The organism is Microbacterium sp. cx-59, assembly GCF_020805625.1.
Classification (GTDB): domain Bacteria; phylum Actinomycetota; class Actinomycetes; order Actinomycetales; family Microbacteriaceae; genus Microbacterium.
Genome location: NZ_JAJHGO010000007.1, coordinates 109,641 through 221,076, shown reverse-complemented (window position 1 = coordinate 221,076; position 111,436 = coordinate 109,641). Strand labels below are relative to the sequence as shown.

Here is a 111,436-nt window from a genome sequence, read left to right as displayed (position 1 = left end):
GACGATCGACACGGCATCCGCGCGCACGTCGACCAGCACGTGCGCGCGCCCCTCGACCCCGTGCTTGTGGGCGTTCGTCAGGCTCTCCTGGATCACCCGGTACGCGACCCGTCCGACGGCTCCGCCCACGCGCGTGATGTCGCCCTCGATCCGGGTGTGCACGACCAGGCCGACGCGGGCGAACTCGTTCGCGAGGTCGGCGAGCTGGTCGAGGTCGGGCTGCGGCACGCGCACGCCGTCCTGCCGTTCGTCGCCGCGGAGTACCTCGAGCAGGTTGCCGATCTCGCTGAGCACGGTGCGGGACGCGTGCCGGATGGTGCCGAGCGCCTCGCGAGCCCGCTCCGGCCGGCTCTCGAGGGTCGCCGAGGCGACGCCGGCGTTCAGGCTGATGACCGAGATCTGGTGGGCGACCGCATCGTGCAGGTCGCGGGCGATGCGCAGGCGCTCCTCCGCGACGCGGCGGCTGGCTTCCGCATCCCGGGTCTGTTCCGCGCGCTCCGCGCGGTCGGTCATGGCCCGGATGTAGGCGCGCCGCGATCGGGTCGCGTCTCCCGCCGCGGCGGCGAAGGCCATCGTGATCGCGAACTGGATGAGCCGCGCGTCGAACACGCTCCCGATCGCCGCCGGCAGGCTGAGCAGCAGCATCGCGAGGATCGCGCACACCAGCACGACACCGGTGCGCTGGCGGGACGGCGACCGGTTGGCCACGCCGAACATCGCGATGGCACCCGCGATCGCGATCCCGGGTGACAGGGTGCCGGCGAAAGACGATGCGCCGAACAACGCGATCACGACCCCGAGCGCGGGCACGGGGCGGCGGCGCCGGAACGGGAGCACGAGGGCCGGGGCGATGGCGAGAGCGATCGTCAACGGCGTCGTCGCGCGGAACCCCGCCTCCGGGAACGGAGCGAAGGCCGCGCCGATCACGATCACCGCGGCGAACACGTCGCCGACCCAGGCCGGGGGATGGGGGAACGGCGAGTGGCCGGGGCTCCGCCACTGGTCCGCCGCATCCGTCATGTGCACAGTCTGCCGGGGGTGGGCCGGCGGCGCCTCACCCGGGCGTGGCATCTGCGCGTACCGCGGGAGGAGTACGCGAGGTGTCCGCCGGGGGGTGACGCGCGAATGCCTCGGCCGGCGGAGTCTGGAGATGTCCCGGAGAACCGGGGGCACCGGAGGAGGAAACCCATGACGCCGATCATCTCGGTCAAGGACGTACGCAGGTCGTACGGACGCGGCCAGAACCGCTTCGAGGCGCTCAAGGGGGTGAGTTTCGACATCTTCGAGGGCGAGAGCGTGGCGATCGTCGGAAAGAGCGGATCGGGGAAGTCCACGCTCATGCACGTGCTCGCCCTGCTCGATGCGCCCACATCCGGCTCGGTCGAGCTCGAGGGCGTCGACACCCGCACCCTGAAGGGGCGCCGCCTGAACCGCACCCGCAACAAGACATTCGGATTCGTCTTCCAGCAGTTCTTCCTCACCGCGAACTCCTCAGTGCTCGAGAATGTCGTGCTGCCCATGAAGATCGCCGGCATCCGCCGCGGAGAACGCCGACGCCGGGCGATGGACGCTCTCGAACAGTTGGAACTCGCCGACAAGGCGAAGAACAAAGCCCTGAACCTCTCGGGCGGACAGAAGCAGCGCACGGTCATCGCCCGCGCCCTCGTCAACAACCCGCGCATCATCTTCGCCGACGAACCCACCGGCAACCTCGACTCGAACACGGGCGCCGTGGTCGAGGACATCCTCTTCTCGCTGAACCGCGAGAGCGGCATCACCCTCATCGTCGTGACCCACGACGAAGAGCTCGCGGCTCGCTGCGACCGCCGCATCCTGATCCGAGACGGCCTCCTGGTCGACGAGACGACGGCGGTGGCCGCATGAGAACCATCGACCTGATCGGTACCGCCGTCGCCAACACCTTCCGTTCGAAGACGCGGACGATCCTCACGATCCTCGCCATCTTCGTGGGCGCGTTCACCCTGACCCTCACGAACGGGCTCGGAACGGGCATCAACAACTACATCGACGACACCGTCTCGGGGGTCGGAGCCTCCGACACGATGACGGTGGCCAAGACCGCGGATGCGGCATCCGGAATCGGGTCCGCGAGCGCGGGGCCGACCGAGTACGACCCCGAGTCCATCTCGAGCGGGCAGAACGGCCCCCCGGGAGCCACGGTCGTCGCGCTCCAGCCCGCCGACCTCGACGCCCTCGCCCAGATCGACGGCGTGCTCGACGTACAGGCGGTGAAGTCGGTCTCGGCCGACTACATCCAGGCCGGCGACGGCACCAAGTACGTGATCGGTGTCGGCGGTCTCGTCGGCGGGCAGACCGTGACGCTGCTCGCCGGCAGCGAGCCGTCCGGCGACACGAGCGATCTGCAGCTCGCGCTGCCGACGTCGTACGTCGAACCCCTCGGGTTCGCGAGCGATGCGGATGCGGTCGGCCAGACGGTGTCGATCGCCGTGACCGACGCCCAGCGCACGCAGCACGTCATCGAGGCCACGATCACGGGGGTGGCGGAGGAGAGCATCGCTTCGCCGACCGGAGCGTCGCTGACCGCGAACACCGCCCTGACGGACGAGCTCTACGAGACCCAGAACATCGGGGTGCCGGCTGACCAGGTCGAACGGTACGCGCAGGCCACCGTCTGGTTCGCCCCCGATGCCACCGAGGCGCAGATCAGCGACCTGAAGACGGCGCTCTCGGATGCGGGGTACACGGGCACGACCGTCGCCGATCAGCTCGGCACGATCAAGACCGTGATCGACGGGATCGTTCTCGTGCTGAACGCCTTCGCCGTCATCGCCCTGCTCGCCGCGAGCTTCGGCATCGTGAACACGCTGCTGATGTCGGTGCAGGAACGCACCCGCGAGATCGGCCTCATGAAGGCGATGGGGATGGGCAGCGGCAAGGTGTTCGGGCTGTTCAGCCTGGAGGCCGCCTTCATCGGCTTCCTCGGGAGCGCGATCGGGGCAGTCGGCGCCATCATCGTCGGAAGCGGGGTGAGCGCAGCCCTCTCGGGATCCCTCCTCGCGGACCTGCCCGGCCTCGAACTCATCGCGTTCGACCCGGTGTCGATCCTCGCGGTGATCCTCGTCGTGATGGTGATCGCGTTCCTCGCCGGCACCCTCCCCGCGGCACGTGCCGCCCAGGCGGACCCGGTGGAGTCGCTGCGCTACGAGTGAGGCATTGATCTGCGCGGGGCCGTCCGTTCGGGCGGCCCCGCGCAGAATTGACGCTGGTCGGGTTCGGGGTGAAGATGGCCCGGGAAGAGGGGAAGTCGGAGATGGACAGACGCACCCGTCCGAACGAGCGAGCGGTGCCGGATGCAGCCCCCGACTTCACCGGCTTCTGGCATCGCGCCAGCGCGCGGGTCGGGCTGATGTTCACGATCTTCGCCGCGGTGACGATCGCGACGGGTCTGCTGGGCTCGTGGGCCTTCGCCCCCGCGATCGGCTGGATCGCCGGTGCCGGCACCCTGACGACCTGGATCTGGGTGACCGTCGTGCGCCTCGGCCCCGACGACACGGCCTCGCACGCGACCCGCGAGGACCCGAGCCAGCCGATGGCGCAGGGGCTGTTGATCGCGGCGAGCCTGGCGAGCGTCGGCGCGATCGCGCTCCTGCTGATCGAATCGGGACGCGTGCAGGGCGGCGGTGCGCGCCTCGCGCTCGCGGGGGCGGCGCTGGCGACCGTGGCCGCATCCTGGATCCTCGTGCACGTGCTGTTCACGCTGCGCTACGCCGGCATCTACTACCGCTCGGGTGGCACGGGGATCGACTTCAACCAGGCGGGTCGCCCGGAGTACCACGACTTCGCCTATCTCGCCTTCACCCTCGGTATGACGTACCAGGTGTCCGACACCGACATCACGAGCACGCCGATGCGTCGCGAGGTGTTGCGCCACGCGTTGCTGTCGTTCCTCTTCGGGGTGATCGTGCTGGCTGCGGCCATCAACCTCGTCGTCGCGCTCGCCGCTCGTTGAGCCCGTCGGAGCGGGGCCCGGCGCGAGGTAATCTCGTCGATGGGCCGCACGGAACGCGTGACCCACGCAGCCGAACAGGAGACGAATGAGCAGGGTGAGCCCGCCGTATTCCATCGACGTGGTCATCCCCTGGCGGCCCGCCCCGTCGCGGCTCGAACCGTTCCAGCGCGTGTGGGACTGGTACGCCGCGAACCTGCCCGACGCGCGCCTGCGCACGATCGACACGGCAGACGACGTGTTCGTGCTCGCCGCCTGCCGCAACGAGGCCGTTCGCACGGCCGCGGACGACGCTGTCGTGGTGCTCTCGGATGCCGACACCCTGCCCGAGATCGAGCCGCTCCGCCGCGCGATCGAGTCGGCGCGGACGAGCGGACTCGTGCACCTGCCCTACACGGAGTACCGCTGGCTGGGCGGCGTGGGCACCGCTCAGTACGCGAGCGGCACTCCGCTCGAGGCGTGCGAGTACGAGCAGCTCGTGCGGGGCGCCTGCTCGGGGGTCTACGTGACGACGCCGTCGGCCTGGTGGGCGCACGGCGGGCAGGACGAGGGGTTCCGCGGATGGGGCTTCGAAGACGCCGCCTGGTACCTGGCGCACGAGACGCTCCTGGGCGAGCCGCCGCGGCGCCACGAAGGCCGCGTATACGCCATGCATCACGCCCCGGAGACGCGGGCGGGCGCCGGTTACGACGCGAACGCCGCGCGGATGGAGCGCTACCGCGCCGTGCAGGGCGACCCGGTCGCGATGCGGGAACTGCTGGCGGTCAGCGCGCGCTGAGCGCCGCGTAGGCGCGCGCCGGACCCGGCTCGTGACGCTCGGCCGCCCGGATCTCCGCGAGGATCTCGCGCGTCGCCGCCGGAGCGTCTAGCTGGGTGGCGAGGGCGGTGACGAGGTCGTCTACGGTTGCGGTGTTCGGGGCCAGGGCGACGCCGACCCCAGTGCGCTCGAGCGCGGCGGCGCCGGCGAACTGGTCGGTCGAGAACGGCAGCACCACGAGCGGTACCCCCTGCGCGGTGGCCTCGGTCACGGAGTTGTTGCCGCCGTGGGTGACGGCGACGGCTGCCGACTGCAGCAGTCGCACCTGGGGGAGGAAGTCGCGCACGAGCCACGTGTCCGGGATATCTCCAAGAGCGGCGGGGTCGGTGGCGCCGGTCGCGATCGCCGCGCGGACGCCGAGTCGACGGAGCGCGTCGGCGACGCGGGCGAGCACGTCGCCTCGCACGGAGAGGAAGCTGCCGAAGCTCACGTAGACGAAGGGTGCGTCGTCGTCGAGCCATGCCGCGACGTCGGTCGGAACGGCCTCGCCGCGCAGGGTCGACCCGAGGAACACGCGGGGCGGCAGCATCCGTCCGTCTCCGGCGGCGAGCGACTCGGGGTAGTTGTAGAGCACCGTCTCCCCGTGCACCGCGAACGCGTCGGCAACGGGCGTCGCCGTCGGGTCGAGCTGCGCCGCCGCGCTGTTCCACTGCGCGGTGAATCCCGTCGACACCCGCTCGCACAGTTCCCGGAGGGCGGCCATGCGTTCGGGCTCGGGGGTGAACGCGGCGGGCCAGAACGGCGGGCAGCCGTAGCGCTCGTCGCCGACGGGCAGCGCGGTCGGGTGCCCCAGCACGACGTCGCCGTACGGGATCCCGGCGGTGTGCAGCGCCATCCGCGCGCTGAAGGCCAGATGGTCGACGAGGATCGCGTCGGGGGCGACCTCCTCGATGATGCGCAGGGTCTGGCGGGCGCGGTCGACGGGCTCCCACATGAGGTCGGTGAGGCGCTCGGTGGCCTGGTACGTCAGCGTCTCGACCATGCCCTCACGGGTGGCGGCGAAGAAGCCGGCGAGGGATGCGGCCTCCTCGGCCTGCTGCTGTTCTGTGCGCATGACGCCGGCGTTTGACCCGCGGCCGAGCGACAGGTCGATGCGGCGGAACCCCGCCTCCGCGACGATCGGCGCCGTCGCCGGCCCCGTCGCGACGACGACCTCGTGCCCCGCATCGCGCCAGGCTCCCGCGAGGGTGACGAGCGGAAGCAGGTGCGAGGCGTAGTCCGGGCTGATGACGAGCAGCGTCACGAGGGCAGCACCGCCAGCTGCTGCAGGTGCGCATCGCGCGCCGCGACGCCGGCGTAGACGGGGGCGAGCGTTGCCGCCATGCCCTGGATCGTGAAACGGTCCGAGACCATCGCGTGCGCGCGCTCGGCGACCTCGGGGCCGCCGGTCGCGGCGCGTTCGAGTGCCGCATCGATCGCGCCGACCATACGGGCGCGGTCCCAGGTCGCGACGAGGAAGCCGGTGTCGCCGTGCTCGACGTAGGTGGCCGGGCCGCCGGCATCCGGGGCGACGACCACGAGACCGGTCGCCATGGCCTCGAGGAGGGCGATGCCGAACTCCTCCTTGAGGCTCGAGCACACGTACACGCCACCGGGCGCCGCGAGCCCCGGTACCCCGAACCGCGCCGCGGCGAGCCAGGTCGCGGCGGTCGCGTTCGCCTGGTGCCCGGGCAGCAGAAGCCCGCGCGCGAGGCGGTCGGTGGGAGGAACTTCGGCGTCGATGAGGCCGATCTGCTCCTGCTCGTCGGCGGACGGATGCTGCAGGTCGCCGCCGATGATCAGCAGGTTCGCGCGATCGGCGAGCGGGGAACCCGCCCACGCGGAGACGAGCGAGGCCATGCCCTTGACCCGGTGGAGGCGTCCGACCGAGACGAGGAGCGGCAGGCCGCGACGCTGCTCGGGGAGCGACGCGAGCAGGCTCACGAGGCCGTCGAGTTCCGCCGGAGCGTCGGCGCCGCGGTGCAGGTGCGCCGCCATCGCGTCGACGGCCGTGTCGACGACGCCGATGTCGACACCCTCCGCGACGACGGTGTGGCGCTCGGCGTGCGTCTCGATGTCGACGCCGACGAGGCGCTTCATGTCGTCGACGAGGGTCGGGCGGGGGAAGAGGACGGTGTGCTCCGAGCTCGCGGCGAGGGACTGCACGAGGCGCGCGCGGAACCAGTAGTGCTCGCGCAGGTCGGCGTCGCCGAAGTTCTGCCGGCTGAGCTGCCCCGCGTTCTCGAGCGAGGTGATGACGGAGTGCGGGTCGGGGGCCAGCGTGAACACGGTCGGGATGCCGAGTTCGCGGGCGACGTCGGCCGCGGCGAGGCTGCCGACATCCGCCATCCGGAGGTGCAGCACGTCGATGCGTCCGGCGGCGCGCAGGGCCCGGCGGATGCCCCGTCGCGCGGTGACGCGCAGCGGCCACGCCGCCGACGACGGCACGGGCTCGGCGGCGAGCGGAACGCGGCCGAACACGTGGCCGGCGGCCCGGGTGCTCACATCGAGCAGGTCGGCGGCCGCATCCTCGACGCTTCCCCGCGCGAGGGTGACGGTGCGGGTGACCGCGTGCGAGGACTCGGTGACGAGCGCGTCGCCCAAGCGCACGAGGAGGGTGGCGATGCCGCCGTTGTCGCCGGCGCCCGCGGCGCTCAACTGCGGGTCGAGGTCGGCGTGCAGGAACAGCTGTGCGATCGTGAGCGGCGCGCCCGACGCGTCCCGGTCGGGGACGCGCGTCGCGTCGAGGTCGATGAGCGAGAGCCGGGCGAGGGCGCCGATCCGGTCGCCCTCCGCCACGATGCTCTCGAGCGCCGTCTCGACGCCGTCCGCGGGGCCGCGCTGGCCGAGCGCGGCGATCGCCGCCTCTCGCACGATCGCGGGCTCGGCGGTGTCGGTGGCGACGGCGAGGAGGGGGCGGGTGGCGATCGACTGGCGCACCAGACCGAGCGTCTCGACGAGGCGGGAGCGCGGTCCGGGTTCGGATGCTGACAGGAGCGCGGCTTCGAGCGCGACGGCGAGCAGCTCACCCGCCGAGACCGACCAGGTCTCGAGCGTGCGCTGCGCCAGCATCCCGGAGAATCCGCCCGCGATAACCATCGCGATGAGCCGGCCCATCGCGTCGGTGCGTGGCAGGGTCTGCACGAGCGCCCACGCGGCGTGCTCGCGCACGAACGCGCGACGGTCCGACAGCAGGGAGACGAGCACGCGGGAGGCCTGCTCGTCGGGCATCTCCGCGAGGGCGTGCACGGCGGCGATCGTGACGACGTCGTCGCCGCTCGACAGAGCCGCGATCAGATGGCGCAGCGAGCGCAGGCCCGGCTCGCGCCCGGCCTCGAATGCCAGCTCGTCCGCACGCCGCAATGCGTCGACGATGGTCGGCGCCTGCGCGACCGCATCCGATGATGTTTGGATCCCCACGGTGACTCCCTCTTCCGGCGATGATCGTACGCCAGCGAACTATCCGTACGGCTAGCGTTGATGCGGCGTATCGCTCCCCACTACCCTCTGGAGGCTTCCCCGTGACCGTGCTTGCCATCGGAGATATCGGCGTGCTGAACGGCATGTTCCACGTCGGCGACGAAGCCATGTTCGACGCGGCCGAGCGCGAGCTTCGTCGGCGCGGTCTCGCGGTCGTCGGAGTGTCGTCCGCGACGGCCGAATCGACCGCGCGGTACGGCATCCCGACGGTCGCACGCCTCGGCTTCGTGGGCCTCGACCGGCCCGCCGCGCGGGAGCGCGCGCGGCTGCTCGTGGATGCGGCATCCGGCACCCGCGCGCTGCCCGCGGGCGACGACGCGCACGCGGTGCTCGCGGCGCTCGACGATGCCACCGGCGTGCTGCACACCGGCGGCGGCAACCTCGCGACGCGCTGGCCCGTGCATATCTACGAGCGCACGACGCTCACCGCGATGGCCGCCGCGCGCGGCATCCCGGTCGTCTTCAGTGGGCAGACGTTCGGCCCCGATCTCGACGAGGAGGACGAGGGCCTGCTGCGGGAGGCGCTCGCGACGGCCGCGCTGGTCGGTGTGCGCGAACCGACCACGGAGGCGCTCGTGCGCTCCTGGGGCACGGACGTGCGCGCCGAGGTCGACGACGCGTCGTTCCTCGACGACCTCCTCGGCACGGATGCGGCGGCCCCCGCCGACGCGCCCGGCGTGCTCGTGAGCCTGTCGGGCTGGTACGCGGGTCGCGACCGTGACGAGGTCGAGCGCGGCATCGCCCAAATCGTCGACGACGCGGCGGCGATCGTCGGCGGACCGGTCGTCTTCCACGCGCACTTCGGGCCCGACGACCCCGCGGCGCCGCCCGCCGGAGACGGGCTCGTGCACGAGCGGGTGCGCGCCGCGATGGCAACGCCGAGTGTCGTGGTGCCCACGGGCGACACGGCCTCGTCGGTGGCGCTCGCCCGTTCGGCGCGCCTGCTGATCTCGTCGCGGTACCACCCGGTGGTGTTCGCGGCGCCGGCCGGTGTGCCGGTGCTTGCCCTCGCTGCCGACGCGTACACGAGCGTCAAGCTCGGCGGGGCGCTCGGGCACTGGGGGCAGGGCGCCCCGGCGGATCTCGGCGACCCCGCGTCGGCCCGTGTTCGCCTGCGCGAGATCGTGGCGGAACCGGATGCGGTCCGCGCCGAGGCGGCGGCGCGGCATTCGGCGCACCGGGCCCGCACGAACCTGTGGTGGGACGACGTCGCCGACGTCCTCGGCGGCTGAGTTCGTGGGCTGAGCTCACGGGCCCCGCCGGACGCAGAATCGCCCGACGACCGCACGCTCGATCGTGCGCCCGTCGGGCGATTCCTTGTGACCGAGGCCTCCTCGGGACGCACCTTCCCCCGTGCGCAATCGGATGATCCTCGACGCGGAGCGCGCCCGATGACCGCAGGGCCCCCACCGTGCGCTCTTCGGGCGGTCCGCCGTGTGGCGGTCCGGACTTACTTGAAGGCGTCCTTGACGTCTTCGCCGGCCTTCTTGACGTCGGCCTTGGCCTGGTCGGTCTGGCCTTCCGCCTCGAGCTTCTCGTTGCCGGTGACCTTGCCGATGGTCTCCTTCGCCTTGCCGACGGCTTCTTCGGCGGCGTTCTTGATCTTGTCGTCCAGGCCCATGATGGGCTCCTCTCTCATTGGGGATGGATCACGCCGGTGGCGTGATCACGTCAGGTGGCGGCTGTCTGCCGCGAGTTTGGCGCGGATACCGGAGTGCAGCGACACGTAGGTGCGCGTCGTCTGCCCGATCAGCGCGTGCAGGTTGGCGGTGAGGATGCTGACCTCGTCGACGAGCTCGCGGGGCGACGCGGTCTGGCGAGGGGTGATCGAGATGCGCAGCACCGGGTCATCTCCGAACACGTCGGCCGTCACGCGGGCCGAAAGCACGTCGGCACGGTTGTCGAGTGCGGCGGTGACCGCATCCGACGCGAATGCTTCGCGCACGACGATCCGGCCGAGGCCGGTGTCGTCTGCGGGGATCCGCAGCACGGTGCGGCCGCGGCCGCGGATGAGGCGCGCGATCGCCCAGATCAGCAGGGCGATCAGCACGGCGGCGACCGCGATGGCACCGATCGCGACCCAGGATGCGGGTCCGTCGCCGATGCGCGATGCGTCCGCGAGCGACACGAGGCCGTCGCGTCCGGCGCCGAGCGTGTTCGTCCAGATCGTTGCGGCCGCGGGCCACACGAGGGCGGTGATCGTTGCGGCTCCGGCCGCGAAGAAGACGAGACCGATGACCAGAGTCAGGATGCGGTTCAGCGCACGGTTCGTGTGATTCATCGTTCGTCTCCTTGGATGCGGCCGCGCCGCACGACGAGCTTCGGTGCCGGGTGTAGTGAGTAGGCGGCGAGTTCGCGCTCACCGATCTCGCGGACGGCGTCTAGCGGGAGCGGCACCCCGGCGTCGGGGCGCACGGTCACGTCGACACTGCGGTGGCCGACGCCGACGGTCAGCCGGTCGCGGTCGATGCCCGCTTCGCTGCTGATGCGGTGTGCGAGTCCCGAGGCGAGCACGCCGTTGTCGACGAGGACGCCCGCCTCTCCCTCGGCTGTCATGGCGTGCTTCGCCAGACGTCCGGGAGCCAGCGCGAGGAAGACGAGTACCGCGCCGATGATCGCGACGACGGCGGCGACCGCGATCACGATGGTGTTCGCCCCCTGCTCCGGCAGGGTCGCGGCCTGCTGGAGGAGAGCACCCGGTCCGATCAGGAGCGGGGCGGCGCCGACGAGGAAGAGCACGGCCTCGACGGCGAGGTATCCGGCCACGATCACGACGATCAGGGCCGAGACGACCATGGCCGTCGTGCGCGGAGAGTGCGACTCGCGCCGCAGAACCCGACGCAGCGTCCGGTCCGTCGTCAGAGTGTCGTTCGCGCTCATCGGACTCTCTTCTCCTTCTGGACGGTGGCGCCGGTGACGACCACGTCGACACGCGACACGGTGCGTCCGGCGATTTCTGCGACGCGCTCATGGATGGAGCGCTGGATGACCCGGACGCGTTCGAGCAGGTCGGAACCTGCGGCGATAGCGGCCGAGTCGGTGAGACTCGGCACGGGCAGGGGCGCTTCGATGCGAAGCGCCAGCCCGCCGCCGGTCGTGCCCACGGTGACTTTGACCTCTCGCCGAGCGACGCCGATCGCCACCGCCGCCGTGTGCGCGCACACCGCGTGGATCGCCCGATCGGCGACGACCGTGCGCCCGGGCAGAACGGTGGAGTCCGGGGTGACGCCGGGGTCGGTGTGACCCCGGACTCCGACGGTCGCAGGCGCACTCATGATGTGCGGCGTCCCGAGAAGACACTCGCCAGGGCACGGAGGTCCAGCTGGCCCGAGACGACGCGTCCGATGAGGGCGCCCACGGCGATGAACACGGCGGTGAGGAAGAAGCCCCAGAAGCCGAAGAGCAGTGCCGCAGCAGCGAGGATGGCGCCGAAAGCGGCGCCTACGACCGTGGCGTTCATGCGACGCGCGCGTCCGACTCGTCGTCGGAGTCGTCGCCGGGCAGGTGCACGTCGTTGACGCTCACGTTGACCTCGACGACCTCGAGACCGACGAGGCGGGAGATGGCGTTCGCCACGGCGGAGCGCACGTTGTTCGCGACCTCCTGGATGGGGGTCGGGTACTCGACGACGATCGTGAGGTCCGCGGCGGCCTGCGTCTCGCCGACCTCGACCTTGACGCCCTGACCGAGGTCGGTGGCGTTGATCGCGTCGCGGATGGCGCCGAGCGCACGGGTTCCGCCGCCGCCGAGCGCGTACACGCCGGCGACCTCGCGAGCAGCGATGCCGGCGACCTTCGCGACGACGCCGTCGGCGATCGTGGTGCGGCCGGCTGCGGTCACCTCGGAGGTGCCGAACGACGCGGCCGGGTTGCGGTCGACGCGAGCGCCGGTCGTGGGGGTGGTGGTCTTGTCGTCAGTGGCCATGATCTTGTTCTCCCTTTATCTCGTGAAATGAGATCCGGCAAGCGTTCGGGTCCGAATCAGCACCGGGCGTTACTTTCGCCCTACAGATACGAGGCGGGGACGCGTCGGATCGTCACAAAAAAGTTCCGACGAATTTTCAGGGGTATCCATGGAGGATCCCGATCGGCCCGAGATGCCGCTCGCGGAGGTGCCCGACCAGATCCTGGTCGAGCGCGCGATCGACGGCGACACGGTCGCGTTCCGCGAGATCGTGCGGCGCCACAGCGGCCTGATGCGCGCCTACGTGACGCGCATGCTGTCGTCGGCGACGGACGCGGACGACGTCGTGCAGGACGCGTTCGTCGTGGCCTGGCGTCAACTGCCGTCGCTGCGGGACGGTGCGGCCGTGCGCGCCTGGCTCATGCGGATCGCGAGCCGCGAGGCGTACGCCGTGATCCGCCGCCGCGGGCGCGAGGAGCCGATCGAGGACCGGGACTTCTCCACACCCGTCGACACCCGTCCCGAGCACGTCGCCATCCGGAACGCTAGACTCGCCGCACTCTCCGACGCTCTGGACACACTTCCGGAGGCTCAGCGCCGCGCATGGCTGCTGCGTGAGTCGGTCGGTCTCGGGTATGCCGAGATCGCCGCGGAGATGGACCTTCCCGTGAGCACCGTGCGGGGAAACCTTGCTCGGGCACGCGCCAGCATCATGATCCGGATGGAGGAGTGGCGATGAACGCATCCTCCGACCGCGCCAACATCCTCGACTGCGGCAAGAGCATCGAAGAGCTGAGCCTCTACCTCGAGTCCGGACGCACGCCGCCCGACCCCGCGATCGACGAGTGCCCGGAGTGCTTGAACGCGCTGGATTCGCTCGAACGGGTGAGCGGGCTGTCCCGCGAATTGCTGGAGTCGGATGCGGCGCAACTGCCGGAGCCATCGAGTACCTGGGTCGCCGGGATCATGGACATCGTGTCTGCGGAGCTGCGCGCGGGACGCGAGTTGCCGATCCGTCATCCGGATCCGAAGGTGCGGATCACGGTGACCGAAGGTGCCGTCCGCGGACTGCTTCGTTCGGTGGCCGATGACGTCGCCGGGGTATACGTCGGGCGCACGGAGATCGTCGGCGATGCGGAGACGCTGGGGGCCCCGGTCGCGATCGCGCTGACCGCATCCGTCGCCTGGGGCGTCGACGTCGGGATGGTGCTGGATCGTCTGCGGCGCGAGACGTTCGATGCGCTGCAGCGCCACACGGATCTGAACGTGACGGGCGTCGACGTGACCGTCGAGGACGTGCACGGGTGGGAACTGCGGAAGGACGACCGATGACGCTCATGGACCCCCTCGACCCGGATGCCGGAGCGCTGGTCGGCATCGCGCCCGTCGTTCCCGTGCACGAGGCCCCGGAGAACGCCCTGGCCCTCACGGTCGACGGCGTCACCGAGGTCTTCCGCCCGCGGATCCTGTCGACGATCTCGGCGATGGCGACCGAGGCGAAGGTGCTGGTCGGCGCCGCACCCGCCGAGGAGCGGATCGACGTGCGGATCGGCGTGCACGCGGCCACGCGCGGGGCGGCCGCCGCGCGCGAGGTGGCCGACGTGCTGCTCGACGGGTTCCCGGCGGCGACCCGCATCGAGGTTCAGATCGCCCGCATCCGCTGAGAGGGCTCTGCAGCTCGCGAGGCGGTGCGCCTACCCAGCCAGCGTGCCGATTAGCCGTTCGGCGGCGTCGCGCGCCGCGTCGGTTCCGGCCGTCGACGTCTCGATGTCGCTGAGGAAGACGTTGTGCAGGGCGATCGCGACGACGCCGTAGGCGGTGCTCGTGCACGCTGACCTACTCGCTGCGGGGTACTCCGCGGCCAGCAGATCGGCGATGAGGGTCTCCGTTCCCGCGTACGCGGCGGTCAGCAGCTCCGCGATCGCGGGGTTCGTGCGTGCCGCCTCGACGAACCCGAACACGACGGCGTTGTCGCTGCCCGGCTCGGTGAACTCGGGGCCGAACAAGTAGGCCATCGCGGCACCGATCGTGTCGGTCCCCGACGGCAGGATCGAGGTGCCGTCGGTGCCCTCGAAGTAGAACCGCCGTGCGCTCTCGCGCAGCAGGTCGTCACGATTCCCGACGAAGTGGCGCACGTGGCCGCGCGACATGCCCGCCTGTTCGGCGATGCGATCGAGGCTCGCGCCGGTGATCCCGTGCGCGCCGATCGTGGCGATCGTGGCGTCGATGATCTGACGTGTGCGTTCGTCGGCGACCGAGGGGCGAGGCATGTGAGTTCCTTCCTGCATCGCACGATACGACATCCATTCCAGTTTATTGTCTAGTCGGACTTGACTATTTACCTCCGGCACTTTTATCGTGATCGCACCCGGTCACCTCGGCCGGCCCCCGACGAAGGAGTGCCGTGCCTGAGATCGTCCACGTCGGACCCGCCCCGGTCAGCCCGCTCGCTCGTGAAGAACGGGTGCGGATGCGCGACGGGGTGCGGCTGGGAACCGACGTCTACCTCCCGGCCGGCGACGACAGCCCGGGTGATGCGATCCTCATCCGCCTGCCTTACGACAAGAGCGGCCCGTACACGTTCATCCCGCTGATCGCGGAGTACCTGATGGCCCGCGGGTATCGCGTGGTCGCCCAGGACGTGCGCGGCAAGTTCCGGTCCGAGGGCGACGCGCTCCTGTTCGTCAACGAGTCGGATGACGGCTACGACACCATCGAGTGGATCGTGAACCAGCCCTGGTCGAACGGCCGGGTCGCGATGTGGGGCGACTCGTACTACGGCTACACGCAGTGGGCGGCCGTCGCGTCGCAGCATCCGGCGCTGAAGGCGATCGCTCCCCGGGTCACCGGCACGCAGTTGGGCGAGCCCGTGCGCCGTGTCGCCGGTCGCCGCACGAGCGGCGTCGAGTGGGGCATCACCTACCTGTATCCGCTCACCTACTTCCACTCCCGTGACGCGTACTTCTGGGAGTTGGACCCCGACCGTCGCCCGTTCAGCGCCCAGGCGGAGGACGTCCTTCGCGAGATCGGAAGCAGGTCGCTCTCGTACGACCAGTGGTATCCGCGGCCGGTGCACCTCCCGCGATTTCCGTCCGCCTCCGTCTTCGACGCCCGGCCCGTGCCCGCCCTCCACACGATCGGCTGGTGGGACAACTGCGCGCCGCTGTCGTGGGCGGACGTGGCCGCGATCGAAGAGCGGCCGGAGTGGGCGCTGAACCACTTCCTGCGCGTCGAGTCGATGGATCACGAGTCGTACTACGTCGATGATCCGCTCGAGGAGCGCGTCGAAGAACGAACCGAGGAGCAGATCCGGGCGCAGCTGCCGCGCATGCTCGATCCGGCTCTGGAGTTCTTCGAGGTGTTCGTGCGTGCGAACGGCCGCGCCACCGACATCCCACGTGTGGCGTGGAACCTTGCCGGTACGACCGGCATGCGGCAGAGCGATGCCTGGCCGCCGCCCGGAGCGCAGACCCGCACGGTGTTCGCCCGCACCGACGGCACTCTGTCGCTCGATGCCGCCGCGTCGGGCGCCGCCCTCACCTGGACCCACGATCCGGGTGCGCTCGTGCCGTCCAGCGCCCCGAACGCCTTCGCGTACCTGCTCGAACTCCCCGACGAGGCCCCGATCGGATCCCGCGACGACGTGTTGGCGTTCACGAGCGACCCGTTCGTTCGTCCGGTCGACCTCACCGGCCCGGTCATCGCCGACGCGGAGATCTCATCGACCGGCCCCGTCATGGACTTCTTCGTGCGGCTGCTCGACGTCGCGCCCGACGGCACGGCGCGGCGGATCGCCCGCGGGCAGGTGCAGCTCGCGGATGCGGATTCCGGCGCCACGGTCCACGTGGATCTCGGTCAGGTCGGCTACCGGCTGGCCGCCGGGCACCGGCTTCGCATCCATCTGCACAGCAGCGACTTTCCCGAGTTCCTGCCGCAACCGGGAACCGGCGAAGAGCCGTGGGGCGCGGTGGCGACCGCCGTCAACCATCAGCGCGTCACGATCGGCGGCGACGCCGGTCTGCGCCTCACCCTCACCGTGTCCGATCCCCTCGAAGGAGAATCCGTATGAACGAACCCGCCCTTGAGTACGCCTTCGAGATCCGGGTCGACATCGGCCCGTTCGAGCGGATCGGTCGAAGCGCCGACGAGGAGCTCACGTTCACCCCGATCACGGGAGGCACCGTCGCCGGACCCCTGTTGACCGGCGTCGTGCTCCCCGGAGGCGGCGACTGGGCCGTGGAGCGCAGCGGCACCGCCCAGTTGGAGGCGCGTTATCTATTGCGCGCCGACGACGGCACGGTCATCGACATACTCAACCGCGGGTACTACCGCGCGTCCGAGGAGGTCACCGAACGCGTCGCCGCCGGGGAGAACGTGGCGGAGGAGGAGTACTACTTCCGTACCGCGCCGGTTTTCCAGACCGACGTTCCGGCGCATCGTTGGCTGGCCGAGCACCAGTTCGTGGGTCTCGCCCGCGACGAGGATGGCCAGGTCTGCGTGCGCGTCTACGTGGTGAGGTGACCGTGCCCGCGTTCGACGTGGTCTTCGTGGGAGGGTCGGCGTTCACCGCCGGGTGGGAGGACTCCCGCCCGTGGGGCGTGGGCGTGCGGGACGGCCGGATCGCGGCCGTGGGCTCCGAGGATCGGCTGCGGGCGGATGCGGACGGCGCGACGCGCGTCGTCGACCTGGCCGGGGGACTGCTCGTTCCTGCGTTCCACGACGCGCACGCGCATCCCGTCACCGGGGGTGTGGAGCTTCTGCAGTGCGACCTGAGTGGGGCGGCGACGGCCGAGGAGTGCCTGTCACTCATCGCGGCGTATGCGGCGGCGCATCCGGATGAGGAGTGGATCGTCGGTGGGGGATGGACGATGTCGCACTTCCCCGGCGGGCTCCCCGCCGCGGCGGCGATCGACCGCATCCTCCCCGATCGCCCCGTCGCCCTGCAGAACCGCGATCACCACGGGATGTGGGTCAACGGCGAGGCGCTCCGCCGGGCCGGGGTGACGCCGGCCACGCCGGATCCGGCGGACGGGCGCATCGAGCGCCACGTCGACGGGTCTCCGAGCGGCGTGCTGCACGAGGGGGCGATGCGACTGATCGAAGCGGTCATCCCGGAAACGCGCCCGGAACTGGTCCTCGCCGGACTGCGGCGCGCGCAGGCGGAGTTCTTCGCTCAGGGAATCGTCGGGTGGGCGGACGCGTGGGTGGGGCGGATGCCGGGAGTCGGCGACATCCTCGACACCTACGTCGCGGCCCTCGAACAGGGGGTGCTGCGTGCGCGGGTGACGGCGGCGCTGTGGTGGGAGCGTTCGCGGGGGATTGAGCAGCTCGCCGACCTCGCCGCACAGCGGGAGCGGATCGCTGCGCTCGGCAGGTCGGAGGTGCTGCGTGCCGACGCGATCAAGATCATGGTGGACGGGGTCGCCGAGAACTTCACGGCCGCGATGTCGCGGCCATACCTCGACGGATGCGGTCACCCCACGACGAACGCGGGTATGACGTTCCTCGCGCCCGCCGCGCTCGCCGAGGCCGCGATCGCCGCGGATGCGGCCGGGTTCCACCTGCATTTCCACGCACTGGGGGACCGGGCGGTGACCCTGGCGCTGGATGCGCTCGAGGCGGCCCGCGCGCGGAACGGGCATGGCCCCCGTCGTCATCAGCTGGCACACCTCCAGGTCGTGCAGCCCGACGACGTGCCGAGGTTCGCCGCGCTCGGCGTTGCCGCCAACCTGCAGATGCTCTGGGGAGCGGTCGATGAGCAGCTCGCCGAGCTGACCTTCCCGTTTCTCGAGCCCGAACTGGTCGCCCGTCACTACCCGTTCCGCGACCTTCGCGATGCCGGTGCCGCGCTCGCCGCAGGCAGCGACTGGCCGGTCTCGACGGCGGACCCGCTCGAGGCGATCCGCGTCGGGGCGACGCGCGCCTCCGCCGGTGCCGTGGCCGACCCGCGCCTCGATCCCCGCCAGGCCATCGACCTCGCGTCCGCCTTCGCGGCGTACACCGCGGGGTCGGCCGCGATCAACGGGCACGGCGCCCAGTCGGGACGCCTCCGGGTGGGCATGCGGGCGGATCTTGCGGTTCTGGACGGCGACCCGTTCGTTCTCGGTGCCGAGAGCCTCGACGGCATCTGCGTCGCACAGACCTGGGCCGACGGTGCGATCGTCCACGGCGAGGTGGACTGAGATGCGGGCGAGTGGGTCAGGCGCGGGGGAAGGCGTCGACGGCGGCCAGGATGACGCGGCGCAGCCGCGGCTCGGTCCAGCGGTCGGGGTCCTCGGCGCTCGCGATGTAGGCGCCGCGGTACAGCAGATAGATCTGCTGAGCCACCAACGCCGGGTCTTCGCACTCGGCTTCTTGCGCCGTCGTCTCGAGGAGCTCGAGGAACTGGGTCGACTCGCGGCGGAGGGCCGCCGCCATCTCGGGTTCGAAGCCCGCGTGCGCGACGATCTCGAGGATCAGCGTGCGCAGCACCGAATCGTCGCCGGTGGAGCTCAACGACCGGTCCACGAGCTGTCGCAGGCGCTCTGTGGGCTCCGTGTGGGGCAGCTCCGCGGTGCGTTCGGCATCCCAGCGGTCGCGGCCCTGGTCGAGCGCGTTCAGTACCAGGGCGGCGCGCGACGGCAGGTAGTTGGTCACGAGCGTCGTCGACCCGCCGAGCTCGCGGGCGACCGAACGGATCGTCACGGCGTGCGCCCCCGAGCGGCGGGCGACAGCGATGGTCGCTGCCGCGATATCGGCCAGGCGTTGTGCAGTATCGACCTCTCTGGGCATGGCGGCCAGCCTACATACGACCGAAACACAAATGCAACATTGATGTACAACACTGTTGTACTACACTGACGACCGTGCAGTGACGCACGTCGCGTCGCGCACGTCCCGAGTTTTCCGGAATGAACCCGAAAGGACCGAGATGCGATACAGAGCCCTCACCGCAGCGATCACCGTCAGCGGCGTCTGCGCCCTCCTGCTCTCCGGATGCGCTCCGCGCGACAGTGATGTCGCCGCCAGCACGCCCGTCGACACGGCCGCGCTGACCGCGTCGCTCCCGCCCGCGCAGACGGCAGTGGACGCGGTCACCTGGGGGCTGGCCGAGGGAGAACCCTCCAGTCTCGACCCGATCGCGGGCGGCAACTTCGTCACCTCGAACCTCTGCGACAACCTGCTCCGCCTCGAGCCCGATTTCACCGTGTCGGCGGGCCTCGCCGTGAGCGCCGATTGGACCGACGACACCACGTTCGTGATCGAGCTGCGCGACGATGCGACGTTCTGGGACGGAACTCCGGTCACGCCGGAGGACGTCATCTACAGCTTCCAGCGCAACCAGACGCCGTCATCGCCCTGGTTTCCGGCGTTCGTGCTCGTCACCGGTATGGACAAGACCGGTGACCACGAGATCACCGTTCGCTTCTCAGCGCCCGACTCGACCTTCCGCAACTCGCTGTCCGGCATGGCGGGCGCGGTGCTGAGCAAGGCCTACGGCGACCAGGCGGGCGCGGAACTCGGCACGGCCACGGGCGGCATCCTCTGCTCGGGACCCTACGAGTTCGGCAGCTGGACCCCCGGCAAAGAGATCATCACCACGGCCAACCCGGACTACTGGGACGGCGCCCCGAAGGTGCAGACCCTGACCTATGTGTTCGTGCCGGATGGCACGACCCTCACGAACGCGCTGCTCTCGGGCGAGATCGACGGGGCATTCAACGTATCGCCGGCCAGTCGGTCCGCCTTCGAATCCTCGGATGCGGGACGCCTCGTGGTGGGGCCTTCCACTGCCTCCTACTCGCTCGGGCCGCTGAATCCCGACAGCGTGGTGGCGAACGTCGCCATCCGGCAGGCGCTGAGCCTCGCGATCGATCGCGCGCAGTACGTCTCGACCGTGCTGAACGGGCTCGGCGCCGAGCAGAACACGTTCACGCCGCCGTTCGCGTTCGGGGGGCTCGAGGCGCGCGACGCCTACCAGGCGGCTTACGACGACCTCGGTACGCCGGCCGTCGATCTCGACCGGGCCCGCGCGCTCGTCGAGGATTCCGGTGTCGACACGTCCACCCCCATCGTCGTGGCGGTGCCAGCCGGCAGCACGGAACTCAGCCAGACTGCCGCGATCGTGCAGAGCGCCGCCGAATCGATCGGGCTGACCGTGCAGATCGATGAACGCCAGCCCGCCGACTACACCGCGATCTTCTACGATCCGACCGCACGCGAGGGCGTGGATCTGATCGCGACGACCGGCTGGCTCGACACCCCCGGCGTCCTGCAGTACGCGCAGCAGTTCCTGCTGCCCGCCGAACTGGGCGGGTTCTACAACTGGAGCGGGTACTCGAACGACGAGGTGACGGCCGAGATCCAGACGGCGCGCACGACGCTCGATCCCGCGGCATCCGCCGACGCATTCATCGCCGCGCAGAGCATCTTCGGTCCTGAGCAGTTGCAGATCACGCTCGCCTCGGCATACCAGACGACGTTCCTCGCCAACGGGCTCACCGGCGTGGTCACCTCGATCGGCAACGTCAGCAGCCCCTGGGCACTGCACCTCGGCGGCGAGTGAGCTGGGCGACGCCATGACGATGACACCCTCGAACGGTGGATGCGGATGACCGGACGCATCGCCCTCACCCTGCTGGGCAAACTCGGCGGGCTCGCGCTCACCCTCTTCCTGTCGAGCGTCGTTATCTTCTCGGCGCTGCTGCTCACCCCCGGCGACCCGGTGAGCGCGCTCGCCGGAGGCTCGCGACCCACGCCGGAGATGATCGCGGCGATCCGCGAGCAGTACCGGCTCGACGACCCCGTGTGGCTGCAGTACCTGCACTGGCTCGGCAGCGTGCTGACGGGCGACCTCGGACAGTCGTTCGTCTACAAGACCGACGTCACCTCGCTCATCGCGCCCCGGATCGGGGTGACCGTCATGCTCGTCGCGTACACCGTCGTGCTGATCGCGGTCTTCGGGATCGGGTCCGGCATCCTCGCCGCAACCCGGGGGCCCCGCGCCGACCGCGCCGTCCTCATCGGTACGTCGCTCGGGATGGCGATGCCGACGTTCGTCGTCGCGATCCTGCTGATCTGGATCTTCGCCCGGATGCTGGGATGGTTCCCAGTGTACGGCGCCGGGAGCGGGTTCCTCGACGGCGTCTACCATCTGACGCTTCCCGCGATCTCGCTCGCCGTGCTGTACATCGCGTATCTCAGCCGCATCACCCGCGGCGCGCTCGTGGCGCAGGCGACGAGCGAGCACGTCGAAACGGCCCGCGTGCGGGGCATCCCCGCGTCGCGGATCTTCCGGGCGCACGTCTTCCGTAACGCCTCGCCTCAGATCCTCGCGGTGTCCGGCGCGACGATCGCGGGGTTGTTCGCCGCATCCGCGATCGCCGAGCAGGCGTTCGGGCTCGGCGGTGTCGGCTCCCTGCTCACCGAGGCCGCCGCGCGGAAGGACCTGCCGGTCGTGCAGATCGTGTCGCTCATGCTCGTCGCCGTGTTCGTGGTGTTGAACGCCGTCGCCGACATCGCGATCGCCGCGATCGATCCCGACAGCCTGCGATCGAGGAGGAACTCGTGAGTGTCGCCCAGCTCAGCGGAGGTCGGGTCTCGGCCGCCGCCATCCGAGCGGCCCGGCGTGAGCCCCTCGTGATCGCCGCGTACGTGGTGCTCGCCGTGGTCGTGCTCCTCGCGGTCGCCGGACCCTGGCTCGCCCCCTACGATCCCGACGAGCTCTACACCGGGCCGGTGATGGGGGCGGCGTCGCTCGCACATCCGCTCGGCACCGACGACCTCGGCCGAGACATCCTGTCGCGTCTGCTCGTCGCCGCCCGGGCCAGCCTCGTGGCGCCGATCTTCGTCGTGTTGATCTCGACCGTGCTCGGTGCCGCTATCGCCATCCTCTGCGCGTGGTTCGGCGGGATCATCGATGCGGTGTTCTCTCGCATCATCGAGGTGATCTTCGCCATTCCCGGTCTCGTGCTCGCCGTTCTCGCGGTCGCGATGTTCGGCAAGGGGCTGCTCGCTCCGGTTCTCGCTCTGTCGATCGCCTACATTCCGATCATCGCGCGACTCGTCCGGACCAATGCCCGCACGGAGCTCGCCAAGCCGTACATCGCGGCGCTGCGCGTGCAAGGGGTCGGGCCGTTCGCGACGTGCTTCCGGCACCTGGTGCCGGCGCTGCTGCCCGCCCTGCTCGCCCAGGCGACAGTCGGGTTCGGCTACGCGATGCTCGACCTCGCGGCCATCTCGTACCTGGGGCTCGGCGTGCAGCCGCCCGCGGCCGACTGGGGCGTCATGATCGCCGCGGGTCAGCCGTCGATCCTCGCGGGCGCGCCCGAGCAGTCCTTGTTCCCGGCCCTCATGATCGTGATCACCGTGGTCGCCGTGAACATCGCCGGAGCCCGCGTCACCGCGTGGGCCGAAGGGAGAGACCGATGACTCGCGTCCTCGAACTCGATGCGCTGCGCGTCGAGGGAATCGTCCGTGGCGAACGCCGTTCGCTCGTGCACGAGTGCACCCTGCACGTGGATGCGGGCGAGGCGCTCGGCCTCGTCGGCGAATCGGGCTCCGGGAAGACGCTCTCCACGCGGGCGATCGCCGGGCTCCTGCCGACGGGGTTCTCGACCGACGGAGTGATCCGCATCGACGACGAAGACATCCGCGGGTTGAGCGCCCGTCGGCTCCGGGACGTCCGTGCCCGCCGGATCGGCATGATCTTCCAGTCGCCGCGTGCGCACCTGAACTCGCTGCGAACGATCGGCGACTTCATGACCGAAGCTCTCACGACGGTCGGGGGTCAGCCGCGGAAAGACGCCGACCGGGTCGCTGTGTCGCTGCTCGACGAGGTCGGCATCCCCGACCCGACGCGCCGGATGCGGCAGCGCCCGGGGGATCTGTCGGGCGGCCTGCTTCAGCGGGTCATGATCGCCGCGACGCTCGCGATGGACCCGCGCATCCTGCTCGCCGACGAGATCACGACGGCGCTCGATGTGACGACGCAGGAGGAGGTGATGGCGGTCATCGGCGACCTCCGTCGTCATCGGAACCTCGCGATGCTCTTCATCACGCACGACCTCGCGCTGGCTCGTGCGGTCTGCGACCGCATCACCGTCATGAAGGACGGTCGCACCGTGGAGACGCATCCGGCGGCGACCATCCGCCAGGATGCGCGGGACCCGTACACGCGGCAGCTCCTGACGGCCGCGCTCGGCGAAGAGAGTCCCGATCGCGGTGCGCCGCCCGCCGGGTCGGAACCGCTCCTGGTCGTGCAGGGTCTTCGCAAGACGTTCTCGGTTCGACGGGCACGGGGCGTGGGTCGGGAGGCCTTCGTCGCGGTCGACGATGTGTCGTTCACGCTGGCCGCCGGTGCGTCGCTCGGGATCGTCGGCGAGAGCGGCTCGGGCAAGTCCACGACCGCCCGGATCATCTGCGGTCTCGAGACGGCGGATGCCGGAGTCGTCACCGTGCAGGGCGATTCGTGGCGGCGCCCCGCACGCACGACGGCGGAGCGCCGCCGGCGCGCACGGGTGGCGCAGATGGTCTTCCAAGACCCCTATCAATCGCTCGACCGTCGCCAGACGGTGCGCGCCTGCCTCACCGAGGCCGTCGCGGTGCACCGCCCGAAAGACAGCGGGTCCGCGCTCCGCGCGCGTGTCGACGAATTGCTGGCGTCGGTGCGCCTTGCCCCGGAGCTCGCCGAGATGAAGCCACGCTCACTCTCCGGCGGTCAGCGCCAGCGCGTCGCCATCGCACGTGCGCTGGCGGCGGAACCCCGCATCCTCGTCCTCGATGAAGCCGTCTCGGCGCTGGATGTCACCACGCAGGTGGAGATCCTCCGGTTGCTCGAGCGCATCCGCCGGGACACGGGGGTCGCGCTGTTGATGATCTCGCACGACCTCACGGTCGTCCGCCGGCTGTGCGACCACGTCGTCGTCCTGCGCGCCGGGCGTACCGAGGAGCAGGGTGCCATCGCGGACGTGCTCGATCGGCCGACCGCCGAGTACACGCGGACGCTGCTCGATTCCATCCCGCGAGAGGGGTGGCAGCCGCAACGGCGGCGCGCACCGCGCACCGCACCGCTTCCCACTGTCGCCACGTCCACGCAACGCACCATCACGAACGGAGAGCACCGATGACCGTACGTCTCCTCTGGCATCTCGGCATGATCGAGATCGCGGACGCCGTCCGCACCCGTGCCGTCACGGCGGTGGACGTCATCGACGCCCACCTCGCTCGGATTCACCAGGTGAATCCCGCGCTCGGCGCGGTGACCGTGGCCTTCGACGACCGCGCGCGAGCGTTGGCGATCGAGATCGATCGGCGTCTGGACGCCGGGGAGGACGTCGGCGTGCTCGCCGGGGTTCCATTCTGCGTGAAGGAGAACATCGACCTCACCTGGTCGGCGTCGACGAGCGGATGGCCGTTCCTCGCGGAGGCCGTACCGTCGTCGGATGCGACGATGGTGCGACGACTGATGGAGGCCGGCGCCGTGCCGATCGCGCGGGGCAACATGCCCGACTTCGGGCTGCGGTGGGACACCGACAACGACCTCTTCGGACGCACCTACAATCCGTGGGATCGAGATCGAGTGCCCGGCGGGTCCAGCGGCGGCGACGCCGTCGCCGTAGCGACCGGCATGGTTCCGCTCGGCCTCGGTAACGACTACGGCGGGTCTCTGCGCCTGCCCGCCTACGCGGCGGGCGTCTGTGCACTGCGACCGTCGGCCGGCCGCATCCCTGCGCCCACGGGTTCTGCGGAGCCGGTCTCGTTGACGCTGCAGTTCTTCGCCGTGAACGGCCCGATCGCGCGGAGCGTCGATGATCTGGACGCCGCGTTCGCGATCATGCACGGTGCGGACGGGCGCGATCCTTCGGCGATCAGCGTGGCGCATCCGTCGGACTACGACGGCCCGCGCCGGGCGGCCGTCGTTCGCGATCCGCTCGGCTGGGGGGTCGACCCGCAGGTGGCGGATGCCGTTTCGCGCGCCGCGGACGCGCTCGCCGCGGCCGGCTGGGAGATCGTGGATGCGGAACCGCCGATGATCGAGGATGCGGCGGTGCTCTGGCGTCAGCTGTCGACGACCGAGATGGTGGGCGCGTTCCGTCCGGGAGGGTTGCCGGCGCCGCTCAGCGAAGGTTCGACGCGGTACTTCCTCGACAATGCGTCCGAGACGCAGGTGCTGGAGTCCGGTGATGCGTACGCCGGCGCATGGGCGCGTCGCAGCGTCATCGCCGCGGCGTGGGAGGCGTTCCAGCAAGAATTTCCGATCGTCCTCGGTCCGGTGTCGGCGCGACGGATGCCGCCCATCGGCTTCGACCTCTCGGGGCCGCCGGCGACGACCGAGCTGTGGCGCGACCATCGACTTCTCGTGGCCGTGAACTTCCTCGGGCTGCCTTCGGTCGCGGTGCCGACCGGACTCGACGAAGACGGACTCCCGACGGGCGTGCAGCTGATCGGGCCGCGGTTCGGCGACCACGTGTCGATCGCGGCGGCGAGGGTCGTGGAGGCGGCGCTCGGCACGCTCACGCCGCTCGTCGTTCCGGTGGGGGAGAAGGTCGTATGAGCGAGCTGCTGACGCCCGCGTTCGAGTTCGTCTTCGAGCTGCGTGTCGAGGTGGGTGCCCTCGTTCCGGTGGGTCGCACGACCTCGGAAGATCTGAACGTCACGCCGATCACCGGGGGATCGGTCACCGGGCCGCGTTTCACCGGGCGGGTGCTGCCGGGTGGTGCGGATTGGTGGGTCAGTCGCGGCAAGACGACCCAGCTGGATGCCCGGTACCTCATCGAGTCCGAGGATGGTGCCGCGGTCGACGTCGTCAACCGCGGGTACTGGCGTGCGGAAGCGTATGCCGAGCGCCGTCTGCGGGCGGGGGAGACCGTCGGGGAGGCCGACCTCTACTACCGCACCGCGTTCGTCTTCCAGACGGCGTCGCCGGCTCTCCTGTGGCTCACCGAGTCGCAGTTCGTCGGGTACGCGAGGCCCGAGCCGGGCCTCGTCTGCATCCGCGTGTTCCGTCTGGTCTGACGCGGCGACGCCCCCCGGTTGACCTGGCGCACAAGTACGGCGCGTCATAACGGCGCACAAAAATGTGGCGTCAGAACGGTGCGGATGACGCGAGATCCGCGGGGTCGACGCGGAAGAACGGCATCGGGCGTTCGGGAGGCACGACGTAGCGCCGTCCTGCGGGAGATGTCCATTCGAGGGCACCACCGCTTCCGCGGATCTGCGTGATGGTCCACCCGCCGTGATGCTTCACGGTGTGATGGCCCTCGCAGAGGGGAGCGAGATTCGCGAGCGAGGTGGGGCCGCCCTCGATCCAGGCGATCGAATGATCGATCTGACATCGTGCGGAGGGCATTCCGCATCCGGGTGCCATGCAGCGACCCGCGCGCCAGGTCACCACGTCACGCAGGGATTTCGGCGGGCGGTACCGGTCTCGTCCGACGGAGAGGACGACGCCGGTCTCGGGGTGGGTGAGAACTCGCATCCAGTCGGCGGACCCTCCGCACAGCTCCCGGGCCGTCTCGATCGGGATGGGGCCGACGCCCTCGACGACGGCGGGACCTTCGGGAGAGACGCCGTTCTCGGCGAGCAGCGTGAGCGCGGGCACGGTGACCGTGACGGTCGCGCGGATTCCGCGCACATCGGAGGAGTGCGCATCGGCCGTGCCGTCGATCAACAGGTCGCCGAGGGCGTCGGCGCGAAGCTGATCGAGCGTGCGGGTTTCGTCTTCCGACGCGCGGAGCGCCGTGGCCATCGCGGTCAGACGGCCGTGGGCTGCGCGGGCTTCGACCGCGGGGATGAGCGCCATCAGCCACGCCATCCCGTCTTCGGCCGGTTCGACGACGACCCGCCGGCCGGTCACGGCGCGCGCTCGGCGCTCGGACAGGGTGTCGGCCCGCATCCGTTCGACGAGCGCGCGCAGCTGCCGCCGGAAGGTTCCGACGGGCTGCGTTTCGGCGAGTTCGAGCGCTCGGGGAAGGATGCGGTCGCGCAGCGCGGGCTCGAGGGGATCGAGCGCGTCGACCAGGACATCGGCGTGACGTTCGGTGATCGCGGCGGACGCCAGTGCGCGGAGGGCGGCCGGATACCGCACGACCAGGGCCTCGGCCTGATCGATCACGCGGCTCGCCGCCGCCTCGGTGATCCGCATCGCGCACGCGAGCTCGAGCCGGAGCGACCGCTCGGCCATCTCGCGACTCATGCGGTCGGTCCGCTCCGCGGCACGGAGCACCTCGTGCCGCCACCCGTACACGCGCTCGCAGCGCTGCGCGGCCATGATCGCCATCATGCCGGTGACTTCGAGCACGCCCTCGAGCGGATCGGGTGCCGGCGGCGCCCAGTCATCACGACCGCTCAGATAGTCGTCTTCGCGCACGAACTCGTCGGGATCCGCGCCCCACGCGGCATCCGTCTCGTTCGAGCTGTCGAAGAACATACTCGAACTCTACGAGGGGGTTCCGACATCGCCCCGGGGCGTCGAACGCCGCTATCGCGAGCCCCTGCCGCCGTGCGCGCGCCCTCGCCGCGTGCCTACGCGGCGCACTCCTGCGACAGCTCGGTGAGAATCCACCCCGTGCCCGAACGCGTCATGACCACCGTGCCGCAGTCCCCCGAGTCGAGGTAGGTCACGAAGAGGGTGGCGTCCGTGTCGGTCTCCTGCTGCACCTCGATGTCGACGTCGGCGCTCTGCCCCGCCGCACGGTAGAGCTCTGCGGTCGCGGTGATCATCTCCTCGCAGCTCTGCACGGTGAAGGGGCCGCTGGCGTTGAGCTCCGCCACCATGCGCGCCGCGAGTTCGGGCGTCAGCTGGGCGCACGCGGCGGCAGCATCCGGAACCCGGGAGGTCGCCACCCACGCGCGAAAAGCGTCGGACGCCGAGACGGGCTCGGCGTCGGGCGATTCGGCGGGCGCAGACCCGGGCTCCGATGCCGGTGCAGACGCGGTCGTCGGCGGCGCGACCGGGGAGGCGGATGCGGAATCCACCGGAGCAGACGTGCACGCACTCAGCGCCACGGCCGCCATCGCCGCGACCATCCAGATACCGATCGACCGTCTCCGCCCCTGTTTCACCCGGCCTTTTCTACCAGAACCGGCGGGGCACCGCACGGGGTGCGGGCGACTGTCGCCACGGCCCCTCGACCGCGTCCGGGCACCCGGAGGCACCCGGATGCGGGCGGGCCTCAGGACTCCGCGTCGACCGCGGGCGGGGTCACCTGGATCGCGGCGACGCGACGCCGGTCCATCTCGGTGACCCGCAGAACGAGTCCGTCCACGTCCACGACATCGCCCACCACGGCCAGGCGGCCGAGGCGTTCGACGATGAAGCCGGCGACGGTGTCGGACGCCCCACGGGGGAGTGTGAACCCGGTCGCCTCCTGGAAGTCCTGCAGGTTCAGGCGACCGTCGACGACGCCACCGGCTTCCGCCAGGTCGCTCGGGACGCCCTCGGTGTCGTACTCGTCGTAGATCTCGCCGACGACTTCCTCGACGAGGTCCTCGAGGGTGACGATGCCATCGGTTCCGCCGTACTCATCGACGACGACCGCGATCTGGTGGCCGTTCGCGCGCATCCGGGTGAGAGTGGGCAGCACGCGCGCGGTGGACGGGAAGTACGAGATCGGCCGGGCGATCGCGTCGAGGCGCGTCGTCGCATCCGTGCCGACGGCGTCGTACACGTCGCGCACGTGCACGAACCCGGTGATGTCGTCGATCGACTTGTCGACGACCGGATAGCGCGAGAAGGGCTGATCGGAGATGCGACCGACGGCGTCCCCGACCGACTCGGAGCCGTCGAGCGCGTTCACCTCCGGGCGAGGGCGCATCACCTCGCTCAGCTGGCGCGTGCGAAGCGAGAGGACGTCGTCGAGGATGCGGCGTTCGTCCTCCGGCAGGCCCTCGTGGCTCGACACGATGTCGCGGAGCTCTTCGTCGGTCATCTCGTCGGCCGTCTTATTCGGATCCCCACCGAGCACGCGGACGATCGCGTTCGTCGAGACCGACAGCAGCCAGATAACCGGGCGCATCAGCCAGGCGAAGCCGGCCAGCACCGGTGCGACGGCGTACGCGAACTCGGCGTTCCGCTGAATCGCGAGCCGCTTCGGGGCGAGCTCGCCGAGCACGAGCGACAGGTACGCGATCACAAGCGTGAGCAGAACCGTCGCGACCGTGGCGGCGACGGGAGCGGCGAGTCCCGCCGACTCCAGGAGCGGCGTGACCGACGGGGCGATCGAGGACGCCCCGTACGCGGCGGACGCGAAACCGGCGACCGTCACGCCGATCTGCACCGCGGAGAGGAAGGTGTTGGGGTTTCGGGCGAGGCTCGCGACCTTCTGCCCGCGCTTGCCGCGCTGAGCGATCGCGTTGACCTGGCTGTCGCGAAGAGTGACCAGCGCCATCTCCGTCGCGGCGAAGACACCACCGATCAGAACGAAGACAAAGACCAGGACGATATTGAAAAGGAGGTCGCCGTTCATCGGCCAACCTCCCTCGTGCGGCGGGGCGCGCCCGGGGTCACCCGGGCGCCGGGACTATGAGAGTCGGGCGAGGAATCGGCGCAAATTCGCATGGCGCGAGTGTATCGACACCGGATCCGAGAACGCCTGGCGCGTTCACGCACTGTTCGTCCCCCGAGGGCACGCTCGCGCGTAGCCTGGCGGCGTGACGGTCCTCCGAGGCGGTGCGATGGGTGTGGACGACCGTCGCGCGAGGACATCATCCGTTTCGTCGCTCGCAGCAGCGGGCCTTTTCGTCTTCTCCGGCGCGCTGCAGTTCGTCGCCTCGTGGGAACGCTGGGTGACGGCACGCGCGGGCCGACCGCCGGGGGATGTCACCCTCGAAGACCATCTCTACGACTACTTCTGGCCCGCCGACCCCTGGGTGAACGTCGGTGTGGCCGCCCAACTCCTCGGACTCGGGATGGTGGTGCTCGCGGTGGGCGTCATCGTCCTCGCGGTCTCGGTGCGCGCGGGAACGGTGCGCGCGGGGACGCTGTGGACGACGGTCGCGGTCGTCGCCGTGGCCGTGCCGACCGCCCTGACCGGGATCCACGCGCTCGTCTCCGGCGGGATCGGTGCGCCATCCGCGCTCCAGCACGGGCCGTTCCTGACGATCACGACGCTGCTGCCCTTCGCCGGGCTGATCGTTCTCAGCATCCGATGGATGCGGCGCTCGCCCGCCGCGGCCCTCGCCTGTCTGCCCCTTCTGGCGACGACGATGCCGGGTTACCTGTTCGCCCTCTTCGCGGCGGCCCCGCTCATCGTCGGCTATCAATCGCACGACACGACTCCGTGGAGCGAGACCATCATCGCCGTCTGCACGGGGCTCGCGGCGCTCCCGCTCGCCGCCGGGGCGGGTGCGCGCAGATGGCGGACGGATGCGGCCGACTCGGCCCCGAACGGCGGGTGACGGGCCTCTGACGCGCCGGGCATCATGGCCGAGACGTCACAACGCAGGTGCCCGGCGAGCTCAGAGCTCCCGTAGCGCCGCGTCGATGATCTCCAGCGCCGTGCCCACCTCGGCGTCGGTGACGACCGCGGGCGGCACGACGTGCAACCGGTTCTCGGCCGTGAACGGCAGCATCCCGCGCTCGAGGATGGATGCCTTCAGCCGCGCCATCTCGGCCGCCCCCAGCGGGGTGCGGGCGTCCCGGTCCGAGACGAGTTCCAGCGCCCAGAAGACGCCCGTGCCGCGCACCTCGCCGATCACCTCGTGCGTCTCGGCGAGGCGGCGGAGGCCCGGGCCGAGCACGTCGGCACCGATGCGGCGGGCGTTCTCGACGATGCCTTCCTCTTTCATCGCGGCGATCGAGGCGACGATGCTCGCGGCCGCGAGGGGGTGACCCGAGTAGGTCAGCCCGCCCGGGAAGACCCGGTCGTCGAAGTGGTGCGCGATCTCGTCCGAGATCAGTACGCCACCGACGGGCACGTAGCCGGAGTTGACGCCCTTCGCGAACGTGATCAGGTCGGGGCGCACCCCGTGGGCCTGGAACGCGAACCAGTCGCCGGTGCGCGCGAATCCGGCCATCACCTCGTCGAGGATCATCACGATGCCGTACTCGTCGGCGATCCGGCGGACGCCCGCGAGATATCCGGGGGGAGGCACGAGGATGCCGGCGGTGCCCGGCACCGACTCGAGCAGGATCGCGGCGACCGACTGCGGACCCTCGGCCTGGATCACCCGCTCGAGGTGGTGAAGCGCGCGCGCCGACTCCTCGGCCTCGGTCTGCGCCCAGAACTCGGACCGGTAGAGGTACGGTCCGAAGACGTGCACGTGCCCGCGCGCGTACTCGTTCGGGATGCGGCGCCAGTCGCCCGTCGCGACGACGGCTGCTCCCGTGTTGCCGTGGTACGAGCGGTAGTGCGAGACGACCTTGTCGCGGCCGGTGGTCAGGCGCGCCATCCGGATCGCGTTCTCGTTGGCGTCGGCGCCGCCGTTCGTGAAGAAGACCTTCGCGAAACCTTCGGGGGCAACGCTGAGGATCGACCGCGCGGCCTCGGCGCGCACGGCGCTCGCGTGGGCGGGGGCGACGGTGGCGAGCGTGGCCGCCTGTGCGCGAATGGCTTCGACGAGCTTCGGATGCTGATGCCCGATGTTGACGTTCACGAGCTGGCTCGAGAAGTCGAGGTAGGTGCGGCCGTCCTCATCCCACACCGTGGTGCCCGAACCTCCCGCGATGGGCAGCGGAGCCAGCGACGCCTGGGCCGACCACGAGTGGAAGACGTGGCTGCGGTCGTCTTCGGAGACGGCGGCGTTGCCGGTGGATCGCGCGTCGATGCTCATACTGCTCCTCGAGAGTCGGGGTCACTGTCGATTCTGTGGTCCCGCATGCACCAGAGTGGGTGCCAGTATGACGAACAACGACATGTCGACTCGACGATCCGGTGAATCCGCCCCGGCCACTCTCCGCTCGCTGCTGGACGCGAGCGAGTTCGATCTGCGCCGGCGCACCGAGATCGACGACGCGCATCTCGACGCCCCGCTCGAGTGGGCGCACAGCTCGGACCTGCCCGACCCGACGCCGTGGGTCGGATCCGGCGGGCTCCTGCTCACCGACGGCGTGCAGTTCATCGACCGCACCGACGCCGACACGGCGGATGCGTACGTCGCCCGGCTCGTGCGGCGGGGCGTCCGGGCCCTGGGGTTCGCGATCAGCATCGTTCACGACAGCATCCCGGATGCCCTCGTCGACGCCTGCACGGCGCAGGGGCTCCCGCTGATCGAGGTATCCGCCCGTACCCCGTTCATGGGCATCATCCGCTTCGTCTCCGACGCCCTCGCTAGCCAGCAGCGCGAGCGGCTGGAACGCTCGCTCACCGCGCTCCGCTCGATCGCGCGCGCCGCCCTCCGGCCCGACGGGCTCGCCGGGATCCTCCGCGAACTCGAGCGCAACCTCGACTGCGGCGTCGCGCTGTTCGACGCGTCGGGCACGCTCGTGCCCGTGCCGACGCTGCATCCGGCCCCGCTCGGTCGCCACGGCGAACTGGAGCGGGTGGTGCGAGCGACCCTCGCCCGGGGGCGCACCGCGGCGATCCGGGTCGGCGTTCCCGACGTCGGCGAGGTCACCCTGCAGACGCTCGGCCGCGCGGATCGGCTGCGCGGCGTCCTCGCCGTCGGCACCGGGGTCGCCCTGAACCGCGCCGACTCCGACCTCGTCGAGAGCGTCATCGCGCTGGCGAGCATCGCGCTCGAGCAGAGCAGTGCGCTCGACACCGCGCGACGGCGGCTGCGCGCGGGCATCCTCGAACTCCTCGCGTCGGGGAGCACGGATGCGGCCGGCCGCACGGTCCAGCACCTGTGGGGCGCGCTCCCCGCGGCGCCCGTTCGCGTGGGCTGCGTCGTGCTCGCCGATTCATCGCGTGCCGACCCGCTCATCGCAGCTTTCGAGGCGATGAGCGACGAGGGCGCCGGCAAGGTGTTCTTCGCCGAACGCGACGGTCATGTCTACGTGATCGTGCCGCAGGGCGACCGCGCGCAGGTCGACGGGATCCTGCGGATGCACGACGCCCGCGCCGGATTCTCGGCGCCCGCCTCCTGGGCGGATCTGCCGTCGGCGCTCGTGGAAGCTCGCCGCGCCGCCGAGCGCACCACCGAGGCGACCCCGTTCCTCGACCTCGACGGGTTGGCGGATGCGGGACTCCTCTGGCACCTCGAGCAGACCGGCGCCGCCGCGCTCGCCGCGCGCCTGCTGCAGCCGCTCGATGCGGAACGCGGCGTCGACCTGCGCGAGACGCTGCGGGTGTGGCTGTCGCACAACGGCACGTGGGACCCTGCGGCGCGCGTGCTCGGCATCCATCGGCACACGCTCCGGAGCCGCATCGAGACCGCCGGGCGCCTGCTCGGCCGCGATTTCGAGACCTTCGGCGCCCGGGCCGAAGTGTGGCAGGCGCTGGAGCTCGTTCGCGCCTGACGGAGAGGAGTGGGGCGTCAGTTCTGGGGGAAGCCGAGGTTGATCCCGCCGTGGCTCGGGTCGAGCCAGCGCGAGGTGATCGCCTTCTGCTGCGTGTAGAACTTCACGCCCTCGACGCCGTGCGCCTTGGTGTCGCCGAACAGCGAGCTGCGCCATCCGCCGAACGAGAACGTTGCCACCGGAACCGGGATCGGTACGTTCACCCCGATCATGCCGACCTGCACCTCGTTCTGGAACCGGCGGGCGGCGCCGCCGTCGTTCGTGAAGATCGCCGTGCCGTTGCCGAAGGCGCCGTTGTTGATGAGGTGCACGCCCTCCTCGTACGAACCGACGCGCACGACCGACAGCACCGGGCCGAAGATCTCGTCGGTGTAGACCCGAGACGCGGTCGGCACGGAGTCGATCAGGGTGGGGCCGAGCCAGAACCCGTCGGGCGCACCGTCCACGTCGACGTCACGACCGTCGAGCACGACGGTGGCGCCGTCCGCCTCGGCGATGTCGATGTACGAGGCAACGCGATCGCGGTGCTCCCGCGTGATGAGCGGTCCCATGTCGCAGCCGCGCCGACCGTCGCCGACCCGGATGCCGAGGGCCCGCTCGCGGATCTTTGCCACGAGTTCGTCGGCGACCGGCTCGACCGCCACGACGACCGAGATCGCCATGCAGCGCTCGCCGGCCGACCCGAAGCCGGCGTTGATCGCCGAGTCCGCGACCAGGTCGAGGTCGGCATCCGGCAGCACGAGCATGTGGTTCTTCGCGCCGCCGAGCGCCTGCACGCGCTTGCCATGCCGGGCGCCCGTCTCGTAGACGTACTGCGCGATCGGGGTGGATCCGACGAACGAGATCGCTGCCACGTCGGGGTGCTCGAGGAGCCCGTCGACGGCGACCTTGTCGCCGTTCAGCACCGTGAAGACGCCATCCGGCAGGCCCGCTTCGCGCCAGAGCTCGCCCAGCCAGATCGCGGAGGACGGGTCCTTCTCGCTCGGCTTCACGATGACCGCGTTGCCCGCCGCGATCGCGATCGGGAAGAACCACATCGGCACCATGGCGGGGAAGTTGAAGGGGGAGATGATGCCGACGACACCGAGCGGCTGACGGATCGAGTACACGTCGACGCCCGTCGAGACCTGCTCGGAGTACTCGCCCTTGAGGTGATGCGCGAGGCCGGTCGCGAACTCCACGACCTCCTGTCCGCGCGTGATCTCGCCCATCGCGTCCGACAGCACCTTGCCGTGCTCGGCGGTGATGATCTCCGCCAGCTCGCCCTTGCGGGAATCGAGCAGCTCACGGAAGCGGAACAGGATCGACTGCCGCTTGGCGAGCGACGTGTCGCGCCACGCGGGGAACGCGGCCTTGGCCGATTCGACGGCGCGGCGGACGTCTGCCGCATCCGCCAGCACGACCCGGCGCGCCTCCTCGCCCGTCGCCGGATCGAACACGGGTGCGGTGCGGGAGTCGGATGAAGACACCCGGCCGCCGTCGATCCAGTGCGGAACGAGAATGGCGTGGGTGTAGAGCGCGGCGTCGGTGGCGTCGTTCGTGAGGGTCATCGTGGTGCTCGCAATCGGAGGGGGCGGATCACTGTCGGCCGCGGCGCACCACGGCCAGCCCGGCACGGGCGGATGACACTCAGTGTGGTCGGCGGATCCGGCGGCGTCTTGTGCCAACCTGTCGTCGATCGTCGGCGTCGATCGACAGACGGGTAGGCGCCGGTCGGGTCGGGCCGAGGCATCCTGGGGCGATGACCCCGACCATCGACCGCATCGATGCGCTCGACCTCGTGCTGCCGCGCACCCCGATCGCCCCGGATCAGAATGCGGGCGGCGAACCGTCCGTCGGAACCGAAGCGCTGCTGACGTTGCCCGGAACGGATGCGGGCCTCGAGGTCGGCGTCTGGGAGATGGGCGTCGGCGCGATGTACGACGTCGAGGTCGACGAGGTGTTCGTCGTGATCCAGGGGCTCGCCGAGGTGGCCGTGCTCGATGCGAGCGGCCTCATCCGGAGCACACTGACGCTCCGCCCCGGCGTCGTGTGCCGGCTTCACGCCGGCACCCGCACGCGGTGGACCGTCCACCGCACGCTACGGAAGATCTACATCGTCTCCGGCGCCGACGCCTGAGACGCGACCCGTGAGGACGGACATGCCCGACCCGATCGCCTACGACCACCGGCTGCGACGGCCCCGCGCCGTGCTCGCCGCCGCCCTCGCCGACGCCGCCCCGGTGCCGTTCTGGGTGGATTCGCCGCTCCGTCCGGCGGCCCGTCCGGCCCTCGCCGCCGACATCGACACCGACCTCGTGATCGTGGGCGGCGGGTACACGGGCCTGTGGACCGCGATCCAGGCGAAGGAACGTCAGCCCGATCGCCGCGTCGTGCTGCTCGAGGGCAAACGCATCGGATGGGCGGCGAGCGGGCGCAACGGCGGCTTCGTCGAGGAGAGCCTGACCCACGGCCCCGAGAACGGTGAGTTGCACTTCGCCGATGAGCTCGACGTCATCGCGCGGCTCGAGAAGGAGAACAGCGTCGAGTTCGCCGACACCCTGGTGCGCTACGGCATCGATGCCGAGTACGAGCACGCCGGAATGCTGACGGTCGCGACCGAGCCGCACCAGGTCGCGGACCTGCGCGAATCGGGCGAGCAGGTATGGGAAGGGGCGGAACTGGAGCGGTACGCGCGTTCCCCGCTCTTCCGTGCCGGAACGTTCGATGACACCACGGCGCTCGTGCACCCGGCGAAGCTCGCCTGGGGGCTGGCTGCGGCCGCGGTCGGACTCGGGGTCGAGATCTTCGAGAACTCGCCCGTGCTCGCCCTGGAACGCTCGGCCGGCGGCGTCGTGCTGAAGACGCCGTCCGGTGTCGTGCGCGCGGCGGCCGTCGCGCTCGCCACGAACGGTTTCCCCTCGCTGCTTCGCCGGCTGCGGCTGTTCACGGTGCCGATCTACGACTACGTGCTGATGACCGAACCGCTCTCCGCAGCGCAGCTCACCGAGATCGGGTGGACCGGCCGGCACGGCATCGCCGACTCCGGACGCGAGTTCCACTACTACCGGAAGTCGCAGGATGACCGCATCCTGTTCGGCGGATACGACGCCGTCTATCACCGCGGTCGTCGCATCACGCCCGCGCACGATCAGCGCGAGGAGACCTTCCTCCGCCTCGCCGACCACCTGTACGACACGTTCCCCGCGCTCGAGGGCACGCGGTTCAGTCACAAGTGGGGCGGGATGATCGACATGTCGACGCAGCTCGTCGCGTTCCACGGGTCGACCGCCGGGGGCCGCATCGCCTACAGCGCGGGGTACACCGGGCTCGGCGTCGGCGCGACGCGGTTCGGTGCGTCGGTCATGCTCGATCTCATCGAGGGTCGCGACACCGAGCGCACCCGGCTCAAGATGTCGCGGCGCCTGCCCGTGCCGGTGCCGCCCGAGCCCTTCGTGTACCCGCTCATCCAACTCATGCGCGGCGCGGTCGCGCGGTCGGATCGCAACGGCGGCAAGGACGGTCTGCTCCTGAAGGCCGCGGGGATGTTCGGCGTCGGCTTCGACTCCTGACCTGGGCGGGAGCCCGCTCCGGCTGACCTGCGGGCGGGATCAGAGCGCGACGAGGACGACATCACGCAGTACGTCGCCGTCGACCGTCGCCGTCATGAACGTGTGCCGCGGTTGGCGCCGCCGATCGGTGGGGGAGCCGGGGTTCAGCAGCCGCAGACCGTGCGGGGTCGTCGTGTCCCACGGGATGTGACTGTGCCCGAAGACCAGGACCGCCGCATCCGGGAACGCGTCGTCCATTCGCCGCTCCCGTCGCGCCGCGTCGCCGGTCTCGTGGATGACGGCCACGTCGAGCTCCTCGATGCGGCGCCGAGCGATCTCGGGGAGACGCGCGCGGAGGTCGTCGCCGTCGTTGTTGCCCCAGACGCCCAGCACGTCCCCGTGCTGCTGCAGGTCGTCGAGGACGGATGCGGTCACCCAGTCGCCCGCGTGCACGATCAGGTCCGCCGCATCCGCCGCCCGTCGCACCGCGCGCGGAAGTTCGCGCGCCCGCTTCGGGATGTGCGTGTCGGAGACGAGCAGCAGTCGAGTGACCATGCCCCGAGCGTATGCCCGCGGTTGGAGGCGGAGTCGCTGCCACGGGCTTCGCACCCGTAGGCTGTCGCGCGGTCGTGCTCCGCTGCCCGCTCGGGATCTCGCAGGGGTGCGTCCCCGGATTCGAGGAGCAATCATGGCCGAGCACGTGCTCGCGGTCGACCTGGGCGGAACCAAGGTGGATGCGGCGCTCGTCGCGGACGACGGAACGATCGTCGCCGGGTCGCGGCATCGCGCGCCGACAGGCCCCGAGGCCTCGGCGGCGGACCTTTCGGACGCGGTGGCGGGCGTAGTCGCCCAGGCGGCTGCCGCGCTGGCCGGCGGTGACCGCATCCGGGGACTCGGGATCGGCAGCGCAGGACCCGTGGATGCGGTCGCCGGCACGGTGTCGCCCCTCAACCTGCGGATCGCGCAGTTTCCGCTCGTCGCGGTCGCGGCCGGCGCACTGGGCGCGGATGTGCCCGTGCGACTCGGCCTCGACGGTCTCTGCATCGCGCTCGCCGAGGCGCGCTACGGCGCGGCGGCCGACGCGGCCTCCAGTGTTTCGCTCGTGGTGTCGACCGGCATCGGCGGCGGGATCGTCTGGAACGGGATGCCGCTGGCCGGCGAGCGCGGCAACGCCGGACACCTCGGGCAGGTGCGCGTGACCATGGCGACCGAGGGCGGCCCGCGGACGGGCACGCTCGAGGACGTCGCCGCCGGACCCGGGTCCGTGCGCTGGGCGAACGCCCAGGGGTGGGTCGGCCGCGCGGGCGAAGACCTCGCGCGCGACGCGGCGGCGGGGGATGCGGTCGCGCGGGCGGCGATCGTCCGCTCGGCCACCGCCGTCGGGCACGCGCTCGCGGGGGTGTCGGCGCTGCTCGACATCGATCGCTTCGTGATCGGCGGCGGGTTCTCGCACGCCGCCGACGACTACATCGACCTGGTGCAGACGACCGCGCGCTCCCTCGCAATCCTCCCCGCCACGTACGAGATCGACGTGCGCCGGGCCGCCCTCGGCGCCGACGCGCCGCTCGTGGGCGCCGCCTGCCTCATCCCGCTACGCTGACGCCGAGTGGCACCCGCGCCGCGACCGACGGGATGACGATGGGCACGCACGACCTCGATCCGATCCAGCGACCGACCCTCACCGACAGCCAGTGGGAGCGGCTGACCCGATTCGGTACGCCCGAACATGTCGCCGCGGGAGAGTACGTCTTCCGTTCCGGCGACCGGAACTACGACCTCATCCTGGTCGAAGACGGCGGCCTGGAGGTCGTTCGGGACTCGCTCTTCTGGATAGAGGAGGCCGTGCTCGCGCACATGGGTCCGCGCTCGTTCGTCGGTGAACTCGGCATCCTGAACGGACAGGGTGCGTTCCTCTCCGCGCGCGCGACGCGTGCCAGTCGGGTGCGGCGGGTGAACCGCGCCGAACTGCAGACGCTCATGAGCGAAGACGACGAACTGTGCGACCTCGTGCTGCACGCGCTGTGGGCCCGGCGGGAGTCGCTGCGGCGCGGTCCGGCCGCACTGACCCTGAAGTTCGTCGGACCCGCGGCCGACACCGAGCTGCTCTCGCTGCGGCGCTTCGCCGAGCGGCTCGATCTCGTGCATTCCGCGGTCGAACTCTCCCCGCACGATCTCGACTCGATGGGCGACCACGGGATCACCGCGGCGGATCTCCCGGTCGCCTTCATCCAGGGCGAGCCGATCCGGCACGCCACTCCCGGTCTCGTCGCCGACCGGCTCGGCCTCAGCTACCAGTCCACCGTCGACGAGATCGTCGACCTCGTCGTGATCGGCGGCGGTCCGGCAGGTCTGGCCGCATCGATCTACGGGGCCTCCGAAGGACTCAGCACGGTGCTTCTGGATGCGGTCGCACCGGGCGGCCAGGCCGCATCCACGTCGCGCATCGAGAACTTCCTCGGCTTCCCGTTCGGAGTCAGCGGCGCCGAGCTGATCGGTCAGGCGTCGCTGCAGGCGCTGAAGTTCGGCGTGCGCGTGTACGCCCCGTGCGAGGCCGTCGCACTCGACACGGTCGGCGACGAGCTCGACGTTACGCTCGCGGACGGGCGCCGCATCCGCACCCGGAGCGCCATCGTCACCTCCGGTGCCGCGTACCGGAGGCTGCAGCTGGAACGGTGGGGCGACTTCGAGCGGTCGGGCATCTACTACGCGGCCACGCAGCTCGAACTGCGTCAGGTCACCGGCGCGCCCGTCGTGGTCGTCGGCGGCGCGAACTCCGCCGGGCAGGCCTCGCTCTACCTCGCAGCACACGGAAGCCCCGTGCATCTGGTGGTGCGCGGGGACGACCTGGGGAGCCGGATGTCGTCGTACCTCGTCGACCGGATCCGCGAGGATCCGCGCGTACAGGTGCACACGGGGTCGCACGTCACCGCTCTCGACGGGGGCGGCTCGCTCGAACGCGTCGTCATCGACAGCGTCGGCGAGGTGGATGCGCGCGGCCTGTTCTGCTTCATCGGCGCAGAACCGGCGACCTCCTGGGTGTCGGGCCTCGATCGGGACGGCGACGGGTTCCTCCGCACCGGCACCGACGTCGCCGTGCAGTCCCTCGCCCGGTGGCAGGCGATGGGCCGCGAGCCGCTGCCGTTCGAGACCTCGGTGCCGCGCATCTTCGCCGCGGGCGACGTGCGACGAGGGTCGATGAAACGCGTCGCCGCCGCCGTCGGCGAGGGTTCGAGCGCGGTCGCATCGGTGCATCGCGCGCTCGCCGGCTGACGCGGCGGACCGATCTGAGCGGATGCGGGCCGGAGGGCATCGCTGCGTTGGTACGGTCGAGCTGTGGCGGTCGATAACAGCGACGACGAGGTGGACCTGCTCATCGATGCCTGGGCGCAGCGCCTGCCCCACGTCGACCTCACCCCGCTCGACGTCATGTCGCGGCTGCGGCGCGCCGCCATCCGTCTCGACCGGCTGCGCTCCGCCGCCTTCGCGACGGTGGGTCTCGCGTCGTGGGAGTTCGACGTACTCGCGGCGCTCCGCCGCGCCGAACCCCCGCACGAGCTCAGCCCGATGCAGCTGATCGAGCTGACGATGATCGGCAGCGCGGCGATGACCAATCGGCTCGCGAACCTCACCGAGCGCGGATTGATCCGCCGTGCGCGCAACCCGCGCGACGGGCGCAGCGTGATCATCACCCTGACCGAGGCCGGCACCGCGAGCGTCGACGCGGCCATGACCGAGCTCGTCGCGCGCGAAGCGGCGGCGCTGGAGGTGCTCGACGCGGGCGAGATCGCGGCGTTGTCCCGGATGCTGCGCCCCCTCATGGGCACCGAACGCGGCCCGCGCGCCGACTGACCGCGCTGGGGCTGGGCGCGCTGCGGCTGGGCGGCCTGCGGCTGGGCGGCCTCCGCATCCGCATTCGGCATCGGCATCCGTCCGGGGACCTGCACGCGACGGAATCTGCCGTAGCGAGGAGATCTGCCGAAGCGAGGATGGATGCGGGGGTTCTGGTCCTCGCTTGCGCAGATCTCCTCGCTTCGGGCCCGGGGTGCGAGTGCGCAGGGGGTGGCGTGGTGGGATCTGCGGCCTGACTGAATCTGCACCCGACGCGACTTGCTGGCCCGAGGGAATCTGCATCCCGCACGCTCTGTCCGCTCCACAAAATCTGCCGGAGCGAGGAGATCTGCCGAGGCGAGGGCGAATGTGGAGGTTTTGGTCCTCGCTTGAGCAGATCTCCTCGCTTCGGGCCGGGGCGGCGAGTGCGCGGGGGCGATCCGGCGGGACTGCACCCCGGCGGAACCTGCATCCGGCGCGCTCTGCCTGCTTGGTCGAATCTGCATCCGGCGCGACCTGCTGGCCCGACGGAATCTGCCGGAGCGAGGGAATCTGCCGGAGCGAGGTCGGATGCGGGGGTTTCGGTCCTCGCTTGGGCAGATCTCCTCGCTTCGGGCCGCGCATGCCGCACGAGCCCGCACCCCGACCCGACCCAAGCCCCCCCCCGAGCCCAAGCCCCCGAGCACGAGCCCACCCCGGACCCGAGCCCGGGCACGAGCCCGGGCACGAGCCCCCGGCCCCCGAGCCCCAACCCCCCAACCCCACCCCGAGCGGGTCAGCCGCGCTCGGACAGCAGGTCGTCGCGGAGGTACCGGGCGTAGCCGCCGGGCGTGCGACCGGTCTGGCGGCCGCTCGTGCGCACCCAGGCGTCGTCGCTCAGCGCGACTGTCGCGCCTCGCTTCCGCGCGGCCGCGACCAGCTCGACGTCCTCGTGCTCGGCCAGTGGCGGGAATCCGCCGGCGGCGGCGAGCACGTCGGCCCGGAGTCCGAGGTTGGCCCCGTGCACCGCCTCGTTCGCCGCGCCCGGTGTGTACCGGCGCCACCAGGCCTGCGTGCGCATCGCGTCGAGGTCGCGGAAATCCGGGCGGACGGTGCCGATGATCACGTCGGCACCGGCGTCGGCGAGCTCGATCTGGTGCACGAGCCAGTGCGGCGGAACCGCGGAGTCCGCATCCGTGTGCGTGGTCCAGAACTCCGCCGCGTCGACGTCGGCGAACGCCCGGCGGGCAGCCTCCCATCCCGCCGTGCGGGCGCGCCCCACGTTCCGTGCCGTGACGGTGACGATCTCCGCTCCCGCCTCCGCGGCGATCGCGGCGCTGCGATCGGTGCAGCTGTCGAGCACCGCCCAGACGCTGCACGCGATCTCCGGCCGCTCCGCGCGCAGCTGCACGACGGCAGCCGAGACCGACGCCAGGCACGCGCCGAGCAGCGACTCCTCGTCGTGCACCGGCACGATCACGGCGACGGCGCGGATCACGCGAGTCCCTCCGCGGCCGCGACCGACGGCACGTCCGGCCGCACGAGCACGTCGAGCAGGAAGTCCTCCTCGACGTGGCGGACGAGCGAGCGCCACCCGCGCCGGGCGGCGAGAGCCGCGTGCACGTCGTCGCCGTTCTGAGCGGCGTCGTCGATCGGCCGCCGCCAGTGGCAGAAGACGAGCACGGCGTCATCCGTCGCGCTGTCGTCGATGCGGTCGAGCGCCTGCGCGAGTCGCTCCGGCGACCAGTAGTAGGCCAGCTCCGACACGACGATCAGGTCGTAGCTGCCGGTCGGCCATTCCTCGGGAAGCGGATGCAGCGCGTAGCGCACGCCCTCGGGCACACCCCGGGCGCGGGCGCGGGCGAGCGCTGTCTCGGAGGCATCGACCGCGACGACGGATGCGGCGCGCTCCGCGAGCGCACGGGTCGTCGCCCCGGACGCGCACCCGAGTTCCAGCGCGCGCGAGAATCGCTCCCGCGGCAGGGACGCGAGCAGCAGCGCACGCTTCCGCCGCTCGTACCAGCGCGTGTCGAGTCCCCACGGGTCGTCGTGGCGGGAGTGGAGCTCCTCGAAATCGGCGACCGTCCGTTCGGGCCGGGCGGCGGCCGCATCCGGAACGAGGAACACCTCCGTGTCGCGGGCGAAGTGCGCGAGGGTGTTCGCGTGCAGCATCGCTCCGTCATCCGGATGCGCCGGGTCGGGGTCGAGCTGGCTGCGGTACGCGGCTGTCGCCCGCCGCTTGCGCGCGATCTCGGCGTCACTCAGCGGAAGCCGCCGCCACGTCGACGTGTCGATCCCCTCGGGCGTCGCCCACAGCCACATCCAGATCGGGTAGCCGGCGACCCGCACGCCCGAGCCGCGCAGGGCGAGGGCGATCTCGCCGAGCACGCGGTGGTCGCGGTGGCCGTCGCCCCACCAGGGCGTGACCATGAGCGTGCGCTCGGCCGCCCCGAGGCGGATGATCGCGGAGACGGCGTCGGTCACGGCCGGCCTCGCCTCGCGGATCCCGCCGTCGGGCACGCCGAGCAGGTGCAGGGTGATGCGCGGCGCGAGTTCGCCGAGCGCCGCGAGCAGCTCCGCCCGGCGCCGGGTCGCGAGGCTCGCCGGATCGGGGTCGTCCGGATGCGAGCCCTCGCCGTCGGTGACGATGACCACGGTCACCGCGATGCCGGATGCGGCGGCGCGCGCGATGAGTCCGCCGGCGCCCAGGGTCTCATCGTCGGGGTGGGCGGCGAGCACGACCAGGCGCTCGATGTCGAGGTCGAGGAGGGGCGTGGCGGCCCAGGGAGCGGCCTCGCGCCACAGCGATTCCGCCGTCCCCTCGTCGCGGTGGTCGAAGGGGACGCTCATGCCGAGGCTCCGACGGCGAGGCGCCCGAGCCTCGCGAGATCACGGTCGGCGTGGTCCTGTCGGAGGTACAGCTCGAGGTCGGCCACGCGTCGCGCGTGCGACTCGTCGACCGCGACGGGGCCGGGCCCGAGTGCACGCGACTCGAGGTCGAGGATCTCGCGTGCGCTCGCCGCGACGACCGCCCGCACGCGCGCCGCGAGGAGCTTCGCCGCCTCGCCGGTGGCACGCCCGCCGTCGACCGCGCCCGCCGCGGCATCGAGGACGACGGATGCGGACCAGCTCGCTGCATCCGCCCGCCCGGCGAAGACGGCGGCCAGCTGATCGGCGCCGTCGCGCGAAGCGGCCGCGGTGAGGGCGTCGACGAGCGGCAGAGCGCTGCCCCACCACACGGCGGCGACTCCCATGCCGCCCTCCGCGAAGCCGGATCGGCGGAGATACCAGCCCGGACCGCCGACGGGCACGGCGGGTGCCGCGTCGAGGTCGATGGGCGCGCTGACGACCTGACGAAGGCCCCGCGCGTGCCACGGACCGGGGAGCGCCGTCACACCCGGGCCGCGCAGGTCGATCGCGAACAGCCCGCGCTCGTCGCCCCGCCACGCGGTGACGAGCGCCCGGTCCAGGTGGGCGGCGAGCGAGCACCACGGCTTCCGCCCGGTCAGCGTCCACCGGCCGTCCGGCTGCTGCTCGGCCTGCACCGGGCGATCGCCGCCCTCCGCCGCGAAGACACCCCAGGTGCCGTGGGTGTCGAGGGGCTCGGCGAGCACGCCGTCCCGGTCGGCCTCGGCGATGATGGCGAGCGCATCAAGGTGTGGCTCCAGCATCCGCGCCGCGCCGACATCGAGTCGCGCCGTCTCCGCCAGAAGGCGCCAGCGCGCGCGAGTGTCGTCGCCCGGCAGCGGAGCGACCTCCGCCACGGTGCGCACCCAGTCGAGGGTCGGGGTGATGAGCGTCCCGACGTCGGGACCGGCGCCCTCGATCAGCCGGGCGAGCGGGGGAGCGAGGGCGGGCAGAGTGCTCGGCTGATCCTCGGATGCGGGCCACGACGTCACCATCCTTCGACGCTAGGTCGTCGTTCGCGCACCCACCCGGGTCTTGACAGCACGGATGCGTCGCCGCCGTCGCTGCCGCGCTGACGCTAGCGTGAAGTCGTGCATGAACTGAGCCCCGACGATGCTGAACCGGCGGAGTCCGCGCCCGCCGATCGACGCACCGGGTCGGTGCCGACGATCCACGATGTGGCTGCTGCCGCCGGGGTGTCGAAGTCGGTCGTGTCGCGCGCGCTTTCGGGCGCTCCCGGCGTCGCCGCCCGCACCGTCACCCGCGTGCAGCAGGCGGCCGCAGAGCTCGGTTACGTGGCGAACGCCAATGCGCGGGGCATGTCAGCGCACCGCACCCACACGTTCGGGGTGTTCGTCCGGGATGCCTCGACGCCGTTCTACGGACATCTCCTGACGGCGTTCCAGGAGCAGGCCTCGGCCCGCGGCTACCGCGCGGTCACGGCGACGGGCGCCGGTTCCTTTCCGATCGCGGAGGAACGTCGTGCGTTGGAGACCCTCGTCGCCTTGCGTGTCGAGGGGCTGATCGTCTGCAGCGGGGCGCTCCCCGTCGCAGACATCATCCCGTTCGCGCGGCGCATCCCGACCGTCGTGGCAGGGCGCCCGGAGCAGGACCCGGCGGTCAGCAGCGTGTACTGCGACGAGGTCGGTGGAGGTCACGGGATGGCCGACCACGTCGCCAGCCTCGGCCATCGCCGAGTCGCCGTCATGACGTTCACGCCCCAGTCATCGATCACGCAGGCGCAGCGGACGCGGGCGATGGTCGCGCGTCTTCGTGAGCACGGCGTCGACGTGGTCACCTTTCGCGGTGACGACGCGGGACCCGGTTTCGCGGGGGCGGATGCGATCACCGACGCCGTCCTCGACGCGGGCGGCGTTACCGCGTTCATGACGCCGAGCGATGCCTGGGCTGTCGCGGTGCTGGAGGCGCTGCAGCGACGCGGGGTCCGGGTGCCGGACGAGCTTTCGGTGACCGGGTACGACGGCGTCACCCCGTTCATGACATCGCTGCTCGGCATCACCTCGTGGCGGCAGCCGCTGCGTCTGATCGGTCGACTGTCGGTGGACGATGTGGTCGACCAGATCGAGGATCGCTTCGCCGGTGCGGCACATCGCGCCATCGACGGCGAGCTCATCGTCGGCCGCACGGCGGCGGCACTCTGACTCGGTCACCGCCCGTTCATCCGCTGGATTCCTTCGCGTCGCACGCGCTAAGCGGACCGGGATGAGAATAGGGAACGTTCCCTATTCCGTCCCGACATCGAAAGCGTGACCGCGTGACCGACCAGATCGCCCCCAAGCTGCCTCGAGACGACAGCGACCCGTTCCGCTACGGCATCTACCTCCGACCCGACGCCCGCACGTGTCGAGCGGTCACCGTGGTGACCGACCAGCTTCGGGCCCAGTACGGCTTGCTTTCGGCGGGGGCATTCCCCCCGCATGCGACGCTCGTCGGCAGCCAGCCGTTCGGGTTCGCCGAGCCCGACGTGATCGACGCGGTCACGACGTTGCTGCGCAGCCAGCGCTCGTTCGACGTGCACAATGCGGGGATCCGGCCGCAGGGCCGTGGCTACGTCTACGACGTCAGTGAGAACCCCGACGGAGGCGTGAATGAGGAGTTCGTGCGCCTCGCCCGAGACATCGACGCCACTGTGGCCCCGTTTCGGCGCCCGATGAACAGCCCGCTCCCGAACGACTTCGAGCCCGACGTTTTTCACGCGCACCTCTCGCTGGCTTCGCACGACCTGTACGTGCGGCCCGATCTCTACGCCGAGGTGGGGGAGTTCATCCGTGAACTCGACGTTCCGGTCCCCGCGGGATTCGTCGGTCGCACGGTGGTCATGTACCGCACCGCGTGTGCGGACTGGTCGGGTCGCTGGTGGCAGACCATGACCTGGGAGCACATCCGCACCTGGCGGCTGACGAGCGGGTGAGAGCGGCGGGCGTCGGCGGCTACTCGGCCTCCGGCGCCCACCGCGCGGAGAGGTCGCGCACCCCGTCGATCAGAGCGCGGTGGTCGCCGCCCGCTCCCGTCGCCACGTAGTCGAGGCTGTGTTGCGGACGATTCGCGGGGACGCCTCCGCGGAAGCCGGTGTAGGTGCCACCGGTGCGCGACAGGATGTGGGCTCCCGCCGCGACATCCCACGGGTGGGTGTCGAAGCCCATCGTCGCATCCGACCAGCCGGCCGCGACGTGGGCCAGATTCAGTGCACCGCTTCCCGTGCTGTGGTGGTGCTGATACGAGCGCGTGATCTGCGCCAGCAGCTCGAATGCCCCGTCGCCGAGCAGATCGACGTCGTGCTGGGTCGGGAAGCTGGTCAGCAGGGTCGCCCGGCCATCGGCAGCGGATGCGGATCGGATCGGTGTGCCGTTCAGCGTCGCCCCACCGTCGGCGGCGGCGAACATGTTGCCGGCCACGGGATCGAGGATGGCACCCGCGACGACCTCGCCGTCGAGTTCGGCGGCGATGGAGATGCACCAGTACGCCAGGCCGCGGGCGAAGTTCGCTGTGCCGTCGATCGGGTCCACGATCCACCGGAGCCGCGCGTCGCCCGAACTTCCGGTCTCCTCGCCGAGAACCTCGGACCCCGGAACCCCTCGCTGCAGGACCGTGCTGATGACCCGCTCTGCCGCCTTGTCGTGGACCGTTACGACGTCGTGCGCATCACGTTTGAAGGCGACGCTCATTTCGGAGCGGAAGGCCGTGAGGAGGGCGGGCGCTGCGGTTCGCGCGGCGATCTCGGCCAGGTCGCAGAGGGCGTTCGGGTCGTAGGACGTGTGGGTCGTCATGGCTCTTCCGTTCGTGGACGTAGGGATTGATTCACGCCTCTCTGAACGCGACATGAACGCTCGGAGACCGCTCGGTCGGCGTGGTTGACCGAGTCTCGGATGGTGTCGCAGAGTGGAGCCGTCCCAAAAAGGGAACGTTCCCTATTCCTGAAAGGTAGCCGAATGTCGGTCTCGATCAACGCCCGCCGGCGCGTCGTCATCGCCCCGCGACGGCGTTTGGCGGCACGCTCCTGGCGGCATGCGGATCGCCGCGTCGGCATCGTCCTGCTCGCTCCGGCATTCGCGGTCTTCGCCGTTTTCGTGTTCTATCCGCTCGGCAAAGTCGTCTGGCTCAGCATGCAGGGGACCGACATCTTCGGACAGGCCGCGGGCTTCGTCGGCGCGAAGAATTTCGTCACGATCTTCGCCGATCCCGAGTTCGGGGGCACGATGCTCCGCACCGGTGCTTTCTGCGTCGCGGTGGTCGTCGGCCGAATCGTCCTCGGGCTGCTCATCACGATTCCCCTGACGGTCAGGCTGCGGGGCATGCCCGTGTTCCGCGCTCTGCTCACCTCCCCGTTGGTCGTCTCGGTCTCGGCCGCATCCGTCGCCTTCGCGGCCATGCTGTCTCCGGGCAACGGTCTGGTGAACTCCGTGATCACCCGGTTCGGCGGTGCCGCGGTCCCCTGGCTGACGAGCACGCAGTGGGCGTTCGGCAGCGTGATCGTCGTCACCGTCTGGGGTTCGCTGGGGTTCACCGTGCTGCTCCTGCTCGGTGCCTTCGGTGCCATCGATCACGACGTGGTGGAGGCAGCGCACCTCGACGGCGCCGGCCCGGTCCGCACGCTCTGGTCGATCTCGCTGCCGTTGGTCACGCCGACCCTGTTCTTCATCGCCGTTACCGGCGCGGTCGAGGCGCTAACCGCGTTCGGACAGATTCAGATCCTGACGGGAGGCGGGCCGGCGGGCGCGACGACGACCCTCGTCTACACGATCTACCAGGCGGCGTTCGGGGCGGGTAGCGCCAACTTCGGGATCGCGGCGGCCGTCGGCGTCGTGCTCTTCGTCCTCGTGCTGGCGCTCTCGCTGGTGCAGTTCGGTGTGCTGGAGAAGCGGGTGAACTACTGATGGCCGCCCCGACCCTGCTCGCTCCCGCGCTGCGAATGAAGCGGCGACGCCCAGCGACGCGGTCCCCGCTGCGCGACGCGTTCCTCTATGCCTGGCTCGTGGCAGCCGTGATCGTCGTGTGCTTTCCGCTGTACTACATCTTCGAGGGGGCACTCACTCCCACGGCGTGGCTCGACCGCGGGTTGGAGGGGCTCCTCCCCATCCATCTCACCCTCGACAACGTCGAGCGCGCCACCCAGGTCATCCCGCTCGGTCAGCAGTTCGCCAACAGCATCGTCGTGACCTTCAGTCAGACGCTGCTGCAGGTCACGATCGGCATCAGCGCCGCGTACGCGCTGGTGTTCTGCGGGCTCCGGGGGACCCGGGCGCTCTTCCTCGTGCTGCTTTCGAGCATGATGGTGCCCGCCGAGACAACCCTCATCGCGAACTACCTGACGATCTCGTCGTGGCACCTCATCGATACCCTGCCGGCAGTGTTCCTGCCCTTCGTGGCATCGGCGCTCAGCATCTTCCTATTCCGCCAGGCGTTCCTCAGCTTCCCCGGTGAGCTGCGCGACGCGGCGCTTCTCGACGGTGCCGGACACTTCCGCTTCATCCGGTCGATGCTGCTGCCGATCACCCGTCCGACGTTGATCTCGGTGACCCTGGTCAGCGCGACCGCCGCCTGGAACGGCTTCTTCTGGCCGTTGCTGGTCACGAATTCGCCAGAGAACAGGACGGTTCAGGTGGGTATCGCGCAGCTCTCGAGCGCCGAGGCGGCCGATGTCGGTGTGGTGCTCGCCGGCGCCGCCATGGTCACCCTTCCCGTTCTCGTCGTCGTGCTGGTCGCACAGCGATTCCTCGCCGGCGGAATCACCGCCGGCGCCCTCAAGTAGCCCCCACAGAAGGAATCTCCCGTCATGTCCACTCGCACTCGCACCCGGCTCGCACTCACCGCCGCCGGCGTTGTTGCTCTGCTCGCAACCTCCGGATGCGCGGCATCCGGCTCCGACGCCGATCCGGCGACCGCATCCGGCCCCGTGACTCTCACCTTCTGGCACGAGATGACCGGGCCGGCCGCCACCGAACTCGACGCGCTCGTCGCGCAATTCAATACACAGGAGTCGGGCAAGATCACCGTCGACTCCTCGTTTCAAGGCACCTACGCCGACGCGCAGACCAAGTACACGGCCTCGGTCCAGTCGGGAACGACTCCCGACGTGCTCATGATGAACGACATCTCGACCGGATTCATGGTCGACTCGAAGAAGACCGTGCCCATTTCGTCCTTCACCGACGCGGATCCGTCGTTCCAGGACGACAGCTTTCCGCCGATCGTGAGCGCCTACTACGCTGACGCGTCCGGCGGCCTCGCCGCCATGCCGTTCGCGGTGTCGCAGCCGGTGCTCTATCTCGACCGTGCCCTCGTCGACCGCGCCGGCCTCGATGCGGATGCTCCTCCGACATCCCTCGCGGACGTCGCGTCCTGGGCGGAGAAGATCCACGCGGCCACGGGCGCCTACGGCATGACGATGAACATGTCGGACTCCTGGATGCTGGAGGAGATGTCGGCGTCTGGCGGCGAGAACTTCTGCACGCCCGACAACGGTCGCGGCGCCGATCGGGTCACCGGGCTCCAACTGACCAGCCCCACCCAGGTCTCGTTCATGGGTCGGTTGCAGCAGTTGTTCCAGGACGGAACCGCGTTGAACCCCGGCACCGACAACGCCTCGATGGTGTCGGCATTCGCGAGCGGCAAAGTGGGCATGATGCTCACCTCGACCGGTGCGTACACGACGGCCGATCCGACCAAGGCGGCCTCGAAGGTCGCCGCTTTCCCGACGACCTCCGACGCATCGGATGCCGGTGTCGTCATCGGGGGCAATGCCCTCTGGATCTCCGGTGACGGCCACTCGGCCACTCAGCAGCAGGCGGCCTACGAGTTCGTCACTTTCCTGCACTCGGCTGAGGTGCAGGCGGCCTGGGCCAGCGCGACCGGCTACCTGGCGTCGAACACTGCGGCGGCAGCCACCACGACCGGCGCGCAGTGGCTTTCCGACCCGAACGTGACGACGATGGCCGACCAGCTCGCGAACACGCCCGCCTCGATCGCGAGTGCGGGATGTCGGACGGGAGCCTTCCCGACCGTGCGCGCGACGGTGATCGGGGCCTTCGGCCTGGTCGTGGAGGGCGCGGACGTGACCGCCACGATGTCGGATGCGGAGTCGAAGGCCGCCGATCAGATCTCGGCCTACAACACGGCGGCCGGCTGAAGCCTCGCCGCGAGCCGGAATAGGGTGGCGAGCATGATCCGTATCGCGACCATCGGCACCAGCGTCATCACGACCCACTTCGCAGATGCGGTGGCGAAGGTCGAGGGGATCCAGCTCGGCACGGTCTTCTCCCGCGATGCCGAGCGGGCGCGCGAGTTCGCGGTACGCATCGGTGCGCCTGCATCCGGTGACGACCTGGACGCGATCCTCGCCGACCCCGCGATCGACGCCGTCTACGTCGGCTCGCCGAATGCCGTGCACGCCGAGCAGGTGCGGCGGGCGATCGCCGCCGGCGTCCACGTGTTCGTGGAGAAGCCGGCGGTCGCGACGGCCGCGGAGTGGGCGGAGCTCGTCGCCGCGGCCGACCGCGCGGGCGTCGTACTGCTGGAGGGGATCCGCACGGCCTATGACGCGGGCACGGCGGCGGTCCGCGAGCTGTTGCCCTCGCTCGGCACGATCCGTCGGGCGTCGGTGCACTACCAGAAGCGTTCCTCGCGCTACTCCGACGTACTCGCCGGAAAGCGGGTCAACATCTTCGACCCGGCCATGGGCGGCGGTGCGCTCGCTGACCTCGGCGTCTACGGCGTCCACGCGCTGATCCTGCTGTTCGGGGCTCCTGAGACGGTGCAGGCCGCATCCGTTCCCCTGGATGCCGGCGTCGACGGCGCGGGGATCGCCCTGCTCGGGTACCCGGGATTCGTCGCGGATGTCAGCTACTCGAAGATCACGAGCTCGTCGCGGCCGAGCGAGATCCAGGGCGAGGACGCCACGCTCACGATCGATGAGATCGCCAGCCCGCGCCACCTCGTGCGCACGGGTGTCGACGGATCCGTCGAGGAGTGGAACGTCGAGGCTCCGCAGCACTCTCTGGTCGGTGAGGTGCAGCGTTTCGTCGACCTGATCGTCGCGGGAGAAACCCCGGCCGAAGACAACGAGCGCACGCGCCTGACCCTCGAGACCCTCGAGCGCATCCGCACCGCGGCCCGCTGAGCCGGAGCCCAGTCGCGGCGCGCCGCCGCCCCGCCTCAGCGCCGGAGGGTGCGCAGCACCGGAAGCAGCGCCGCAAGCACCGCCGCAGGAATGAGGAACGCGACCCCGAGGGCGGGCCCGGTGGCGACGAGCCCGAGAACGACGGCTCCCGTCACGGCGCCGGCGTAGTTGAACAGGTTGACGCGGGCGATGACCTCGTCGCTGCGTTCGGGGAGCACCTCGCCGGCGCGGGCGAAGGCGAGCGGAACGAGGGTTCCGGATGCGGCGCCCATCGCGGCGAACCCGATGATCGCGGCCGGAACCACCGGCCACACGGCGACGAGCACGGCTCCGGCGACGGCCAGCAGGATCGCGGCGACGCCCACCCGCACCGCGCCGACCGCACGCACCGCGGGGTCGGTTCCCAGGCGGGCGACGAGCATGGCTGCGAGGTAGGCGGCGTACCCGAGCGGGGTCACCGCGGGCTCCGCCTGCAACCCGTCGGTCAGGTAGATCGTGCTCCAACTCGAGACCGCCGAATCGATCACGAACGCGGCGAACACGATCGCCCCGACTGCCCAGATCGCGCGGCGAGGAAGCGGCGTCCGCCGACGCGGTTCGTCGTGGGCCTGGTGCGCCGCACGCGCCGGGTCGAACGCGATGACACCCCACGCCGCGACGGCCAGCTGCACGATCGCCGTCACCACGAGAGTGAGGGTGGCGGGTGCCGACGCGCCGAGCACCGCGGCCGTGCCGAGGGTCGCCAGGATCGCGGCGGCGGTGTACCCGGCGTACAACCGACCGAAGATCGGCTGCGGGTGCCGGCGCTGCAGCAGCGCACCCTGCATGTTCGATGACGCGTCGACCGCGCCGAGGCCGACTCCGTAGACCATGACCGCGATGAGGAGCACCTCGAACGAGCCGGTCGCGGCGATGACGAACAGCCCGATGGCCTGGATGGCGAGTCCCCCGACCAGAGCGGCACGGCTGCCGCGGCGGACGGCGACCACATCCGCGAGGATCGAACCGAGAGCGGCGGCGAGACACGTGCCGAGCAGCAGGAGCGACACGGTCATGTCGTCGATGCCGACGCGATCCTTGATCGCGGGCAGCGCCGTGACGACCGTCGCGTAGCCGAGACCCTGTGCCGCGTAGGAGGCCGGGACGGCGCCGCGACGGGCGGTCCGGGGGGCGGTGACCGTGTTCATCATCCGGCCGTCGGCAGGCGAAGCGCGCGGAACGCGTCGTCGGCGATCTCGAGCGTGCGGGTGATGTCGGCCGGGGTGAGCGCCGCGTTGATGAAGTGATTGTGGTGCGAACTCAGGAAGACGCCGCGCTTGACGCATTCCGCGATCCACCGCTGGTGCAGCATCAGCGAGTCGTCGTCGGCGAGGCGCAGGTAGAAGAGGGCGGGTTCGCCGGATGCCACGAGCGTCAGGTCGTGCGAGCGCGCGACGTCGACGAGACCGTCGGTGAGCGACGTGCCGAGTTCGCGGAAGAGCCGCGGGGCGTCGATCTCCTTCAACGTCGTGATGTTCGCGATCGCGGCGGCGAACGGCACCGCGCTCATCCAGTAGCTGCCCGTGTAGGTGATGCTGCTGACCGCTTCGCGGAGGCTCTCCTTGCCGCACAGCGCCGACACGTTGTAGCCGTTCGCGATGGCCTTGCAGAAGCAGATCAGGTCGGCTTCGAACCCGTAGAAGTGGTCGCTGCCCTCCAGATCGAGTCGCCATCCGGCGCGCACGTCGTCGACGATCAGCACGATGCCGTGCTCATCGCAGAGCTTTCGGACCGCCTGCCAGTACCCCGGCGCCGGCAGTTCGTTGTCGAAGAAGTTCCCGTGCCGGTAGGGCTGCGCGATGAGGGCCGCAATCTCGCCGCGGTGCTCGGAGAACACCCGTCGCATGGCTTCGACGTCGTTCCACGGCACCTCGATGTTGCCCTGCACGTCGGTGTCGAGCACGCCCGGGTAGTCGAGCTTCTGCGTCCACGGGGCGACGCCGTGGTAGTAGCCCTCGATGAAGACGATGCGCCGGCGACCGGTCGCCGCCCGCGCCGTCATCACGGCGAGCGTCGTCGTGTCGCCGCCGTTCTTGGCGAAGAACGCCCAGTCGGCACTCGCAACGGTGTCCACGAGCAGCTCGGCCAGATCCACCATCACGGTCGACGGAACCGAGACCACATCCTCCAGGCGCGCCTGCGCCTCCGCGGCGGCCGCAACGCGACGGTCGCCGTATCCGAGCACGTTCGGGCCGTACCCGCACATGTAGTCGATGAACTCGTTGCCGTCGACGTCCCAGAACCGGGTGCCCTCGGCGCGCTGCGAGAAGAGGGGGTAGTCGGTGCGGGGGATGAAGCATCCCTCGCTGGGTCCGAGATGACCGGGAACGCCGCCCGGGATCACCTTGATCGCACGGGAGAAGGCCTCTTCGCTCCGGGCATAGGAGTAGGTGGGGGTGAGGAGATCGCTGCTCATGGGGTCACGCTCCGAGGTAGGCGCCGACACGGTCGAGAATGCGGCTGGTGTTGTCGACGAGGGGGATGAAGCCGCGCATGGCCAGGCGGCCATCGCAGACGCAGGCGAGGGCGCTGTCGCGACCCGTGATGACGCCGCCGGCGACATCGAGGTCGGCGAAGCGGAGGATGGCGCGGGGAGTGCCGGAGAGGTCGTCGTCGAGGCGGACGCGATGGTTCTTGATCTCCAGCCGGTACCGCACTTCGTCGCCGAACTCGAGGTCGAGGTCGCCGTCGGGCATGTGCGCGGCCGAGAAGCGTCCGCTGACATCCTCGTTGCCAACGACGGCGATCGCGCGGGCCGCCACGTCGAGGGTCATCAGGGTGCTGAGCCGGCGGAACGCCGGGTCGGCGAGGTCGGCGTCACTCGGCTGCAGGTACCGGCCGAGCAGGTCGCTGAGCGGGGTGAACACCTTCGTGAGGAATCGGATGCCGGCCGGCCCGGCGAGTGGGATCGGCTGGGCCGAGCCCGCGATGACGGCGTTCGCGTGCGCCGCCGAGCGGAACAGCAGCGTCGGGCCGCGGCCGCCCGCATCCGCCGCCGTGATGGCCTGATCGGTGAACGTGTAGCGCACCGGGTCGAGCCCCGGCACGACGAAGGTCAGCGTGGTGGGCTTCGGCACTTGCCGAAGAATGTCGCGCGCAGCGGGAACGAGTTCGGCGAGCCGCGGCAGCGAGCCGAGCACGGCGCGCAGATTGGTCGCGGCGAGCACTCGCGGGTCGATCTCAGTGAGCATCGGGCGCCTCCGGGGTGGGAACAGGGGTGGACAGTGCGGCGAACGACCGCGCCAGGAATCGGATGTGGCGACGCGCGGAGGCGCCGTCGCGGTCGGTCAGCCAGGTCAGGGTGAGCCCATCGAGCGCGCTCGCGAACGACCAGGCGATCTCGTCGAGCGGCTGCGACCAGGAGGTGCCGGCAAGCTCGGCGGCGTAGCGCAGGCTCGATTCGGCCGCATCCCGGTACGTCGCCCACTGCGCTTCGACGACGGCGGGGTCGTGGCGCATGGCGTGGGTGGCGACATCGAGCAGCACCAGTTCGCGGCTGGGGTCGGATTCGAGGAGCCGCAGGTACGCGTCGAGGCCGCGCTCGAGGATCTCGTCGAGGCGGGGAGCCGGGCCCGGGGTGCCCGCGTCGATCCACGCGGCGAGGCGCTCCTGCTCGGTGATCTGCTCGATCACGGCGGTGATGAGCTCGTCGCGGGTGCCGAAGACGTAGTGGAACGCGCCGAGCGGCATGTCGGCCTCGGCCACGATGGCGCGCGTGCTGGCACCGGCGAGGCCCTCGCGGGCGATCACGCGGATGGCGGCGTCGACGAGTTCGGCGCGACGGTCGGCGTAGGGCAGGCGCCGCATCAGGAGGCCGCCCGGGATCCGGCGCGTTCGGTGGCGCGCTGGCCGACGCGGAGCGTCATCCGGCGCGGGGCGAACTTCGCGCCGAGGGACTGGATGCGGTTGCCCCAACCGAGGGTGACGACCGGGCCGCCCGGCCGATCGAGCACACGGAGCGTCGCCGCGACGACCTCGTCGGTGGTCGCGATGCGTCCGACCGCGAACTGGGTGGACCCGGCGGCGGCGAAGAACTCGGTCGCGGTCGGGCCGGGGCAGACCGCGAGCACGCGAAGCGCGGAGCCGCGCGTTTCCTGCCAGATCGCCGCCGTCAGCGACGTGAGGAACGCCTTGCAGGCGGCGTAGACCGCGAGGTTCGGGATCGGCTGGTGGGATGCGGTGCTCGAGACCATGAGCAGCACGCCGTGCGGTGCGGCGAGCAGGTCGGGGAGCAGGAGGCGGGTCAGGAGGGTCGGGGCGGTGACGTCGACGGCGATCTCCTGCGCGATCCGGTCGGGATCCTCTGCGGTGAACGCGCCCGCGGTGCCGAAGCCCGCGCAGTTGATGAGCCCGGCGGCGCGGAGGCCGCGGTCCGCGAGATCCTGCGCGATGCGGGCAGGAGCCGCGGCGTCGGCGAGGTCGGCGGGGATGACATCGACGGCGACGCCGTGCGCGGCGCGCAGCCGGGCCGCGAGCTCCTCGAGCCGCTCCGCACGCCGAGCGACCAGCACGAGGTCGTGGCGTCGGGCCGCGAACCGCTCGGCGAAACCCCGGCCGAGGCCCGAACTCGCGCCGGTGACCACCGTCACCGCTCGTCTCTCGTCGGTCATGATCGTCCTCTCCGAAAGTTGGTCGATCGACCAACTCCGCTCATGAAAGCGCACCCGGATGCTGCCGGGCAACCCCGGGGCGCAATTCTCATCCCCCCGAAACCCCCGCGAAACCTTCGCGCCGCGCGCGCCCCGGCGCCCGCATCCGCCCGCGGCCCGCATCCGCCCGCACAATCCACGAGACGGGATCGGGGCGCCGAGACCGTGGGGTTACTCCGCTGTCTCGGCGCGAAGATCCCGTCTCGCGGAAAGGTGAGTGGCGGGAGGGGAGCGGGGTCAGGCGCGGGGCTTGTCGGGGAAGACGGCGGCGACGCTCGCGTTCGCGAGCCGACCGGCGACCGTGCTGAGGCCGCCGGCGAGCGCGGCGTCATCCGCGACGGCGCGCTCCCAGCCCTTGTCGGCGAGGGCGAGCGCGTAGGGCAGCGTGGCGTTCGTGAGCGCGGGGGTGGAGGTGCCGGCCGCTGCCCCGGGCATGTTCGCGACGCAGTACAGGATGGCGTCGCCGACCCGGAAGATCGGGTCGTCGTGGGTCGTGGGGCGGGAGTCCTCGAAGCATCCGCCCTGGTCGATCGCGATGTCGACGAGCACGCTGCCCGGCTTCATCCGCAGTACGAGGTCGTGTGAGACGAGCTTCGGCGCCTTCGCGCCCGGGATGAGCACCGCGCCGATCACCAGATCCGCCTCGAGCACCGATCGCTCGAGTTCGTAGGCGCTCGAGGCGACTGTCCGCACCGCGCCGCGGTAGAGGTCGTCGATGGCGCGTAGGCGCGGCAGCGAGAGGTCCAGGACGGTGACGTCGGCGCCGAGGCCGACGGCCTGGGCGACCGCGTTCGCGCCGGCCATCCCGCCCCCGATGACGGTGACCTTCGCGGGGCGCACCCCGGGTACCCCGGCCAGCAGCACGCCGCGCCCGCCCTGCGAGCCGAGCAGGTGGTAGCCGCCGGCGAGCACGGCGAGGCGACCCGCGACCTCGCTCATTGGGGCGAGCAGGGGGAGCGACCGATCGGCGAGCTGCACGGTCTCGTACGCGAGGGCCGTGGTGCCCGCCGCCAGCAGCGCGTCGACGAGCGGCTCGTCGGCAGCGAGATGCAGGTACGTGAACAGGGTGAGATCGGGCCGCAGGTAGCCGTACTCGGCGGCGACGGGTTCCTTCACCTTCAGCACGAGCTCGTTGTCCCACGCGGCGGCCGCGTCGCCGAGCTGGGCGCCGGCCGCGACGAATTCCGCATCCGGGATCGCGCTTCCGGCTCCCGCGCCGGCCTGCACGGTGACGGTGTGGCCGTGGCGCACGAGCTCGTGCACTCCGGCCGGCGTCGCCGCGACGCGGTACTCGTGGTTCTTGACTTCGGCGGGAACTCCGATGCGCATGGTTTCTCCTCGTGTGCGGGGCCGGTCGGCGACCCGAATCTAGAAGAAAATCGCGGATGTGTCGCTAGCAGCCGAATAGTCTTCTCTCACACCGCTCAGGACAGGAGGATCTGCGATGAATCGCTCAACGGATGCCGGCCGCGCGCAGAAACGTCAGCTCGATGAGATCGACGAGCGGATCCTCTGGGAGCTGCAGCGCGACGCCGATCTGACGAACGCCGCGCTCGCCGCCCGCATCGGTCTCTCGGCCTCGACCGCCCACGCGCGCGTCCGCGCGCTCCGTGCGGCGGGGGTGCTCGGCGCCTCGCGCGCCGACGTCGACCTGGCCGCCCTCGGCCTTCCCCTGCAGGCGATCGTCGCGGTGCGCCTGCGCGCCCAGGCGCGTCCGTCGATCAAGACCTACGCCGACAAGGTCGCGCGGTTGCCGAACGTGCTGAACATCTTCTTCCTCGGCGGGCAGACCGACTTCCTCATCCATGTCGCGACGACCTCGCCCGAGCAGCTCCGCGACTTCGTGGCGACGCGCCTCAGCATGGACCCCGCGGTCGCGTCGACCGAGACCCAGATCGTCTTCGACTGGGTGCGCTCGCCGGGGCGCGCCGGCGGGTTCGACGACATGCGCGACCCCATCCAGTAGCGGCTCAGCGCGCGGGGTCGCTCGGCGTCAGAAACCGGCGCAGCATGTCTTGCAGTTCGGCGAGCAGCGCCGCGCGTTCGCTTCCGGATGCGGCGAACGCCTCGTGCAGCACGGCGTCGGCCGAGAGGAACGCCACGCGGGCGCGCAGCTCGTCGCGACCGTCGGAGGCGAGCCCGCTGACGCGCATGAGCGTCGCGACTTTCGCCGCCATCCGCTGTCGGTGCAGGGTGCGCTCGTCGAAACCGGCCGGCGTCGTCGAGACCGCGTGCAGGGCGCGCACGGGTTGCTGGTCGAGGTAGACCCCGGCGACGGCGTCGATCACGTGCGCGACCGGATCGGCCGGGGCGGCGGAGCGCGTCGTCTGGGCGATTGCATCGTCGAGAAGCAGCTCGAGCCGGGAGTGGTAACGCGCGACGAGCGCCCGCGTGATCGCGTCGCGGTCGGGCAGGTACTGGTAGAGCGCGCCGACGCTGACGTCGGCCTCGGCGGCGACGCGCGGCAGGTTGATCGCGTCGGGTCCTTCGGTGCGGAGCAGCCGGTCGGCGGCGACGAGCGCGCGAAGGACCTTGTCGCGCGAGCGCGCTTGCGTGGGGACGCGGCGGAGCGGAAGGGCGTCCCACTCCTCGGCTGTCGTCACGGATCCTCTAATCAAACTTGACTTTGGTTTGCTCGCTGCGCATGCTCACTGTATGACATCGACGTCAGACATCGTCGCGTTGCGCCGAACGGTGGCGGATGCGGCCCGCGTGCTCGCCGACCGCGACCTTCTCATCGGCACTGCCGGCAACATCAGTGCCCGCTCGGGCGACCTGGTCGCCCTCACCGCGACGGGCGCCGTGCTCGGCGAGTTGACGCCCGACCAGGTCACGATCGTGACTCTCGATGGCGCGGTCGTCGAGGGGGAGTGGGCGCCGACTTCCGAGGCGGACCTGCATCTCGGCGTGCTCCGCGCCGCGCCGCCCGGCGTCGTAGGCGCGGTCGTGCACACCCATTCCCGGTACGCGACCGCCCTGTCGATCGTGGTCGACGAACTCCCGGTTGTGCACTATCAGCAGCTGACCCTCGGCGGCGCCCTGCGCGTCGCGGCGTTCGAGCCGTTCGGCAGTCCCGAGCTCGCGCGCGCCGTGGGCGGCGCTCTCGACGGGCGGCTGGCGGCGTTGATGGCCAACCACGGCGCCGTCGCGCTGGGCGCCGACCTCGCCCGCGCCGTCGAGAACGCGCTGCTGGTCGAATGGCTCTGCGAGTTGTACTGGCGTGCGCGGGCGATCGGCGAACCGCGGGCGCTGGATGGTGCCGCGCAGCGCGCCGTCATCGAGGCGGCGACGCGCCGCGGCTACGGCACGACCCAGAGGATCGTTCCGTGAGCGCCCCGATCGCGCGCGGGCGGTCCTCCGAAGTGTTCGCCGATGACCCCGGGCACGTCGTGAAGCTCTACTTCGCCGGCGCCGACGAGGTCGAGGTCGACCGCGAGGTGCGCGACTCGCGGACCGTGCACGCGCTCGGCATCACCCCGGTGCGCTGCTACGGGCGGGTCGAGCGCGACGGCCGGCACGGCATCGTGTTCGACCGGATCGACGGCATCCCGCTGACCACGGTCGCCGAACGCAACATTCTGCGGCTTCCCGAGGTGGGACGAACCCTCGCTGACGAGCACGTGGCGGTGCACGCCGCGCACACCACCGAGCTGCAGGATGTGCGTGCGCTCGCGCTCGCCCAGATCGACAAGCCCTCGTTCGCGGCGTTGACGATCGCCGAACGAGAGTCCCTCCGGGCGCACCTGCGGTCGCTGCCCGACGGCGATGCCGTGCTGCACCTCGACTTCCACCCCCAGAACGTGTTCGTACTGGCGGATCGGAACGTCGTGATCGACTGGCAGACCGCCGTCTCCGGTGACCCTGCGGCCGACGTCGCCCTCACCTGCCTGCTCTTCCGGGAGGCGGAACTCTTCCCGGGAACCTCGGCCCCCATGCGCGTCGTCTACGCGGCGGTCAGGCGTGTCCTGCTGCGCCACTACCTCGCGGAGTATCTGCGTCGCAGCACCGTCACCCCCGCGCAGATCGAGCGCTGGACGACAGCCGCGCGCGTGCTGCGGCTCGGCCTGCTCGATGTCGCGTCGGAGCGCGAGCGGATGCTGGCCGGCATCCGTCGCGACCTCGCCGCCCGTGCGTCGGCCCAGGGTCCGGCACGATCGGCGTCGGCGTCGTGAGTGCCCCGTTCGCCCGTCGCCTGCCCGGTTCGCCGGTCGACCTGCTCATCATCGGGGCGGGGATCACCGGGACGGCTCTCGCCTACGAGGCCGCGAGCCGGGGCCTCCGCGTCGCGGTCGTGGACGCCGGTGACATCGGCGGTCGCACGTCGGCGGCGACCGGCAAACTCATCCACGGCGGCCTCCGGTATCTGAAGAACTTCGAGGTCGGCCTCGTCCGCGAGTCCCTTGCCGAGCGCCGCACGCTCATGCGCATCGCTCCGCACCTCGTCGAACCCGTCGGCATGGTGCTGCCCGACCCGGGACTCATCGAGCACGTGGGGCTCACGGCCTACGACGTGCTCTCGTTCGACCGCAACCGCATCCCGGATCCGGCCAAGCGCATCCCCGCGCACCGGGTGCTCTCCCGGGGGCAGCTCGATGCGCGCGGTCTCGCGCACGTGGGCCGCGGCATCCTCTACTACGACGCCATGATGTATTCACCCGAGCGGCTGACGTTCGCCTTTGCGCGCACCGCGCAGCAGCACGGTGCCACCTTCTCGACCTATACCCGCGCCGAGCGACTGCTCGTGCGGGGTTCGCGGGTCGAGGGGGCGCGGGTGCACGACGCCGTCACCGGATGCACGCACGACGTTCGCGCGACCGTGACGGTGAACGCGGCGGGGCCCTGGTCGCACGATCTGCTCAGCAGCACGCCGGAGCTGCTGCCGCTCGCCGGACCCGCGCCGCGCGTGCGCTCGGAGGGCATCTACCTCGTCACGCGGCCCCTCACCCGCACGATGGTGCTCACGGTGTCGGGGCACGGCCACTTCAGCGTCGCACCGTGGCGCGGGCACAGCCTCATCGGCCCCACCGAGACCCCGTACTCCGGCGCGGTCGGCGACTGGCGCCTTACGCGCGAGTCGATCGAGCGACTCGTGGATGCGGTCAACGCCGGCGCGAATCTGCCCGAACGACTCGCCATCGACGACGTCGTGGCGGCGTACGGGGGGTTGCGCCCGCTCTCCGAGTCGTCGGGCGACGACACGTACCGGGCCTCTCGATCATCCGAACTCGTCGACCATGCGAAAGGCGGCGTCGACGGATTGCTCTCGGCGGTGGGCGGCAAATACACGAACTCCCGTGCCTTCGCCGAGAAGGTCGTCGACCGGCTCGGGCGGCGGGCGGGACTCCGCGTCGCGCAGAGCGTCAGCGCGCGCACCCCGTTGTTCGGCGGCAACATCGAAGACATCGGCTCGGCCCGCGCCGCGATCGCGTCGGATGCGGCCGCGGCCTCCGTCGCCGCCGACACCGCCGATCTCCTGCTGCGCCACTACGGCACCCAGGCCCGCGAGGTGCTCGCGCTCATGAGCGAGGACCCGAGGCTTGCCGAACGGGCGACGCCCGACGGCGAACCGCTCGCCACCGTCGCCTACGCGGTGCGGCAGGAATCTCCCGTGCACCTGACCGACGTGCTCCTGCGCCGCACGGGGATCGGCCACCTCGGAGACCCCGGGGACCGGATCCTCGGGATGGCCGCCGACATCGCGGCCGAGCATCTGGGCTGGGATGCCGGGCGCCGCCGCACCGAACTCGATGCCGCCCGCCGCGCCGTGCGGCTGCCGGTGGACTGAGCGGGCTCAGCGCAGGCGGAGCACCGCGTCCCACAGCGCGTCGGCGACCTCGCGCTTCGTGCCGGTCACGGATGCGGGCTGCGCGTCGTCGTGCGCGTCGCCGTGCGCGTCGCGGGTGAGGAGCAGCAGCGTGTTGTCGGTGGTCTCGAAGCCGCGATCCCAGCCGACCTCGTTGACGGCGAGGAGGTCCACGCCTTTCCGTTCCCGTTTCCGCGCGGCCCGCGCGAGCAGTTCGTCGCCGGTCGCGGTCTCGGCGGCGAAGCCGACGATCGTCTGTCCGGGGCGCCGCTCCGCGACCAGCCCCGCGACGATGTCGGGGTTCTCCACGAGCTCGAGCGTGCGCGTGCCGTCGCCGGATTCCTTCGTGAGCTTCCGCTCCGACACGGCGGCGACGCGGTAATCGGCGACGGCCGCGGCCATCACCACGACATCGGCGTGGGTCGCCGCATCCGTCGTCGCGCTTTGCAGCTCCGTCGCCGTCCCGACGTCCGTCACCCGGATGCGGGGATCGGCGGATGCGGTCGCCCGCACATCCGCGTCGAGGTGGGCCGCGATCAGGTGCACGTCGGCGCCGCGATCGGCCGCGGCGAGCGCCACCGCGAGGCCCTGCCGCCCGCTCGATCGGTTTCCGAGGAAGCGCACCGGGTCGATGGGTTCGCGGGTGCCGCCCGCGGTGACGGCAACGCGGAGCCCGGCCAGATCCTGGCGCGAGGGGGCGGCCACCTCGAAGGCGAATCGCACGATGCTTTCCGGTTCGCTCATGCGCCCGGGCCCGCTGTCGCCGCCGGTGAGTGCGCCGACCTCCGGTCCGATCACGCGCACGCCGCGGGCGCGGAGGGTCTCGATGTTGGCGACGGTCGCCGGATGACGCCACATCTCGCTGTGCATCGCCGGCGCGACGACGACCGGCGCGACCGTGGCGAGCAGCGTCGTGCCGAGCAGATCATCGGCGATACCGGCCGCCATCTTGGCGAGGGTGTTCGCGGTCGCCGGGGCGATGATCACGAGGTCGGCGTGCTGGCCGAGCGCCACGTGACGCACCTGCGGAACATCGTCGTGCAGCGATGTCGTGACGGGGTTGCGGCTGATGGCCTCCCATGTGGGCAGGCCGACGAACCGCAGCGCCCCCTCGGTCGGGATGACATGCACCTCGTGGCCCCCGCGGATGAGGTCGCGAACGAGCGATACGGTTTTGTACGCGGCGATTCCACCGGTGACTCCGACGACGACGAACACGGCATGATTCTCGCACGCGACGCGTCCGCCCGAAGGAGACCCGATGTGCACCGTGATCGTCCGCGTCCCCGAGAACCCGGACGCCCCGACGCGCCTGATCGCGATCCGCGATGAGGATCCGGGTCGCCCCTGGAATCCCGTGGGGCCGTGGTGGCCGGACGCGTTTCCGGGAGTGATCGGCGTGCACGACGTGCGGGCCGGCGGTGCATGGTTGGCCGCCGACCCGGGCGCGGGGCGGCTGGCCGTGCTGCTGAACCGGCACGACGACGGTTCGCTTCCCGACGCGGATGCCGTCTCTCGCGGCACCCTGCCGCTCGCTTCCGTGGCGGGCTCGCCGCCCGGTGAGGCGCCGCGCACGCGCGGCTTCAACCTGCTCGAGATCGACGGGGCGGCATCCCGCGTGGTGTCCTGGGATGGCGTTCGGCGCGGGGTCACCGAGCTCGCGCCGGGAACCCACATGATCGCCCACGACGACCTCGACGACCCCCGCACGGCCCGCATCACGCGCTGGCTGCCCGAGTTCGCCGTCGCAGAAACGGATGCGGCGGGCGCATGGTGGGCGCCGTGGCTCGCCGTCATCGAGCGGAGCGCCGCGCTCGCCGCGACCGACGACCGCGCTATCATCCGCGATCACCGGCATCTCGGCATCCCCACGCTCTCGCTCCTCGTCTGCGTGGCGAGCGTGCACTCCGGTGGCGTGGAGCTTCGAGATGCCGGCCTCCCCGCGCCCGGAACGTGGGGGCCGCTCACGTTCTGAGTGGCTGCCGGCCGCGCGACGCGAGAGGATGGGGCGGGCCCGCTCAGAAGGCGGGCTCACCCAGGAGGAAACATGATCATCGTCGGGCTCGTTTTCGCGGCACTCGCCGCGCTGCTGCACGTCTACATCTTCTGGCTCGAGTCGATCGCCTGGACGAGCGATCGCGCGCGGCGCACCTTCGGGACGACCCCGCAGGAGGCGCAGGCGACGCGGTCGCTTGCGTTCAACCAGGGCTTCTACAACCTGTTCTTGGCGATCGCGGCCGCGCTCGGAATCGTGTTCTTCGCCGCCGGTACCACGGCGATCGGGGCGACGCTCGTCTTCGTCGGGACGGGCTCGATGGTCGCGGCCGCGCTCGTGCTCCTCCTGTCGGACCGTTCGAAGACGCGTGCGGCGCTCACGCAGATGGCCTTCGCGGTGATCGCTGTCGTCGCGCTGGCCGTGGGGATCGCGCTCTGATCCGACGCCCTCGGGGCGTGGGGCCCCGTCAGGGGGTGGGGGTTGCGGCGGGCGGCCGGTCCGGTGCGGGGGCGAAGTGCTCCGCGACGAGCATGATGCCACCCGACGAGTTCGCGGAGTTGGCGAGCTCTTCGATCCACTCGCGGCTCAGCATCGCCGGCTCGGGGTCGTCGAAGACGAAGCGCAGCGGAATCGACGGATGCAGCCACAGCGTGCTGCGGCCGCGGGGCTGATCGTCCGGGTGCCGCCACGAGAGCGTGAAGCTCTCGCCCCGGCGGAGCTTCGTTGAGAGAACCACCTTCAGGTGTGCCAGGGCACGGTCCTCGATATGGATCGGAGTGCTGCCCCCGCCGTAGTAGATCGTGCCCATGCGATCACCCTAGCCGGGGGCGCACCCGGTAGCGCGGGTCGCGTGGCCTATGCTCGTGCCGTGGGCCGATTCATCTATGACACGAACGCGAACGCGGTCGACATCGAAGACCGTACGCTTTCGCACCTGCGGATCGTGGTGATGAACAAGCTCCGTCGCGGCGAGCCGTTCATGTTCGATGTCGAGATCGGCGACGGCAGCGGACGCCGCAGCTTCTGGGTGCACCCGTCGGTTCCCATGCAGTTCCACTTCTACGGCAGCCGTCAGCCGAAGATCAACCGGGCCTGGATCGAAGACCTGATGCTCGCCGCATCCGGACCCGCCGGACTCACGATCGTGCCCGAACCGCCGGACGAACCGGTGGAGCAGACGGCCTAATAGCAGCGATTCCCGGCCCGTCCGGGTTGTCAAGGGGTCGGACCGCGCCCGCCGCTGAGGCAAGGTGGGAACCGCCCCAGGAGGTGGTGCCATGCTCGCCGGACCCGAAGACGTCGTGCCCGAGAACCCGATGACGTCCCTCGAATTCGAAGACGTCCCCGGCATCGACGTCGTCGACGGCGAATTCCTCCCGCGGAGCGGCTTCGATCCGCTCTCCCCGCGCTGAGAGCATCCCCACCGATTCCGGGGCGCGCCAGTTTTCTGCTGCCGCTCCACAGATCTGAGGCGCGGGAGCAGGAAACTGGCGCGCGGCGCGCGGTGAGTGCAGAGAAGTGGCGCGCCGGGTAAGGGCAGCCGGCGGATGCGGGGTCAGCCGGCGGATGCGGGGTCAGCCAGCGGATGCGGGGTCGGCCAGCACGGGCTCGAAGGCCGCCTCGGCGGCACCGATCAGGAGCCGATCGTCGGCGAGCGACGCGAGGCGCAAATCGAGGGACTCCGCACAGGCCGGCATTGCCTGGCCGCGGACGGCGGCGGTGAGTCCGGGAAGATCGCTCGATGCCAGCGCGGCGAGGAACCCGCCGAGCACCACGACCGACGGGTTCAGCACGTTCACCGCGTTGGCGAGGGCAGTGCTGAGGATGCGGCGCTGCCGGTCGCGTTCCGCGCGGGCAGCGGGCGCCGACGTCGTCTGCAGCGCGCGGGCGAGGGCGTGGTCGTCCGCATCCGTCGCGGAGGCGCCGAGCGCTGCGAGCAGCCGCGCGCGCCCGACTTCGTCTTCGAGCACCCCGCCGGGAGCCCGGCGATCGGAGGCGTCCTCGATGCCGGGGCGATTCTGGCCGAACTCGCCGGCGTATCCGCCCGCGCCGCCGAGCATCGTGCCGTGGGCGATCACCCCGCCGCCGATGCCGCTGGCACCGCCGTTGAGGTAGATCACGTCGGCGTGGCCGCGGGCGGCGCCGAAGAGGTGCTCCGCACGGGCGCCCAGGCTCGCGTCGTTGCCGACCGTGGTCGGCAGCCCGGCCGCCGACTGCACGAGGGCGGCGAGAGGGGCATCGCGCCAGCGCAGGTGCGGCGCGTCGCGGACGACCCCGTCGCTCGTGCGCACGAGACCCGGCACGGCGACACCGACGCCGACGATCCGGTGGTCGGCAAGCGCACCCGCACGCCACTGCGCGATGCGGGCGGCGATCGCCGCCGCGGCGACCTCCGGCGAGGGTGCGTCACGCCAGGGGATCCGTACGCGCGCGATGACGGAACGATCGAGCGTCACGGCCGCGAGGGTCAGCGCATCGATCTCGGGGTGCGCCGCGATCGCGACCGCGGAGCCGCTGGTCACCACGACCGGCGACGGGCGGCCGGCGCGGCGCGCAGCATCCGGAGCCCGTTCCTCGACCAGCCCGAGCGCGGCGAGTTCGCCCACGAGGTCTCCGATCGTGGACCGGTTCAACCCCGTCTCCTCGGTGAGCGCCGCGCGTGAGCGGGGCCCGTCGAGATGCAGGAGCGTGAGCACGCGGGCGAGATTGCGCTGCCGCACGGATGTCGCGCTCGCCCCGGTGGTGGTCATCCTCCCAGTGTAGTATGTTGGCGAGCACAACTTATTCGGGTGCACCCCGCCCCGCACATTCGCAAAGGAGCGTCATGTCTTCACCCACGCGCGACGACAAATTCTCGTTCGGCCTCTGGACCGTCGGCTACAACGGCACCGACCCGTTCGGTGGGCCCACCCGGCCGCCGCTCGACGTCGTGCACGCGGTCGAGAAGCTCTCGGAGTTGGGGGCGTACGGGCTCACGTTCCACGACGACGACCTCTTCGCCTTCGGCTCGTCGGAGACCGAACGGCAGACCCAGATCGATCGCCTCAAGGGCGCGCTCGAGGACACCGGGCTCATCATTCCGATGGTCACCACGAACCTCTTCTCCGCCCCGGTGTTCAAAGACGGCGGGTTCACCGCGAACGACCGGGACGTGCGCCGGTTCGCCCTGCGCAAGGTGTTCCGCCAGCTCGACCTCGGTGCCGAACTCGGCGCGAAGACCTTCGTCATGTGGGGTGGCCGCGAGGGCGCCGAGTACGACTCCGCGAAGGATGTTCGCGCCGCGCTCGAGCGGTACCGCGAGGCCGTCAACCTGCTCGGCGACTACGTCACCGACAAGGGGTACGACATCCGCTTCGCGATCGAACCGAAGCCCAACGAGCCGCGCGGCGACATCCTGCTGCCGACGCTCGGCCATGCGATCGCGTTCATCGACTCGCTCGAGCGCCCCGAGCTCGTCGGCGTCAACCCCGAGGTCGGCCACGAGCAGATGGCCGGGCTGAACTTCGCCGCGGGCATCGCGCAGGCGCTCTTCCACGGCAAGCTCTTCCACATCGACCTGAACGGTCAACGCGGCATCAAGTACGACCAGGACCTCGTCTTCGGGCACGGCGACCTGCACAACGCCTTCGCGCTCGTCGACCTGCTCGAGAACGGCGGACCCGGCGGAGTGCCCGCCTACGACGGCCCGCGGCACTTCGACTACAAGCCGAGCCGCACCGAGGATGAGAAGGGCGTGTGGGAGTCGGCCGCGGCCAATATGCGCACCTACCTGCTGCTCAAGGAGCGCGCGGCGGCCTTCCGCGCCGACCCCGAGGTGCAGGAGGCGCTCGAGGCGGCACGGGTCGCCGAGCTCTCGGTGCCCACGCTCCACGAGGGAGAGTCCTATGACGACTTCCTCGCCGATCGTTCGGCCTACGAGGACTTCGACGCCGACGTGTACCTGGGCGGCAAGGGTGGCGGCTTCGTGCGCCTGCAGCAACTCGCGACCGAGCACCTGCTCGGCGCTCGCTGACCGCATCCGCCCGGCCCTGCCTAGCCCTTCCCCGACCCTTCCCCAACCCTTCCCCAACCCTTCCCCGACCCTTCCCCGACCGCGAGACTGGATCTTCGCGCCGAGACAGTGGGGTAACCCCGACGTTTCGGCGCGAAGATCCCGTCTCGCGGGTAATCGCGCGGGCGGGAGGGCCGCGGGAGGGTCGGGGCCGGGGGAGAACGCACGAAGGAAGGAGAGCGCGGATGGCGCTCGTCATGGGAGTCGACTCGTCGACCCAGTCCTGCAAGGTCATCGTCGTCGACAGTGCGACGGGGGCGATCGTCCGCGAAGGGCGGTCGCCGCATCCGGACGGCACCGAGGTGGACCCGGATGCATGGTGGGTCGCGCTGCAGGCGGCGATCGCGGAGGCGGGCGGGCTCTCCGGCGTCGACGCGTGGGCGGTCGGCGGGCAGCAGCACGGCATGGTGGCGCTGGATGCGGAGGGCCGCGTCATCCGTCCGGCGCTGCTCTGGAACGACACCCGCTCGGGCGGTGCGGCCGCCGACCTCATCGCGGAGTTCGGGGCCGACGCGCTCGCTCGGCGCACGGGCCTCGTGCCGGTGGCTTCGTTCACGATCACGAAGCTGCGCTGGCTGCGCGATCACGAGCCCGAGAACGCCGCGCGCGTCGCCGCCGTCGCGCTGCCGCACGATTGGCTGACCTGGCGCCTGCGCGGCTTCGGGCCCGACGGCGAATCCGCGCACGGCCCGGTGCTCGACGAACTCATCACCGACCGCTCCGATGCGTCGGGCACGGGGTACTGGTCGCCCGACACGGGCGGCTACGACCGCGAGCTGCTCGTCGCGGCGCTCGGTCATGACGCGGTGTTGCCGCGCGTGCTCGGACCGGAGGGGTGGGTGACGGATGCGGACGGCCGCCGCGTCGGCCCCGGCGCGGGCGATAACGCGGGCGCGGCGCTCGGCGTCGGCGCGGGTCCGGGCGATGTGGTCGTGTCGATCGGAACCAGCGGCACGGTGTTCGCGGTGAGTGCGGAGCCGACGATCGACCCGACCGGCACGGTCGCGGGATTCGCGGATGCGGACGGCCACTTCCTGCCGATCGTCGTCACGCTGAACGCCGCCCGCGTGCTGGACGCCATCGCGCGCCTGCTCGGCACCGACCACGCGGGTCTGAGCGCGCTCGCGCTCGCCGCCGAGCCGGGCGCCGGCGGGCTGCTGCTCGAGCCGTACTTCGAGGGGGAGCGCACCCCCAACCTGCCGGATGCGAACGCCTCGCTGTACGGCATGACGCTCGCCTCGACGACGCGCGAGAACCTCGCGCGCGCGGCGGTCGAGGGGATGCTGCACGGTCTCGGTGCGGGGCTCGACGCGCTGCGCGAGCTCGGCGTTCCGCTCGAGCGGGCGCTCCTGATCGGCGGGGGCGCGCAGTCCGAGGCGGTGCGCCGCGTCGCGCCGCTGATCTTCGGGATGCCCGTCGAGGTGCCCGCACCCGGCGAGTACGTGGCGCTCGGCGCCGCCCGCCAGGCCGCCCGGCTGCGCCCCGCCTGACCCCCCTCCCCGCCTGACCCCCCATCGACCGCGAGACTGCAGTTGCGCAACGAGACGTTGGCTCGGAGCCGCGGTCTCGTTGCGAGAATGCTGTCTCGCGGTCGGCCAGGAGCGGCGAGCCCCCGCACTCCCAGCGCCCGCCGAAGTGGGGCACCTAGGGTCGAGAGCATGACCATCCCGCTCGATGACGGGCAGATCACGGTTTCCGCCGTCGAACTGCGTGCCGCACGCGATGAACTGCAGCGGTTCCTCCTGGAGTACCGATTCGGGATGCAGGAGATCGAAACGAAGCTCTCGATCCTTCGCGACGAGTTCCTCCTGATGCACGAGTACAACCCGATCGAGCACGTGTCGAGCCGGGTGAAGACCCCTGACAGCCTGGTCGACAAGGTGCGACGGAAGGGGATCGACCCCGGGTTCGAGTCGATCCGGGCGCACATCACCGACATCGCCGGTGTGCGCGTGACGTGCAGTTTCACCGCCGACGCCTACCGGCTGTTCGACCTGCTCACGCAGCAGGACGACATCACCGTCCGCGAGGTGAAGGACTACATCGCGGCGCCCAAGCCGAACGGCTACAAGAGTCTGCACGCGATCGTCGAGGTGCCGGTCTTCCTGTCGACGGGGCCCATGCGGGTGCCGGTCGAGGTGCAGTTCCGCACCATTGCGATGGACTTCTGGGCGAGCCTCGAGCACAAGATCTACTACAAGTACGACCGGCAGGTGCCGGGGCGCCTGATCGACGAGCTGAAGGATGCGGCCGACAATGCCGCCGCTCTCGATGACCGGATGGAGCGCCTGCACCGCGAACTGCACGGCCCGCGCCCTCCGCACACCCTGCGCGTCTGATCGCCCACGGGCCACCGCGAGCGGTGGCCGCAGACGCGGCACAATGAGGATATGAGCGAGGTCGAGGAGCTGTTCGCGGACGCCCGCCGCGCGCTCGCCGACCTGCCCACGGAGAACCTCGGCCAGTGGACCACGCCGCGCCGCATCCTGGGTGTGCCGCGCGCGCCGCGGGTCGCCTCGGCCGGCACCGCCTGGCATCTCGGGGTCCTGCTCGTGACGGACGATGCGGTGCTCGGCACGGGAGACATCATCCGCGCCCGGGAGGAGGTGCGGCGGGGCTTCGCCGCCGAGTCCCAGCGTGAGCGCGCGGCGATCGCCGCGGCCGCCTTCCGCGGAGGGTTTCCCGAGGGGGTGGCCGTCCACATCGGGTGGACCGTGCTCGACCCGTCCGCACTGGATCGCGGCGCCGCATCCGGCCCGCTGGCGGTTCGCGACGGACGCCCGGCCGTGCGCTGGAGCGCGTCAGGCGCGTACCAGCCGCTCGAGGGATATCTCCGCGAACGCATCGCCCTGCTCCGCACGCCGCCCGAGCGCGCGTAGCGCGGTGCGCACCGGGGTCTCCGCGGGCGCCCCGTCAAGCCCCCGACCCGGTGCGGCCGCATCCGCGAGGCTCGACCCATGACCGACATTTCCGCGCCCGCCGACCCGACTAATGTGGAACCCCTTCCACAGCAAGGGGACAACGTGCAGACGTGGCCGGGATCGACCTATCCGCTGGGTGCCACCTTCGACGGCAACGGCACCAACTTCGCCATCTTCAGCGAGGGCGCCGAACGCGTCCAGCTGTGCCTCTTCGATGAAGACGGCACGGAGACCCGCGTCGACCTGATCGACGTGGATGCGTTCGTCTGGCACGCCTACCTGCCGAACATCGCGCCCGGTCAGCGCTACGGGTACCGCATCCACGGCGAGTACGACCCGGCATCCGGCAACCGCTTCAACGCGAACAAGCTCCTGCTCGACCCGTACGCGAAGGCCGTCGAGGGGCAGGTCGACTGGGACCAGGCCGTCTTCAGCTACACGTTCGGCGACCCGGATTCGCGCAACGACGAGGACTCCGCCGCACACATGATGAAGGGTGTCGTGGTGAACCCCTTCTTCGACTGGGGCGGGGATCGCCAGCCGAAGACGCCGTACTCGGAGTCGTTCATCTACGAAGCGCACGTGCGCGGTCTCACCGAGCGCCACCCCGGAATCCCGGATGAGATCCGTGGCACGTACAGCGCCATCGCGCACCCGGTCATCATCGAGCACCTGAAGAAGATCGGCGTCACGGCGATCGAACTGATGCCGGTGCACCAGTTCGTCAACGACGACACCCTGCAGCAGAAGGGCCTCTCCAACTACTGGGGCTACAACACGATCGCCTTCTTCGCCCCGCAGAACACGTACTCGTCCACGGGCGAGCTCGGCCAGCAGGTGCAGGAGTTCAAGGGGATGGTGCGGGCCCTCCACGCGGCGGGCATCGAGGTCATCCTCGACGTGGTCTACAACCACACCGCCGAGGGCAACCACATGGGCCCGATGCTCTCGATGCGCGGCATCGACAACCAGGCCTACTACCGCCTCGAAGACGACGACAAGCGGTACTACACGGACTACACGGGCACGGGCAACAGCCTGAACGTCGGCAACCCGCACGCGCTGCAGCTGATCATGGATTCGCTGCGCTACTGGGTGCTGGAGATGCACGTCGACGGCTTCCGCTTCGACCTGGCAGCCACCCTCGCCCGCGAGTTCTACGACGTCGACCGCCTCGCCGCGTTCTTCGAGCTCGTGCAGCAGGATCCGGTGGTCTCGCAGGTCAAGCTCATCGCCGAGCCCTGGGACATCGGCCCCGGCGGCTACCAGGTGGGCAACTTCCCGCCGCAGTGGACCGAGTGGAACGGCAAGTACCGCGACACCGTCCGCGACTTCTGGCGCGGCGAGCCGTCGACGCTCGGTGAGTTCGCGTCGCGGCTCACCGGCTCCGCCGACCTGTACGAGCACGACGGACGCCGACCGGTGGCATCCATCAACTTCGTCACGGCGCACGACGGCTTCACGCTCCGCGACCTCGTGTCGTACAACGAGAAGCACAACGACGCCAACGGCGAAGACGGCAACGACGGCGAATCCCACAACCGTTCGATGAACTTCGGCGTCGAGGGCCCGACCGACGATCCCGCGATCCTGGAGATGCGCGCACGCCAGCAGCGCAACTTCATTGCGACGCTGCTGCTCAGCCAGGGCGTCCCGATGCTGCTGCACGGCGACGAGCTCGGTCGCACGCAGCAGGGCAACAACAACGGCTACGCGCAGGACAACGAACTCACCTGGGTGGACTGGGAGCACGTCGACCAGCCGCTCGTGGAGTTCACCGCCGCTGTCGCGCGCCTGCGCCGCGAGCACCCGACCTTCCGGCGCAGCCGCTTCTTCGACGGCCGGCCCGTCCGCCGCGAAGACGAGCGCATCCCCGACATCGTGTGGCTCCGCCCCGACGGCTCCGTCATGGAGCCCTCCGATTGGGACTCCGGATTCGGCCGCGCGGTCGGTGTCTTCCTGAACGGCAACGGCATCCGTGAACGCGACCGTCGGGGTGAGACCATCCGCGACAAGCACTTCATCGTGCTGTTCAACGCGGGCGACGACGACGTCGACTTCACACTCCCCGACGTCGAGTTCTCGCCGCGCTGGGACGTGCTGGTCGACACGGCGGGCAAGCACGCGAACACGCGTCCGGCCGACCCCGGCGACGTGCTCCCCGTGGGGGCGAAGTCGCTCATCGTGCTCTGCGAGCACCAGGGCGCCGAGGTGGAGATCGACCACTCCGTCGCCGCCTCGCTCGCCCAGAACATGACCGGAACGATCGACGAGGTGCCGAGCGCGGCGCCGAAGTCCGAGCTGCCGAGGTAACGGCGTGCGGCCTCTCTCGACCTACCGGTTGCAGATCCGACCGTCGTTCGATCTGGATGCGGCGACCGAGGTCGTGCCGTACCTGCGCGATCTGGGTGTCTCGTGGGCGTACCTGTCGCCGCTGTTGCAGGCGACGACCGGGTCCGACCACGGCTACGACGTCGTCGACACGAGCCGCGTCGACCCCGCGCGCGGCGGCGCGGCCGGTCTCGCGGCGTTCTCGGCTGCCGCGCACGAGGCGGGTCTTCCCGTGCTCGTCGACATCGTGCCGAATCACATGGGCATCTCCGCACCGCGCGAGAACCCGTGGTGGTGGGACGTGCTCCGTCTCGGGCGCGGGTCGGCGCACGCGGCCGCGTTCGACATCGACTGGGATGCGGGCGGCGGGCGCGTGCTCGTGCCCGTGCTGGGCGCTCCGCTCGAGGAGGTCGCGAGCGATCTCACTCTCGACACCGCGCCGGCCGACGACGCTCCGGACGGTCTGCTGCGCTACTTCGAGCATGCCTTCCCCCTCGCCCCGGGGTCGCTCGACGGCATCGATCCGGGAGCGGTCGGCGCACCGCTCGAGGTGCTCGGTCGCCAGCACTACACGCTGGCCTTCTGGCGCACGGAAGCGACCGATCTGAACTACCGGCGGTTCTTCGCCGTGACGACGCTCGCCGGTGTGCGCGTCGAACTGCCCGAGATCTTCGAGGCGACGCACACCGAGATCCTGCGGTGGGTGCGCGAGGGGCTCGTGGACGGCCTGCGCATCGATCACCCCGACGGTCTCCGCGACCCGGGCGGCTATCTCGACCAGCTGGCCGAGGCATCCGGTCGGGTGTACACGCTGGTGGAGAAGATCCTCGAGCACGGTGAGAGCCTGCCGTCCTGGTGGGCGACCGACGGGACGACGGGGTACGACGCGCTCGGCGTGATCGACCGCGTCCTCGTCGACCCCGCCGGCGAAGCCGCGCTCGATCGCCTCGATGCGCAGCTGCGGGAAGGCACCGGTCTCGCTCCCGGCCAGAGCTGGACCGACCTCATCCACACGACCAAGCGCATGATCGCCGACACGATCCAAGTGGCCGAGATCCGTCGCCTCGTGCGGTTGCTTCCGCATCCGATCGACGACGCGGAAGACGCACTCGCCGAGATCCTCGCGTCGTTCCCGGTCTACCGTTCCTACCTCCCCGCCGGACGCGAACAGCTCACCGTTGCGCTCGCGGATGCAGCGGCCCGGCGTCTCGACCTCGCTGGCGCGATCGCCGCCCTCGCGCCGGTACTCGCGGACCCGTCCGAGGAGGCCGCGCAGCGTTTCCAGCAGACGACCGGGCCCGTGATGGCGAAGGGCGTCGAGGACACCGCGTTCTACCGCTTCACGCGCCTCGGTTCGCTGACCGAGGTGGGCGGAGACCCCGCGGTGTTCGCGATCCCGGTCGAGACATTCCACGACGAGCAGATGCGACGGCAGGCCGCGTGGCCCGCGGCGATGACGGCCCTCTCCACGCACGACACGAAGCGCGGCGAAGACGTCCGCGCCCGCCTCGATGTGCTGGCCGAGATCCCGGAGCGCTGGGCCGAGGTGCTCGGTGAGCTCCGCGCCGTCGCCTCGACCGGACACGGCCCCTTCGACTCCCTGCTGTGGCAGGCGGTCGTCGGCGCGTGGCCGGCCGCATCCGATCGCCTGCATGCCTACGCCGAGAAGGCCGCGCGCGAAGCGGCCGAGGCCACCGGCTGGTGGGATCAGGATGCGGACTTCGAGGCGCGCATGCACGCCCTCGTGGATGCCGCCCACGGCCCTGCCCGCCCGATCCTCGAGTCCTTCGTCGCCGAGATCCAGGCCGCCGGGTGGTCGAACGGGCTCGCGGCGAAGGTGTTGCAGCTCGCCGGCCCCGGCGTGCCCGACGTCTACCAGGGCTCCGAACTCTGGGAGCAGTCGCTCGTCGACCCCGACAACCGTCGCCCGGTCGACTTCGCGCTGCGCGCCGAGTTGCTCGCGGAGATCGATGCGGGCATCGCGTCCGGCGATCTGCCGGCGATCGACGAATCGGGCGCGGCCAAGCTGCTGGTGACGTCACGGACGCTTCGGCTCCGGCGCGATCGGCCCGAGCTCTTCGATCGGTACACGCCCGTGACGGTGACGGGCGCCGCCGCGCAGCACGCCGTCGCGTTCGACCGCGGCGGGGCGATCGCCGTGGCGACCCGCCTGCCGGTCGGGCTCGCGGAGCGCGGCGGATGGGACGACACGATCGCCCTGCTGCCTGCGGGGCAGTGGCGCGACGCGTTCACCGGACGACGTGTCACGGGCGGCGCGTTCGCGCTCGCCGACCTGCTGCAGCGCTACCCCGTCGCCCTGCTCACGCGCGAGTCCTGACCCCGCGCCGGCTTTCCGTCGCACAGAACGCGCACCCGCACCAGAGCGCACCCGCATCAGAACAGCACGAAACGGACCGCCGAGCGCGGGGGAGAGAGAACACGCATGATCGAGGTCTGGGCACCGAAGGCGGAGCGGGTTCGGATGCGGCGCGTGGCCGATGCTTCCGGCGCGCTGGGTTTCGACGCGGAGGGCGCCGACGTCGAACTGCGCGCCGCGGAGGACGGATGGTGGCGCGCCGACGTCGATCTCGTGGATGGCGAGCGCTACGGTTTCGTGCTCGACGACGGTGATCTGCGCCCCGACCCACGTTCGCGTCGGCAGCCCGAGGGTGTGCACGGACCGTCGGCGTACGTCGACGCTGCCGCGTTCTCGTGGCGCGACGGTGCCTGGACCGGCCGGCAGCTCGCCGGCGGTCTCGTCTACGAGCTGCACATCGGCACGTTCACTCCCGACGGCACCCTCGACGCCGCGATCGAACGGCTCGGACACCTGGTCGAACTCGGCGTGACGCACGTCGAGCTACTGCCCGTGAACGGGTTCAACGGCGTGCACAACTGGGGCTACGACGGAGTGCTCTGGTACACGGTTCACGAGGCGTACGGCGGCCCCGAGGCCTACGTGCGCTTCGTCGACGCCGCGCACGCCGCGGGGCTCGCCGTCATCCAGGACGTCGTCTACAACCACCTCGGTCCCTCCGGCAACTACCTGCCCGAGTACGGCCCGTACCTCCGCGAGGGCAGTCGCAACACCTGGGGCGATTCCGTCAACCTCGACGAGGCGGCGGTCCGCTCGTACATCGTCGAGAACGCGCTGATGTGGCTCGGCGAGTACCACGTCGACGGTCTGCGGCTGGATGCGGTGCACGCCCTGCACGACGAGCAGCCCGTGCACATCCTGCGGGAACTCGCCGAGGCATCCGACGCCCTCTCGGCGCACCTCGGGCGACCGCTCACGCTCATCGCCGAATCCGACATGAACGATCCGACGCTCATCCTGCCTCGGGAGGCGGACGGCTACGGACTCACCGCGCAGTGGAGCGACGACTGGCACCACGCGGTGCACGTCGCCCTGACGGGGGAGACGGTCGGCTACTACGCGGACTTCGCCGAACCCGATGCGCTCCCGAAGGTCTGGGCGGACGGGTTCTTCCACAACGGCACCTACTCGTCGTTCCGCGGGCGCGATCACGGCCACCCGATCCCCGAGCAGGTGCCGGCCTGGCGTCTCGTGACGTTCGCGCAGGACCACGATCAGATCGGCAACCGCGCCGCCGGAGACCGGCTGACCGCGACGCTCTCGCCCGAACGACTGGCGGTGGCGGCGGTGCTCACGCTCACCGCACCCGGCACGCCGATGCTCTTCATGGGCGAGGAATGGGGCGCCTCGACGCCGTGGCAGTTCTTCACCTCGCACCCGGAGGAGTGGCTCGGCGAGGCGGTGCGGAAGGGGCGCACGGCGGAGTTCGCCGAAATGGGCTGGGACGAGTCGATCGTGCCCGATCCGCAGGATCCCGCAACGTTCCGACGGTCCGTCCTCGACTGGTCCGAGGCAGCGGACGGCGAGCACGCGCGCCTCCTGCAGCTCTACCGCGATCTCGCGCGGCTGCGCCGCGAGCGTCCGGAGCTGACGGACCCCGCCTTCGGGCAGTTGGGCGGCGAGACGGCGGACCCGGATGCGGCTCCCGACGCCCGCCGCTTCGTGCTGCGCCGCGGCGCGCTCGCGGTGCTGGTGAACCTGTCGGCCGAGCCCTGGGTCGTTCCGCTCGACGAGAACGATGACGTCGTGCTGCTCGCGACGGTCGACGCGACGATCGCGGACGCGGCGGTCACCGTCGCGCCGGAATCCGCCGCTGTCGTGGGTCCTCGGCATCCGTAACGCGGAGGAAACGTCCGGGCTCTAACCTCTCCTCAGCGTTCGCGTCAACGAAAGCTCTCGCGGCAGGGTACCGCCGACATTGCTGGGACACACGTGAAGTGGCTGCCTGATATCCGACGGTTGCCCTTCGGGGCGACCTCCATCGAGGAGTTGCGATGAGTTTCCACGTTCCCACAGTCGACATCACGCCCTACATCACGGGCGGAACCCCCGAAGCGCGGGCGGAGGTGGCCCGTCAAATCGACGATGCCTGCCGCACGGTCGGCTTCATCCAGATCACCGGGCACGGCATCCCGGACGCCGTCATCGACGGCCTGACGAGCGCGATGGACGCGTTCTTCGGGCTGAGCCTGGAGGAGAAGAAGAGCTACCGCACCCCGCCGCAGATCAACCGCGGCTACAGCCCGCCCAAGTCCGAATCGTTGAGCCTGTCGCTCGGCGTGGAGCAGGCGAGCCGGATGAACGACTTCTTCGAGGCCTTCAACGTGGGGGCGGGGCAGGCGGACTATCCGGATGCCGACGCGCTCCCGCAGCCCGACTACGCGGAGAACCTGTGGCCCGATGTGGACGGGTTCGAGGCGCAGGTGCAGGCCTACTTCGGTGAGGCGGCGCGGGTGGCGCGCACGATGACGCGCATCTTCGCCGACGCGCTGGGGCTCGCCCCGGACTTCTTCGTCGAGCGCACCGGGCACTCCCTCGACGTCATGCGGATGAACAACTACGCCCTGCCGCCGGGAACAGACGTGACGCTCGACGGAGACCTCGTCGGGATGGGGGAGCACACGGACTACGGGATCGTGACGATCCTGTGGGCCGACCAGGTGAAGGGCCTGCAGGTGCTCGGTGCCGACGGCTCCTGGAACGACGTCTCACCCGCCGACGACGCGCTGCTCATCAACCTCGGCGATGTGACCGCCCGGTGGACGAACGAGCGCTGGATGTCGACCCTGCACCGCGTGAAGCCGCCGGTCATCGGCGGCACGATCGAACGCCGCCGGTCCGCCGCGTTCTTCCACGACGGCGACGTCGACGCCGTGATCGAGACGCTGCCGTCGTGCGTGGATGCCGACCACCCCGACCTCTACGCGCCCATCACCGTGGGCGACCACATCCGGGCGAAGCTCGCCGGCTCGCGGGCCGGAAAGCCGAACGAGCAGGCCGAGCGCGAGTCCGCGCGAGTGCTGGCCAGCCGCCGCTGAGCCGTCGCCCCGCCGACCCGCCGACCCGCCGGGGACTGTCAAGCCCCGACGGGTCGGAACGCGTCGATCCGTAGCGTGGGGGAATGAGCGCCGCCGCGTCCCCCCGGGACCTCCTTCGTCAGATCACCGTCCTGTCCGCGACGGTGTTCATGCTGATCGCCGCGATGGTGGGGACGGGCCTCTTCGGCGGAACGGCCGTGCAGGACCTCCAGGGCGGCGCGCTCGACGAGGACGGCTCTTTCCTCGCCCCCGCCGGACCGGCGTTCTCGATCTGGTCGCTGGTGTACCTGGGCCTGATCGCCTACGCGATCTGGCAGGCGCTTCCCGCGCAACAGCGCAACGAGCGTCAGCGCGTGCTCGGCTGGGGCATCGCCCTGACCGAGGTCCTCAACGGGCTGTGGCTCGTCGCGGCGCAGTTCACGACGCTGCCCGTCACCGTGCTCACGATCTTCCTGCTGCTCGCGGCGCTCAGCGTGGTGTTCCGCCGCACGGTCGAGCGGCCTCGCGGCAGCATCCTCGACGCGATCCTCGTCGACGGCGTCACGGGGCTCCACCTCGGGTGGGTGACGCTCGCATCGGTGGCGAACGTGTCTGCGTGGCTCACGCAGATCGCGCCGTCGGAGTGGGTGGCCGGCGCCGAAGTGTGGGGCCTCGTGGTGCTCGTCGTCGTCGCCCTGGTCGGGTCGCTGCTCGGGTGGCTCAGCGGTGGCCGGCTCGCGCCGGCGGGAGCCCTCGCCTGGGGTCTGTCATGGGTGGCCGTCGGGCGTCTCGGCGGCGAGCCGCAGAGCACCGTCCTCGGTGTCGCGGCGATCGTCGTGGCCGTGCTGATCGTCGCCGTGACCGTCGTCAGCCGGCTGCGACGGACGCCGTAGCGAACGCGCGCAGCATCCGCGCCGGGGCATCGACGGGCGCGGCGAGCACCCGAGCGGAGACCGCATCGAACTCGGATGCCTCGAAGTAACCCGCGTCGCGATAGATCGCCATGCGAGCCGTGAAGGCCCGGGGCGTCAACTCCGGGTGGAACTGCGTCGCGTACAGCGCGTCGCCCAGCCGGTAGGCCTGGACCGGGCAGCTCTCGTTGGCGGCGAGCAGCACCGCGCCCTCGGGGAGTCGCAGCGTCCCTTCTTTGTGAGCGGTGAAGGCCTCGAAGGGGTCGGGAAGCACCCCGAACACCGGGTCGCGGCGGCCGGCCTCGGTCAGGACGATCGTGGTCGAGCCGGTGGGCTCGGCGTAGTCGGGGCTGACGTCGCCGCCGCCCATCCGGGTCACCACACCGATGCCGTAACAGGTGAACATGGCGAGAGTCCGGGACGCGATGGCCGCGGCGGCGACGTGCTCGAGGTCGCTCTCCAGCCGGCGCTGCCCCTCGGATTTCACCGGTTCGGCGACGTTGAACGGGCTGCCGCCGACGACGAAACCGCGGTAGCGCTTCAGCGCGTCCGCGGGAAGAGCGTCGGACACGAGATCCCAGGCGTGCAGGGACTCCTCATCCAGGCCCATGGCAACGCGGAACGACGCGTACTCGCCCACGGCGGCCTGCTGCTCCGGACGCACGCACAGGTACAGCAGCGGGCGGGAGTCCATCCCGAAAGTCTAGGTGCCGCGGCCCGTGACGTTCGCGGTCAGCTGCGCGAGGACCGCGCGGAACGGCCCCGGACGATCCCGACGAACGTGTCGATGAGCGGGTCGGTGCGTTCCGCATCCCACGCCAGAGCGACGCGCGAGACGGGGCCGTCGACGAGCGGGCGGACCGCGACGTCCTTCCGCTGGTGCAGGCGGGCCAGCGACATCGGCACGACCACGATGCCCACTCCCGCGGCGACGACCGCGATGGCTTCTTCCGTGGTCTCCGGCGGCGCGAAACGGGGCGCGACCGTCGCGGGCGCGGCGAACGACAGCACATCGTCGACCGGCGTGATCAGCACCTCGCCCTCGAGGTCGGCGGCGGAGAGTTCGTCGACGGCCGTCAGGTGCGAGTCCCGTGCGCACATCACGACGGGACGCTCCTCGTAGAGGGCGATGACGTGGAGTCCTTCGGTGGGGATCGGCAGCCGCACGATCGCCGCGTCGACGTCGCCGCGGCGTAGGGCTTCGGTCTGGCCCGCCACGGCGAGGGGAACGAGTTCGAGGGGGTTCCGCGGCATCCGTTCCTGCCACGTGTCGATCCACTTGCCGGGGGTCGCGCCCGGGATGGCGCCGAGCCGGAAGGGGCCCTGCAGGGCGGCGGGCTCGGGGGCAGAGGCCGGTCGGGCGGCCGGCGCGCTCCGGGTCGGACGCTTCGGAGCGCGTGCGGCACCCGGTTTGGGCGTCCGCGCGGGCGCGCGGCGAGACGGTTCTCGCCCCTTGCCGCGCTGTCCGCTCATCCCGTCAGGCTACGCGGTCGGGCGCGGTCTCACGCAGCGAGGCGGAGACCCTTGCGGTCGGTGGCGACGCGTTCGCCGTCGGCGATGGTCTGGTCGTCGCCGATCAGCGACCCACCCGCGACACTCGCGCCCTCGCCGATCTGCGTGCGCACACCGATCTGCGCGCCCGGCCCGAGTTGGGCCTTCGCGCCGATGTGCGCGTGCGGTGCGATGTGGGCCTTCGGCCCGATGACGACATCGCTTTCGACCCAGGCGCCACGGCCGACGAAAGCACCCGCGGCGATCTGGACGCCCGGCTCGATGTACGCGCCCGCTTCGACGAACGCGGTCGGGTGCACCTTCGCGCCGTTGGCGACGAGCCCGCGGCCGTTGATGTGCTTGCGGTACCGCAGCATCTCACCGCGGTCGTTCTCGATGTCGATGTAGTTCTTACCCACGATGCCCTCCTCCGGCCCCTGCGGGACCGAGTACATGAGTGAACCGGTCCCGACACGTTTCCATTCCCGTGAGTAATTCGTCACCGGAGGTATTTCGGATTCCACGCGCACGGCGTTTTCCCCTGGTGGGCATGCGGATGCGGTGCGGGCCCGGCGGCACGTGGGTGCGCGCGTCGCGGCGTACGGGGAATGAGACGATGGGTACCGTGACGAACCCCTCCCCGGAGCCGCATCCCGAGACTGCCGCGACCCTCGTTTTCGACGACAAGAGCACGGCGCACAGCATCCCGGAAGACGTGCTCGGGCTGCTCACGGGCACGTTCGTCGCCTCGCTCGGCCTCTACCTGCTGCAGTCGAGCGGCGCGGTCACCGGCGGCACCGCAGGCATCGCCCTGCTCATCGACTACGCGACCGAATGGCCGTTCTGGCTGATCTTCGCGGTCGTCAACCTGCCGTTCGCGGCACTCGCGATCTGGAAGAAGGGCTGGAGCTTCACCCTCCGCACGGCGGTGTCCATCGCGCTCGTCTCCGCGTTCTCGGTGCTGCACCACGCGCTGTTCCGGATCGACGAGCTACAGCCGATCTACGGCACGGTCGCCGGCAACCTGCTCGCGGGCGTCGGGCTCCTCATCCTGTTCCGCCATCGGGCGAGTCTCGGCGGCGTGAACATCATCGCCCTCGTCGTGCAGGAGCGCACCGGCTTCCGCGCCGGGTGGACCCAGCTGACCGTCGACCTCGTGATCATCGTCGCGGCGCTCTTCGTGCTGCCCTGGCCCGCGGTGCTGCTGAGCGCGGCCGGTGCGGTGCTGTTGAACGTGGTGCTCGCGTTGAATCACCGTCCGGGCCGGTACATCGGGCACTGACCGCCGCTCAGGTCCGGGTCTTCTCGCCGGCGCGTCCGACGAAGTGATCCACTGTTCTCACTCTCGGAAGTGCCGCGCTCACGGCAACGTGTAGACGAATATCGATGCGGTCGTGGTGAGAATGAGCCACGTGGCCGTGGGAGCGATCAGGCCCAGAGCGACCCACCACCACAGGCGCGGCGCGCGGCGGCGGCAAGCGAGGTATGCGAACGCACCCGCGACAAGCAGGCACGTTCCGGTCGCGATCACAGCGACGGTGGTCGCCGTCCACTCCGAGTGAACCGTCGTGGTTCCCCCGGCTTCCATGACCCAGGTGCACGAACGCCCGATCGGCCAGGCGGAAACCCGCGAGGAAACGAGGGCGATCTCGGACTGGGCGGCCCCTTCCGGAGCCTCGAAGCCGCACTGGTACGCAGCGCTTCCTCGCGTCTCGACGCATTGGCTGGCGAGTGCGCCGATGAAACCCAGGAGGGCACACCACAGCGCGATACGCAGAACACGGGTCGTTGACCGTGCGTTGCTCATGCGCGAGATTGTGACGTGTCGCGCGCGGGTTGGCAGCGCGGGCACCAGAACACATTGCGCTCCGACGTCGCGTTCGCGCCCAGCGAGGTTTCGCGGATGCGGGTGCCGCACCGGCGGCACGGCTGGCCCGCGCGCCCGTAGACCCAGAACCTGCGGCCCGGGCGGTCCTCGCCCGTGAACGTGCGCGCCGAGCGGTCGCGATTCGCGCGGATCATCCGCACCCCGGTCTCGATGAGTCCGACCGTGTCGACCTCGGATGCGGGCGTCGTGGGCGCGATGCCGCGCACGAACAGCAACTCGTTCGCGTACACGTTGCCGAACCCGGCGACGTTGCGCTGGTCGAGGATCGCGACGTGGGCAGGGCGCTCGTCGCGGGCGAGATGCGCGGCGGCGTCGGCGGCGGATGCGGGAGTCCAGTCGGATCCGAGGGGATCGGGACCGAGGTGGCCGATCAGTTCGTGCTCGCGGTCGGTCGGCACGACATCGATCATGGCGAGATCGAAGCCGACCGCATCCGCGCTGTCGACACCGATGATGGCGCGCGCGGTATGCGCGGGCTTTCGCCAGCGGGCACCGGGCGGGTAGACGTGCCACTCGCCCTCCATCTTCAGATGCGAGTGCAGGGTGAGGCCCCCGATCCGCGCGAGGATGTGCTTGCCGCGGGGGATGACCGCATGGACGGTCTCACCGCGGAGGTCGATCGTCGCGACCTTCGGCACACGCAGGTCGAAGCGGATGACCTCGTGACCGGCGAGAGCCGCATGCAACCGCTGGGCGGCCCGGTAGACGGTGTCGCCCTCAGGCACGCGCGCCGCCCGTGCTCTCGCGCGACGCGCGGGCCGCGTCGCCCGCGGTCCGGCGGCGGAGCGTCATGCCGCGCGGCGATTCGACGAATCCGGCGCTGCGCAGCATCCGCCCCATATCGGCGCCGATCACGAACGCCCCGTTGACCTGCTCGATCGTCAGCGTGTCGAGCGAGCGCGCACGGGCCGTCGCCACGAGGTCTGCGGCGGCAGCGGTCAGCACCTCTTCGTCGTCGCTGAAGGCGAGCGCCGTTTTGCCGCCGCGCTCGAGATACAGCACGAGCGCGCCGTCGACCACGACGACCAGCGCGCCGGCCTTCCGCCCCGGCCGGTGCTTGCTGCCCTCGAGTGCGGGCCACGGAAGCGCTGCCCCGAAGGGGTTGGCCGGGTCGGTCGCGGCGAGGGTGCGCGCTGCGCGCGGCGGAGGATCGGCGACCGCGGCGAACTCTCGCAGCCGGTCGATCGTGGCGGAGGCCGCGAACTGCGCGGCGCCGAGCTTCTCGATCAGGTACCCGCGACGGCAGTGGCCGGCCTCTTCGAAACCCGACAGCATCCGGTACGCCTGCGCGAAGCCGCCCGGCAGACCCTCGCTCTGCACCGAACCGCGGGTCACGACGCCGTAGCGGTCGAGGAGAAGGCTCGCGGCGGCGGTCGCGCGAAGAGTCGGGTCGGACTCGGCAACGGGCAGTGCCGACCAGCGTCCGCCGACCGACGCGGGCCGGGCGGGTGCGGTCGGCCGCGGCAGAGAGGTGCCGCGGAACATCCGCGCGCGCGGGGCCCGACGGGTCACGCGATGCGCCTGCGATCCTCCGGCGAGCAGGCCCCGGACCGGAGCGAAGGTGTCGTTGGTCACCCGGCCCGCCCACGCCAGACGCCAGAGCGCCTCGACCACGGACTGCTCGTTCTCGGCGCCCGCGAGGGTGCGCACCTGCGCCGCGAAGTACGCACCGCCGGCCGCGAGCGCGTCGAGCACCCGCGCATCGAGGGAGTCCGCGGGGATGTCGTCTTCGGGCACCAGAAGCGTGAGCGGTGCGGTGTCGGCCGGATGCAGCGAGATCCAGCCGTCACGACCCGGAAGCGAACCGTGCCCGGCCCACACGACCTCGCCCGTCGCGGTGAGCTCGTCGAGCATCGCGGGGGAGTAATTGCGCACCCGAGAGGGCAGCACGAGGGACTCCCACGCGCTGGCCGGGATGGGCACGCCCGCGAGCTGCTCGATCACGGCCAGCGCGCCATCGATGCCGTCGAGCGGTCGGGTGAGGTGCTGCCAACTGGGCAGGAACCGCGCGAATCCGTCGGGAGGCACGGGCTCGACCGAGCCGCGGATGGCGGCGAGCGACCGCATCCGGAGCCGCCGGAGCACCTCGGTGTCGCACCACTCCGTCTCGTCGGGGCGAAGGGCCCGCGCTTCCGGGAGGAAGAAACCGCTCGTGATGCGGCCGGCACCCTCGAGGCGCTGCAGAGTGTGGCGCGCCACGGCCACCCCGACCCCGAAACGATCGGCGACGGCATCCGCCGTGAAGGGGGCGTGCGTGCGCGCGTACCGGGCGACGAGGTCGCCGAACGGATCCGGGAACGGCTCCAGGAAGGCTTGCGGGAGTCCGACCGGGAGGGCGACCCCGAGCGCATCGCGCAAGCGCCCGGCGTCTTCTATCGCCGCCAGGCGGACGGTGCCTGCGACCGACACGCGGATGGCGCGACGCGCCTGCACGAGCGCCTCCGCGTGCGCGGACGCGACCTCGAGCGGCGCCGGAGAGGAAGCCGGCGGCGTCTCGATGTCGACGTCGCTGTCTGCCGCGGCCTCCGCGGAGACCTCCGCGCGCAGGCGCGCGGCGATCTCGTCGTCGGACAGCGGCCCCAGTATGCGCAGCAGATCGGCGACGCCCTCGACGCCCTTCACCCGGCGGTCGGGGTCGAGGCGTTGCGCCTCGCGTTCGAATTGCTCGATGACGGCGGGGTCGAGCAGCTCCCGCATTTCGATCTTGCCGAGCAGCTCCGACAGCAGCCCCGGGTCGACCGACAGCGCGGCCGCGCGCCGTTCGGCGAGCGGCGAATCGCCCTCGTACATGAACGCGCCTACGTAGCCGAAGAGCAGATCCCGCGCGAAGGGCGAGGGTTGCGAGGTCGTGGTCTCGACGAGCCGGATGCGGCGGTCGGCGATCTGGCGGGCGATCCGGGTGAGCGCGGGCAGGTCGTAGACGTCCTGCAGCACCTCGCGGAGGGTCTCGAGGATGATCGGGAACGTCGGATGCCGCCGCGCGACTTCGAGCAGTTGCGCCGACCGCTGGCGCTGCTGCCAGAGCGGGCTGCGGCGGTTCGGGTTCGTGCGGGGCATCAGCAGCGCGCGCGCTGCGCACTCGCGGAACCGCGACGCGAACAGCGCGGAGCCGCCCACCTCGTCGGTGACGATCTGTTCGAGCTCGTCGGCGTCGAACACGAAGAGTTCGGCCCCCGGGGGCTCGGCCGTCGCATCGGGGATGCGGGCGATGATGCCGTCGTCGCTCGCGACCGCGGAGCCCTCGACTCCGAGGCGTTCGCGGATGCGGGCGTTGACCGCCAGCGCCCACGGCGAATGCACCTGCATGCCGTACGGGGAATGTAGGATGACTCGCCAGTCCCCGACCTCGTCACGGCTTCTCTCGACCGTGAGCTGGCGGTCGCTCGGAACGGAGCCGGTCGCCTCGATCTGCTCGGCGAGGTAGGCGAGCAGATTGTCTTGGGCCCGGTCGTCGAGACCCGCCTCGGTCAGGCGTTGCCGCGCTTTCGCGGGTTCGGCGGCGGCGACCTCGCGCGAGAACTTGCCCAGCGCTTCGCCCAGCTCGGCGGGCCGACCGATGCCGTCGCCGTGCCAGAACGGCACCTTGCCCGGTTGCCCGAACGCGGGCAGCACGTTCACCCGGTCGTGCGTGATCTCCACGATCCGCCAGCTGGTGGTGCCGAGGGTGAAGACATCGTTGACGCGCGACTCGTAGACCATCTCCTCGTCGAGCTCGCCAACGCGGGCGTTCTGCGATTCCCCGGCCACGAAGACCCCGAAGAGGCCGCGGTCGGGGATGGTGCCGCCGCTCGTGACCGCGATCCGCTGGGCGCCGGGACGCCCGGTCAGCGTGCCCTGGTCGCGGTCCCAGACGAGCCGCGGCCGCAGCTCGGCGAACTCGTCGGAGGGGAAGCGTCCGGCCAGCAGATCGAGTGTCGCCTCATACGCCGAGCGGGGGAGCGTCCGGAAGGGCGCGCTGCGGCGCACGGTCTCGAACCAGTCCTCGACCTCGATCGCGCCCAGTGCGCAGGCCGCGACGGTCTGCTGGGCGAGGATGTCGAGGGGATTCTGCGGCACACGAACGGCCTCGATCTGACCCGCCAGCATCCGTTCGGTGACGATCGCCGTGTGCAGCACGTCGCCGCGATGCTTGGGGAAGAGAGCGGCCCGGCTGGTCTCGCCGACCTGGTGCCCGGCGCGTCCGATGCGCTGCAGACCGGACGCGGCAGACGGCGGCGATTCGACCTGGATGACGAGGTCGACGGCGCCCATGTCGATGCCGAGCTCGAGGCTGCTGGTGGCGACGACGCACCGGAGCACGCCGGACTTCAACTCGTCTTCGACGATCGCCCGCTGCTCTTTCGACACCGACCCGTGATGCGCCTTCGCGAGCACGGGATCGGCGCCGGCCGTGGCACCGGCCTGTGACATCTGCGCGGCGGGAACGGTCGCCTCGGGCAGGTCGAGCCCCATCCGTTCGCTGTAGATCTCGTTGAGGCGGGCGGTCAGCCGTTCGGCCAGGCGACGCGAGTTCGAGAACACGATGGTCGAGCGATGCTGCAGGATGCGGTCGACGATCGCTTCTTCGACGTGCGGCCAGAGCGAGCCGGTCATCTCGGTGCTCTCGGGCCGTGGCGCTGCCGGGGCGAACCAGTCGCCGTCGCCGTCATCGTCGCCGGTCGCGGCGGCGGGCCGCGGGGGCGGCGGGGCCTCACCCGGTGCCGGAGGGGGGTTCAGCATGTCGTCGACCGGCACGACGACCGTCAGATCGAATGTCTTCGTCGCCCGCGGGGCCACGATGTCGACCGGCGCCGAGCCGCCCAGGAATCGCGCGACCTCGTCGATCGGCCGGACGGTCGCCGAGAGTCCGATGCGCTGCGCCGGCTTCTCGAGCAGGGCGTCGAGTCGTTCCAGGCTGACGGCGAGGTGTGCGCCGCGTTTGGTGGCGGCGACGGCGTGCACCTCGTCGATGATGACGGTGTGGACCCCCCGGAGCGTCTCTTTCGCCTGACTCGTGAGCATCAGGTACAGCGATTCGGGCGTCGTGATCAGGATGTCGGGCGGGTCGGACACGAGCTTTCGACGCTCGGACGACGGGGTGTCTCCGGAGCGGACGCCCACCGTCACCTGGGGCGCCGGGATCGCGAGCCGTCGCGCGGAGTGCCCGATGCCGACGAGCGGCGAGCGGAGGTTGCGCTCGACGTCGACGCCGAGGGCCTTGAGCGGGGAGATGTAGAGAACGCGGGTGCGCTCGCTGTCGCGTTCGACTTTCGTCGCGGCGCGGCCACGACGCGGGGGCGCGACGGCCGGCTCGGGCTCGGCCTGGCGCTCACGGAACACGCTGTCGATCGCCCAGAGGAACGCCGACAGGGTCTTTCCCGATCCGGTCGGGGCGACGACGAGAGCGTGGCGTCCTTGCGAGATCGCCTGCCAGGCGCCGGCCTGCGCGGGGGTCGGCGCCGAGAAGGCGCTCCGGAACCAGTCCTGCGTGGCAGGAGAGAACCGGTGCAGCACGTCGTCCACTCCACCATCATCCCGGGTGCCTCCGACACCGGGATCGGGATTGCGCTGCGGGCAGACGATCGGATCGGTTCGCCGGGCTGCCGGAACGGATCAGCGCACGGATGTGCGGGTGTCGACGCGGACGCGGAGCGTCGCGGTGTAGCCGGCCGTCGCATCGCCCGTCACGGTCGCCATCTGGAGTGCGCCGCCGTCATCGCGGAACACCATGTCGGAGGACAGCGAGATGTCGTCGAGGTTGCCGCGAGACCCCTCGTAGGCCGGAAGCGCGTACACCGTCTCGCTGATCCCCCGGGGCAGAGCCACCTGCGAGGTCGCGATGACGTTCGCCGTATCGGTGATCCCGTCGACGTCCGGGTACACCTCGAAGTGCACGTGCGGCCAGCGACCCGGGTAGCACCCCGGGAAGACGGTGGTGAACGTCACGGTTCCCGCCGCATCCGCCGTCTGCACGCCGCGTAGGTAGGTGACGTCCTCGAGGCCGTCGGAGTACATCGAGTACCCGCCCTGGGCATCGCAGTGCCAGACATACACCGCGGCGCCCGTGAGGGGGATGTCGCCGTTCGCGGTGTCCAGCAGGACGAGCGACAGGGTCAGCGGAACGCCCGCCGCGAAGGCGTCGCCGTCGATACTCGAGCGGATGTCGGAGCGGACGATGCCGGACTGCTCGAGGATGTCGGGCCCGTTCGACCCATCGCCGGGGAAGGGCCCCGCCGTCTCCTCGGGGATCTCCCCGGCGGGCAGGGCGTCCGTGGTCGGCGACCCCGTGCGGGTCGAGCCGGACGCGCTCGCCGCCGCTGAGCCGGTCGGTGCGGCGGACACGCCGGGTGCACAGGCCGCCAGCGCTGCCGCCCCCACGCCGATGCCGAGCAGGCTCAGCACTCCGCGCCGACTCATCACCGTGCGGATGTCGAAGGGTGCCCCCTGGTCGACGACCTCATCGTCGGCGCGATCGAGCAATCGCCCCTCGTATGCGGGGCCGCGAGGCGTGTGTTCGGGTTCGGGGATGCGGCTCATGGTCGTCTCCGAGGGCTCGGGTCGTGCGGGCGGAGTCCCAGCATTCCTGGCGCAGATTTCCGGCAGCTATGAGCGTGCTGGACGCGCCCCGCACGGTGGGCGGGGCGCGTGCGGACCGCCGAGGGGGTTATGCGCCGCAGGCATCCCCCGTAGCGTGGATGAATGGACAACCGAACGGAAAACCGAAACGTGTCCGGATCGATGGCGCGGCGCGCTGGAGAGATCGCCCTGCTGGTCGTCGTCTCCGCGGCGGTCGGAGTTGTCTTCGGCTTCGTCAGCCAGTCGGCGGTCATCGGCGTGATCGTCGGCGCGGGTGTGGCGATCATCGCGGCCGCGTGGACGTGGCGGGCCCGCCGGTCGGGCGGGTACGACGAAGAGACGCGGGCGACGACGCGACAGGCCGGCGACGAGCGTCGTTCCCACCCCGAGTACGGGCCGCTGAGTCAGCCCGGAACGTTCGGTGTGCGCATCGGCACCGGGGCGGCCGGCAAAGACAACGGGCGCGGCTGATCCGCATCCGGAGCGTCCACCGGAACACGGACGCGCCTCGGGTGAGCCGACGTACCGACCGTCCGGATGCGGTACGCGACGGCGCTGGCGCTGGGGTCCGTCTCGGTCTCGGTCTCGGCCGCGACGGAGCTCGACGTCGGTGCCCGCTCGGCGGGTTCGGCAATCGGCGTCGCGCCCCCGGACGCGGCCGCCGGCACCGGATCGGTGGCGAGGGCGTCGCGCAGGACGCTCCGCGGGTCGAAGCGTCGCGGATCGAGCGCCCGCATCCGCTCCGGGTCCCACCGCACGCCCGTCTCCGTCTCGGCGCGGTGCCGAGCGGTCTCGAGCGCCGACCGCAGAAGGCGGACGGTGTCGGCCAGGCGTCGCGCGTAACCCGGGAGGCGTGCCGGCCCCAGCACGATCACGGCGACGAGCGCCACGAGGATGAGCTTCTCGGTCGTCAATCCGAACACGGTGGCCTCCTTCAGAGGGATGCGGATGCGGCGCGGGCCGCCCGCCGGTCGCGGAGGAACGCGATGCCGAGTGCCCCGCCGAACAGAGCGGTCACGGGGATCGCGACGAAGAACATCGACAGCACGTCGGCCGCCGGAGTCGCCAGTGCGCTGAACAGCACGATCACGACGACGATGATCCGCCAGCGGTGCGCGATGGCCCGGGCGGGCAGGATCCCCGCGAAGTTGAGAGCCACCAGCAGAACGGGCAGCACGAAGGCGATGCCGGTGCACAGCACGATCCTGATCACGAAGTCCACGTAGTACGAGGCCTGCAGAATCGAGCTGTCCTCGGCGGATGCGAATCCGGCGAGGAGTTCGACCATGTGCGGGAAGAGCACGAGCCCCGTGAGGCATCCGGCAGCGAACAGGGGGAGTGCGGCGAACACGAATCCGAAGGTGTACCTCTTCTCCCGGCGCGTGAGACCGGGGGCGAGGTAGGCGAGGATCTCGTACAGCCAGACCGGGCTCGAGAGCGCCGCCCCCGCGACCACCGCGATGCGGATGCGCAGGTCGAACGCCCCGGTGACACTGTCGAAGTTGAGGCTCGCCGCGCGGGATTCGGCAAGCTGATCGATCGGGGCGCGCAGCACGTCGAGGATGCCGTCGGAGGCGACGAACCCCAGGACGACCGCGATCGCGAGCGCCGCCGTTGCGCGGGTCAGTCGGGTGCGTGCTTCACGGGCGTGCGCGGCGAGCGGCATCCGCTCCCCGGCGGTGCGCTCGGTCGCTTCCGTTCCGGCAACGGTCTCCCCGGCAACGGTCCCGGCGGCCCCGGCGACGGCGGCGGGGGTCACGGGGCGAGCCCGGGCGACGGCGTCGTACGGGTGGTCGGCGCGTCTGACGGGTCACCCGCGGGCGAGGCGACGGGCGCGGGTGCGGCGTCGACGGCCTCGGTCTTCAGGATGCGGACCGACTGACCGACGCTCTTCGCGAGGGCGGGGAGCTTCGCCGCGCCGAAGACGAGAAGCACGATGGCGAGGATGATCAGCGCGTGCCATCCGGTGAGATTCTGCAGCACGGGTGGTTTCCTTTCCAGAACGGGTGGGGTCAGCGTCCGCCGCCGCCGGCCGGAGCCGCGGCCTGGGACGGGGTGGTCGTCGTGTCGACGCGGGCGACGAGCGAGACGGCGTAGCCCGTCGTGACGTCGCCCGTGACGGTGGCCAGCTGCAGCGCACCGCCGTCGTCGCCGAAGACGTTGTCGCTGTCGAGCGAGACCTGGGCGAGGTTGCGGCTCGACCCGTCGTACTCCGAGAGCGCGTAGACCGCGTCGCAGGCATCCTGCGGCAGGGCGACCTGGGAGGTCGCGATCGCGTTCGCCGCATCCGTGATCCGGTCGACACTCGGGTACACCTCGAAGTGGATGTGGGGCCAGCGCCCCGAGTAGCAGGCCGGGAAGATCGAGGTGAAGGTCACCGCGCCCGCGGCGTCCGCGACCTGCACACCGCGGAGGTAGGTGACGTCCTCTAGGCCGTCGGAGTACATCGAGTACCCGCCGCCGGCGTCGCAGTGCCACGCGTACACCGCGGCCCCCGTGAACGGAACGTCGCCGCCCGCGGTGTCGAGGATCGTGAGGGTGAGGGTCATCGGCACGCCCGCCGCCGTCGCGCCGCCGTCGATGCTGGAACGGATGTCGCTGCGCACGATGCCGGACTGTTCGAGGACGTCGACACCGTTCGAGCCGTCGGCCGGGTAGGGGCCGGCGGTCTCGTCGGGGATCTCGCCGACGGGGAGCGCGGCCGAGGACGTGGCCGTCGCGGGGGAGGACGGCGTGGCAGTCGTTGTGGCGGTGGATGCGCTCGTGCTGGCGCCGGATGCGGTGGGCGTGCACGCGGCGAGCACGGCGACGCCGGCACCGAGTCCGACGAGGCTGAGGACACCGCGACGACTCATCAGGGTGCGGACGTCGAACGGCGCCCCCTGATCGACGACCTCCTCGTCGGCACGATCGAGCAGGCGGCCCTCGTAGGCGGGGCCCTGCGGGGTCTGTTCGGGAACGGGGATGCGGGTCATGGTGGCCTCCGGGGGAGCGAGTATCTGCGTCGTCTCCTCACCCTGACCGACGGTCTTCGCCGGCCGCCATGCGCTTGCTATGCGCCTCCTATGAGGGATCGCCCTGCGCGTTCGACGGCGGAGTGCCGCCCTCGGCAGGCGGAGCCGCGGCCTGCGCCTGCAGTCGGAGATCGAGGAACTGCCGCACATCCGCCAGTTCCTCGGCCGACACGCTGTGCCCTAAACCGGGGTAGACGCGCCCGCTCAGATCGGCGTGGGTGGGCAGCCATTCGGTCGTGTGGGCGACGAGCGGTGCGGGAATGACGGTGTCGGCCGTGCCCCGCCCCCAGAAGACCGGCGGACGCGTCTGCGCGAGCGCAGCGTCGCCCGGCAGCGCCCCCGGCGTCGCGTAGCCGCTCAGGCCCACGACGAACGCGAAGCGCTCCGGATGCAGACGGAGCGCCTGCAGAGCGACCGCCGCGCCCTGCGAGAACCCGAGCAGACCGATCGTGTCGGCATCCGTGCGCGCGTCGATCCACGCCACCAGGCGCGCGGCCGCATCCGTCGTCGGCTGCGCCGAGCGTCCGTCGAGACCGTCGATCGGGTACCACGAGTACCCCGGCGACGGCCACGGCGGCGCGAGCGGTGCGCGGACCGCGGCGAACGAGAAAGCCGCGGGCAGGTGCGGCACGAGGCCGAACAGGTCGCGCTCGTCCGATCCGTACCCGTGCAGGAGCACGAGAAGAGGTTTGCCCTCACGTGGCCCGTCCGACCAGAGAACGGCGGCGTCGTCGAGGGTGTCTGCGGGGATCACGACATCATCCTGACATCGGGTGGCGACACGGGCGAGCGAGGGGGTGGGGTATACAGGAGACATGCCGGTGCGTACCCCCGATCCCGACCCGAACGAGCCCGAAGACGACGGCGGCGCCGCGCGCGATCCGCTCGGACTCGGTGAGAACGCCGGCGGTTCGCTGCCCGGCAGCGCCTCGAACCCCGCGTGGCTGAGCGATATCGAACTCGCCGAGATGCGTCGGCGATTGCCGATCGTCTACGTCGAGGCGATCCCGGTGCGCACCGACGGCAACGGTGCGGTGACGCAGGTGGGTATTCTGCTGCGCGCCACCCCGCTCGGTGAGATGACGCGATCGATCGTGTCGGGCCGGGTGCGGTACGGCGAGACCATCCGCGACGCGCTGTTCCGGCACCTGGAGAACGATCTCGGTCCGATGGCGTTCCCGCTGCTGCCGCCCTCGCCCACCCCGTTCACGGTCGCGGAGTACTTCCCGATGCCCGGGGTCAGCGCGTTCCACGACGACCGCCAGCACGCGATCTCGCTCGCGTACATCGTGCCGGTCACGGGCACGTGCGAACCGCGCCAGGATGCGCTCGAAGTGACGTGGATGGAGCCGGAGGAGGCCGCATCCGACGCTCTCGCCGCCGAGATGGAGGGCGGTCGCGGCACCCTCGTCCGCCTCGGTCTCGCCTCCGTGGGCGCGCTCCGCTGACCTCGCTCCGACCCGCCGAACGTCAGGGCGTGCGGGTCTCGCGGGCGATCGCGGCGACGAACGCGTCGACGTCCTGCTCGGTCGTGTCGAACGAGCACATCCACCGCACCTCGCGGCGGAGCGCATCCCAGTCGTAGAAACGGAAGCTCTCGCGGAGCCGGTCGGCCACGCCCGCCGGCAGTGTCGCGAAGACCCCGTTCGACTGCGTCGGCTGCGTGAACGTCACGCCCTGCACCGACCCGTCGGCGAGGCCCGCCTCGACCCCCGCGCGGAGGCGCTGCGCCATGGCGTTCGCGTGCCGGGCGTTCTGCCGCCAGAGGTCGCCCTCGAGCAGCGCCACGAGTTGCGCCGAGAGGAAGCGCATCTTCGACGCGAGCTGCATGTTGAGCTTTCGGAGGTAGGTGAGCCCGGTGGATGCCTCCGGGTCGAGCACGACGATCGCCTCGACGCCGAGTGCACCGTTCTTCGTGCCGCCCAGGCTCAGCACGTCGACGCCCGCGTCACGCGTCAAGGCGGCCAGCGGAACGTCGAGCGATGCCGCCGCGTTCGCGATCCGCGCGCCGTCGAGGTGCAGCCGCATCCCGTGTCCGTGCGCGTGGTCGGCGAGGGCGCGGATCTCGTCCGGGGTGTAGACGGTGCCGAGCTCGGTCGACTGCGTGATCGACACGACCAACGGCTGCGCGCGGTGCTCGTCGCCCCATCCCCAGGCCTCGCGGTCGACGAGTTCGGGCGTCAGCTTGCCATTCTCCGACGGCACGGTGAGCAGCTTCATCCCGCCGACCCGCTCGGGCGCGCCGCCCTCGTCCACGTTGATGTGCGCGGTCGCCGCCGCGATCACCGCGCCCCAGCGCGGCAGCATCGACTGGAGACCCGTGACGTTCGCGCCGGTGCCGTTGAAGACGGGGAATGCCTCCGCGCCCGCACCGAAGTGCGCCGTCACGACCTCCTGCAGTCGGGCGGTGTACTCGTCCGCGCCGTATGCGCTCTGGTGTCCGCCGTTCGCGGCCGCGATCGCGGCGAGGACGTCGGGGTGCACGCCCGAGTAGTTGTCGGACGCGAAGCCGCGGAGCGCAGTGTCATGCAGGGTCGTCATGTCTCCAGCCTACGAGCGGCGCCGGGCCGTCGCCGCCGCATCCGCCCGACAGGAAAAATCGCCAGGACAGGACGATCGGGCCTGCATCGTCCTGTCCTGGCGATATCTCCTACGCCGGAGAGGCGGCGGGGCTCAGTCGGCTCCGCGGATGCCGGCGGTCGACGCGATGACGGGGCGCATCTTCTTCTCCAGCGCCTCGAAGAACATCGACAGCGGGAACTCGTCCTCGCGGACCGCGTTCGTGAACCCGGACGGCGGACCGGCGAGCACCTCGTCGGGGAGCCCTCGCGCCCACACCGACGCCGGATGCGGCGTCAGCACCGAGCGCACCAGGTCGTACGCGGCGAGCCAGTGCGCGGTCTTCGGCCGGTCGATCGACTCCCAGTAGAGCCGGTCGATCGCGTCGGCGAGGGCGACGACCGCATCCGGGATCGCCTCCCAGTCGATCGTGAGACGCGTGTCGGTCCAGTGCAGCACGTCGTGGCGGTGCAGCCACGCGAACAGCAGCTGACCGCCGAGCCCGTCGTAGTTGCGCACGCGCGAGCCGGTGATCGCGAAGCGGAAGATGCGGTCGAACACCACCGCGTACTGCACGAGCACCGCGTGCTGGAGCATGTCGTGCTCCACCGCGGTGAGATCGTCGCCGTTATCGACCCGCTCCTGCAGGCGCGTGCGGATGCGGACGCACTCGCGGAACGCCGTCAGGTCGCACCGCAGTTCTTCCAGTGAATAGAGGAAGTACGGCATCCGCTGCTTGATCATGAACGGATCGAACGGCAGGTCACCGCGCATGTGCGTGCGGTCGTGGATGATGTCCCACATCACGAACGTGCGCTCGGTGAGCGCCTGGTCGGTCAGCATCCGCGCGGCGTCGGCCGGCAGATCGAGTTTCGTGATCTCGGATGCGGCCGCCACCACGCGCCGGTACCGCGCGGCTTCGCGGTCCTGGAAGATCGCGCCCCACGTGAAGGTCGGCACCTCGCGCATCGCCACGGTCTCCGGGAACAGCACAGCGGAGTTCGTGTCGTACCCGGGCGTGAAATCGACCAGGCGGAGCGACACGAACAGGCCGTTGGTGTACTCGGTTTCGAGCGCGCCGATGAACTCGGGCCAGATCACTTCGACGAGCACGGCTTCGACGAATCGATTGCTCGAGCCGTTCTGCGTGTACATCGGGAAGACGACCAGGTGACGTAGCCCGTCAACGCGGTGCTGCTGCGGCTGGAAGGCGACGAGAGCGTCGAAGAAGTCGGGAACCCCGAAGCCCTCGGCCGACCAGCGCAGGAGGTCGCCGACCAGTGCGTCGAGGTAGGCGGCATCGTGCGGGAAGCGCGGCGCGAGCGCACGCACCGAGGCGACGAGCGTGTCGACGTGCCGGCGCGCGGCGGGTCCGTCGTGCTCGTCGGGAACCGATCCGTCGGGGGCCTGCAGCTGCTGCAGTGCGACGGCGGCGTCCTTGAGAGCGAGCCAGGCCGGATCGTTCTCCACGTCTGCCGCGAGCGCCGGGATGACCTCGTCCTCGACGACCTCGGGTTCGCCGACGATGGCCTTCTGCTCGTAGGTGGGGAGCGCGGCTTGGGTAGACATGGGAACCTCCGATCTGCGGGGTCGGGCCGGCGGATCCGGCGCGATAAGCGGATGCGGACCAGCGTATCCGCCGCATCCGGGTGACACGGTGCGGGGCGGGGGGGGGGGGGGGCCCCCGGGCCCCCCCCGCCCCGACTTCGGTGTTACGCCCCGCCCTCCGTGAGCGTGACGTCGATCGGGGCGAAGTCCGCCCCGGTGAGGTCGAGTCCCGCGTCCGCGAGCTCGTCGAGAGCCTTCTGGATCCACTCGTTGGAGTACGCCGTGGCGGGCGGCTCCTCGGTGATGAGGTGGGCGCCGGTCTCGTTGACCGCGGCGAGGGCGCCGGCGACCGTCTTGTCCCAGGCGGCCTCGTCGATCACGCCGATCCCGCCCTCGGACGGCCAGATGAGCTTGTTCGTCTCATTGACCATCCAGAGCTCGTGGCTCGGTCCCCATCCGGAACCGGCCGCGATCGTGATCTCGGACGCTTCCTCGGGGTTCTCGGCCGCGTACGCCCAGCCCTTGATGACGGCCTTCAGGAAGGCGACCGTCGTCTCCTGGTACTCGGTGTCGCCCTCGAGGCGTTCGGTGTCGGCCCAGATCGCGTCCTGCAGCATCGCGCCGGCGGTGTCCTCGTAGCTGATGACGTTGAAGTCATCGGGCGTGTAGAGCTCGCCGGTGTCGGGGTCGACGGTCTCGAGCAGCTGCGCGTACTCGTTGTAGGTCATCGCCTGCGCGGCATCGATGTCGCCCTGCAGGAAGGCGTTCATGTTGAAGTCCTGCGTGATGATCTCGACCGTCGAGGCGTCGAGCCCCTCGGCCGCCATCGCGGCGAAGATCTCCCACTCGTTGCCGAAGCCCCAGGAGCCGATCTTCTTGCCCTCGAAGTCGGCGACCGAGTCGATGCCGGAGTCTGCCCACGAGACCTGCAGTGTGCCGGAGCGCTGGAAGATCTGCGCGATGTTGGTGAGGTTCGCGCCGGCCTCGATGGATCCAAGAACCTTCGGGACCCACGCGATCGCGTAGTCGACGTCGCCGTTCGCGAGCGCGTCCTGCGGCACGATGTCGCCGCCGGAGGGGATGATCTCGACGTCCAGTCCTTCCTCTTCGAAGAAGCCCTGGTCGACGGCGGCGAAGTAGCCGGCGAACTGCCCCTGGGGCAGCCACTGCAACTGCAGTTTCACCGACGTCAGTTCGTCGTCGCCGGTGGCGGCCGGCTCCGCGTCGCTATCGCCCCCCGAGCAGGCGGCGAGAACGAGGGCGCCGACGGCGGCGAGTGAGGCGGCCGTGAGCATGCGGCGAGTGCTGTGTCTCATGTCGTTCCTTTCATGTGCGGTGGTGCATTCCGCGGCGCCCGGGTGGCGCAGGGACGAGGGTGGGTGCCGTCAGTGTCGGCGCCGGACGGCGGCGCGCTCCAGCAGCAGGGTGACGACGTAGAAGAGCAGTCCGAGCAGGATCGCGGCGAACACGTACGCCCAGGCGCGCGCGTAGGCGCTCGTGGCCGCCGAGGTCGAGATCATGGCGCCGAGCCCGCCACGGGGTCCGCCGAAGTACTCGGCAACGAGGGCGGAGATCACGGCGAGCGAGGAGGCGAGGCGGATGCCGGTGAACACGAACGGGAGTGCCGTCGGGAGCGTGACCGCGCGCAGCACCTGCCCGGACCCCGCCGCGTACGCCCGCATCAGGTCGCGGTGCACGGGCAGCACCTGCCGGAAGCCGCGCAGCGTGTTCACGAACACGGGAACGAACGAGGCGAGGGCGGCGATCGTCTGGCGACCGACCTGGCTGTCGGCGCCGAACATCGAGTTCAGCACCGGCGCGAGGGCGACGATCGGGATGACGGCGAGCCCGGCGACGACCGGCGCGGTCATCAGATCGAGGATGCGCCAGCGCGCCGCAAGTGCCGCGAGGGCGATTCCGAGCAGCGCTCCCACAATCAGGCCCACGAGCGCGTTCGTTCCCGTCGTGAGCGCGGCGGCGCCGATCGCGGGCGCGAACGCGAGGAACTCCTCGACGATCTCGGCGGGACCGGGCAGCAGATAGTCGTCGACCCCGCCGAGGCTCACGAGCACCTGCCACAGCACCAGTGCGAACACGCCGACGGACACCGGCGCGACCACACGCAGCCAAGTGCGCTCGCCGCTGATCGCGGCCGACGACATCATCGGTTCTCCACGCCCCGCGGCGCGGGTGCGCCCTGGTGCAGCGCTTCGCGAACGGCCGTCACCATCGCGAAGAACGTCTCGTCCTCGCGGAGCGCCTCGGTGCGCGTCGCGCCCTCCAGCTGCATAGGAACGATCTCCTGGATCCGGCCGGGGCGCGGAGACATCACGACCACCCGGTCGGAGAGGAACACGGCCTCGGGGATGGAGTGCGTGACGAACACCACGGCCGCCCCGGTCTCGCCGCAGATGCGCACGAGCTCGGTCTGCATCCGCTCCCGGGTCATCTCATCGAGTGCGCCGAACGGTTCGTCCATCAGCAGCAGCTTGGGGCTCTCCGCGAGCGCGCGAGCGATCGCGACGCGCTGCTGCATTCCGCCCGACAGCTGGTCGGGGTAGCGGTCGGCGACGTCGGCGAGCCCGACCATCGCGAGGAGGTCCGCCACCCGTGCGCCGCGCCCCTTCACGCCGTGCAGCTCCAGCGGCAGCGACACGTTGCCCGCGACGGTCCGCCAGGGCAGCAGCCCCGCCTGCTGGAACGCGATGCCGTAGTCCTGGTCGAGGCGGGCGCGCGCCGGGGGCTTGCCGAACACCGAGATCGTGCCGGCGGTGGCCTGGTCGAGGTCGGCGATCAGTCGCATGAGCGTCGACTTGCCGCATCCGGACGGTCCGATCAGCGAGACGAATTCGCCCGGGGCGACGTCCAGGTCGATGCCCTGCAGGGCCTGGACCGGTCCGGTTCGCGTCGCGAACGTCTTGTCGACGCCCGAGATATGGACGGCCGGTGGGGCCGTGGTGCTGCGGTCGATGCTCACGCGTTGTCCTCCCCGCGTCGGTAGTTCTTGAGTACGGCGCCGAGCAGAGCCACGAACGCGGCGGATACGAGCCCGAGCGCGATGGCGCCGAAGATCGGGCCCCAGGGCTTCGCCGGATCGCCCGATGCCTGCCCGGCGTACTGGATCAGGATGCGGCCGATGCCGCCCTGAAGGCCGGTGGATACCTCGGCGACGACGGCGCCGACGACGGCGCCCGCCGCGCCGAGCCGGAGCGCGGGGATGAGGTACGGGACGGCGGCCGGGAGGCGCAGGTGCAGGAGCGTCTGCCACGAACTCGCGGCGTATGTGTGCAGCAGTTCGGTGTGGATGCGGTCGGGGGACTGGAGCCCCCGCAGCGCGCCGACCGCGACCGGGAAGAACGCCAGATAGCTCGCGATCAGCGCGACGCTCATCCAGTCCTCCCACTCGAACGAGCCGATCTCGATCCGCGAGCCCCAGCTCTTCACGATGGGGGCGAAAGCGATGAGCGGTACGGTCTGGCTGAGCACGATCCAGGGGAGGATCGCCCACTCCGCGATCCGCCAGCGCTGCATGAGGAGCGCGAACGCGAACCCGACGATGACGCCGACGATCCAGCCGACCGCGGCGATCCCGAGGGTGACGAGGGCGGCGAGCAGCACCTCGAGCCAGAGCGGACGCGCGGTCGGTGAGGAGGTCACCGGTTCGAGCAGGCGGGTCGCCATCTCCCAGATGTGCGGCATCGCGAGGTCCGTCGTCCGCGGCAGCACACGCAGCTCCCCGATCACGACGCCGTCCGCGGGGCCGAGGAACTTGTACAGCTCCCACAGCACCGCGACCGCCACGACGCCCGCGAGGCCGTAGGCCCCGGCGCGCAGCATCCGTCCGCCGCTCGCGCTCTTCTTCCGCCCGCGAGACGTCAGTGGGGCCTCGAGACGTTGGTCCGGAACCACCGTCTCGTCGCCGAACTGCGGTTTCGTCGTCATCGCTTGGCGGTGATGTGCTCGGAGAGCGCGGGGATGACGGTTTCGCCGTAGACCCGCATCGTCTCCTCCTTGTTGTCGTGCTGGAGGTAGCCGGCGAACTGGGTCACGCCGATCGCGCGAAGCTGTTCGAGCTTGGCGATGTGCTCTTCGGCGGTGCCCAGGATGCAGAACCGGTCGATGATCTCGTCGGGCACGAAGTCGACGTGGTCGTTGCCGGACTTTCCGTGCGAGTTGTAGTCGTAGCCCTCGCGGCCCGCGATGTAGTCGGTGAGCGCTGCGGGAACATCTCCCTCGGTGCCGTACTTCGAGACGATGTCGGCGACGTGGTTGCCGACCATCCCCCCGAACCAGCGGCACTGGTCGCGCATGTGGTCGATGTCGTCGCCGATGTACATCGGGGCGGCGACGCAGAAAGCGATCGACTCCGGGTCGCGGCCGGCGGCGGCGGCGGCATCCTTGACGACCTTGATCATCCAGGCGGCGATGTCGACGTCGGCCAGCTGCAGGATGAAACCGTCGCCGACCTCGCCGGTCAGCTTCAGGGCGAGCGGACCGTACGCGGCGACCCACACGTCGAGTTCCGATCCCCGGCTCCACGGGAACTGCAGTGTGGCGCCGTTGTACTCGACCGCGCGGGAGTTGCCCAGTTCGCGGATGACGTGGATCGACTCGCGCAGCTCTCGGAGGGTCGTCGGCTTGCCGTTCGTCACCCGCACGGCCGAGTCGCCGCGACCGATGCCGCAGATCGTCCGGTTGCCGTACATCTCGTTCAGTGTGGCGAAGACGGATGCGGTCACGGTCCAGTCGCGCGTCGCCGGGTTCGTCACGAACGGCCCGACGGTCACCCGCCTCGTCGCGTTCAGGATGGCGGAGTGCACGACGTACGGCTCCTGCCACAGCAGGTGCGAGTCGAACGTCCACACGTGGCTGAAGCCGTGGGCCTCGGCGAGCTGTGCGAGCTGCACCGTGCGGGATGCGGGCGGGTTGGTCTGCAGGACGACGCCGAAGTCCATGTCGTTCCCCCTTCTTACTGCTGTCTGTCTGGGTGCCCCGGTCGATGTCCCACTATTTGCCATCCATGTCCCACTATTTGCCGTTCTGACAGCGGCAAAGCGGCAAAAAGTGGGACATGGGTGGCAGACCGGGGGGAGCTCGCCTGGGGGAGCTCGCCTCAGATGAGGTACTGGCTGAGGCCGCGTGGGATGTAGCGGCCGTCGCCCGCGCGACCGAGGTACGCGCCGCTGTCGACCACGACCTTGCCGCGCGAGAGGACGGTGTCCACGTGGCCGTCGATCTCGAAGCCGTCCCACGCGGAGTAGTCCATGTTCATGTGGTGCGACTTGCCGGGGCCGATGCCGATCGAGGTGTGGCCGTTCGGGTCGTAGACGACGACGTCGCCGTCGGCGCCGGGCTGGATGACGCCCTTCTTCCCGTACATGCCGAACATCCGCGCCGGCGTCGTGCTGGTGAGCTCGACCCAGCGAGGCAGGGTGATCTGGCCGGTGACGACGCCCTGGTACATGAGGTCCATCCGGTGCTCGACCGACCCGATGCCGTTGGGGATCTTCGAGAAGTCGCCGATCCCCATGTCTTTCTGGCCCTTCATGCAGAACGGGCAGTGATCGGTGGAGACCATCTGGATGTCGTTCGTGCGCAGGCTCTGCCACATGTGGTGCTGGTGGCCCTCGTGCTTCGAGCGGAGCGGCGTCGAACACACCCACTTCGCGCCCTCGAAATCGCCCCACTCCTCGCTCGACGCGCCGAGCTGGTCTTCGAGGCTGAGGTAGAGGTACTGCGGGCAGGTCTCCCCGAACACGTTCAGGCCGCGGTCGCGGGCGGCGGCGATCTGTTCGACCGCCTGCTTGGCGCTCACGTGCACCACATAGAGCGGTGCGCCGGTCAGGTCGGCGATCATGATCGCGCGGTGGGTGGCCTCTTCCTCGGCCTGCCACGGGCGGGTGGTGCCATGAAAGTACGGCGACGTGTGCCCTGCATCCCGTGCCTGCTGCACGAGGACGTCGATCATCGCGCCGTTCTCGGCGTGCATCATCATCATCGCGCCGTTGTCGGCGCCCTTCTGGAACGCGCGCAGGATCTGGCCGTCGTCGGAGAGGAACACGCCCTTGTAGGCCATGAAGAGCTTGAAGCTCGTCACGCCCTCGGCGATCAGCTCGTCCATCGCGGTCAGCGAGGACTCCTGCACGTCCGACAGGATCTGGTGGAAGCCGTAGTCGATCGCGCAGTTGCCGGCTGCCTTCTCCTGCCAGGCGTAGTACTGCTCGAGGATGTTCTCCTCCGGGTACTGCACGACGAAGTCGACGATCGAGGTGGTTCCGCCGATCGCCGCCGCGCGGGTGCCGGTCTCGAAGGTGTCCGAGGCCTGCGTTCCCCCGAACGGCATCTCCATGTGGGTGTGCGCGTCGATGCCGCCGGGGATCACGTACTTGCCGGTCGCATCGACGACCGTGTCGACGGATGCGGTGAGGTCGTGCCCGAGCAGGGTCGACCCGGGAGCGAGAACCGCGACGATGGTCTCGCCGTCGATCAGCACATCCGCCTCGCCCGTGCCGGTCGCGTTGACGACGGTGCCGCCGGTGATGAGTGTCGTTGCCATGACGGGTCGCCTTACGGTGCCGAGATCGGGCCGTAGGAGTCCGGCCGCCGGTCGCGGAAGAACTGCCAGTCGTCGCGCATCTCCTGCACGAGGTTCATGTCGAGATCCCGGATGAGGATCTCTTCGTGCTCGGAGGATCCGCGCTCGCCGACGAAGTTGCCGCGCGGGTCGATCACCTGGCTGGTGCCGTAGAAGTCGACGGCGAGGTCGCCGTACTCGTTGTCTTCGCGCCCGACGCGGTTCGGCTGCAGCACGAAGTAGCCGTTCGCGACGGCGGCGGCGGGTCCTTCGACCTCCCACAGGCGGTTGCTCAGACCGGGCTTGGTCGCGTTGGGGTTGAACACCATGTGCGCGCCGTTCAGGCCGAGGGCGCGCCATCCCTCCGGGAAGTGCCGGTCGTAGCAGATGTAGAGCCCGACCTTGCCGACGGCGGTGTCGAAGACGGGGTAGCCGAGGTTTCCCGGACGGAAGTAGAACTTCTCCCAGAACCGGTCGAGGTGGGGGATGTGGTGCTTGCGGTACGAGCCGAGCACGGAGCCGTCCGCATCCACCATGACGGCGGTGTTGTAGTAGACGCCGGTCTGCTGCTCCTCGTAGATCGGGAGCACCATCACGAGACCGAGTTCCTTCGCGAGAGCGGCGAAGCGCTGCACGATGGGGCCGTCCACGGGCTCCGCGTAGCCGTAGTACTTCTTGTCCTGCGTGATGCCGAAGTAGGGGCCGTAGAAGAGCTCCTGGAAGGAGATCACCTGGGCGCCCTGCGCCGCAGCCTCCCTCGCGAACCCCTCGTGCTTGTCGAGCATCGACGCCTTGTCGCCTGTCCAAGTCGTCTGCGTGATCGCTGCGCGGACCGTCGTCATCGTCGCCTCCAAGTGGGTGAACCGGGTGTGCGGAACCATATCGTTCACGGGAGTCGCCGGCTACGGCGACGGGTCCGTCCCCGTGGGGTCATCTTTCGGGATCGACATTTCTCGGCCGTTTCGCCCTGTGACGGGGTGGTTAATGCTCCCGTGTATCCGCGGGCGGGGAGCGGGAAGGCCGCGCTCGGGAACGGGCGTGGCGGGATACATCGACAGACGGATGCCGCGGCGGGCGCCGCGCCGTAGCGTGGAGGAGTGTTCCGTCCTCTGAAGACCTGGCAGCTCGTCGTCGACGTCGGCGGCGCCCTCGTCTTCATCGTGCTGTTCGGCGGCCTCTTCGCGTCCGGCGGTGCCGATTCTCCGCTCCAGGAGTTCTTCGTCGCCCTCGGGATGGCGGCGGCGCTCGCGGTGCGACGGAAGTCGCCGGCGTTGTCTCTCGCGCTCGCGTGGGTCACCGCGATCGCGCAGATGGCGCTCGGGATGACGCCGACGGCCGCGAACCTCGCCGTGTTCGGGGTGCTGTACGTGACGGCCGCCTACGGATCGCGGCTCGTGTTCTGGCTGGGCTTCGCGTCATCCTTCGTCGGTGCGGCGGCGATCGCGCTCTACCTGGTCGTGGTGATCCCCGCCTTCACTGGAAGCACGATCGCGGTCGGCAACCTCCCGATCCTCCTGTTGGTGATGCTCGCCGCCGGCTTCGCCCTCCTGCTGTCGTGGACCGCGGGCGCGCTCGTGCGGACCGCCGCCCGCGCAGCGCAGAACCGGATCGCCCGCGACCGCGCGCAGGGCGAGGCGGCCGCGGAGCAGGAGCGGGTGCGGATCGCCCGCGACATGCACGACGTCGTCGCGCATTCCCTCGCGGTCGTCATCGCGCAGGCCGACGGCGCGCGGTACGCCGCGGCGGCCAACCCGTCGGTGGCGACCGCGGCGCTCTCCACGATCTCCACGACGGCACGCGCTGCCCTCGCCGACGTGCGGATGCTGCTCACCCAGCTGCGGCACAGCCAGGGCGACGGGCCGCAACCCGGGATCACCGACCTCGACGATCTCTTCGCGCAGGTGCGGGCGGCGGGCGTAGATCTGCGGATCGAGGTCGCGCCGCTGCCGCCGGACGATGTTCCGGCATCCGTGCAGCTCGCGGTCTTCCGCATCCTGCAGGAGGCCCTGACCAACGCGCTCCGGCACGGGGGTGCGGGGCCTGTCCGCGTGCACCTCGCCTGGCACGGCGACCGTTGCGACCTCGCCGTGCGCAATCCGCTGCCCCCGCGCAGCGCCGCACGTGCGGGGCTCGACATCGACGCGGTCGAGCGCGGCCCCGGCCACGGCATCATCGGCATGCGCGAGCGTGCGCAGCTCGTGGGCGGGTCGCTTCGGGTCGGACCCGACGACGATCAGTTCGTCGTCACGGCCACCCTTCCGATCGGAGAGCGCTCATGAAGAACACCATCCGCGTGGTGCTCGTCGACGACCAGGGTCTCTTCCGGGCGGGCATCCGGATGCTGGTCGATTCGCAGAGCGACCTCGAGGTCGTCGGCGAAGCCGCGGACGGCCGCGAGGCGATCGCGGTCGTCCGCGCGACGCGGCCCGACGTCGTGCTGATGGACATCCGGATGCCGGTGCTCGACGGTCTCGCCGCGACCGCCGAACTGCTGCAAGACCCGGATCCGCCGCGGATCGTGATGCTCACGACCTTCGATCTCGACGAGGCCGCCGCCCGCGCCATCCGTCAGGGCGCGAGCGGGTTCCTCCTGAAGGACGCGGACCCCGAGTTGCTGCTGGCGGCGATCCGCACCGTGCACGCGGGATCCGCCGTGATCGCCGCCGCCGCGACCCGCGATCTCTTCGCGCGATTCGCGGATGCGGCACCCGCCCCGGTGCCGTCGACCTTCCTCACCCTCACCGAGCGCGAGCGGGAGATCTTCGCGCTCGCCGCGAGAGGGCTCTCGAACGCCGAGATCGCGGGCCGCGAGTTCCTCTCCGAGGCGACGGTGAAGACGCACATCAGTCGGATCCTCGCGAAGCTGTCGCTGCGCGACCGGGTGCAGCTCGTCGTCTTCGCCTTCGAGCACGGTCTGGCCTGAGCAGCATCCGGTTCGGATGTCATCCTCCGGATGTAGACCGGCCGCGACCTCGGGCCGACGCGGCGGGCAGGCCCCGATTTCTAGCGTCGGGGTATGCACATTCCTTCCAGCGAACTCGGGCTCGCGGCCCGCGTCCAACGACTCACGAAGACCTACGGCACCGGCGACGGCGCCGTGCGCGCGCTCGACGACGTCGGTGTCGGCATCCGCCGCGGTGATTTCACCGCGATCATGGGCCCGTCCGGATCGGGCAAGTCCACGCTCATGCACATCATGGCGGGCCTCGACGCCCCCACCGGCGGCAGCGTGTGGATCGGTGACACCGAGATCACCGGGCTCTCCGACCTCGACCTGACGATCCTCCGGCGACGGCGGATCGGGTTCGTGTTCCAGTCGTTCAATCTCGTGCCGACGCTCGACGCGCTCGGCAACATCATGCTGCCCTTCGACCTCGACGGACGCCGCCCGACCGCGCTCGAGCGGGCACGGATCGATGGCCTCATCGAGAGTCTGGGGCTCACGGGGCGACTGCGGCACCGGCCGCACCAGCTCAGCGGGGGACAGCAGCAGCGCGTCGCGATCGCCCGCGCCCTTGCGACCGCGCCGGATCTGGTGTTCGCCGATGAACCGACCGGCAACCTCGACTCGCGCACCGGGCGCGAGGTGCTGGGGCTCCTTCGCGCCGCCAGTCGCGACCACGGCCAGACGATCGCGATGGTCACGCACGATCCGATCGCCGCGAGCCACGCCGACCGCGTGCTGCACCTGGCCGACGGCCGCGTGGTCGCCGACCAGCGCGGGCAGACGGCCGAGGAGATCTCGGCCTTCATGCTCGCCGCCGAGCTCGGTGCGGAGGCGTCGGCGTGAGCGCCGGTGTTCTCGCCCCGACCGATCGCGGCGGGGAACGACGGATGCCGCGGGCCACCGCATCCGTCGCCTGGATGCGTGAGCGCGGGATGGGAGCGAGCGTGCTCGTCGCGACCATCTCGACCGCATTCGGGGTGGTGCTGCTGTCGGCGACGGGGTTCATCTCGGCGATGCTGCGCGCAAACCCGTACATCGGCGACAGCGAGATGCTCGCCGTCGTGCTCGCGATCCTGTCGATTCTGCTGGTCGGGGTGGCGGTGTACGTCGCCTCGATCGTGACGGCGAACACGTTCGCGACGGTCGTGGCCGGGCGCACGCGCCGGATCGCGTTGCTGCGGCTGATCGGTGCGTCGGCGCGGTCCCAGCGCACCGAGATCGCCCGACAGGGACTCCTCGTCGGTGTGGGCGGGGCGGTTCTCGGGCTTCTCGTCGGGATCGGCGTCGCGGCGGTCGGTGTCGCTCTTGCCGAGCGCGCGCTCGGGCTGCCGGACCTCGCGTTCCCGCTGCTGCGGGTCGAGCTGCTGGCCCCGGCGTTCGTCGTCGCTCTCACGACGTGGGCTGCCGCGTGGGCGGGCTCGCGCCGGGTGCTGACGGTCACGCCGCTGCAAGCGCTCGCCGGATCGGTCGAGCGCACCCACGAAGCCGTCGGCGGTCGGCGCGGCCGGAACGTCGTCGCGCTGGCGCTGCTGATCGTCGGCGTCGCGCTCCTGGCGCTCGGCATCCTGGCGGGACTCCTGTCACCGCTCGGCGTCGTGATCGCCTTCGGCGGCGGGCTGCTGTCGTTCACGGGCCTCATCCTCGGGTCGACGCTCATGATGCCGCCCGTGCTCCGCCTGGTCGGCCGACTGTTCGGCGACTCGGCGACGGCGCGGCTCGCGGCGGAGAACGCGTTGCGCTATCCCGAGCGATCCAGTCGGATGGCGATCGGCGTCGTCATGGGCGTCACCCTCGTGACGATGTTCGCCGTCGCGATCGAGTCGACGAAAGCCCTCCTCGAGCGGTCCGCCGACGGCGCCCTGCCCACCGAGATGGCCACGATCCTCGACACCTTCTCGGCGATCATGATGGGGCTCGTGGCCGTCAGTGCGGTCATCGCCGGAGTAGGACTCGTGAACCTGCTCACCATCGGCGTCGTGCAGCGCCGCCGGGAGCTCGGACTGCTCCGCGCCCTCGGTGTCTCGAACGCGCAGGTGCGCCGGATGGTCCTTCTCGAGGCCGCGCACATCACCGTCACCGCGACGCTCACGGGCCTCGTGCTCGGCGTCGTCTACGGCTGGGCCGGCGCCCAGTCGCTGCTCGGCACGGTTCCCGGAGATCCCGACCAGTACAGCGGCCCCACGTTCGTGCTCCCGGCCGTGCCGCTGATCCCCGTGCTGGTCATCGTCGCGGCGACGGCAGTACTGACGCTCATCGCCGCCGTCGTCCCGACGCGCCTCGCGACGCGGGTGACCCCGGTCGCCGCCCTCGCGGAGGGGTAGACCGTGCGGCGCGGGCCCGGTCGACGAGGCACCGCCCCGCCCGAGAGCGGGCTGATGTCGACTCAGTACCCGGGGCGAGCGCGGGAACAAGCGAGCGAACGGTCGCCAGCCTGTCACGGCCGGCACCGCTCAACGGGAAAGGGGGCGAAGTCGATCCGCGGTCACGGGGAAAGACACCGGATAGAAGAGCTGGGTCGCATTCGTGTCGCCCCATTCGTCCTTCTTCACGCGGATTCCGGCAGGGGAGACCTCCGCGATCCGTACCCGCAGCCAGGAACCGACGTCCAACCGCAGCTCGTATGGGTCGGCGAGATAGCCCAAGCCGAGGTCGTCGAGAGTCTCTTCCGCGCGCATCCAGTCGACGACGTCGGTTTGCGGTCGGCCGAGCAGATCGATGGCAACGAACCCATCGCCGACGGGGTACATCCACCCGACACGCTCGCCGTCGTCCGGGCGCCGGTGTTCTATCCAGTCCGCGTCCACGCGTCCAGGGTAACGATTTCTTGGTGAGCGGAGCGGGCGGGGGGGGTCACGAATGGGCGCCGGCAGTGTCATCCACGTCATGCGCCCACGTCGGCGCGAGCGCACGGATACGGGCACCTCGCCATGCAACGCGTCACCTGTATGGGAAGGAACACACAGCAGTTACGGGCAACGCACTGTGTGCACCGTTCAGAGATCTGGACGGTTCCTGCACGTGTCTCCGACTGTCGCGAGACGTTGTCTTGACGTGCGTTTCATAGCGTCGATGCCACGGAGATCTTGCAGACGGAGGCGGACGACATGGGATCGATCAAGAAGCGCAGCTCGAGTGACGCGGGTGTGATGGGACTGGCTGTCGTCGCTGCAGCAACCGTGGTGAAGGTGGCGTGCGTGCTCGTCTCGGCCCTCCTGCCCGATGCTGATCCGGATTTCCTCCGATCCACAGCTACCAGCTGGGATATGGCCGTCTTCACGGTCCTCGGCGGCTACTTCGTGGTCAGGCGACCGCCCGGTCCCTAGGTGCTCACCATCTTGTAACCGACCGAGCGCACCGATTCGATGTGGGAATCCTCTCCGAGCTTCTGCCGCAGGTTCGCGACGTGTGTTCTATATCGTGCCGAACCGCCGAGCTCGCTGACTCCTTGATCGAAGAGGGCATGTCCGATCATCTCGAATGTCACGACATTCGGCGCGTTGCGGACCAGCGCCTCAAGGATGTTGAACTCCGTAACCGTGAGGCGAACGGGGCCGCCGTCGACGCTCACTGTCCTGGTCGGCGGATCGACTCTGATCCCTTCCCAGACGTATGCCGCATCATCGGGAGGAAGTCGCGCTGGCTCCCGTTCAGCATCCTCTTCGACCAGTCCCAGGGAAGAGGAGGCTGTGCTCTGCGTCAGATCGCGCGTCGCGATGGGGATTCTTCGCATCCCGGCCTCGATGCGAGCTCGAAGCAGTCGCGGCACGAACGGCTTCGTCACGTAGTCATCAGCACCAGCACTCAGACCCATCATCATGTCCGCCGGCTCATCGAAGCTCGTGACCATGATGATGTAGCCCGTATACCCCGACGTGCGCAGTCGCCTGGTCGCCTCGAATCCGTCAAGGCCGGGTACGGCGATGTCCATGGTGATGAGGTCTGGCTGGTACGCCCTCGCGGCTCGGATCCCATCGATGTGGTTGCCGACAGAGATCGTCGAGAAGCCGGCAGATTCGAGAATCTCGCCAAGAAAAAGTCGAATATCGGGATCGTCTTCCACGATCACCGCCGTCCGATTCTGAGGCGAATCCGCGGCGTGGGTGTGATTCGAGCTGTAGGTCACTCGCTCATCTTTGCGGACCCCACGCGTCAACAGGAAGCGGCTCGAGGGAAACGGCACTCAGGTCGTTTCGCAGACGTTCCGGACATGAGCACTCGCGTGGAGAGCACCCGCCGATCGAACCACGCGCCCTCTCGCTCAGCGGTCGGCCGCGGCATCCCCGTCGTGCGCCCAGGTGGGGGCGAGGGCGCGGATGCGGGCACCTCGCCACTGCCAGGCCGCCCAGAGCCCGGGCCAGAGGAGCGGTGCGACGCGGCCGCCGATCACGAGTCGATCACGCCAGAGGGTCCTGCCGGGTTCGCCGGGCGCGGGGGAGATGGCCATCTGGTGGTCCCAGACATCGAGCGAGGCGAGCGGACCCGACAGCGGCGTGCCGCTGTCACGGAAGATCCGCACGTCACCGTGCTGCTCGGTGACGACGCGGTCGCTCACCGAGATCAGCTGCGCTCCGAGCGGCAGGAGCCCGCTGAGGAACAGCCCCACGGCCGCATCGTCGCCCGGCTGCCAGCTGGTCGGCAGCGGCGCCATCGGCTGCATGTCGACGAACGGACCGTAGAGCTCCGCGACCGCTCGGGGGGAGTGGAGCGCGCGCCAGGCCGCATCCGGATCGCAGTCGATCGTGAACTTCAGCAGGATGCGCACGCCACCAGTGTGGCACCGCCACCGGCGGAGACCCCGGGGGCTTGCCCGCCGCGTCGCAGAGCGTCATGCGCGGGCG

The 111,436-nt window shown here is 70.7% G+C and carries 110 protein-coding genes (1 of these 110 running past the window's edge); 55 read left to right on the top strand and 55 right to left on the bottom strand.

Annotated elements, in window-relative coordinates; translation table 11 throughout:
* On the bottom strand, window positions 1-1,020 hold the 5' portion of the coding sequence (locus LMI96_RS16330; RefSeq protein WP_228361169.1) for a sensor histidine kinase. The gene continues 207 nt to the left of window position 1, outside the view; 1,020 of the gene's 1,227 nt are visible here — the first part of the coding sequence; it begins with the start codon at window positions 1,018-1,020; its stop codon lies off the left edge, out of view.
* Between the two features lie 168 nt (window positions 1,021-1,188).
* Here LMI96_RS16330 and LMI96_RS08545 point away from each other — a divergent pair, with 168 nt between their 5' ends.
* From LMI96_RS08545 to LMI96_RS08530, 4 genes are all read left to right on the top strand, one after another.
* On the top strand, window positions 1,189-1,884 hold the full coding sequence (locus LMI96_RS08545) for an ABC transporter ATP-binding protein (RefSeq protein WP_223722329.1): 696 nt from the start codon (window positions 1,189-1,191) through the stop codon (window positions 1,882-1,884).
* Window positions 1,881-3,191 (top strand): ABC transporter permease, encoded by a 1,311-nt coding sequence (locus LMI96_RS08540; protein WP_228361168.1) that lies wholly within the window; start codon window positions 1,881-1,883, stop codon window positions 3,189-3,191. The genes LMI96_RS08545 and LMI96_RS08540 overlap by 4 nt, the downstream gene beginning before the upstream one ends.
* Before the next feature lie 101 nt (window positions 3,192-3,292).
* The gene (locus tag LMI96_RS08535) at window positions 3,293-3,991 is read left to right on the top strand and encodes a DUF1345 domain-containing protein (RefSeq protein WP_228361167.1); all 699 of its coding nucleotides are present in this window, start codon (window positions 3,293-3,295) and stop codon (window positions 3,989-3,991) included.
* Window positions 3,992-4,076: 85 nt separating this feature from the next.
* The gene (locus LMI96_RS08530; protein ID WP_228361166.1) at window positions 4,077-4,766 is read left to right on the top strand and encodes a hypothetical protein; all 690 of its coding nucleotides are present in this window, start codon (window positions 4,077-4,079) and stop codon (window positions 4,764-4,766) included.
* Here the strand turns inward: LMI96_RS08530 and LMI96_RS08525 are convergent.
* Both LMI96_RS08525 and LMI96_RS08520 read right to left on the bottom strand, forming a co-directional pair.
* Window positions 4,753-6,048, bottom strand: a complete 1,296-nt coding sequence (locus LMI96_RS08525) for a glycosyltransferase (RefSeq protein ID WP_228361165.1) — start codon at window positions 6,046-6,048, stop codon at window positions 4,753-4,755. The two genes, LMI96_RS08530 and LMI96_RS08525, sit on opposite strands and share 14 nt — an antisense overlap.
* Window positions 6,045-8,204: a glycosyltransferase gene (locus tag LMI96_RS08520; protein WP_223722334.1), complete on the bottom strand. Its 2,160-nt coding sequence runs from the start codon at window positions 8,202-8,204 to the stop codon at window positions 6,045-6,047. The genes LMI96_RS08525 and LMI96_RS08520 overlap by 4 nt, the downstream gene beginning before the upstream one ends.
* A gap of 101 nt (window positions 8,205-8,305) precedes the next feature.
* Here LMI96_RS08520 and LMI96_RS08515 point away from each other — a divergent pair, with 101 nt between their 5' ends.
* Entirely contained in the window at window positions 8,306-9,496 is a 1,191-nt protein-coding gene (locus tag LMI96_RS08515) for a polysaccharide pyruvyl transferase family protein (protein WP_228361164.1), read from the top strand.
* Between the two features lie 218 nt (window positions 9,497-9,714).
* On the opposite strand, the gene LMI96_RS08510 is transcribed toward LMI96_RS08515, so the two are convergent.
* From LMI96_RS08510 to LMI96_RS08485, 6 genes are read right to left on the bottom strand one after another with little or no spacing between them, the layout of a single operon-like run.
* Complete coding sequence (locus LMI96_RS08510; protein WP_228361163.1) at window positions 9,715-9,885, bottom strand: CsbD family protein; 171 nt, start codon at window positions 9,883-9,885, stop codon at window positions 9,715-9,717.
* A 45-nt stretch (window positions 9,886-9,930) separates the two neighbouring features.
* Entirely contained in the window at window positions 9,931-10,545 is a 615-nt protein-coding gene (locus tag LMI96_RS08505) for a hypothetical protein (RefSeq protein ID WP_228361162.1), read from the bottom strand.
* Window positions 10,542-11,144, bottom strand: a complete 603-nt coding sequence (locus LMI96_RS08500; protein WP_228361161.1) for a DUF6286 domain-containing protein — start codon at window positions 11,142-11,144, stop codon at window positions 10,542-10,544. The genes LMI96_RS08505 and LMI96_RS08500 overlap by 4 nt, the downstream gene beginning before the upstream one ends.
* A complete protein-coding gene (locus tag LMI96_RS08495; RefSeq protein WP_223722339.1) occupies window positions 11,141-11,539 on the bottom strand; it encodes an NTP pyrophosphohydrolase in 399 nt (132 codons plus the stop codon). The genes LMI96_RS08500 and LMI96_RS08495 overlap by 4 nt, the downstream gene beginning before the upstream one ends.
* Window positions 11,536-11,724 carry a DUF2273 domain-containing protein gene (locus LMI96_RS08490; RefSeq protein ID WP_223722340.1) on the bottom strand — a complete coding sequence of 63 codons (189 nt, stop codon included), beginning with the start codon at window positions 11,722-11,724 and terminating at the stop codon, window positions 11,536-11,538. The genes LMI96_RS08495 and LMI96_RS08490 overlap by 4 nt, the downstream gene beginning before the upstream one ends.
* Window positions 11,721-12,188 (bottom strand): Asp23/Gls24 family envelope stress response protein, encoded by a 468-nt coding sequence (locus tag LMI96_RS08485; protein WP_223722341.1) that lies wholly within the window; start codon window positions 12,186-12,188, stop codon window positions 11,721-11,723. The genes LMI96_RS08490 and LMI96_RS08485 overlap by 4 nt, the downstream gene beginning before the upstream one ends.
* A gap of 148 nt (window positions 12,189-12,336) precedes the next feature.
* On the opposite strand from LMI96_RS08485, the gene LMI96_RS08480 reads away from it, so the two are divergent.
* Genes LMI96_RS08480 through LMI96_RS08470 form a run of 3 tightly spaced genes read left to right on the top strand, consistent with a single transcriptional unit; the run spans window position 12,337 to window position 13,831 of the window.
* Entirely contained in the window at window positions 12,337-12,906 is a 570-nt protein-coding gene (locus tag LMI96_RS08480; protein WP_228361160.1) for an RNA polymerase sigma factor, read from the top strand.
* Window positions 12,903-13,499: an Asp23/Gls24 family envelope stress response protein gene (locus LMI96_RS08475; protein WP_228361159.1), complete on the top strand. Its 597-nt coding sequence runs from the start codon at window positions 12,903-12,905 to the stop codon at window positions 13,497-13,499. Before LMI96_RS08480 ends, LMI96_RS08475 begins: the two co-directional genes overlap by 4 nt.
* Window positions 13,496-13,831: a hypothetical protein gene (locus tag LMI96_RS08470; protein ID WP_223722344.1), complete on the top strand. Its 336-nt coding sequence runs from the start codon at window positions 13,496-13,498 to the stop codon at window positions 13,829-13,831. Before LMI96_RS08475 ends, LMI96_RS08470 begins: the two co-directional genes overlap by 4 nt.
* Window positions 13,832-13,861: 30 nt before the next feature.
* On the opposite strand, the gene LMI96_RS08465 is transcribed toward LMI96_RS08470, so the two are convergent.
* Window positions 13,862-14,437 (bottom strand): TetR/AcrR family transcriptional regulator, encoded by a 576-nt coding sequence (locus LMI96_RS08465; RefSeq protein WP_228361158.1) that lies wholly within the window; start codon window positions 14,435-14,437, stop codon window positions 13,862-13,864.
* Window positions 14,438-14,571: 134 nt separating this feature from the next.
* On the opposite strand from LMI96_RS08465, the gene LMI96_RS08460 reads away from it, so the two are divergent.
* Genes LMI96_RS08460 through LMI96_RS08450 form a run of 3 tightly spaced genes read left to right on the top strand, consistent with a single transcriptional unit; the run spans window position 14,572 to window position 18,349 of the window.
* On the top strand, window positions 14,572-16,236 hold the full coding sequence (locus tag LMI96_RS08460; protein ID WP_228361157.1) for a CocE/NonD family hydrolase: 1,665 nt from the start codon (window positions 14,572-14,574) through the stop codon (window positions 16,234-16,236).
* The gene (locus LMI96_RS08455; protein ID WP_228361156.1) at window positions 16,233-16,688 is read left to right on the top strand and encodes a DUF3237 domain-containing protein; all 456 of its coding nucleotides are present in this window, start codon (window positions 16,233-16,235) and stop codon (window positions 16,686-16,688) included. The genes LMI96_RS08460 and LMI96_RS08455 overlap by 4 nt, the downstream gene beginning before the upstream one ends.
* Entirely contained in the window at window positions 16,685-18,349 is a 1,665-nt protein-coding gene (locus LMI96_RS08450; protein ID WP_228361155.1) for an amidohydrolase, read from the top strand. The genes LMI96_RS08455 and LMI96_RS08450 overlap by 4 nt, the downstream gene beginning before the upstream one ends.
* 16 nt (window positions 18,350-18,365) lie before the next feature.
* Here the strand turns inward: LMI96_RS08450 and LMI96_RS08445 are convergent, their stop codons facing one another.
* A complete protein-coding gene (locus LMI96_RS08445) occupies window positions 18,366-18,938 on the bottom strand; it encodes a TetR/AcrR family transcriptional regulator (protein ID WP_228361154.1) in 573 nt (190 codons plus the stop codon).
* Window positions 18,939-19,077: 139 nt separating this feature from the next.
* Between LMI96_RS08445 and LMI96_RS08440 the strand changes: the two genes are divergently transcribed.
* The 6 genes from LMI96_RS08440 to LMI96_RS08415 are packed head-to-tail and all read left to right on the top strand — an operon-like array spanning window position 19,078 to window position 26,162.
* Entirely contained in the window at window positions 19,078-20,712 is a 1,635-nt protein-coding gene (locus LMI96_RS08440; protein ID WP_228361153.1) for an ABC transporter substrate-binding protein, read from the top strand.
* 45 nt (window positions 20,713-20,757) lie between these two features.
* Window positions 20,758-21,717: an ABC transporter permease gene (locus LMI96_RS08435; RefSeq protein ID WP_228361152.1), complete on the top strand. Its 960-nt coding sequence runs from the start codon at window positions 20,758-20,760 to the stop codon at window positions 21,715-21,717.
* Window positions 21,714-22,577 carry an ABC transporter permease gene (locus LMI96_RS08430; protein WP_228361151.1) on the top strand — a complete coding sequence of 288 codons (864 nt, stop codon included), beginning with the start codon at window positions 21,714-21,716 and terminating at the stop codon, window positions 22,575-22,577. Before LMI96_RS08435 ends, LMI96_RS08430 begins: the two co-directional genes overlap by 4 nt.
* Window positions 22,574-24,274, top strand: a complete 1,701-nt coding sequence (locus LMI96_RS08425) for an ABC transporter ATP-binding protein (RefSeq protein ID WP_228361150.1) — start codon at window positions 22,574-22,576, stop codon at window positions 24,272-24,274. The genes LMI96_RS08430 and LMI96_RS08425 overlap by 4 nt, the downstream gene beginning before the upstream one ends.
* The gene (locus LMI96_RS08420) at window positions 24,271-25,701 is read left to right on the top strand and encodes an amidase (protein WP_228361149.1); all 1,431 of its coding nucleotides are present in this window, start codon (window positions 24,271-24,273) and stop codon (window positions 25,699-25,701) included. The genes LMI96_RS08425 and LMI96_RS08420 overlap by 4 nt, the downstream gene beginning before the upstream one ends.
* On the top strand, window positions 25,698-26,162 hold the full coding sequence (locus tag LMI96_RS08415) for a DUF3237 domain-containing protein (RefSeq protein WP_228361148.1): 465 nt from the start codon (window positions 25,698-25,700) through the stop codon (window positions 26,160-26,162). The genes LMI96_RS08420 and LMI96_RS08415 overlap by 4 nt, the downstream gene beginning before the upstream one ends.
* Window positions 26,163-26,232: 70 nt before the next feature.
* Here the strand turns inward: LMI96_RS08415 and LMI96_RS08410 are convergent, their stop codons facing one another.
* The 3 genes from LMI96_RS08410 to LMI96_RS08400 all read right to left on the bottom strand — a co-directional run bounded on the left by LMI96_RS08410 (window position 26,233) and on the right by LMI96_RS08400 (window position 29,614).
* Window positions 26,233-27,576: an HNH endonuclease signature motif containing protein gene (locus LMI96_RS08410; RefSeq protein WP_228361147.1), complete on the bottom strand. Its 1,344-nt coding sequence runs from the start codon at window positions 27,574-27,576 to the stop codon at window positions 26,233-26,235.
* A 95-nt stretch (window positions 27,577-27,671) separates the two neighbouring features.
* On the bottom strand, window positions 27,672-28,211 hold the full coding sequence (locus tag LMI96_RS08405; protein ID WP_228361146.1) for a hypothetical protein: 540 nt from the start codon (window positions 28,209-28,211) through the stop codon (window positions 27,672-27,674).
* Between the two features lie 110 nt (window positions 28,212-28,321).
* A complete protein-coding gene (locus LMI96_RS08400) occupies window positions 28,322-29,614 on the bottom strand; it encodes a hemolysin family protein (protein WP_228361145.1) in 1,293 nt (430 codons plus the stop codon).
* A 184-nt stretch (window positions 29,615-29,798) separates the two neighbouring features.
* On the opposite strand from LMI96_RS08400, the gene LMI96_RS08395 reads away from it, so the two are divergent.
* Entirely contained in the window at window positions 29,799-30,545 is a 747-nt protein-coding gene (locus LMI96_RS08395) for a hypothetical protein (RefSeq protein ID WP_228361144.1), read from the top strand.
* Window positions 30,546-30,605: 60 nt separating this feature from the next.
* Here LMI96_RS08395 and LMI96_RS08390 read toward each other — a convergent pair whose 3' ends face one another.
* Window positions 30,606-31,919, bottom strand: a complete 1,314-nt coding sequence (locus LMI96_RS08390; protein ID WP_228361143.1) for an aspartate aminotransferase family protein — start codon at window positions 31,917-31,919, stop codon at window positions 30,606-30,608.
* 82 nt (window positions 31,920-32,001) lie between these two features.
* Between LMI96_RS08390 and LMI96_RS08385 the strand changes: the two genes are divergently transcribed.
* Window positions 32,002-33,546 (top strand): PucR family transcriptional regulator, encoded by a 1,545-nt coding sequence (locus tag LMI96_RS08385; protein WP_228361142.1) that lies wholly within the window; start codon window positions 32,002-32,004, stop codon window positions 33,544-33,546.
* 17 nt (window positions 33,547-33,563) lie between these two features.
* Here the strand turns inward: LMI96_RS08385 and LMI96_RS08380 are convergent, their stop codons facing one another.
* Window positions 33,564-35,096 carry a CoA-acylating methylmalonate-semialdehyde dehydrogenase gene (locus tag LMI96_RS08380; RefSeq protein ID WP_228361141.1) on the bottom strand — a complete coding sequence of 511 codons (1,533 nt, stop codon included), beginning with the start codon at window positions 35,094-35,096 and terminating at the stop codon, window positions 33,564-33,566.
* A gap of 191 nt (window positions 35,097-35,287) precedes the next feature.
* Between LMI96_RS08380 and LMI96_RS08375 the strand changes: the two genes are divergently transcribed.
* Both LMI96_RS08375 and LMI96_RS08370 read left to right on the top strand, forming a co-directional pair.
* Window positions 35,288-35,665 (top strand): cupin domain-containing protein, encoded by a 378-nt coding sequence (locus tag LMI96_RS08375; RefSeq protein ID WP_223722352.1) that lies wholly within the window; start codon window positions 35,288-35,290, stop codon window positions 35,663-35,665.
* A gap of 22 nt (window positions 35,666-35,687) precedes the next feature.
* Window positions 35,688-37,097: an FAD-binding oxidoreductase gene (locus LMI96_RS08370; RefSeq protein ID WP_228361140.1), complete on the top strand. Its 1,410-nt coding sequence runs from the start codon at window positions 35,688-35,690 to the stop codon at window positions 37,095-37,097.
* A gap of 39 nt (window positions 37,098-37,136) precedes the next feature.
* Here LMI96_RS08370 and LMI96_RS08365 read toward each other — a convergent pair whose 3' ends face one another.
* Window positions 37,137-37,631, bottom strand: coding sequence for a metallophosphoesterase family protein (locus LMI96_RS08365; RefSeq protein WP_228361139.1), 495 nt, complete (start codon window positions 37,629-37,631; stop codon window positions 37,137-37,139).
* A gap of 133 nt (window positions 37,632-37,764) precedes the next feature.
* On the opposite strand from LMI96_RS08365, the gene LMI96_RS08360 reads away from it, so the two are divergent.
* The 3 genes from LMI96_RS08360 (at window position 37,765) to LMI96_RS08350 (ending at window position 40,925) form a co-directional block, all read left to right on the top strand.
* Entirely contained in the window at window positions 37,765-38,676 is a 912-nt protein-coding gene (locus LMI96_RS08360; protein WP_228361138.1) for an ROK family protein, read from the top strand.
* 38 nt (window positions 38,677-38,714) lie between these two features.
* On the top strand, window positions 38,715-40,346 hold the full coding sequence (locus LMI96_RS08355; protein WP_228361137.1) for an FAD-dependent oxidoreductase: 1,632 nt from the start codon (window positions 38,715-38,717) through the stop codon (window positions 40,344-40,346).
* Between the two features lie 63 nt (window positions 40,347-40,409).
* Window positions 40,410-40,925 (top strand): MarR family winged helix-turn-helix transcriptional regulator, encoded by a 516-nt coding sequence (locus tag LMI96_RS08350; protein WP_228361136.1) that lies wholly within the window; start codon window positions 40,410-40,412, stop codon window positions 40,923-40,925.
* A gap of 754 nt (window positions 40,926-41,679) precedes the next feature.
* Here the strand turns inward: LMI96_RS08350 and LMI96_RS08345 are convergent.
* Genes LMI96_RS08345 through LMI96_RS08335 form a run of 3 tightly spaced genes read right to left on the bottom strand, consistent with a single transcriptional unit; the run spans window position 41,680 to window position 44,785 of the window.
* Window positions 41,680-42,381 carry a glycosyltransferase family 2 protein gene (locus LMI96_RS08345; protein WP_228361135.1) on the bottom strand — a complete coding sequence of 234 codons (702 nt, stop codon included), beginning with the start codon at window positions 42,379-42,381 and terminating at the stop codon, window positions 41,680-41,682.
* A complete protein-coding gene (locus LMI96_RS08340) occupies window positions 42,378-43,733 on the bottom strand; it encodes a PIG-L family deacetylase (RefSeq protein ID WP_228361134.1) in 1,356 nt (451 codons plus the stop codon). The genes LMI96_RS08345 and LMI96_RS08340 overlap by 4 nt, the downstream gene beginning before the upstream one ends.
* Entirely contained in the window at window positions 43,730-44,785 is a 1,056-nt protein-coding gene (locus tag LMI96_RS08335; RefSeq protein ID WP_228361133.1) for an acyl-CoA dehydrogenase, read from the bottom strand. Before LMI96_RS08335 ends, LMI96_RS08340 begins: the two co-directional genes overlap by 4 nt.
* A 96-nt stretch (window positions 44,786-44,881) precedes the next feature.
* Between LMI96_RS08335 and LMI96_RS08330 the strand changes: the two genes are divergently transcribed.
* Both LMI96_RS08330 and LMI96_RS08325 read left to right on the top strand, forming a co-directional pair.
* Complete coding sequence (locus LMI96_RS08330) at window positions 44,882-45,952, top strand: LacI family DNA-binding transcriptional regulator (protein WP_228361132.1); 1,071 nt, start codon at window positions 44,882-44,884, stop codon at window positions 45,950-45,952.
* Window positions 45,953-46,065: 113 nt separating this feature from the next.
* A complete protein-coding gene (locus tag LMI96_RS08325) occupies window positions 46,066-46,722 on the top strand; it encodes a 2'-5' RNA ligase family protein (protein ID WP_223722362.1) in 657 nt (218 codons plus the stop codon).
* Between the two features lie 19 nt (window positions 46,723-46,741).
* On the opposite strand, the gene LMI96_RS08320 is transcribed toward LMI96_RS08325, so the two are convergent.
* On the bottom strand, window positions 46,742-47,578 hold the full coding sequence (locus tag LMI96_RS08320; RefSeq protein ID WP_228361131.1) for an inositol monophosphatase family protein: 837 nt from the start codon (window positions 47,576-47,578) through the stop codon (window positions 46,742-46,744).
* A 162-nt stretch (window positions 47,579-47,740) separates the two neighbouring features.
* On the opposite strand from LMI96_RS08320, the gene LMI96_RS08315 reads away from it, so the two are divergent.
* From LMI96_RS08315 to LMI96_RS08300, 4 genes are read left to right on the top strand one after another with little or no spacing between them, the layout of a single operon-like run.
* Window positions 47,741-48,685, top strand: a complete 945-nt coding sequence (locus LMI96_RS08315) for a carbohydrate ABC transporter permease (protein ID WP_228361130.1) — start codon at window positions 47,741-47,743, stop codon at window positions 48,683-48,685.
* Complete coding sequence (locus tag LMI96_RS08310; protein WP_228361129.1) at window positions 48,685-49,560, top strand: carbohydrate ABC transporter permease; 876 nt, start codon at window positions 48,685-48,687, stop codon at window positions 49,558-49,560. Before LMI96_RS08315 ends, LMI96_RS08310 begins: the two co-directional genes overlap by 1 nt.
* Window positions 49,561-49,584: 24 nt before the next feature.
* Window positions 49,585-50,937, top strand: a complete 1,353-nt coding sequence (locus LMI96_RS08305; protein WP_228361128.1) for an extracellular solute-binding protein — start codon at window positions 49,585-49,587, stop codon at window positions 50,935-50,937.
* Window positions 50,938-50,970: 33 nt separating this feature from the next.
* Window positions 50,971-51,927 (top strand): Gfo/Idh/MocA family protein, encoded by a 957-nt coding sequence (locus LMI96_RS08300; RefSeq protein ID WP_228361127.1) that lies wholly within the window; start codon window positions 50,971-50,973, stop codon window positions 51,925-51,927.
* A 35-nt stretch (window positions 51,928-51,962) separates the two neighbouring features.
* Here the strand turns inward: LMI96_RS08300 and LMI96_RS08295 are convergent, their stop codons facing one another.
* The 6 genes from LMI96_RS08295 to ald all read right to left on the bottom strand — a co-directional run bounded on the left by LMI96_RS08295 (window position 51,963) and on the right by ald (window position 57,944).
* The gene (locus LMI96_RS08295) at window positions 51,963-53,114 is read right to left on the bottom strand and encodes an MFS transporter (RefSeq protein ID WP_228361126.1); all 1,152 of its coding nucleotides are present in this window, start codon (window positions 53,112-53,114) and stop codon (window positions 51,963-51,965) included.
* The gene (locus tag LMI96_RS08290) at window positions 53,114-54,382 is read right to left on the bottom strand and encodes an aminotransferase class III-fold pyridoxal phosphate-dependent enzyme (RefSeq protein WP_223722369.1); all 1,269 of its coding nucleotides are present in this window, start codon (window positions 54,380-54,382) and stop codon (window positions 53,114-53,116) included. Before LMI96_RS08290 ends, LMI96_RS08295 begins: the two co-directional genes overlap by 1 nt.
* Window positions 54,383-54,386: 4 nt before the next feature.
* Entirely contained in the window at window positions 54,387-55,157 is a 771-nt protein-coding gene (locus LMI96_RS08285) for a hypothetical protein (protein ID WP_223722370.1), read from the bottom strand.
* Window positions 55,147-55,773: a TetR/AcrR family transcriptional regulator gene (locus LMI96_RS08280; protein ID WP_223722371.1), complete on the bottom strand. Its 627-nt coding sequence runs from the start codon at window positions 55,771-55,773 to the stop codon at window positions 55,147-55,149. Before LMI96_RS08280 ends, LMI96_RS08285 begins: the two co-directional genes overlap by 11 nt.
* On the bottom strand, window positions 55,773-56,576 hold the full coding sequence (locus LMI96_RS08275) for an SDR family oxidoreductase (RefSeq protein ID WP_228361125.1): 804 nt from the start codon (window positions 56,574-56,576) through the stop codon (window positions 55,773-55,775). The genes LMI96_RS08280 and LMI96_RS08275 overlap by 1 nt, the downstream gene beginning before the upstream one ends.
* 276 nt (window positions 56,577-56,852) lie before the next feature.
* Window positions 56,853-57,944, bottom strand: coding sequence for an alanine dehydrogenase (ald, locus tag LMI96_RS08270; protein ID WP_228361124.1), 1,092 nt, complete (start codon window positions 57,942-57,944; stop codon window positions 56,853-56,855).
* A gap of 115 nt (window positions 57,945-58,059) precedes the next feature.
* On the opposite strand from ald, the gene LMI96_RS08265 reads away from it, so the two are divergent.
* Entirely contained in the window at window positions 58,060-58,581 is a 522-nt protein-coding gene (locus tag LMI96_RS08265) for an Lrp/AsnC family transcriptional regulator (protein ID WP_223722374.1), read from the top strand.
* 4 nt (window positions 58,582-58,585) lie between these two features.
* On the opposite strand, the gene LMI96_RS08260 is transcribed toward LMI96_RS08265, so the two are convergent.
* Window positions 58,586-59,218 carry a TetR/AcrR family transcriptional regulator gene (locus tag LMI96_RS08260; RefSeq protein WP_223722375.1) on the bottom strand — a complete coding sequence of 211 codons (633 nt, stop codon included), beginning with the start codon at window positions 59,216-59,218 and terminating at the stop codon, window positions 58,586-58,588.
* Window positions 59,219-59,270: 52 nt separating this feature from the next.
* On the opposite strand from LMI96_RS08260, the gene LMI96_RS08255 reads away from it, so the two are divergent.
* From LMI96_RS08255 to LMI96_RS08245, 3 genes are read left to right on the top strand one after another with little or no spacing between them, the layout of a single operon-like run.
* Window positions 59,271-59,945: a class II aldolase/adducin family protein gene (locus LMI96_RS08255; protein ID WP_223722376.1), complete on the top strand. Its 675-nt coding sequence runs from the start codon at window positions 59,271-59,273 to the stop codon at window positions 59,943-59,945.
* On the top strand, window positions 59,942-60,787 hold the full coding sequence (locus LMI96_RS08250; protein WP_223722377.1) for an aminoglycoside phosphotransferase family protein: 846 nt from the start codon (window positions 59,942-59,944) through the stop codon (window positions 60,785-60,787). The genes LMI96_RS08255 and LMI96_RS08250 overlap by 4 nt, the downstream gene beginning before the upstream one ends.
* Window positions 60,784-62,400 (top strand): glycerol-3-phosphate dehydrogenase/oxidase, encoded by a 1,617-nt coding sequence (locus LMI96_RS08245; RefSeq protein WP_228361123.1) that lies wholly within the window; start codon window positions 60,784-60,786, stop codon window positions 62,398-62,400. Before LMI96_RS08250 ends, LMI96_RS08245 begins: the two co-directional genes overlap by 4 nt.
* Window positions 62,401-62,406: 6 nt before the next feature.
* Here LMI96_RS08245 and coaBC read toward each other — a convergent pair whose 3' ends face one another.
* Window positions 62,407-63,636, bottom strand: a complete 1,230-nt coding sequence (gene coaBC / locus LMI96_RS08240; RefSeq protein ID WP_228361122.1) for a bifunctional phosphopantothenoylcysteine decarboxylase/phosphopantothenate--cysteine ligase CoaBC — start codon at window positions 63,634-63,636, stop codon at window positions 62,407-62,409.
* Between the two features lie 43 nt (window positions 63,637-63,679).
* Between coaBC and LMI96_RS08235 the strand changes: the two genes are divergently transcribed.
* Together LMI96_RS08235 and LMI96_RS08230 are read left to right on the top strand one after the other, a co-directional pair.
* A complete protein-coding gene (locus LMI96_RS08235) occupies window positions 63,680-64,393 on the top strand; it encodes an NRDE family protein (protein ID WP_228361121.1) in 714 nt (237 codons plus the stop codon).
* A gap of 72 nt (window positions 64,394-64,465) precedes the next feature.
* Window positions 64,466-64,852 carry a DUF1304 domain-containing protein gene (locus tag LMI96_RS08230; protein ID WP_228361120.1) on the top strand — a complete coding sequence of 129 codons (387 nt, stop codon included), beginning with the start codon at window positions 64,466-64,468 and terminating at the stop codon, window positions 64,850-64,852.
* A 28-nt stretch (window positions 64,853-64,880) separates the two neighbouring features.
* Here the strand turns inward: LMI96_RS08230 and LMI96_RS08225 are convergent, their stop codons facing one another.
* Complete coding sequence (locus LMI96_RS08225; RefSeq protein WP_223722382.1) at window positions 64,881-65,222, bottom strand: hypothetical protein; 342 nt, start codon at window positions 65,220-65,222, stop codon at window positions 64,881-64,883.
* 60 nt (window positions 65,223-65,282) lie between these two features.
* Between LMI96_RS08225 and LMI96_RS08220 the strand changes: the two genes are divergently transcribed.
* Complete coding sequence (locus LMI96_RS08220; RefSeq protein WP_223722383.1) at window positions 65,283-65,600, top strand: ATP-dependent DNA ligase; 318 nt, start codon at window positions 65,283-65,285, stop codon at window positions 65,598-65,600.
* 91 nt (window positions 65,601-65,691) lie between these two features.
* Window positions 65,692-65,826, top strand: coding sequence for a hypothetical protein (locus LMI96_RS16125; protein ID WP_267059371.1), 135 nt, complete (start codon window positions 65,692-65,694; stop codon window positions 65,824-65,826).
* Between the two features lie 162 nt (window positions 65,827-65,988).
* Here the strand turns inward: LMI96_RS16125 and LMI96_RS08215 are convergent, their stop codons facing one another.
* The gene (locus LMI96_RS08215) at window positions 65,989-67,164 is read right to left on the bottom strand and encodes an ROK family transcriptional regulator (protein ID WP_228361119.1); all 1,176 of its coding nucleotides are present in this window, start codon (window positions 67,162-67,164) and stop codon (window positions 65,989-65,991) included.
* A 74-nt stretch (window positions 67,165-67,238) separates the two neighbouring features.
* Here LMI96_RS08215 and xylA point away from each other — a divergent pair, with 74 nt between their 5' ends.
* The 9 genes from xylA to LMI96_RS08170 all read left to right on the top strand — a co-directional run bounded on the left by xylA (window position 67,239) and on the right by LMI96_RS08170 (window position 80,004).
* Window positions 67,239-68,426 (top strand): xylose isomerase, encoded by a 1,188-nt coding sequence (xylA, locus tag LMI96_RS08210; protein WP_228361118.1) that lies wholly within the window; start codon window positions 67,239-67,241, stop codon window positions 68,424-68,426.
* A gap of 224 nt (window positions 68,427-68,650) precedes the next feature.
* Window positions 68,651-69,955: a xylulokinase gene (gene xylB / locus LMI96_RS08205; RefSeq protein ID WP_228361117.1), complete on the top strand. Its 1,305-nt coding sequence runs from the start codon at window positions 68,651-68,653 to the stop codon at window positions 69,953-69,955.
* A gap of 168 nt (window positions 69,956-70,123) precedes the next feature.
* Window positions 70,124-70,804 (top strand): GTP pyrophosphokinase family protein, encoded by a 681-nt coding sequence (locus tag LMI96_RS08200; protein ID WP_228361116.1) that lies wholly within the window; start codon window positions 70,124-70,126, stop codon window positions 70,802-70,804.
* A 51-nt stretch (window positions 70,805-70,855) separates the two neighbouring features.
* Window positions 70,856-71,344, top strand: coding sequence for a glutaminase (locus LMI96_RS08195; protein WP_228361115.1), 489 nt, complete (start codon window positions 70,856-70,858; stop codon window positions 71,342-71,344).
* Between the two features lie 144 nt (window positions 71,345-71,488).
* A complete protein-coding gene (glgX, locus tag LMI96_RS08190) occupies window positions 71,489-73,699 on the top strand; it encodes a glycogen debranching protein GlgX (RefSeq protein ID WP_228361465.1) in 2,211 nt (736 codons plus the stop codon).
* Between the two features lie 4 nt (window positions 73,700-73,703).
* Complete coding sequence (gene treY, locus LMI96_RS08185; RefSeq protein ID WP_228361114.1) at window positions 73,704-76,055, top strand: malto-oligosyltrehalose synthase; 2,352 nt, start codon at window positions 73,704-73,706, stop codon at window positions 76,053-76,055.
* A 105-nt stretch (window positions 76,056-76,160) separates the two neighbouring features.
* The gene (gene treZ / locus LMI96_RS08180) at window positions 76,161-77,933 is read left to right on the top strand and encodes a malto-oligosyltrehalose trehalohydrolase (RefSeq protein ID WP_228361113.1); all 1,773 of its coding nucleotides are present in this window, start codon (window positions 76,161-76,163) and stop codon (window positions 77,931-77,933) included.
* Window positions 77,934-78,088: 155 nt separating this feature from the next.
* Window positions 78,089-79,132, top strand: a complete 1,044-nt coding sequence (locus tag LMI96_RS08175; RefSeq protein WP_228361112.1) for an isopenicillin N synthase family oxygenase — start codon at window positions 78,089-78,091, stop codon at window positions 79,130-79,132.
* A gap of 83 nt (window positions 79,133-79,215) precedes the next feature.
* Window positions 79,216-80,004: a tryptophan-rich sensory protein gene (locus LMI96_RS08170; RefSeq protein ID WP_228361111.1), complete on the top strand. Its 789-nt coding sequence runs from the start codon at window positions 79,216-79,218 to the stop codon at window positions 80,002-80,004.
* On the opposite strand, the gene LMI96_RS08165 is transcribed toward LMI96_RS08170, so the two are convergent.
* The 3 genes from LMI96_RS08165 to LMI96_RS08155 are packed head-to-tail and all read right to left on the bottom strand — an operon-like array spanning window position 79,979 to window position 81,932.
* Window positions 79,979-80,716 carry a GMP synthase gene (locus LMI96_RS08165; protein WP_228361110.1) on the bottom strand — a complete coding sequence of 246 codons (738 nt, stop codon included), beginning with the start codon at window positions 80,714-80,716 and terminating at the stop codon, window positions 79,979-79,981. The genes LMI96_RS08170 and LMI96_RS08165 overlap by 26 nt on opposite strands.
* 38 nt (window positions 80,717-80,754) lie before the next feature.
* A complete protein-coding gene (locus LMI96_RS08160) occupies window positions 80,755-81,495 on the bottom strand; it encodes a LysR substrate-binding domain-containing protein (protein ID WP_228361109.1) in 741 nt (246 codons plus the stop codon).
* A 29-nt stretch (window positions 81,496-81,524) separates the two neighbouring features.
* Window positions 81,525-81,932, bottom strand: coding sequence for a transferase (locus tag LMI96_RS08155; protein ID WP_223722395.1), 408 nt, complete (start codon window positions 81,930-81,932; stop codon window positions 81,525-81,527).
* A 197-nt stretch (window positions 81,933-82,129) separates the two neighbouring features.
* Here LMI96_RS08155 and LMI96_RS08150 point away from each other — a divergent pair, with 197 nt between their 5' ends.
* Complete coding sequence (locus tag LMI96_RS08150) at window positions 82,130-82,795, top strand: YitT family protein (RefSeq protein ID WP_228361108.1); 666 nt, start codon at window positions 82,130-82,132, stop codon at window positions 82,793-82,795.
* A gap of 78 nt (window positions 82,796-82,873) precedes the next feature.
* On the opposite strand, the gene LMI96_RS08145 is transcribed toward LMI96_RS08150, so the two are convergent.
* The 4 genes from LMI96_RS08145 to LMI96_RS08130 all read right to left on the bottom strand — a co-directional run bounded on the left by LMI96_RS08145 (window position 82,874) and on the right by LMI96_RS08130 (window position 89,917).
* Window positions 82,874-83,320 (bottom strand): hypothetical protein, encoded by a 447-nt coding sequence (locus LMI96_RS08145; RefSeq protein WP_228361107.1) that lies wholly within the window; start codon window positions 83,318-83,320, stop codon window positions 82,874-82,876.
* Window positions 83,317-84,126, bottom strand: a complete 810-nt coding sequence (locus tag LMI96_RS08140; protein ID WP_228361106.1) for a DNA-formamidopyrimidine glycosylase family protein — start codon at window positions 84,124-84,126, stop codon at window positions 83,317-83,319. Before LMI96_RS08140 ends, LMI96_RS08145 begins: the two co-directional genes overlap by 4 nt.
* Complete coding sequence (locus LMI96_RS08135) at window positions 84,119-88,903, bottom strand: ATP-dependent helicase (RefSeq protein ID WP_228361105.1); 4,785 nt, start codon at window positions 88,901-88,903, stop codon at window positions 84,119-84,121. The genes LMI96_RS08140 and LMI96_RS08135 overlap by 8 nt, the downstream gene beginning before the upstream one ends.
* A 90-nt stretch (window positions 88,904-88,993) precedes the next feature.
* Window positions 88,994-89,917 carry an intradiol ring-cleavage dioxygenase gene (locus tag LMI96_RS08130; RefSeq protein ID WP_228361104.1) on the bottom strand — a complete coding sequence of 308 codons (924 nt, stop codon included), beginning with the start codon at window positions 89,915-89,917 and terminating at the stop codon, window positions 88,994-88,996.
* 162 nt (window positions 89,918-90,079) lie between these two features.
* Between LMI96_RS08130 and LMI96_RS08125 the strand changes: the two genes are divergently transcribed.
* Window positions 90,080-90,427: a hypothetical protein gene (locus LMI96_RS08125; RefSeq protein ID WP_228361103.1), complete on the top strand. Its 348-nt coding sequence runs from the start codon at window positions 90,080-90,082 to the stop codon at window positions 90,425-90,427.
* Here the strand turns inward: LMI96_RS08125 and LMI96_RS08120 are convergent.
* From LMI96_RS08120 to LMI96_RS08100, 5 genes are all read right to left on the bottom strand, one after another.
* Complete coding sequence (locus tag LMI96_RS08120; protein WP_228361102.1) at window positions 90,361-90,879, bottom strand: twin-arginine translocase TatA/TatE family subunit; 519 nt, start codon at window positions 90,877-90,879, stop codon at window positions 90,361-90,363. The two genes, LMI96_RS08125 and LMI96_RS08120, sit on opposite strands and share 67 nt — an antisense overlap.
* Window positions 90,880-90,890: 11 nt before the next feature.
* Window positions 90,891-91,715, bottom strand: coding sequence for a twin-arginine translocase subunit TatC (gene tatC / locus LMI96_RS08115; protein ID WP_308015754.1), 825 nt, complete (start codon window positions 91,713-91,715; stop codon window positions 90,891-90,893).
* Window positions 91,712-91,939 (bottom strand): twin-arginine translocase TatA/TatE family subunit, encoded by a 228-nt coding sequence (locus LMI96_RS08110; protein WP_223722403.1) that lies wholly within the window; start codon window positions 91,937-91,939, stop codon window positions 91,712-91,714. The genes tatC and LMI96_RS08110 overlap by 4 nt, the downstream gene beginning before the upstream one ends.
* Window positions 91,940-91,968: 29 nt before the next feature.
* Window positions 91,969-92,931, bottom strand: a complete 963-nt coding sequence (locus tag LMI96_RS08105; RefSeq protein ID WP_228361101.1) for an intradiol ring-cleavage dioxygenase — start codon at window positions 92,929-92,931, stop codon at window positions 91,969-91,971.
* Between the two features lie 88 nt (window positions 92,932-93,019).
* Window positions 93,020-93,724 carry an alpha/beta hydrolase gene (locus tag LMI96_RS08100; protein ID WP_374197919.1) on the bottom strand — a complete coding sequence of 235 codons (705 nt, stop codon included), beginning with the start codon at window positions 93,722-93,724 and terminating at the stop codon, window positions 93,020-93,022.
* Window positions 93,725-93,785: 61 nt separating this feature from the next.
* Here LMI96_RS08100 and LMI96_RS08095 point away from each other — a divergent pair, with 61 nt between their 5' ends.
* A complete protein-coding gene (locus LMI96_RS08095) occupies window positions 93,786-94,418 on the top strand; it encodes an NUDIX hydrolase family protein (RefSeq protein WP_223722405.1) in 633 nt (210 codons plus the stop codon).
* 22 nt (window positions 94,419-94,440) lie between these two features.
* On the opposite strand, the gene LMI96_RS08090 is transcribed toward LMI96_RS08095, so the two are convergent.
* The 9 genes from LMI96_RS08090 to LMI96_RS08050 all read right to left on the bottom strand — a co-directional run bounded on the left by LMI96_RS08090 (window position 94,441) and on the right by LMI96_RS08050 (window position 104,493).
* Window positions 94,441-95,511 carry a low specificity L-threonine aldolase gene (locus tag LMI96_RS08090; RefSeq protein WP_228361100.1) on the bottom strand — a complete coding sequence of 357 codons (1,071 nt, stop codon included), beginning with the start codon at window positions 95,509-95,511 and terminating at the stop codon, window positions 94,441-94,443.
* Between the two features lie 132 nt (window positions 95,512-95,643).
* Window positions 95,644-97,098, bottom strand: a complete 1,455-nt coding sequence (locus tag LMI96_RS08085; protein WP_228361099.1) for a DUF6421 family protein — start codon at window positions 97,096-97,098, stop codon at window positions 95,644-95,646.
* 143 nt (window positions 97,099-97,241) lie between these two features.
* Window positions 97,242-98,393, bottom strand: coding sequence for an ABC transporter substrate-binding protein (locus LMI96_RS08080; protein ID WP_228361098.1), 1,152 nt, complete (start codon window positions 98,391-98,393; stop codon window positions 97,242-97,244).
* Window positions 98,394-98,462: 69 nt separating this feature from the next.
* Window positions 98,463-99,239, bottom strand: coding sequence for an ABC transporter permease (locus LMI96_RS08075; RefSeq protein ID WP_228361097.1), 777 nt, complete (start codon window positions 99,237-99,239; stop codon window positions 98,463-98,465).
* Entirely contained in the window at window positions 99,239-100,054 is an 816-nt protein-coding gene (locus LMI96_RS08070; protein ID WP_223722410.1) for an ABC transporter ATP-binding protein, read from the bottom strand. Before LMI96_RS08070 ends, LMI96_RS08075 begins: the two co-directional genes overlap by 1 nt.
* Window positions 100,051-101,019: an ABC transporter permease gene (locus tag LMI96_RS08065; protein WP_374197918.1), complete on the bottom strand. Its 969-nt coding sequence runs from the start codon at window positions 101,017-101,019 to the stop codon at window positions 100,051-100,053. Before LMI96_RS08065 ends, LMI96_RS08070 begins: the two co-directional genes overlap by 4 nt.
* Window positions 101,016-102,032: a TIGR03842 family LLM class F420-dependent oxidoreductase gene (locus tag LMI96_RS08060; RefSeq protein WP_223722411.1), complete on the bottom strand. Its 1,017-nt coding sequence runs from the start codon at window positions 102,030-102,032 to the stop codon at window positions 101,016-101,018. The genes LMI96_RS08065 and LMI96_RS08060 overlap by 4 nt, the downstream gene beginning before the upstream one ends.
* 158 nt (window positions 102,033-102,190) lie before the next feature.
* Window positions 102,191-103,633, bottom strand: coding sequence for a dihydropyrimidinase (gene hydA, locus LMI96_RS08055; protein ID WP_228361096.1), 1,443 nt, complete (start codon window positions 103,631-103,633; stop codon window positions 102,191-102,193).
* 11 nt (window positions 103,634-103,644) lie between these two features.
* Complete coding sequence (locus tag LMI96_RS08050) at window positions 103,645-104,493, bottom strand: nitrilase-related carbon-nitrogen hydrolase (protein WP_228361095.1); 849 nt, start codon at window positions 104,491-104,493, stop codon at window positions 103,645-103,647.
* Between the two features lie 255 nt (window positions 104,494-104,748).
* Here LMI96_RS08050 and LMI96_RS08045 point away from each other — a divergent pair, with 255 nt between their 5' ends.
* From LMI96_RS08045 to LMI96_RS08030, 4 genes are all read left to right on the top strand, one after another.
* Window positions 104,749-105,930 (top strand): sensor histidine kinase, encoded by a 1,182-nt coding sequence (locus tag LMI96_RS08045; protein WP_228361094.1) that lies wholly within the window; start codon window positions 104,749-104,751, stop codon window positions 105,928-105,930.
* Window positions 105,927-106,574, top strand: a complete 648-nt coding sequence (locus LMI96_RS08040; protein ID WP_228361093.1) for a response regulator transcription factor — start codon at window positions 105,927-105,929, stop codon at window positions 106,572-106,574. Before LMI96_RS08045 ends, LMI96_RS08040 begins: the two co-directional genes overlap by 4 nt.
* 93 nt (window positions 106,575-106,667) lie before the next feature.
* Window positions 106,668-107,441: an ABC transporter ATP-binding protein gene (locus tag LMI96_RS08035; RefSeq protein WP_228361092.1), complete on the top strand. Its 774-nt coding sequence runs from the start codon at window positions 106,668-106,670 to the stop codon at window positions 107,439-107,441.
* Between the two features lie 89 nt (window positions 107,442-107,530).
* Window positions 107,531-108,919 (top strand): FtsX-like permease family protein, encoded by a 1,389-nt coding sequence (locus LMI96_RS08030; protein ID WP_228361462.1) that lies wholly within the window; start codon window positions 107,531-107,533, stop codon window positions 108,917-108,919.
* 129 nt (window positions 108,920-109,048) lie between these two features.
* On the opposite strand, the gene LMI96_RS08025 is transcribed toward LMI96_RS08030, so the two are convergent.
* Window positions 109,049-109,402: a hypothetical protein gene (locus LMI96_RS08025; RefSeq protein WP_228361091.1), complete on the bottom strand. Its 354-nt coding sequence runs from the start codon at window positions 109,400-109,402 to the stop codon at window positions 109,049-109,051.
* 300 nt (window positions 109,403-109,702) lie between these two features.
* Here LMI96_RS08025 and LMI96_RS08020 point away from each other — a divergent pair, with 300 nt between their 5' ends.
* Window positions 109,703-109,921: a hypothetical protein gene (locus tag LMI96_RS08020; protein WP_228361090.1), complete on the top strand. Its 219-nt coding sequence runs from the start codon at window positions 109,703-109,705 to the stop codon at window positions 109,919-109,921.
* Here the strand turns inward: LMI96_RS08020 and LMI96_RS08015 are convergent.
* Both LMI96_RS08015 and LMI96_RS08010 read right to left on the bottom strand, forming a co-directional pair.
* Complete coding sequence (locus tag LMI96_RS08015; RefSeq protein WP_228361089.1) at window positions 109,918-110,721, bottom strand: response regulator transcription factor; 804 nt, start codon at window positions 110,719-110,721, stop codon at window positions 109,918-109,920. The two genes, LMI96_RS08020 and LMI96_RS08015, sit on opposite strands and share 4 nt — an antisense overlap.
* Window positions 110,722-110,856: 135 nt before the next feature.
* Complete coding sequence (locus tag LMI96_RS08010) at window positions 110,857-111,360, bottom strand: hypothetical protein (protein ID WP_228361088.1); 504 nt, start codon at window positions 111,358-111,360, stop codon at window positions 110,857-110,859.
* Between the last annotated feature and the right edge of the window lie 76 nt (window positions 111,361-111,436).

Bases quoted from the DNA above. Each gene is read 5' to 3' on its own strand.
- LMI96_RS08545 (WP_223722329.1), top strand. From the start codon at position 1,189: ATGACGCCGATCATCTCGGTCAAGGACGTACGCAGGTCGTACGGACGC.
- LMI96_RS08540 (WP_228361168.1), top strand. From the start codon at position 1,881: ATGAGAACCATCGACCTGATCGGTACCGCCGTCGCCAACACCTTCCGT.
- LMI96_RS08535 (WP_228361167.1), top strand. From the start codon at position 3,293: ATGGACAGACGCACCCGTCCGAACGAGCGAGCGGTGCCGGATGCAGCC.
- LMI96_RS08530 (WP_228361166.1), top strand. From the start codon at position 4,077: ATGAGCAGGGTGAGCCCGCCGTATTCCATCGACGTGGTCATCCCCTGG.
- LMI96_RS08510 (WP_228361163.1), bottom strand. From the start codon at position 9,885: ATGGGCCTGGACGACAAGATCAAGAACGCCGCCGAAGAAGCCGTCGGC.
- LMI96_RS08505 (WP_228361162.1), bottom strand. From the start codon at position 10,545: ATGAATCACACGAACCGTGCGCTGAACCGCATCCTGACTCTGGTCATC.
- LMI96_RS08500 (WP_228361161.1), bottom strand. From the start codon at position 11,144: ATGAGCGCGAACGACACTCTGACGACGGACCGGACGCTGCGTCGGGTT.
- LMI96_RS08495 (WP_223722339.1), bottom strand. From the start codon at position 11,539: ATGAGTGCGCCTGCGACCGTCGGAGTCCGGGGTCACACCGACCCCGGC.
- LMI96_RS08490 (WP_223722340.1), bottom strand. From the start codon at position 11,724: ATGAACGCCACGGTCGTAGGCGCCGCTTTCGGCGCCATCCTCGCTGCT.
- LMI96_RS08485 (WP_223722341.1), bottom strand. From the start codon at position 12,188: ATGGCCACTGACGACAAGACCACCACCCCCACGACCGGCGCTCGCGTC.
- LMI96_RS08480 (WP_228361160.1), top strand. From the start codon at position 12,337: ATGGAGGATCCCGATCGGCCCGAGATGCCGCTCGCGGAGGTGCCCGAC.
- LMI96_RS08475 (WP_228361159.1), top strand. From the start codon at position 12,903: ATGAACGCATCCTCCGACCGCGCCAACATCCTCGACTGCGGCAAGAGC.
- LMI96_RS08470 (WP_223722344.1), top strand. From the start codon at position 13,496: ATGACGCTCATGGACCCCCTCGACCCGGATGCCGGAGCGCTGGTCGGC.
- LMI96_RS08465 (WP_228361158.1), bottom strand. From the start codon at position 14,437: ATGCCTCGCCCCTCGGTCGCCGACGAACGCACACGTCAGATCATCGAC.
- LMI96_RS08455 (WP_228361156.1), top strand. From the start codon at position 16,233: ATGAACGAACCCGCCCTTGAGTACGCCTTCGAGATCCGGGTCGACATC.
- LMI96_RS08445 (WP_228361154.1), bottom strand. From the start codon at position 18,938: ATGCCCAGAGAGGTCGATACTGCACAACGCCTGGCCGATATCGCGGCA.
- LMI96_RS08440 (WP_228361153.1), top strand. From the start codon at position 19,078: ATGCGATACAGAGCCCTCACCGCAGCGATCACCGTCAGCGGCGTCTGC.
- LMI96_RS08435 (WP_228361152.1), top strand. From the start codon at position 20,758: ATGACCGGACGCATCGCCCTCACCCTGCTGGGCAAACTCGGCGGGCTC.
- LMI96_RS08425 (WP_228361150.1), top strand. From the start codon at position 22,574: ATGACTCGCGTCCTCGAACTCGATGCGCTGCGCGTCGAGGGAATCGTC.
- LMI96_RS08420 (WP_228361149.1), top strand. From the start codon at position 24,271: ATGACCGTACGTCTCCTCTGGCATCTCGGCATGATCGAGATCGCGGAC.
- LMI96_RS08415 (WP_228361148.1), top strand. From the start codon at position 25,698: ATGAGCGAGCTGCTGACGCCCGCGTTCGAGTTCGTCTTCGAGCTGCGT.
- LMI96_RS08410 (WP_228361147.1), bottom strand. From the start codon at position 27,576: ATGTTCTTCGACAGCTCGAACGAGACGGATGCCGCGTGGGGCGCGGAT.
- LMI96_RS08400 (WP_228361145.1), bottom strand. From the start codon at position 29,614: ATGAACGGCGACCTCCTTTTCAATATCGTCCTGGTCTTTGTCTTCGTT.
- LMI96_RS08390 (WP_228361143.1), bottom strand. From the start codon at position 31,919: ATGAGCATCGACGCGCGATCCACCGGCAACGCCGCCGTCTCCGAAGAC.
- LMI96_RS08385 (WP_228361142.1), top strand. From the start codon at position 32,002: ATGTCGACTCGACGATCCGGTGAATCCGCCCCGGCCACTCTCCGCTCG.
- LMI96_RS08380 (WP_228361141.1), bottom strand. From the start codon at position 35,096: ATGACCCTCACGAACGACGCCACCGACGCCGCGCTCTACACCCACGCC.
- LMI96_RS08375 (WP_223722352.1), top strand. From the start codon at position 35,288: ATGACCCCGACCATCGACCGCATCGATGCGCTCGACCTCGTGCTGCCG.
- LMI96_RS08370 (WP_228361140.1), top strand. From the start codon at position 35,688: ATGCCCGACCCGATCGCCTACGACCACCGGCTGCGACGGCCCCGCGCC.
- LMI96_RS08365 (WP_228361139.1), bottom strand. From the start codon at position 37,631: ATGGTCACTCGACTGCTGCTCGTCTCCGACACGCACATCCCGAAGCGG.
- LMI96_RS08360 (WP_228361138.1), top strand. From the start codon at position 37,765: ATGGCCGAGCACGTGCTCGCGGTCGACCTGGGCGGAACCAAGGTGGAT.
- LMI96_RS08355 (WP_228361137.1), top strand. From the start codon at position 38,715: ATGGGCACGCACGACCTCGATCCGATCCAGCGACCGACCCTCACCGAC.
- LMI96_RS08340 (WP_228361134.1), bottom strand. From the start codon at position 43,733: ATGAGCGTCCCCTTCGACCACCGCGACGAGGGGACGGCGGAATCGCTG.
- LMI96_RS08335 (WP_228361133.1), bottom strand. From the start codon at position 44,785: ATGGTGACGTCGTGGCCCGCATCCGAGGATCAGCCGAGCACTCTGCCC.
- LMI96_RS08320 (WP_228361131.1), bottom strand. From the start codon at position 47,578: ATGACGACCCACACGTCCTACGACCCGAACGCCCTCTGCGACCTGGCC.
- LMI96_RS08315 (WP_228361130.1), top strand. From the start codon at position 47,741: ATGTCGGTCTCGATCAACGCCCGCCGGCGCGTCGTCATCGCCCCGCGA.
- LMI96_RS08310 (WP_228361129.1), top strand. From the start codon at position 48,685: ATGGCCGCCCCGACCCTGCTCGCTCCCGCGCTGCGAATGAAGCGGCGA.
- LMI96_RS08305 (WP_228361128.1), top strand. From the start codon at position 49,585: ATGTCCACTCGCACTCGCACCCGGCTCGCACTCACCGCCGCCGGCGTT.
- LMI96_RS08300 (WP_228361127.1), top strand. From the start codon at position 50,971: ATGATCCGTATCGCGACCATCGGCACCAGCGTCATCACGACCCACTTC.
- LMI96_RS08295 (WP_228361126.1), bottom strand. From the start codon at position 53,114: ATGAACACGGTCACCGCCCCCCGGACCGCCCGTCGCGGCGCCGTCCCG.
- LMI96_RS08290 (WP_223722369.1), bottom strand. From the start codon at position 54,382: ATGAGCAGCGATCTCCTCACCCCCACCTACTCCTATGCCCGGAGCGAA.
- LMI96_RS08285 (WP_223722370.1), bottom strand. From the start codon at position 55,157: ATGCTCACTGAGATCGACCCGCGAGTGCTCGCCGCGACCAATCTGCGC.
- LMI96_RS08280 (WP_223722371.1), bottom strand. From the start codon at position 55,773: ATGCGGCGCCTGCCCTACGCCGACCGTCGCGCCGAACTCGTCGACGCC.
- LMI96_RS08275 (WP_228361125.1), bottom strand. From the start codon at position 56,576: ATGACCGACGAGAGACGAGCGGTGACGGTGGTCACCGGCGCGAGTTCG.
- ald (WP_228361124.1), bottom strand. From the start codon at position 57,944: ATGCGCATCGGAGTTCCCGCCGAAGTCAAGAACCACGAGTACCGCGTC.
- LMI96_RS08265 (WP_223722374.1), top strand. From the start codon at position 58,060: ATGAATCGCTCAACGGATGCCGGCCGCGCGCAGAAACGTCAGCTCGAT.
- LMI96_RS08255 (WP_223722376.1), top strand. From the start codon at position 59,271: ATGACATCGACGTCAGACATCGTCGCGTTGCGCCGAACGGTGGCGGAT.
- LMI96_RS08235 (WP_228361121.1), top strand. From the start codon at position 63,680: ATGTGCACCGTGATCGTCCGCGTCCCCGAGAACCCGGACGCCCCGACG.
- LMI96_RS08230 (WP_228361120.1), top strand. From the start codon at position 64,466: ATGATCATCGTCGGGCTCGTTTTCGCGGCACTCGCCGCGCTGCTGCAC.
- LMI96_RS08225 (WP_223722382.1), bottom strand. From the start codon at position 65,222: ATGGGCACGATCTACTACGGCGGGGGCAGCACTCCGATCCATATCGAG.
- LMI96_RS16125 (WP_267059371.1), top strand. From the start codon at position 65,692: ATGCTCGCCGGACCCGAAGACGTCGTGCCCGAGAACCCGATGACGTCC.
- LMI96_RS08215 (WP_228361119.1), bottom strand. From the start codon at position 67,164: ATGACCACCACCGGGGCGAGCGCGACATCCGTGCGGCAGCGCAATCTC.
- xylA (WP_228361118.1), top strand. From the start codon at position 67,239: ATGTCTTCACCCACGCGCGACGACAAATTCTCGTTCGGCCTCTGGACC.
- xylB (WP_228361117.1), top strand. From the start codon at position 68,651: ATGGCGCTCGTCATGGGAGTCGACTCGTCGACCCAGTCCTGCAAGGTC.
- LMI96_RS08200 (WP_228361116.1), top strand. From the start codon at position 70,124: ATGACCATCCCGCTCGATGACGGGCAGATCACGGTTTCCGCCGTCGAA.
- LMI96_RS08195 (WP_228361115.1), top strand. From the start codon at position 70,856: ATGAGCGAGGTCGAGGAGCTGTTCGCGGACGCCCGCCGCGCGCTCGCC.
- treZ (WP_228361113.1), top strand. From the start codon at position 76,161: ATGATCGAGGTCTGGGCACCGAAGGCGGAGCGGGTTCGGATGCGGCGC.
- LMI96_RS08175 (WP_228361112.1), top strand. From the start codon at position 78,089: ATGAGTTTCCACGTTCCCACAGTCGACATCACGCCCTACATCACGGGC.
- LMI96_RS08170 (WP_228361111.1), top strand. From the start codon at position 79,216: ATGAGCGCCGCCGCGTCCCCCCGGGACCTCCTTCGTCAGATCACCGTC.
- LMI96_RS08165 (WP_228361110.1), bottom strand. From the start codon at position 80,716: ATGGACTCCCGCCCGCTGCTGTACCTGTGCGTGCGTCCGGAGCAGCAG.
- LMI96_RS08160 (WP_228361109.1), bottom strand. From the start codon at position 81,495: ATGAGCGGACAGCGCGGCAAGGGGCGAGAACCGTCTCGCCGCGCGCCC.
- LMI96_RS08150 (WP_228361108.1), top strand. From the start codon at position 82,130: ATGGGTACCGTGACGAACCCCTCCCCGGAGCCGCATCCCGAGACTGCC.
- LMI96_RS08145 (WP_228361107.1), bottom strand. From the start codon at position 83,320: ATGAGCAACGCACGGTCAACGACCCGTGTTCTGCGTATCGCGCTGTGG.
- LMI96_RS08130 (WP_228361104.1), bottom strand. From the start codon at position 89,917: ATGAGCCGCATCCCCGAACCCGAACACACGCCTCGCGGCCCCGCATAC.
- LMI96_RS08125 (WP_228361103.1), top strand. From the start codon at position 90,080: ATGGACAACCGAACGGAAAACCGAAACGTGTCCGGATCGATGGCGCGG.
- LMI96_RS08105 (WP_228361101.1), bottom strand. From the start codon at position 92,931: ATGACCCGCATCCCCGTTCCCGAACAGACCCCGCAGGGCCCCGCCTAC.
- LMI96_RS08095 (WP_223722405.1), top strand. From the start codon at position 93,786: ATGCCGGTGCGTACCCCCGATCCCGACCCGAACGAGCCCGAAGACGAC.
- LMI96_RS08090 (WP_228361100.1), bottom strand. From the start codon at position 95,511: ATGACGACCCTGCATGACACTGCGCTCCGCGGCTTCGCGTCCGACAAC.
- LMI96_RS08085 (WP_228361099.1), bottom strand. From the start codon at position 97,098: ATGTCTACCCAAGCCGCGCTCCCCACCTACGAGCAGAAGGCCATCGTC.
- LMI96_RS08080 (WP_228361098.1), bottom strand. From the start codon at position 98,393: ATGAGACACAGCACTCGCCGCATGCTCACGGCCGCCTCACTCGCCGCC.
- LMI96_RS08075 (WP_228361097.1), bottom strand. From the start codon at position 99,239: ATGTCGTCGGCCGCGATCAGCGGCGAGCGCACTTGGCTGCGTGTGGTC.
- LMI96_RS08065 (WP_374197918.1), bottom strand. From the start codon at position 101,019: ATGACGACGAAACCGCAGTTCGGCGACGAGACGGTGGTTCCGGACCAA.
- LMI96_RS08060 (WP_223722411.1), bottom strand. From the start codon at position 102,032: ATGGACTTCGGCGTCGTCCTGCAGACCAACCCGCCCGCATCCCGCACG.
- hydA (WP_228361096.1), bottom strand. From the start codon at position 103,633: ATGGCAACGACACTCATCACCGGCGGCACCGTCGTCAACGCGACCGGC.
- LMI96_RS08050 (WP_228361095.1), bottom strand. From the start codon at position 104,493: ATGACGACGGTCCGCGCAGCGATCACGCAGACGACTTGGACAGGCGAC.
- LMI96_RS08040 (WP_228361093.1), top strand. From the start codon at position 105,927: ATGAAGAACACCATCCGCGTGGTGCTCGTCGACGACCAGGGTCTCTTC.
- LMI96_RS08035 (WP_228361092.1), top strand. From the start codon at position 106,668: ATGCACATTCCTTCCAGCGAACTCGGGCTCGCGGCCCGCGTCCAACGA.
- LMI96_RS08030 (WP_228361462.1), top strand. From the start codon at position 107,531: ATGGGAGCGAGCGTGCTCGTCGCGACCATCTCGACCGCATTCGGGGTG.
- LMI96_RS08020 (WP_228361090.1), top strand. From the start codon at position 109,703: ATGGGATCGATCAAGAAGCGCAGCTCGAGTGACGCGGGTGTGATGGGA.